Below are 112,754 nucleotides of genomic sequence, written 5' to 3' on the forward strand. Positions count from 1 at the left end.
CGACTTCCGGGGGCTGCTGTCCTCCCACGGGCTGCGGGGGACGCCGTACGGCCACTTCGGGGACGGCTGCATCCACGTCCGCATCGACTTCGACCTGCTGACCGGGCCGGGGATCGCCGCCTTCCGCCGCTTCTCCGAGGAGCTGGCCGACCTGGTGGTGGCGCACGGCGGCTCGCTGTCCGGCGAGCACGGTGACGGGCAGGCCCGCGCGGAGCTGCTGCCGCGCATGTACGGCGCGGAGACGGTCGCCCTCTTCGAGCGCGCGAAGGCCCTCTGGGACCCCGACGACCTGCTCAACCCCGGCATGCTGGTCCGCCCGGCCCCCCTGGACGCCAACCTCCGCTTCGCGCCCCTGCCGCGCCGCCCGGTCGACGTCGCCTTCGGCTACCCGTCCGACGCCGGCGACTTCTCGGCGGCGGTCCGCCGCTGCGTGGGCGTCGCCAAGTGCCGTACGACGTCGGTGTCGGGGCCGGCGGTGATGTGCCCCTCCTTCCGGGCCACCGGCGAGGAGGAGCACTCCACCCGCGGCCGGGCCCGGCTGCTGCACGAGATGCTCGCCGGGGAGCTGGTCACCGACGGCTGGCGCTCGACGGAGGTCCGCGACGCGCTCGACCTGTGCCTGTCCTGCAAGGGCTGCCGCTCGGACTGCCCGGTCGAGGTCGACATGGCCACGTACAAGGCGGAGTTCCTGCACCACCACTACGCGGGGCGCCGCCGCCCCGCCGCCCACTACTCGATGGGCCGGCTGCCGCGCTGGCTCCGGGCGGTGTCCCGCACCCGCACGGCGCCGCTGGTCAACGCGCTGACCCGGGTGCGGCCGCTGGCCTGGGCGGCGAAACGGCTGGGCGGCATCGCACCGCAGCGGGCGATCCCGCGCCTGGCGACCCCGACCTTCACCCGCTGGTGGGACGGGCAGCGCGGGACGGCGACCGAGGGAGCGGGCACCCTGGTCGTCCTCTGGCCGGACACCTTCACCGAGCACCTCTCCCCGTCCGTCGGGCAGGCGGCCGTACGGGTACTGAGGGCGGCCGGGCTGCGCGTGGCGCTCCCGCCGACCGTGCGCCTGGCGAAGGCACCGGTGGGCGACGGCCTGTCGGTCGCCCTCGACCCTCTCTCCCTCCTCCGGGGCCGGGGCCGCGTCTGCTGCGGCCTGACGTACGTCTCCACGGGCCAGCTCGACCGTGCCCGTACGGTCCTGCGCCGCACCCTCGACCTCATGGAACCGGTCCTCGACACCGACTCCCCGGTCGTCGTCCTGGAACCGAGCTGCGCCGCCGCCCTGCGCACCGACCTGCCCGAACTGCTCCACGACGACCCGCGCGCGGCCCGCCTGGCCGAGAAGGTCGTCACCTTCGCGGAGGCCCTGGAACGCCACGCCCCCGACTGGACCCCGCCCGCCCTGGACCGCCCCGTCACCGGCCAGACCCACTGCCACCAGCACGCGGTCCTCGGCGACACCGCCGACCGCCGCCTGCGCACCGCCGCGGGCCTCACCGGCGACCTCACCGGCGGCTGCTGCGGCCTGGCCGGCAACTTCGGCTTCGAGAAGGACCACTACGAGGTCTCGGTTGCCTGCGCCGAGGACCAGCTCCTCCCGGCGGTCCGGGAGGCCCCGGCCGACGCGGTGGTCCTGGCGGACGGCTTCTCGTGCCGGACGCAGCTGGAGCAACTGGCCGGGGTGCGGGGGAGGCATTTGGCGGAGGTGCTGGCGGAAGGGCTTGATGAAAGCCGGACGACTCCATGAAAGCGAGAGTCGGTTCCTTCACGCGGGTGTGAACGTCGACGAACCGTTCACACCCGCTCCTCGGCGTTGCCCCTCCGGCCTTGACGCCACCTCAGCAACAGGCAGGCCGCCATGCCCAAGCCGACACCTACGGTTGCACCCACGGAGTTGAAGAGCACATCGTCGAGATCCACGATACGTCCGTTGCCCCCAAGCCATTGCACGAGCTCGATGACGACGGCCGCTGCCGCACACAATGCGAGGCATTTCCCTGCGGAGAAGTCAGGCCGTGCGGTCGCCATTAGGGCCGGCAGTGGCACGAACACCAGCGCGTTCGCCACCCACTGCCGCACGACCATCTCCTTTTCGTAGGCAGTTACGTAGGCGCTGTCCGCTCTCAGCGTTTCGATCCCCGGACTCAGCCAGAGAGCGCCGCCACTTCCGCCGGTACTGCCGTCAGAGGCGGTGAGCGTCGCCATGGCGATCAGCAGCAGCCAGAGAGCGAGCGCGAGAGAGCCGATGCGGCAGACGGTCCGGGGCCAACGGGTAGCGGCACTTTGGAGCGCCAGCGCCCCCAGGAAGGTCAGCGACAGCGCCGTCGCCACCGTCACCGGCGTCAGATACAGAATGACGCGCCACATGGCTCTCTCGTCCTCTCGCTCCGATGGAGCATCTTGCAGAGGGAGCGCGGGGCGCATGTGCGTCCGTCAGGCCAGCCCTGGGGGGCGCTCCTCCCCAGGGGGCACTCCGCCAAACGTGCGTACGTCTAGGGCGGATACTCGGGTCCTGCCCGGTCGGACTCGGAGCGCCGCTCAGTTCAGCCGGTGCAGTCTCCGCCCCCTGCTCTCGGCCACCCGTAGGGCGTCGGTGAGGGCTTCGGTCAGGCGCTCGGCGAGGTAGCGGAGTTCGCCGGGAGGGGCATCGGGGAGCAAGCCGCGGGCGTGGGTGAGGAGTTCGGCGCCCATGTCGAGCTGGGTGGCCTCGGTGATGTCGGCGAGGCGGGAGACGGGGCCGCCGGTGTCGTCGGTGATCAGGTAACAGGGCTTGCCTTCTGGGCCGGACCAGGGGAGCAGGCGTGGTTCACGCGGTGCGCTCATGCCGCCTCCCTCAGCTCGTACGGCCGGCAGGCGGTGACGTACGGGCGTACGGCCACGGTCGCGGCGCCGTCGAGGACGGTCGGCAGGCCGTAGGGGCTGCGGTGGGCGGGGAGAGGGGGGATATCGATCGTGGGTGGTGGGGGAGGCAGGGGGAGATGCGCGGGGCGGGGGCCGGTGCGGCGGTGGGTGCCACGGGGGACGAGTAATACGCCCACCCACGTCATGAGGCGGCGGATAAGGTCGGTCACGTCACCCAACTCCTGTCTGTGTTGGTGGCCGCGCCCCGGACGGCTCCACCCGTCGCGGGGGTACTTACGTTCAGGTGGGCGGTCTACCGCGGTCGCGTAGCGTCCATCGCATGACTCCCGAGCTCGACCGCACCCGACCCGTATGGCGGCAGGTCGCCGCCGCCGTCGCCGCGCGTATCGCTGACGGGAGCTATCCGATCGGCGCTCGCGTTCCGTCGGTCGTCGAGCTGTCGGCCGAGTTCGGTATCGCCGCGTCGACCGCACAGAAGGCCCTTGCTCACTTGAAGTCGGAGGGGTTGGTCCGCGCCGAGGTCGGCCTGGGCTCCTTCGTCGCGCGGAAGCCGGGCGAGGCTCCGCCCTCTTGATACCGCTGAAGGTCGGTCACGTCACGAGCTCCGCTCTGTGTTCGGCTGGTGGCCACGCCCCCGGACGGCTCCACCCGTCGCGGGGGTCTGACACGCTCAGAGGACTCCAGGCATTCTAGGCATGCTAGGTATTCCAGGTATCGCGTACAGCGCTAGGCGTGCTCATGCTGATGCGGTGATCGAGTTTGCTCCCGACATCCCTCGCTGGCGCCAGGTCGCGGACGTGGTACGCGGCCGTATAGCTGACGGCACCTATCCGCCACGTACGCGAGTCCCGTCCGTCGTGCAGCTCACCGCGGAGTTCGGGATCGCCAACGCGACGGCGCACAAGGTTCTCCGGGCGCTGCGCGAGGAGGGGCTGACCTATACCGAGCCCGGCCTCGGCTCCTTCGTCGCCCGGAAGCCGGACGAGGCGCCGCCCTCTTGATGCCGGTGCCGTGCGCTGATTCGATGCGCGGCACCGCGAACACCGAGGGCCCCGGAGGTTCCCGTGCTGCGAACGACGCTCATGGCGGGTGCGGTTGCCGCCGCGCTGCTCGTCCCCACCGCCTTACCCGCCGCTGCCGTACCCGCCGTCCCCGCCCGCACCGAGCGAGCCGCCGGCGAGGGCATACCCGACCTCACCGACCGGCACGGGCGCGTGCTCACCCTGCGGGGCTGGAACGTGGAGGACAAGGCGAACCGGGGCGAGCAGGCGCTGTCCGCCGTCACCGAGCGGCACTTCAGGGACATGCGTGCCCAGGGTTTCAACTTCGCCCGCCTGCTGGTCTTCTGGGACGACCTGGAGCCCGAGCCCGGTCGGTACAGCGAACGCTATCTGCGGCGGATCGACCGCGTCCTGGACTGGGCCGAGAAGCATGATGTACGGGTCCTGATCGACGCGCACCAGGACGTCTTCGGGCCCGCCTTCGGCCACCGCGGCATCCCCGGGTGGGCGACCAGGACCGACGGGCTGCCGTTCACCCCGCACCCGGACGACTGGTTCGCCGAGTACTTCGAACCGGCCGTGCAGCGTGCCTTCACCCACCTCTACGAGGACCCGGACCTGCGCGCCGCCCAGGCCCGGATGTGGCGGGTGCTCGCCGGCCGCTTCGCCCACCACCCGGCGGTCCTCGGTTACGACCTGATCAACGAGCCGATGGGCGAGCTGCGGCCGGGGGAGGACCTCGCGACGGCCGCCCGCCGGATCGAGCGTGTGCACCTCACCCCGATGTACAACCGCCTGGCGGACGCGGTCCGCGCCGTCGACCGCGACGCCTGGGTCTTCGTCGAGCCGACCCCGATCGTGGGAGAGGGCGTGCCGACGGGGCTCGGCCGGATCGACGACCCGAAGGTCGTCTACGCGCCGCACTTCTACAACACCGCCATGGAGGCGGGCGCGGACTACGACCCCGGGGCCGGCTGGATCGAGGCGTACGAGCGGGCCGTCACCCGGTACCCGCGGGAGTACGGCGTCCCGGTCGTGGTCGGGGAGTGGGGCCCGCTCAACAACTCCCTGCCGAACATGAACCGCTTCTACCGCGACGCGATGGCCTCCCTGGGCCGCTACGGCTCCGGCTGGGCGGGCTACGTGTGGTGCTACGGCGGCGGCTACTGCGCGGTCGACGAGGCGGGTGCCTTCCGCACCAACAAGGAGCTGACCGCCGAGCCGTATGCGGAAGCGGTGGCGGGCACGGTCCGCTCCGCCGCCCACGACGCCGAGGACGGCGTCTTCCGGCTCGCCTACCGTGCGGCGCGGCACGGCTCCCGGCCGACCGAGCTGTCCGTGCCGGCGGGGTCCTGGCGGGTCGAGGCCGGCGGCGGGGCGCTGGTGGTGCGCAGGACGCCGGGCACGGCGTGGGTGCTGGCCGCGCCGGGCGCGGAGGTGACGGTGACCGTCCGCCGCGGCTGACCGGGCGGCCGGTGCGGTGGGTCCGGCGCGGCGCCGTCGGCCGCCGGCTACGGGACGGTCCCGCCCCGGACCAGCGGGTGGCACACCGGCTGGACGTCCGGGGGCAGGTCGTCCGGGTGGCACCAGCGGGCCTCCAGGATCTCGAAGGGGTCCAGGCGCAGGTCGCCGCCGAGCAGGCGGGCCTCGTAGGCCACCTCCAGGCGGGTGCGGAGGCCGCTGTTCAGCATGACCAGGCGGCCCGTCTCCACGTCGAGGCCCGTCTCCTCCTTGACCTCGCGCACCACCGTGCGCCGGAAGTCCTCGCCCTTGCGCGCGAAGCCGCTCGGCAGGCCCCACTGGCGGCCGGGCGGCCACATCCGGTGCCGCAGCAGCAGGACCCGCCCCTCGTCGTCGCGCACGACACCGGTCACGCCGACCACGAACTTGGCGTTCAGCAGCCACATGATGCGGCTCTGTACCGGGCGCAACAGGCGCCAGACGCGGGTGAGGGCTCGTCTCACGGGGCCTCCGGGAGGGCGCGGCGGGGGTCGACGCTGCGGACCGTATCTCGTCGGTGCCGGCCGCCTCCGTGCGGCCCGTCCACTCCGTGGAATCGCGTTGACAGCCCGCACCCCTCCCGTGACAGTCGCATAACAGGGTTACAGACCTGACTTAGTCCATTACTCTGGACTGCGACGTACATTATCGTGAACGAAACCGACCCCGTAGACCGCCCGGAGCCCCACGTGAGTACCCCCAGCGACGCCCCCGGCGCCCCGGCCCAGGCCGCCGCACCCGCCCCCACGGCAGCGCAGTCCCCCGGTCGCGCCCCCGCCCCGAGCCGCCGGGGCTCGCTGGGCCCGGTCGGGCTGGTCCTCGCCGGCGGGCTCTCCGTGCAGTTCGGTGCGGCGCTCGCGGTGAGTCTGATGCCGCGCGCGGGCGCCCTCGGCATCGTGACCCTGCGGCTGGTGGCGGCCGCCGTCATCCTGCTGCTGATCTGCCGCCCCAGGCTGCGCGGCCACTCCCGCGCCGACTGGGGCACGGTGGTCGTCTTCGGCGTCACCATGGCCGGCATGAACGGCCTCTTCTACCAGGCCGTCGACCGCATCCCGCTCGGCCCCGCCGTCACGCTGGAGGTGCTCGGCCCGCTCGCGCTGTCCGTCCTCGCCTCCCGGCGAGCCATCAACCTGCTCTGGGCCGCGCTCGCCCTCGCCGGTGTCTTCCTGCTCGGCGGCGGCGGATTCGACCGCCTCGACCCGGCCGGCGCCGCCTTCGCGCTGGGCGCGGGCGCGATGTGGGCGGCGTACATCGTCTTCAGCGCCCGCACCGGCCGCCGGTTCCCGCAGGCCGACGGGCTGGCGCTGGCCATGGCGGTCGGGGCGCTGCTGTTCCTGCCACTGGGCATCGCCGAGGCCGGAGCGAAGCTCGTCGACCCGGTGACGCTCGCGCTCGGCGCCGCGGTGGCCGTGCTCTCCTCCGTCCTGCCGTACACCCTCGAACTCCTCGCCCTGCGCCGCCTGCCCGCCTCCACCTTCGCGGTCCTGATGAGCCTGGAGCCGGCGATCGCGGCCACGGCCGGTTTCCTCGTCCTGAACCAGGCCCTCACCACGGCCCAGGCCGCCGCCATCGCCCTGGTCGTCGCGGCGAGCATGGGCGCGGTGCGGACCCAGACGCGGCGGCGCGGAGGTGAGGCGGCGCAGGCCCTGGCGGCCGAACGCGGCCAGTAGCGGTTGAGGGCGGCCCTGCGCCGGCGCCGGTGGTGGCTGTGGGGGGGGCGAGCGAGGCGCTACCGAGCGGCGCGCACGAGGTCCCGGAGAACGCGGTCAGCGGGTCCCGGGGTCGGGCCGGGGCAGCTCGTCCAGGTCGAGGGTGAAGGTGCGTCCGTCGGCGAGCTCGAGGGGAAGCTTGCCCGTGCCGTACTTATGGGTATGTGCCGCGATGTACCCGGTGCCGGTGGGCTGAGTGTGGACGACGACTTCTCCGGCGTAAGGGTCCACGACCAGGTAGACGGGGATGCTGTAGCGGCCGTACTTCGCGGTGCAGTCGTCGTAGTCCTTGCGTGCGGAGGAGGCCGACACCACCTCCGCGATCAGCAGGACGTCCTCGAAGCTGTAGCGCTGGCCCTGCCTCTGCGCATCTTCCCGCAGGATGGCGAGGCCCGGAGCCGAATTCTCGTCGGCCGGGAAGTCGAGATACACGTCCGAGATCGTCTTCGCGTGGCGCCCGAGCGACACGATCGTGTCGTACTGCAGCGACTTGATCGTGTCGGAATGCTCGACACTCTGCGGGGTCATGACCACCTTCCCGTCGGCACCGAAGAGGACCGCGTATCCCTCGGGAAACTCGGTGTGCATGATCGCTTCGACGCTCATCGACGCCTCCTTCCCGCCGGCCCCAGAATACTGTTGCCGCACCGTCCACAGGCACAGCCGAGGTCAGCGGTTGAAGGCGGGCAGCGCGAAGCGCGCGACGAGCGGGAAGCCGTCCTCGCGGGCGCTCTTGGCGTTCACCGAGTACACCACCGTCCGCGACAGGTCCCGGGTCGCGGCCAGCACCGTGTGGTAGCCGGGCCGGGACCCGGTCTTCCCCCAGATCACCTTCCCGCCGTGGACGTAGCGCTGCCAGGCCATGCCGTAGGACGCGCCCTCGACGTCGGGGACGGTGAGCATCTGGTCCACGAGCCGCTCCGGGATCACCCGGCCCTGGAACAGGGCCACGAGGAAGCGCTCCAGATCGGCGGTGGTGGAGATCATGTTCCCCGCCGCCCAGCGGTCGGACATGTTCCACTCCGTGACGTCGGTGGTCCGCCCGCCGATGTCCGCGTAGGCCCGGTGGTGCGGTCCGTGGACGCGCGGGTCCGGCCCGGCGGGGAAACCCGTGTGCCGCATGCCCAGGGGGCGGAAGATCCGTACGTCGGCCTGGTGCTCGTAGCTGTCTCCGGTCACCTTCTCGATCAGCAGGCCGAGCACCGTGTAGTCGATGTTCTGGTACACCTGCCGCGCTCCCGGCGTGAAGGCCGGCCCCCGGGCGACGGCCGTGGCCACCACCCGCTCCGGCGTGAGGGTGCGGAACCGGTTGGCGTACATCTCCTCGGTGGTCGAGCCGAGACCGGCTCCGGGCTGGAGCCCGCTGGTGTACGTGAGCAGGTGGCGCACGGTCGGCGGCTCGGTGAAGGAGGACGGCAGCAGGCCGGGGAGGTAGCGGGTGACGGGCGCGTCCAGGTCGACGCGGCCCTCCGCGACCAGTTGGAGCACGAGCGCCGCGGTGACCGTCTTGGTCGTCGACCCGGCCCGGAACCGGGCGTTCTCCAGCGCCGGGGCTCCCGTGCGCAGGTTCCGCACCCCGGCGGTGCCCTGCCAGCCGCCCTTGCCGCCGACCCGGACCAGGGCCGCCGAGACGTCCCCGTCGGGGATTCCGGCCAGCGCCCGTTCCAGGGCCTCGGTGTCGGGGCCGTCGACGGACGGCGCCGCGGTGGCGGCGGGGGTGGCGGCGGCCTCGGCGCCGGGGCGGGGGACCGCGGCCGCGGCGAGCGGGCCGAGGGCGAGTGAGCCGAGGACGAGAGAGCTGAGCAGAGCGGACGCGACGGCGGCGCGGGTACGGGCGCGGTTGTTCATGTGACGGTGCTCCTGCTTCCCGAGGGGCGGGTGGCTTCGGACAGGCTCCATCCTGGTGATCGCGCGCGCCGTGGAGATCGTCCGCGCAGAGGAGACGGTCCCCTCATGTCCGGGACCCGCGTCTCGGGGTCATCCCTGGGTCGCGACCCCGAGAACGCGAGCAGCGCGGCCGCTCTCCGAGCGTCCGACCGCCCCCGGACTGACCAGTGGTCAAGGGAGACGCATAGGCTGCGAAGCTGGTCAACTCATCGGATCGAGGGGGAGGGGCCCGATGACCCACGCGACCGACGTCTTCCAGCCGCTGCAGGCGGACGATCCGCCCGTCGTGGCCGGCTACCGCCTCGCCGCCCGGCTCGGCGCGGGCGGCATGGGCCGGGTCTACCTGTCGCACACCCGGGGCGGCCGGCCGGTGGCGATCAAGGTGGTGCGGCCGGAACTGGCCGACGACCCCGGGTTCCGGCGGCGCTTCGCCAGGGAGATCAAGGCCGCCCGGCGCGTGAAGGGCGCGTACACCGCCGAGCTGATCGACGCCGACGGGGACGGCGTACCGCCCTGGCTGGCCACGCTGTACGTGCCCGGCCCGTCCCTGGCGCAGGCCGTCGCCCGCAGCGGCCCGCTGCCGGTGCCGGCGGTGCTGTGGCTGATGGCGGGCGTGGCCGAGGCGCTCCAGGCCATCCACGGTGCGGGGATCGTGCACCGGGACCTCAAGCCGTCGAACGTGCTGCTGGCCGCCGACGGGCCGCGGGTGATCGACTTCGGCATCTCGGTGGCCGCGGACAGCACCTCGCACACCGCCACCGGCACCGCCATCGGCACCCCGCAGTACATGGCTCCCGAGCAGGCGTCCGCGGGGGCCGACATCACGGCGGCGACCGACGTCTTCGCGCTCGGCCAGACGGCGGCGTTCGCGGCGCTCGGCCGTCCGCTCTACGGCGACGGGCCCTCGGTCGGCGTCCTGTACCGGATCGTGCACTCCGAACCCGATCTGTCCGTGCTGCCCGACCGGCTCCGCGAACTGCTCGGCCGGTGTCTGGCCGCCGACCCGGCGGAGCGGGTCACCCCGGCGGAGGTCGTCGAGTGGTGCCGGAGGGAACTGGGGCGGGACGCCGACACGGGCGTCGGCCCGGCCGTCTGGCGGGAGATCGCCGGGCCGGAGGTGACGGTTCCGCCGCCCGCGCCGCACGTCCCGTATCCCACGGCCCCGCACACGCCGTATTCCACGGCCCCGCACACGCTGCCGTTCACCGCTCCGGGGCCCGTGGCCGGTCCGGCGCCGGTGCCTGCCCCGGCGCCTGCTCCGGCGCAGCGGGCTGCCCGCAGGCGACGCACCGCCATGGTCGTGGGCGCCGCCGTGGCGGCCGGTGCGCTGCTGCTGACCGGCCTCACGTGGATGGTCATGGACGCCATGGACCGGCTGGGCGAACGGAACCGCGAAAGGGCGGCGGCGGCGTCCGGAACTCCCGGCGCGGCGGCGTCCGGAACTCCCGGTGCGGGAGCGTCCGGGTCCTCCGCGTCCGGTGGCGGTTCCGCGTCGGGATCGGTGTCCGGGCCGGAGTCCGGAGCGCCGGCCGCGCGGATGTCCGGGGCGCCGGCCGGGTCCGGTGGGGACGCCGATGGCCGCTCGCCGGCGTCCGCGACGCCGAGGGCCCGCGCCCTCCCCCCGCTGTGGCTGGACCGGAAGAACTCGGCCGACCTCAGCGCCATCGAGTACCGCGAGGACCGCGAGGGCGACATCCGCCTCGACTGCGTACAGGGCAGGTGCGCCCTGGAGAGCGACGCCAGCGTGTTCAAGCTCCTGTTCGGTGATCCGGGCGCCACGTACGAGACGTGCCGTGCCTTCCTCTCCGGCGACAGGCACGACGGTCACCGCCTCCCGCTGGCCGGGGCGGCCAAGGGCAGCGAGATCTGCGTGAAGAACGCGGACGGGGAGATCGCGCTGCTCGTCCTCACCGTGAAGTCGACCGCGATGCCGGACATCGCCTTCGTGACCGCGGACAGGACGGTGTGGCGGGCGGACTGAGGGCCCGAGGGCGTTGAGACGCCGGTGCGCGGTGCGCGGTGCGCGGTGCGCGGTGCGCGGTGCGCGGTGCGGGTGTCCTGTGTGCGGTGTGCGGTGTGCGGTGCGGGTGTCCTGTGCGCGGTGTGCGGTGCGGTGATCGCGGCGGCAGGCGGCAGGCGGCAGGCGGCAGGCGGCTGGCGGCTGGCGGCAGGGCGCAGGCCGCAGGATGGACCCGCAGGCCGCGGGACGGGCCCGCAGGCCGGGGGACGGACCCCGCGCACCGCCCCCTCTCTTTTTCATGCAAGCACGCTTGATTGTTTCTGGTGCCGCTGCCATGCTCCTCACCACACCGCGCCGCACACCGCCGTGCCCGAGGGGAGCGCCCCGTGTCCGACCCGACGCCCGTCATCGACGACCTGCGCGAGGAGAGCGAGGAACTCGACGCGCTGGTCGCCAGGCTGAGTCCCGAGCAGTGGCGGCTCGCCACCCCGGCACCCGGCTGGACGGTCGCCCACCAGATCGCCCACCTGGCCTGGACCGACCGCTCGGCCCTGCTGGCCGTCACCGACGAGGAGGGCTTCCGCGTCCTGGTGGAGCGGGCCCTCGCCGCGCCCGACCGGTACGTGGACGAAGGCGCCGAGGAAGGCGCCCGGCAGACCCCGGGCGAGTTGCTGGCCGCATGGCGGGAGGGCCGTGCCGCCCTCGACAAGGCGCTGCGCGAGTCGCCTCACGGCGCCCGCTTCCCCTGGTACGGCCCGCCCATGGCCGCCGCCTCCATGGCCACCGCCCGCCTGATGGAGACCTGGGCCCACGGCCTGGACGTCGCCGATGCTCTCGGCGCGACCCGCCCGCCCTCCGACCGGCTCCGGCACGTGGCCCGCATCGGCGTACGCGCCCGGGACTACGCCTTCGCCGCCCACGGGCTCACCCCGCCCGCCGAGGAGTTCCGCGTCGAACTCACCGGCCCCGGCGGGGACCTGTGGACGTACGGCCCCGAGGGCGCGGCCCAGCGGGTCACCGGCCCCGCCCTCGACTTCTGCCTCCTGGCCGTCCAGCGCGCCCACCGTGCCGACCTCGGTCTGCGTGCCGAGGGCCCGGACGCCGACCGCTGGCTGGACGTCGCCCAGGCCTTCGCCGGGCCGCCGGGCGCGGGACGGGGGCCGAAGGGGGACCCGCGGTGACCGGGCCCAGCACGGCGGGCGCGCCCGGCGCGACCCCGCACCGCGCGGGCGTGGCGACCGGTCCGCCCCCGCCCCGCCCCCTCCGCGTCGGCAACGCCTCCGGCTTCTACGGCGACCGCTTCGACGCCATGCGCGAGATGCTCACCGGCGGCCCGCTGGACGTCCTCACCGGCGACTACCTCGCCGAGCTGACCATGCTCATCCTGGGCCGCGACCGGCTCAAGGACCCCGCCGCCGGATACGCCCGCACCTTCCTGCGCCAGCTGGAGGAGTGCCTCGGCCTCGCCCACGAGCGCGGGGTCCGGATCGTCACCAACGCCGGCGGGCTCAACCCGGCCGGGCTCGCCGACGCCGTGCGCGCGCTCGCCGACCGGCTCGGCATCCCCGTCCGCGTCGCGCACGTCGAGGGCGACGACCTCACCGCCGGCCACCCGGGCACCCTCGCCGCCCACGCCTACCTCGGCGGCTTCGGCATCGCGGAGTGCCTGCGCGCCGGTGCCGACGTCGTGGTCACCGGGCGGGTCACCGACGCCGCCCTCGTCACCGGGCCCGCCGCCGCGCACTTCGGCTGGGCGCCGACGGAGTACGACCGGCTCGCGGGCGCGGTCGTCGCCGGGCACGTGCTGGAGTGCGGGACACAGGCGACCGGCGGCAACTACGCCTTCTTCCGCGACTTCCTCCAGGACGGCGCCGCCCGGCACCCCGGCTTCCCGCTCGCCGAACTGCACGCCGACGGCTCCTCGGTCATCACCAAGCACGACGGCACCGGCGGCCGCGTCGACGTCGGCACGGTCACCGCCCAGCTGCTGTACGAGACCGGCGGCGCCCGGTACCCGGGGCCGGACGTCACCACCCGGCTGGACACCGTACGGCTCCGGCAGGACGGCCCCGACCGGGTGCGGATCGACGGCGTGCGCGGCGAGGCCCCGCCGCCCGCCCTCAAGGTCGGCCGCAACCGCCTCGGCGGCTTCCGCAACGAGGTCACCTTCGTCCTCACCGGCCTGGACATCGAGGCCAAGGCCGCCCTGGTGCGGGAGCAGATGACGGACGCGCTCGCCAAGTCGCCGCCCGCCGAGGTGCGCTGGGACCTGGTGCGCACCGACCGGCCCGACGCGGCGACCGAGGAGACGGCCAGTGCCCTGCTGCGGCTCGTCGTCCGGGACGCCGACCAGCAGGCCGTCGGGCGGGCGCTGAGCGGGGCGGCCGTGGAGCTGGCCCTCGCCAGCTACCCCGGCTTCCACGTGCTGGCGCCGCCCGGCAAGGGTGCCCCCTACGGCGTCTTCGAGGCCGGGTACGTCCCCCAGGACACCGTCGGCCACGTCGCCGTGCTCCACGACGGGCGCCGGATCGCCGTGCCCCCGCCGCAGGACACCGCCGCCCTCACGGACGTACCGGAGCCGCCCCTCCCGCGGCCGCTGCCGCCGGGGCCCGTGAGACGCGCCCCTCTCGGCCTCGTCGCCGGTGCCCGCAGCGGGGACAAGGGCGGTGACGCCAACGTCGGTGTCTGGGCCCGCGGCGAGGACGCCTGGCGGTGGCTGGCGCACGAGCTGACCGCCGACCGCTTCCGGGAGCTGATCCCCGAGACCCGCGACCTGCCCGTCACCCGGCACGCCCTTCCCGCCCTGCGCTCCCTCAACTTCGTGGTCGAGGGAATCCTCGGCGAGGGCGTCGCCGCGCAGGCCCGGTTCGACCCGCAGGCCAAGGCGCTCGGCGAATGGCTGCGCTCCCGCCACCTGGACATCCCGGAGGTTCTCCTGTGACCGTCCTCGCCTCCGCCCTCGACCCCACCGCCCCCGACCACCGGGCGAACCGCGAGGCCATGCTCGCCAAGCTCGCCGGCCTGGACGCCGAACACGCCAAGGCCCTCGCGGGCGGCGGCGAGAAGTACGTCGCCCGGCACCGGAAGCGCGGCAAGCTGCTCGCCCGCGAACGCATCGAGCTGCTCCTCGACCCCGACACCCCGTTCCTGGAGCTGTCGCCGCTGGCCGCCTGGGGGAGCGAGTACACCGTCGGCGCCTCGCTGGTCACCGGCATCGGCGTCGTCGCGGGCGTCGAGTGCCTGATCACCGCCAACGACCCGACCGTGCGCGGCGGTGCCAGCAACCCGTGGAGCCTGAAGAAGGCCCTGCGCGCCAACGACATCGCCCTCGCCAACCGGCTGCCCTGCATCAGCCTCGTCGAGTCCGGCGGCGCCGACCTGCCGTCCCAGAAGGAGATCTTCATCCCCGGCGGCGGCATCTTCCGGGACCTCACCCGGCTGTCCGCCGCCGGCATCCCCACCGTCGCCGTCGTCTTCGGCAACTCCACGGCCGGGGGCGCCTACATCCCCGGCATGTCCGACCACGTGATCATGGTCAAGGAGCGGGCCAAGGTGTTCCTCGGCGGCCCGCCGCTGGTGAAGATGGCCACCGGCGAGGAGAGCGACGACGAGTCCCTCGGCGGCGCCGGGATGCACGCGCGCACCTCGGGCCTCGCCGACTACTTCGCCGTGGACGAACCGGACGCGCTCCGCCAGGCCCGCCGCGTGGTCGCCCGCCTCAACCACCGCAAGGCGTACCCCGACCCGCCGCTCGCCGAGCCCCCGAAGTACGACCCGGAGGAACTCCTCGGCATCGTCCCGGAGGACCTCAGGACGCCGTTCGACCCGCGCGAGGTCATCGCCCGGATCGTGGACGCCTCCGACTTCGACGAGTTCAAGCCGCTGTACGGGACCAGCCTGACGACGGGCTGGGCCACCCTGCACGGCTATCCCGTCGGCATCCTGGCCAACGCCCGAGGGGTCCTGTTCAGCGAGGAGTCGCAGAAGGCGGCCCAGTTCATCCAGCTCGCCAACCAGCGCGACATCCCGCTGCTGTTCCTGCACAACACCACCGGCTACATGGTCGGCAGGGAGTACGAGCAGGGCGGCATCATCAAGCACGGCGCCATGATGATCAACGCGGTCTCCAACTCGCGCGTCCCCCACCTGTCCGTCCTCCTGGGAGCGTCGTACGGCGCCGGTCACTACGGCATGTGCGGCCGGGCCTACGACCCCCGCTTCCTGTTCGCCTGGCCCAGCGCCAAGTCCGCCGTCATGGGCCCGCAGCAGCTCGCCGGGGTGCTGTCGATCGTCGCCCGCCAGTCGGCCGCCGCGAAGGGACAGCCGTACGACGAGGAGGGCGACGCGGCGCTGCGCGCCATGGTGGAGCAGCAGATCGAGTCCGAGTCGCTGCCGATGTTCCTGTCCGGGCGGCTGTACGACGACGGCGTCATCGACCCGCGCGACACCCGCACCGTCCTCGGCCTGTGCCTGTCCGCCATCCACACCGCGCCCTACGAGGGAGCGCGGGGCGGCTTCGGCGTCTTCCGGATGTGAGGGAACCCATGATTGCTTCCGTTCTGGTCGCCAACCGGGGCGAGATCGCCTGCCGCGTCTTCCGCACCTGCCGCGAGAAGGGCATCCGGACCGTCGCCGTCTTCTCCGACGCCGACGAGAACGCCCTGCACGCGCGCGTGGCCGACACGGCGGTACGGCTGCCGGGTGCGACGCCCGCCGAGACGTACCTGCGCGGCGAGGCGATCGTGAAAGCCGCCCTGGCCGCCGGGGCCGACGCCGTCCACCCCGGCTACGGGTTCCTCTCCGAGAACGCCGGCTTCGCCCGCGCCGTGCTGGACGCCGGACTGGTCTGGATCGGCCCGCCGCCGGAGGCGATCGAGGCCATGGCGTCCAAGACCCGGGCCAAGGAACTCATGGGCATCGCCCCCCTCGCCGAGGTCACCGAGGCCGACCTGCCGGTGCTGGTGAAGGCCGCGGTGGGCGGCGGCGGACGCGGCATGCGCGTCGTCCGGCACCTCGCCGACCTCGACGCCGAGCTGACCGCCGCCCGCGCGGAGGCGGCGAGCGCCTTCGGCGACGGCGAGGTCTTCGTCGAGCCCTACGTCGAGAACGGGCGCCACGTCGAGGTGCAGATCCTTGCCGACACCCACGGCACCGTCTGGACCCTCGGCACCCGCGACTGCTCCCTCCAGCGCCGCCACCAGAAGGTGATCGAGGAGGCCCCGGCGCCGGGCCTTGCCGACAGGCTCACGGAGGAACTGCACGCACTGGCCGTACGCGCCGCGCGCGCCGTCTCCTACGTCGGCGCCGGAACCGCCGAGTTCCTGGTCGCCGACGGGCGGGCGCACTTCCTGGAGATGAACACCCGGCTCCAGGTCGAACACCCCGTCACCGAAGCCGTCTTCGGCCTCGACCTGGTCGCCGAGCAGATCCGGGTGGCCGAGGGCCACGCCCTCGCCGGTCAGCCGCCCCCCGCGCGCGGCCACGCCGTCGAGGCCCGCCTCTACGCCGAGGACCCCGCACGCGACTGGGCCCCGCAGACCGGCCGCCTGCACCGCCTCGCCGTCCCCGACGGCGTCCGCCTGGACACCGGCTACACCGACGGCGACGACATCGGCGTCCACTACGACCCGATGCTCGCCAAGGCCGTCGCCCACGCGCCCACCCGCGCCGAGGCCGTCCGCCGGCTCGCGGGCGCCCTGGAGCGGGCCGCGATCCACGGCCCGGTCACCAACCGCGACCTCCTCGTCCGCTCCCTGCGCCACGAGGAGTTCACCACCGGCCGCATGGACACCGGCTTCTACGACCGCCACCTCGCCGCGCTCACCGGGCCCGCCGCCGACCCGCTGGCCCCGCTGGCCGCCGCCCTGGCCGACGCCTGCGGCCGCTCCCGCTTCGGCGGCTGGCGCAACCTGCCGTCCGTACCGCAGACCAAGCGGTACGCCATGGCGGGCGAGGAGCACGAGGTCCACTACCGGCACACCCGCACGGGCCTCGCCGCCGGCGGCGTGCGCGTCGTGCACGCCGCTGCCGACCTGGTCCTCCTCGAAGTGGACGGTGTGCAGCGCCGGTTCGACGTGGCGCCCTACGGCGACCAGGTCTTCGTCAACACCACCCGCCTCACCGCCCTGCCCCGCTTCCCCGACCCCACCGCCCAGCACGCCCCCGGCTCCCTGCTCGCCCCCATGCCGGGCACGGTCGTCCGCGTCGCGGAGGGCCTCGGCGAGGGGTCGTCCGTGGAGGCCGGACAGCCCCTGCTGTGGCTGGAGGCGATGAAGATGGAGCACAGGATCACCGCCCCGGTCACCGGAACACTCGCCGCACTGAACGCCGTACCGGGACAGCAGGTGACGGTCGGTTCCCTGCTGGCGGTAGTGCAGGCGACCTAGGGGCGGGGTTGTAGGGAATCTGCGGCTCCGCCGCCTGAGCGCGACCGGCCACAACGAAACCGCACCCGAAGGAGCACAGTGACCACCCTCATCGAAACCGACGAACACAAGGCCCTCCGCGAGGCGGTATCGGCATTCGCCAGGAGCCACCCCCGCACCCTCGGCACCGACAACAGGCACTTCTGGCAGGAGGCCGCCAAGCTCGGCTACATCGGCGTCAACCTGCCGGAGGCGTACGGCGGCGGCGGTGGCGGCATCACCGAACTCTCCCTGGTCCTCGAGGAGATGGGCGCCTCCGGCAACCCCCTGCTGATGATGATCGTCTCCCCGGCGATCTGCGGCACCGTCATCGCCCGCTTCGGCACCGAGGAGCAGAAGCGCGAGTGGCTCCCGCCCCTCGCCGACGGCACCCGCCTGATGGCCTTCGGCATCACCGAACCCGACGCCGGCTCCAACAGCCACCGCATCACCACCACCGCCCGCCGCGACGGCGCCGACTGGGTGCTCACCGGCCGCAAGGTCTTCGTCAGCGGCGTCGACATCGCCGACGCCACCCTCATCGTCGGCCGCACCGAGGACGCCCGCACCGGCAAGCTCAAGCCCTGCCTGTTCATCGTCCCGCGCGACGCGCCCGGCTTCGAACGCCGGCGGATCGACATGGAACTGCACGCCCCCGAGAAGCAGTTCGAGCTGGTCCTGGACGACGTACGGCTGCCCGCCGAGGCGCTGGTGGGCGACGAGGACGCCGGCCTGCTCCAGCTCTTCGCCGGCCTCAACCCCGAACGGATCATGACCGCCGCCTTCGCGATCGGCATGGGCCGCTACGCCCTGGCCAGGGCCATCGAGTACGCGCGCGAGCGCACCGTCTGGAAGACGCCCATCGGCGCCCACCAGGCCATCGCCCACCCCCTCGCCCAGGCGCACATCGAGCTCGAACTGGCCCGCCTGATGACGCAGAAGGCCGCCCACCTCTACGACGCGGGCGACGACGTGGGCGCCGGCGAGGCCGCCAACATGGCCAAGTACGCGGCCGGCGAGGCCTGCGTGAAGGCCGTCGACCAGGCCGTGCACACCCTCGGCGGCAACGGTCTCACCCGGGAGTTCGGGCTCGCCTCGCTGATAACGGCGGCGCGCGTGGCCCGTATCGCCCCGGTGAGCCGGGAGATGATTCTCAACTACGTCTCCCACCAGACCCTGGGCCTGCCCAAGTCGTACTGAGCAGTACCGGGCAGTACCTAGCAGTACCGAGCCGTACTGAGCCGTACCGTCCCGGCACAGCGTGGAGAACGAGGTCATGATGTACGTCGCCGAACGCGTCGCCCCCTGCAAACGGGTCCGCGAGGCCACCTTCATCGACGGTGTGCCCCGTGCCGCCTCCGGCAAGGTCCTGCGCCGGCAGCTCAGGGAGCGCCCGTGACGACCCTGATCACCCGCACCCGCGCGCGGGGCGTCGAGACCCTCACCCTCGACTCCCCGCACAACCGCAACGCCCTGTCCGCCGCCCTCGTCGGCGAGCTGGCCGGCGCCCTCACCGAGGCCGGCGAGGACACCGGCGTCCGCGCCGTCCTCCTCGGCCACACCGGCAACACCTTCAGCGCCGGCGCCGACCTGCGCGACCCGCCCGACGCAAAGGCGCTGGTCGGGCTGCTGAGACAGATCGTCGAGCTGCCCAAGCCGGTGATCGCGCGGGTCACCGGACACGTCCGCGCCGGCGGCCTGGGCCTGCTCGCCGCCTGCGACATCGCGGCGGCGTCCCGGGAGGCCACGTTCGCCTTCACCGAGGTCCGCATCGGCGTCGCCCCCGCCGTGATCTCGCTCCCCGTCGTCCCCCGCGCCGACCCCCGCGCCCTCGCCCGCTACTACCTCACCGGCGAGCGCCTCGACGCCGCCGAGGCCGCCCGCATCGGCCTGCTCACCGCGGCGGGCGAGGACGTGGACGCCGTACTGGAACCGGTCCTGGACGGTGTGCGCCGCGCCTCACTGCAGGCCCTGGCCGAGACGAAACGGCTGCTCACGGCTAGGGTGCTGGAAGCCTTCGACCGGGACGCGGCCGACCTGACCGCGCTCTCGGCCCGGCTGTTCTCCTCCGCGCAGGCCCGCGAGGGGATGACGGCCTTCCTCGAACGACGGGATCCGGAATGGGTGGTGTGAACGGTGCCGTGAGCGCGGTCGAGCGTGCGGAGCGCGTCCCCAAGCAGGACCGCAGCCGGGTCACCCGGCAGCGGCTCCTGGAGGCCGCCGTGGCCTGTCTCGCCGAACACGGCTGGGCGGGCTCCACGGTCTCCGTCGTCGCCGAGCGCGCCGGCGTCTCCCGGGGCGCCGCCCAGCACCACTTCCCGACCCGCGAGGACCTGTTCACCGCCGCCGTCGAGTACGTCGCGGAGGAACGCTCCACCGCCCTGCGCGCCCTCTTCCCCGAGGGCGCCCGGGCCGCCGACCGCCGCGCCGTGGTGTCCGCCCTCGTCGACCTCTACACCGGCCCGCTCTTCCGCGCCGCGCTCCACCTGTGGGTGGCCGCCTCCAACGAGGACCAGCTGCGCGGCCGGGTGACCGAGCTGGAGGCCCGCGTGGGCCGCGAGACCCACCGCATCGCGGTCGACCTGCTCGGCGCCGACGAGACCCGCCCCGGCGTCCGCGAAACCGTCCAGGGCCTGCTCGACATGGCCCGCGGCCTCGGCCTCGCCAACCTCCTCACCGACGACACGGCCCGCCGGGAGCGGGTGGTCGAGCAGTGGGCGAAGCTGCTGGACGGGGTACTGGGCTGACACCGCTGCGGCCGCCCACGGGCCGGTCCCGTGGGGCCGCTCACGGACTGGCCCGGCGGGGGCCGCCCACGGACCGACCCCGTGGGCCGCTCACGGACTGAGCCGCTCCACCCGCCACCCCCCGCCCGGCTCCGCGACGTACCGCAGCCGGTCGTGCAACCGGTTCTCCCGCCCCTGCCAGAACTCCACCGAGTCCGGCACCACCCGGAACCCGCCCCAGTGCGGCGGCACCGGCACCTGCTCGCCCTCCGGATGGCGCGCCGCCAGCTCCGCGTACGCGGCGTCGAGATCGGCGCGCGAGCCCACCACCGAAGACTGCGCGCTCGCCCACGCCCCCAGCTGGGAGCCGTGCGGCCGGCTCCGGAAGTACGCGGCCGTCTCGTCCCGCCCGGTACGCCGCGCCACGCCCGTGACGATCACCTGCCGGGCCATCGGATGCCACGGGAAGAGCAGCGAGGCGTACGGATTCGCGTCGAGATCGCGCGCCTTGCGGGAGCCGTAGTTGGTGTAGAAGACGAAGCCCTCCGTGTCGAAGTGCTTCAGCAGCACCGTGCGGGAGCTGGGCCGGCCCTCGGCGTCCGCCGTGGACACGACCATGGCGTTGGGCTCGAACAGTCCCCCGTCCACCGCGGCCTGCTTGAACCAGCGCGCGAACTGCTCGACGGGCGTGGCGGCGAGCTCGCTCTCGGAGAGGCCCTCGGCCCGGTACTGCTTCCGCATCGACGCCAGATCGAAGGGCACGGCGGGCGCGGAGCGGACGGCGGAGTCGGCGGAAACGGCGTCTCGGTCGGTCACGCCGCCATCCTGCCGCATCCTGCCCGCGACCCGTCCGGCACGGTGTCCTTCGTCACGCGCTGGCACTGAGTGCCGTAACCACTCCCCAAGGCTGACACTCGGGGATATCGTGCTGTGACCGTTCCGTTCGGATGACCGCCGACGGGACGGGGCATCACAGGGGTGACCGCCAGGACCGCGAGTCGGGAACGACGACCGTGGATCCAGGACGGAGGCGACCACGACGCACCCGCACGTGCGCGTGCCGCCACACATCACGATCACGACCATGAGGAGCCGCCTGATGTCCGACTTCGTACCCGGGCTCGAAGGAGTCGTCGCGTTCGAGACGGAGATCGCCGAACCGGACAAGGAGGGCGGCGCCCTCCGCTACCGAGGCGTCGACATCGAGGACCTGGTCGGGCACGTCTCCTTCGGCAACGTCTGGGGTCTGCTCGTCGACGGCGCCTTCAACCCCGGCCTGCCGCCCGCGGAGCCCTTCCCCATCCCCGTCCACTCCGGCGACATCCGGGTCGACGTCCAGTCGGCACTGGCCATGCTCGCCCCCGTCTGGGGCCTGAAACCCCTCCTCGACATCGACGCCGAGCAGGCCCGTGAGGACCTGGCCCGCGCCGCCGTCATGGCCCTGTCCTACGTCGCCCAGTCCGCGCGCGGCCAGGGGCTGCCGATGGTCCCGCAGAGCGAGATCGACAAGGCCCAGTCGGTGGTCGAACGCTTCATGATCCGCTGGCGCGGCGAGCCGGACCCCAAGCACGTGGCCGCCGTGGACGCCTACTGGACCTCCGCCGCCGAGCACGGCATGAACGCCTCCACCTTCACCGCCCGCGTCATCGCCTCCACGGGCGCGGACGTGGCCGCGGCCCTGTCCGGCGCCGTGGGCGCGATGTCCGGCCCGCTGCACGGCGGCGCCCCCTCCCGGGTCCTCGGCATGATCGAGGAGATCGAGCGCACCGGCGACGCCGAGGCGTACGTCAAGAAGGCCCTGGACCAGGGCGAACGCCTGATGGGCTTCGGCCACCGCGTCTACCGCGCCGAGGACCCCCGCGCCCGCGTCCTGCGCCGCACCGCCCGGGAACTGGGCGCCCCCCGCTTCGAGGTCGCCGAGGCCCTGGAGAAGGCGGCCCTGGAGGAGCTCCACAACCGCCGCCCGGACCGCGTCCTGGCCACCAACGTCGAGTTCTGGGCGGCCATCGTCCTGGACTTCGCCGAGGTCCCGGCGCACATGTTCACGTCCATGTTCACCTGCGCCCGCACGGCCGGCTGGTCGGCGCACATCCTGGAGCAGAAGCGCACCGGCCGCCTGGTCCGCCCGTCCGCCCGCTACGTCGGCCCGGGCACCCGCGACCCGCGCGAGATCGAGGGCTACGAGGACATCAAGGGCTGACGCCCGGCCTTTTTCGGCACAGACGCAGACGACCCGCGAGTCTGGTTCCTCCGAGGAGGAGCCGGCCGGACGTACCGGCGACTCGCGGGTCGGGTGACTGCCTGGGATTGGGCCGGCTGCACGCGTCGCTCACGCGCTGGTCCGGCACCGCACTGAATGTGGTGGCGGACCGCTAGCCCGCAGCCACCTCACGCGTCCGGTTCTCATACATTCGCCGGATCACCTCCTTTCGGTGTGAGACACACGCTAGGAGCCGGTGGTCCCCGGATCAACCGGTTTTTTCGAAGGACATCCGTCCCGTTACTCGGCCCGCGTCCCATACCTGTATCCGTCGCCCCGTTTGCAGCAGGCGGAGATGACCGTGGGAGACGTTGATCCGGCCTGCCGACGTCGTGACGCTGTGTTGTCCCCGGGCACGGACCGAGACACGGCCGGTCCACCTGCCGGCCCATCCGCCGGACGGCACGACGGCCCGTACGAGGTCTCCGGTGACGTATCCGAAGTGTTGCTTGGCGCGGCCCCGGCGCAATCTCGGAAAGCCGTACCGGTCCGGAGTGGTGCGGGCGTACGAGCCGCGTCCGGTGGCCTTGGCAACGAGTACCTGCTCGGCGAACCGGACGATGCGGCCCCCGCTCTCATCATCAAGCGGGCCGACCGACAGGGCATCGAGCGTATGCGTTGTGCACAGGCCGGTTCTGCTGCGGTTCGCCTTGGTGAGGCGGCCCGACCACGTGCGCACCGGCCTGCCGAGGGCTTCCAGAGATGCGATGAGGGGCTCGATCGTCGCGTTCATGGCGGCGGCGTCGTCCCGTGGGCTCGTCACCTGTTGCAGGATTCTGGCGAGCTGTTCGGGGCGGTGCGCCAGGAAGGATCGCAGCGGTGTGCTGCCCTTGGCCCTGTTGCAGGACACACAGGCGAGAACCAGGTTGGACAGGCGGTCCGATCCGCCGCGACAGCGAGGCACGAGGTGCTCGATGTTCCAAGGCCCCTGAGTGGTTCCGCAGTACGCGCAGGCGTCGTCCCATGTGGCCTGGAGGTGAGCCCGGACGTTCGTTCCGGCGAGAGGGCGTTCCTCCGAGGAGGCGCGGAAGCCCACGCGCTCGACATGGATCTCGGCGACGGGGGCGTATCGGCAGAGCCGGTCTGCCATCGAGACGACGGTGTCGACGCGGTGGCGCAGGGCAGGGGGCAACCATCCGGCTGGTCGGGTGCGGTTCAGTGAGCGTGGTGCACGGTAGCGGCGATTCGCCGAGCGTCTCCGTCGCCGGTAACCGGCGCGCTGTCGCATCCGTGCACGGATCTGGTCGCCGCGATGCTGAAGTTCGACGGCTACCAGACCACGCCGGACGGTGACGAAGGCACCCTGTTCGTCGGCTTCCGTCTTCTCGTCGGTGACTACGAGACCGGTGCCCAAGGAGCCGGGGTCGATACGCAGCTGGACGTCCTTGACCCCGGACTCGGAACGCGTCCGGTCCCTCAGCCGGATGGTGAAAGGCACGCGGCGTGCTACCACCGCCCGCCCCAGCAGCTCACGCGCCCGGGCCGGATGACACGGCATGAGGGGACGGCCGTCCCGAGAGAGGACGAAAACCCTTGCCGCGCCGCTTCCTCCTTCGTACGCCCGCCGGTGGGCAGGAGCGTCACCGCTCCCGTTCTCTGCCGCCTTCACCGCCTGAGCGGAGCTCTTGGCGTGACGCCGGCGAGCGACGGTGCCTCGCTCGCCGGTCTCCCCTCGCCCATGTTCCCTACCGGTGTCCGGCGCGCCGCCGGAGCGTCCGTGAGCCGTTTCGTCCCTGCTCCCGGGGGTGTCTGCTCTCACGGATTCCAGAGCAGGCTGCTGAGGAAGCACAGCCTGGTGGGTCTGCTCGCCTGCAGGAAACGCAGTCATCGGGGGCACCCTCCCTGATCCGCCGGATCGCGATGACTGGGGCTGGTCACTCGAGACAGGGAGCGAGTGACCTCCCTTCTCTGTTGGCTCCGACGCTAGAAGGCCGGCGCTCGTGCAGGGAGGCGGGTTCCGCGCGAAACGCTCCTTAGTGCGAATCACCGCCCTTTCCCCGAACCACGGGCCGAACTGCCTGCTGGAGAAGCAGGATCGGAACTCGTTCGACGCAACCGGGGCGTTCACCTAGCGTGCGGCCATGACACAGCGACGGGCGATTCTCAGTGGTTCGGTGTTCGAGGAGCGGATCGGGTATGCGCGGGCCGTCGTCGACGGGGACTGGGTGCACGTGTCGGGGACGACCGGGTACGACTACGCCACCATGACGATCTCCGACGACGTGGTGGAGCAGGCCGGGCAGTGTCTGCGGAACATCGGGGCGGCGCTGGCGGAGGCGGGGTGCACCTTCGCGGATGTGGTGCGGGTGCGGTATCTGCTGCCCGCGCGGGAGGACTTCGAGCCGTGCTGGCCGGTGCTGCGGCGGGCGTTCGGGGACGTGCGGCCGGCGGCGACCATGATGGTGTGCGGGCTCGCCGACGAGCGGATGAAGATCGAGATCGAGGTGTACGCGCGCCGGGGCGACGTGTCCGGGCAGTTGCGCGTCGAGAGCGTCGGGGATGTCCAGGGCGTCGAGGGCGTCGAGGGCGTCGGATGAGAGGACGCGCTGCGGGGACTGGCGGCGCGTCCACAACGAGATCGTTCCGCCCGCCGCGATGTCCCTGGACGAGGTGCGTGAGCGCAGCGGGCGGTACCGGCTGGAGAACGCCTATCTCGGGGATGTCCTCGTGGGCTGTTCGACGGTCCGGCCGCCCGAGGGGGAGGAGCGGGTGGCGACCGTGATCGCCCGGGTGCTGCCCGCCTTCCGGGGGCCGGGGATCACCGCGGCCCTGTACGAGCGGGGGCTCGGGCACGCACGCGTGCAGGGGGCCGGGGTGATCGAGCGGGAGCGGTACGTGCTCGACGGAGAGCGCGGGGAGGGCGACGAGCGGGTCGATCTCCGGCTGGTGCCGGCGGACCGGTGAGCGGGGCGGTGAGCGTGGCCGGTGACAGGGGCGTATGCCGGATTTCCGCCGTACAACGATTCTCGCAATCTTGCGGGAATCAGATGTGTGCTGCGTCACGTTCGAGTTGAATGAAGGCCAGTGAGGATACCGACGTGCCGTACGGCGGACACAGCCTGCAGGGGGTCCAGGTGAGTGCTTCCCGGCGTAGGGGGACCACGGACGAGCTGGGACCGGACGAGCCGGAGCAGCCCGGTCCGGATCTGCCCGAGCCCGAGCCCGAACGCGAGGGCGCCGATCTGCTGGCCGCGCTCCTCGACGGGATGGACGCGGCCCTGTGCGCCTTCGACGCGGACGGCGTCGTCACGCACTGGAACCGTGAGGCGGAACGCATCCTGGGCTGGACGGCGGCCGAGGCCGTGGGCCGGCAGGGTTTCGCCGGGTGGGCGGTGCGCAGCGCGGACGCCGAGGAGGTCGAGGGGCGGCTGCTGTCCGCGATGCGGGCGCCGGGGCGGCAGGTGCACGAGTTCGCGCTGCTGACCAAGGACGGCGGCCGGGTGCTGGTGCGCACCCAGTCGGCGGCCGTGCGCGGTCCGGACGGCGAGCCGGCCGGACTGTACTGCGCGTTCAGCGAGGTGCACGCGCAGATCGACCTGGAGCGTTCCATCGCGCTGAGCGAGGCCCTGTTCGAGGACGCCGGCTGGGGTGTCGTGCTGGTCGACGCCGATCTGCGGCCCGCGGTCGTCAACGCGCAGGCGGCGCGGGCGCTGGGCCGGGGCCGTACGTCGGTCCTGGGCCGGCCGCTGGGTGAGCTGCTGTCCCAGGGCGTGGAGGAGCTGGAGAACGCGCTGACGCATGTGCTGGCCGAGGGCGCGCCGCCCGCGCCCGCCGAGATCTGGGTGGGTGTGCGCACCCCGGACGGTGATCGCCGGCGCTGCTGGCGCAGCGGCTTCCTGCGGCTGGCGTCGCCGCTGGCGGAGGAACCGGTGCCGCTCGGCGTCGGCTGGCTCTTCCAGGACGTCACGGAGTTCAAGCAGGGCGAGCAGGAGGCGTCGCTGCTGCGGTTCCGTACCAATCAGCTGCACCGGGCGGCGCGCGTGGCGGCCGAGTGCGAGGACCCGGCGGAGGCGGCCACGGTGCACCTGGACTTCGCGCTGGCCGGGTTCGCCGACCATGCGCTGATCGACCGGGTGGCGGGCGGCGCGGTCGCCGACGGCGAGGCCTCGGGCCCGGTGCGGCTGGTCCGGGTGGCCGGTACGCCGTCCGGGGCGCCGGGGCCGAGCCTGTCGCCCGGCGTGGCCGGGCTTCCGGTGCGGTACGGCGAGGGGCACCCGGCGGTGCAGTGCGCGGAGCGGGCCGGGTCGGTGCGGGCGAGCGCCGGGGCGATGGCGGCGGACCGGGTGCGCGAGTGGGCGGCGGCGCGGCAGTGGCCCGAGGACGCGGTGCACGCGCTGTGCGCGGTGCTGCGCAGCCGGGGGCGGACGCTCGGTGTCGTGACGTTTCTGCGGTTGGCCGGGCGGAGCCCGTTCGAGCGGTCCGACGCGGCGTACGCGGAGGACGTGGCGGCCCGGATCGCGGCGGCGCTGGATCTGGCCGGGGCGGTCGGGGAGGAGTAGCGCGCCCGGGAGTCCCGGCGGGCGTGGCTCGGTGCGGGCCCGTGCCGGCCTGGTGGCGGGCAGTGCCGGACCGGTGGCGGGCAGTGTGTCGGACCGGTGACGGCGCAGTGCCGGACCGTTGGCGGGGCAGTGCCGGACCGGTGGCCGGCCCGGCCCGGATCAGTGCCGGTAGAAGATCCGGTCGCGGTACTGCTCCAGCACGCGGCCGTTCCAGTCGTGGCCGCCGTCGACGTTGCCCGAGCGCAGCAGCGGGGGCTCGATGCCGCGGTCGGCGAGGGCGGCGGCGGTGGTGGCCATCACGGCCTGGAGGAGGGCCGTGGTGACGACCGTCGAGGCGGGCGCGAAGGGCGCCGGGACGGTGTCCAGGCTCAGCTCGGCGTCACCGACCGCGATCTTGGAGTCGAGGACGATGTCGCAGTGGTCCTTCAGGAACGTCCCCGAGGAGTGCCGGGACTTCGTCTCCGTGGCGTACGCCACCGAGGTCACGCCGATGACCTTGGCGCCCAGCGCGCGGGCGTTCACGGCCATCTCCACGGGGAGGGCGTTGCGGCCGGAGAGGGAGATGATCACCAGGGCGTCGCCCTCGCGGAGCGGGGAGGAGTCCAGTACGGCGCTCGCGAGCCCGTCGACGCGCTCCAGGGCGGAGCCGAGCGTGGCGGGCATGACGTCGACGCCGACGACGCCGGGGACGGCGAGCAGGTTCATCAGGGCCAGGCCGCCGGCGCGGTAGACGATGTCCTGGGCGGCGAGGGAGGAGTGACCGGCGCCGAAGGCGAAGAGGCGTCCGCCGTGCTCGACGGTGTCGGCGAGCAGCGTGCCGGCCGACTCGATGCTGCCGGCCTCCTCGTCGCGGACCCGGTGCAGCAGCTCGACCGCCGCGTCGAGGAACTGGCCGGCCGGCTTGCGGTCGCTCATGCGGGTCCCCTTCGGAAAGGCGGTGTCGCGGATCACGGTGCGGTCTGGACCAACGCCGTGTCAATACGGGGGCTGCGGGTGGTCCGTGGTCGCGCGCGCCCTCCTCCGGCGCCCCCTGACGCACCCGCCGACGCCGCAGAGCCCCGCGTTTTCAAGGCGCCGCACGGTTGTCGGTGGTATGCGTCAGAATTGAGTGCAGGGCCAGCGCACGCGCCGGAGGCCGTCGAGCCTCCGGCAGATCTCATCGAGGGGCACGTATGTCCGGACTGATCGACACCACGGAGATGTATCTCCGCACCATCCTCGAGCTGGAGGAGGAAGGTGTGGTCCCCATGCGCGCCCGGATCGCCGAGCGGCTCGACCAGAGCGGCCCGACGGTCAGCCAGACGGTGGCGCGGATGGAGCGTGACGGCCTGGTGTCCGTCGCCAGCGACCGGCATCTGGAGCTCACCGACGAGGGCCGTCGGCTGGCCACGCGCGTGATGCGCAAGCACCGCCTCGCCGAGTGCCTGCTCGTCGACGTGATCGGTCTGGAGTGGGAGCAGGTGCACGCCGAGGCGTGCCGCTGGGAGCACGTGATGAGCGAGGCCGTCGAGCGTCGCGTGCTGGAGCTGCTGCGCCACCCGACCGAGTCGCCGTACGGCAACCCGATCCCGGGCCTGGAGGAGCTGGGCGAGAAGGACGGCGCCGACCCGTTCCTGGACGAGGGCATGGTGTCGCTGGCCGACCTCGACCCCGGCCCGGAGGGCAAGACCGTCGTGGTGCGCCGCATCGGTGAGCCGATCCAGAAGGACGCCCAGCTGATGTATACGCTGCGGCGCGCCGGTGTGCAGCCCGGCTCGGTGGTGAGCGTGACGGAGTCGCCCGGCGGCGTGCTGGTCGGCAGCGGCGGCGAGGCGGCCGAGCTGCAGGCGGACGTCGCCTCCCACGTGTTCGTCGCCAAGCGCTGAGCCCGGCTCGGGCGGGTCGTCGACTGCCTCGTCCCGCGGGGACGTTGCGGTGCCGTTTCGATCCCGTCGAATCCACGATTCAGTGAGCCGAACAGCAGCGCCCGGACGCTTCGCGTGCGAGGCTGTCGCGTGGGGCATATGACCTGGCGGCACCCGGCCGTGGTCCGACAGCGATGTCGTCCGGCCCCGCCGGGCCGGGAACGAGCCGGACAGAGGGGGAGGATGTGCCGTGAAGACGTCAGAGGGCCCCGGCGCTGAGCGGCGCCGGGGCCTGTCCTCCCCTGTGCTGACCCGGAGCCCCGAGCTCTCAGGGTCATTCCCCTCGGACCGTTTTCCCCGAGCGGTCCGCCTCCCGTTGAAGATCTCCCCTCCGCGGCAGCGGTCAATCCCTGAGGGGTGTCACTCGAATGAGGGGTGTTGTCGGCCGGGACAACGTTCTCGAATGAGAGTTCGATAGCCTACGGGTCGGCGGCCGCGCGGGCGACAGTGTGTTCGGCGGCGAGGGAACGCCCGTACGACGGCAGGCATGGACGCCACGGCACATACGGCGCCACGGCACGCGGCCCTACGGCGGGCACGACAGCACAGCAGCACGGAAACCAGCGGCAGCACGGCAGGCAGGACACGGTTCAGGACCGGCCGGTCCCAGCGGTGGCGGGCGGTCCGATCGGAGCTTTGGGGGTGCCAGGATCAATGGCGCGACGCATCGACGTGACCGGGGCGGGCGGGGTACGCCTCGCCGCCTGGGAGTTCGGCGACCCTCCCAAGACCGACCCGGCGACCGACCCGACGACGGGCCCGGCGACGGACCCGGCCCCCGGAGCCGGGGGCGGCCCCGGCGCCCCGGGCGTGCTCTTACTGCACGGCCTGATGGGCCGCGCCTCGCACTGGGCGGTCACCGCCCGCCGGCTCTCCGCGCGCCACCGCGCGGTCGCCCTCGACCAGCGCGGCCACGGCCGCAGCGACAAACCCGTGGAGCGCGCCGCCTACACCCGGGACGCCTACATCGAGGACGCCGAGGCCGCCCTCGAACAGCTCGGTCTCGGCCCGGCCGTCCTCATCGGGCACGCCATGGGCGCCCTCACCGCCTGGCAGCTCGCCGCCAAGCGCCCCGACCTGGTGCACGGACTGATCATCTGCGACATGCGGGCCTCCGCCCTCGGCGCCGCCTCCCAGCGCGAGTGGGCCGAGTGGTTCCGTGCCTGGCCGCTCCCCTTCGCCACCCTCGCCGACGTCCGCAAGTGGTTCGGCGAGGACGATCCCTGGATGGAGCGGCCCAATCCGGCCCGCGGCGAGTTCTACGCCGAGGTGATGGCCGAGTCCCCGGACGGCTGGCGGCCGGTCTTCTCCCCGGACCGGATGCTCACCTCCCGCGAGACCTGGGTCTACGACGCGCACTGGGAGGAGCTGGCCCAGGTCCGCTGCCCCACCCTGGTGGTGCGCGGTCTGGACGGCGAGCTGGGCCGGGCGGAGGCGCAGGAAATGGTCCGCGTCCTGCCGCGCGGGCAGTACGCGGAGATCGCCGACGCCGGCCACCTCGTCCACTACGACCAGCCGGACGCCTGGCTCGCGGCGGTCGAGCCGTTCCTCGACACCCTCCGCCCGCCGCTGCCCGGCTGATCGGCCGCCGGCGCTCACCCCTTGCTGACCGCCGTCAGGATCTCCGGCAGCCGCCGGGCCGTCTGCGGCGCGGCGAGCCGCAGCCCGAGCAGCGTCAGCACCGCCCCGTAGGCCGTGCCCACCGGCAGCAGCAGCCACGCCCAGGCGTCGCCGCCCGCGCTCACGTTCAGCCAGATGGTGAGCGCGATGACGGGCGCGCACAGCAGGGCGGCGGCCGCCATTCCGCCGAAGATCGAGAGCCAGGCGAGCCCGACCTGACCGGGGGCGACGTTCTTGTGGCCCTCCTGCGGGATGGAGTAGGGGAAGCGGGCGGAGCTCCAGGCGCCGGTCGCCAGCATCGCGCCGAGCAGCGCGAAGGACAGCCCCAGCGCCTCCGGCAGCGCCCCCCAGTCGCCGAGCATGGCGGTCGTCAGGACGGTGACGAAGGTGGCGTACGGCAGGGTGACCAGGATGAGGGCGAGCGCGCGGGCGCGCAGCTCCACGTAGGCGTCCCGGGGCGAGGAGATGGTCATCGCGACCATCCAGAACGCGGAGGTGTCCTGGCCGAACTGGTTGTACATCTGGATGCCGAGCATCCCGGCGGCGAAGCAGGCCAAGTACACCGACCCCGTGCCCTGCCAGGCGTTGAACACCGGCACGATCAGTCCGATGGCGAGCGAGGTCACCCAGGCCGCCTTGGTCTTGGGGTCGCGCCACGCGTAGCGCAGGGTGCGCTCCATGGTGGTGCCGGTGCGGCTGGGGGTGCCTCCCCTGCTTTCGGCCCTGGCGGAGGGGAGCAGCCGGGCCGGGCCCGTCGAGGTGCGCTCGCGTTCGGGCCGGCCGCCGGTCTGCAGCGTGGAGCCGTCCGGCGCGGTCATCAGCCGGGTCAGATGCCGTGCCCACATCCACAGCAGCACCGCCAGCAGTGCCGCGCTCAGGGCGAGCTGCGCGACCGCGATCCCGTAGGACCCCTCGCTCACCGCGTCGACGGCGCCGATCGCCGACGCGGGCGGCACCCAGCGCAGCACGTCGGCGGCCGGGTCGAGCTGCGCCAGCCCGGACGTGCCCAGCTGCTGCACGCCGAAGTTGACGACCTGCGCCCCGATCGCGATGAGGAGCCCGCTCAGTACGGCCAGATCCCGCCCCTTGCGGCTGGTCAGCAGGCGTACGTTGGCGGCGGCGACGGCCCGCGCGAGCGCCACGCACACCAGCAGCGCCAGGGCGACGGCGAGGACAGCGACGGCGTACGCCGCCCCGCCGTGGGCGACGGCGATCACCGAACCGGTGAACATGCACAGCGTGAACAGCGGCCCTATGCCGACCAGCGAGGCCACCAGCAGGGCCCGCACCAGTGGGCGGGGCCGCAGCGGCAGCATCACCAGCCGGGTCGGGTCCAGCGTCTCGTCGCCGCCGGGGAAGAACAGCGGCATCACCGCCCAGCCCAGCCCCAGCACCGCCACGAGCAGCACGATCAGGGAGTCGGCGTGCGCGTGCCCGCGCAGCGCGATCAGGCCGACGAGCTGGAGCGCGGCGAAGAGCAGGACGACGACGGCGGACGCGATGTAGGCGGCCCGCCGGCCACCGGACTGCCGCAGCCCGTTGCGCAGCAGGGACAGCTTCAGCCGTATGAAGACCGAGGTGACCGAGTCGGCGGAAGCGGCCGGTGCGACACCGGGGACGGTGGTGGTGCCGGCGCTCATCGGGCGGCCCCGCCGCCCAGCCAGTCGAGCCCGGTGGCGGCCTCCCGGCCGCCCGCGCCGACGAGTTCCAGGAACGCCTGCTGCAACGAGGCCGCCTCGCCGCGCACCTCGGCGAGCGGGCCGGTGGCGCGGATGTGACCGGCGGCCATGACGGCCACCCAGTCGCACAGCGACTCGACCAGCTCCATCACGTGGGAGGAGAACACCACGGTGGCGCCGGAGGCGGTGTACCGCTCCAGGACGCCCCGGATGGTCTGTGCGGACACCGGGTCGACGCCCTCGAACGGCTCGTCCAGGAACAGCACTTCGGGATTGTGCAGCAGCGCGGCCGCCAGCCCGATCTTCTTGCGCATGCCGGTCGAGTAGTCGACGACCAGCTTGTGCTGGGACCCGGCCAGGTCGAGGAGGTCGAGGAGCTGGGTGGCCCGCTTGTCGACCTCCGCGCCGGGCAGCCCGCGCAGCCGGCCGGTGTAGGCGAGCAGTTCGCGCCCCGACAGCCGCTCGAACAGCCGGAGCCCTTCCGGCAGCACCCCGATCCGGGCCTTCACCTCGGCCGGATCGCGCCACACGTCGTGCCCGACCACCTCGACCGTGCCCTGGTCCGGCCGCAGCAGTCCCGTCACCATGGACAGCGTGGTGGTCTTCCCGGCCCCGTTCGGCCCGACGAGCCCGATGAACTTGCCCGCCGGCAACTCGAGATCGATCCCGGCCACGGCAACCTGCTGCCCGAACCGCTTCCAGAGCCCCCGCACCCGTACAGCGTCAGCACTCACCGCATCTCCCTCCGTCAAGGTGAACCCTACGGGGGAGTAGCGCCGGAAAAGGGGCGCGGGGTGCTGCGCGAGGCGCCACGAGGAAGCCGAACCCGCCGTACGGCAGAAACGCGGCAGGTCAGTGGGTGCGGGCTACCGGTCCCGCCCGCACGCATAGGCCAACGGAGAGATCAACTCCTCGACATCCGGCAGCCACCGGTTCGTGGCCGTGGGCGGACAGGCCCACTGCACGGCCCCGCGGGTCCCGTACCGCGTGGGCGGCGCGGCCACGTACTCGCCCTCCCCGAGCGCCGTCAGATCGAGGGACAGGGGAGACCAGCCCAGCTTGCGCACCAGCTCCGGCACCTTCACGGCCGCCCCCGGGAGGACGAAGAACCGCATCCTGCGGTCCGGCGCCAGCGTCACCGGCCCGAGCGTCAGCTCCATCCGCCGCATCCGCGCCAGCGCCAGGAACCCCGCCGTCTCGGGCACGTCGATCGCGTCGAACGTGCGCCCCGTGGGCAGCAGGATCGACGCCGTCGGCCGCTGCTGCCACATCCGGCGGGCGACCGTCGCGCTGCCGGTGGCCTGGGTCGCCCAGTCCGCCGTCGCCGGGTGGGCGCCCGGGACGGCGCACGCCGGGTCGCCGCAGGAGCACAGCTGCACCCCGTCGGCGGCTTCCAGCCAGGTGCCGGGAAACACGTCCCAGTGGCGCTCCTCGGCGTAGCGAACGGCGTGCTCCAGCAGCGATGTGCCGCGCTGCTGCGGGATCTGTGCGGTTTCGGTGCCCGGGATCGTCTCTTCCACGTGGAACTCAACTCCCCTGCCCACCCCGGGTTACGGCCGCCGCACGCGCGGGGGAGGAGCACCGCTCCCATCCCCGGGGCGCATGGGAGCACGGGCGGGGGCGCGCGGGAGGAACCGCGGTGGGAGCTGGGTAGCCACGTCAGGGGCCGGCACCCGCCGTTACCCCGGCAATCCTCGCAAACCCCGCATCACCGGCACTTCGACGGGGCATTGATCTTCACGGTCGGTTCCCTTCGCCCGGTTCGGCCTCCGGAGCGCAGGGAGCCGGCCCGGAAGACACGTCAACTCGGTGCGTGGGCAGGCACCCGAGCCATGAAGCAGGGGGTACGCCATGGCCGCAAGGCCTCTCGTCGCGCGGCAGCCGAACGAACGGCTGCAGGCGCTCATCCAGGAAGCGGGCTGCTCGAACGCGGGTCTCGCCCGCCGGGTCAACATGTGCGGCGCCGAGCACGGTCTCGATCTGCGCTACGACAAGACGTCCGTGGCGCGCTGGCTGCGCGGACAGCAACCCCGCGGACGGGCACCGGCGATCATCGCCGAGGCGCTGGGCCGCAAACTGGGGCGCACGGTCACCATCGACGAGATCGGCATGGCCAACGGCAAGAACCTCGCGTCCGGTGTCGGCCTGCAGTTCTCGCCGACCGTGCTGGGGGCCATCGAGCAGGTCTGCGAGCTGTGGCGCAGCGACGTCGGGCGCCGTGACTTCCTGTCCGGCTCCTCCGTCGCCGCCTCCGCCCTGGTGGAGCCCAGCCGCGACTGGCTGATCTCCACGCCCGACTCCCAGGTGGCGCGCTCCGCCGGGCCGCGGGTGGGCCAGTCCGACGTCACGGCCGTACGGGCCATGACGCAGGCGCTGGTCGACCTGGACCACCAGTACGGCAGCGGTCACGTCAGGCCGGTCGTCGTGCACTACCTGAACAGCGTCGTCTCCGGGCTGCTCGCCGGTTCCTACCGGGAGGCGGTGGGGCGCGACCTGTTCGCCGCCGTGGCCCGGCTGACCGAACTCGCCGGGTACATGGCCGTGGACACCGGCCAACCCGGCCTCGCCCAGCGGTACTACATCCAGGCGCTGCGCCTCGCGCAGGCCGCCGGCGACCGCGGCTACGGCGGATACGTGCTGGCCGCGTCCATGAGCCACCTGGCCGCGCAGCTCGGAAACCCGCGCGAGATCGCGCAGTTGGCGCGGGCGGCGCAGGAGGGGGCGCGCGGACGCGTCACGCCGCGTGCGGAGGCGATGTTCCACGCCGCCGAGGCGCGCGGGCACGCGCTGATGGGCGACGTGCGGGCCGCCCAGACGGCGGTCGGGCGCGCGATCGGCGCGATGGAGTCCGCCGATGCGGCCGCCGGGGACGACCCGGCCTGGATCGCGCACTTCGACGAGGCCTACCTGGCCGACGAGTTGGCGCACTGCCACCGGGACCTGGGACAGGCGGAGGCGGCTGCGCGGTGCGCCCAGCAGTCCCTGGCGGGGCACCCCGAGACCCGGGCGCGCAGGCGGGCCATCGGTTATGTGCTGCTGGCCACCGCGCAGGTGCAGCAACGGGAGATCGAGGAGGCGTGCAGCACCGGTCTGAAGGCCGTGGAACTGCTGCGCAGCCTGCGCTCGGACCGGGGCGCCGAATATCTGGAGGACTTCCAGCAGCGGCTGGAGCCGTACCGGGAGGAGGCGGTGGTACGGGAGTTCGGGGCGCGGCTCGATCTCCAGGCGGCCGCGTGAACGTTCGGCCCGCGGCGGCGTGAACCCACGGGAAACGAGCCGGGGGTGAGGCGGGGGTGACGTGAACAGCGCGCCGCGGCCTGGTTTTGTTACTGCGGTCACAGGGAAGGAGGTCACGTCCTGTGCGGCGTGGCAACGGGCTCAGGGGACCGGTAGCGTGAGCCGACGATTGACGAAGGTCCCCCATTCGTAGGAGTCCCGGTGACGCAGAGTGGACAGGGCGAGGAGCCCTCGCGGCGCCCCGCGCGCGAAGGCATCGTGCTGCCCTCCGACGGTGGTGAACCCCTGCTGCCGGGCCCGGCGAACGGTACCGCCGGCCACCGGGCGGGCGGACCCGCACCGTCCTCCGCACCCGCCGCGGCCCCGGCCGGCGGCCAGGCCTGGGACCAGCCGTGGGGGCCCGACCGGCAGCACAACCCGGCCCCGGGCCAGGGCTGGGGCGCCGCACCGGGCCAGTCCTGGGGCACGCCCGAAACCGCCCAGCAGGCCCCGGCCGCGCAGCCGCCCGCCGACGGACCGGGCGACTGGTCCGCGCCGGGCCCGGCGCAGCCCCCGGCCGGCGGTCCGTCCGTGTCCGGTCCGGGCCCGCTGCCTCCTGAGGGCGCGCAGCCGCCGGCGTACGGGACCCAGCCGTCGTACGGCGCGCAGCCCCCGGCGGCCTACGGTGGCCCGCAGGCGCCGTACGCCGGGCACGGGCAGCCGGCCGGGCCCCCGCCCGGCCGTGCCGACGAGGGCGCCACCCAGTACATACCGCCGGTGACGGCACCCGCCGACGACGGGGCCACCCGGTACATACCGCCGGTGGCGGCTTCCGCGGACGAGGGCGCCACGCAGTACATACCGCCCGTCGCACCGGGCGCGCTGCCGCCCGAGAACGCCGCCGGGCCCTCCTCGGAGGACACCCGCATGCTGCGCCGGCCCGCGCAGCCCGGCCCGCTGCCGCCCGCCTCCGGCCCGGCCTCCGGACCCGATGCCGAGGCCACGCAGTACATCGCGCCCGTTCCCGGGCAGACCGCGGGGGCGCCGTTCGGTACCGCGCCGGGCGGCGACGCGGGGCGGCAGCCGCCCGCCGAGTTCGACAACCTCTTCCGCAGCGGGCCGGGCGGCGACCACGTGGTCTCGGCCACCCAGCAGCTGCCCGTCTTCGATGAGCCGGCCCGCGCCGACCGGCCCGGGTACGTCCCGCAGGGCCCCGGCGGCGGTGGCGGCCGGCGGCGCGCCGGTCACGGCGGTGACGGCGGCCGGGGCGGTCGCGGCGGGCGGACCGGTTCGCGCGTGCCGCTGCTCGCGGCGATCGGCGTCGGTCTCGCCGTCGTCGGGGTCGGCGCGGGCGCGCTGCTCGCCGGTGGTGGCGGCGAGGAGCGGGCCGACGACGCCAAGGAGCCGCTGTCCGCCACGGCCCCCGTGACCGAGACGTCCGCGTCCCCGTCGCCGACCGTGGACCCGGCCGAGGAACAGGCGGTGGAGCTGGACAAGCTGCTCGCGGACAGTGGCAACAGCCGGACGGCGGTGATCAACGCCGTGACGGACGTCAAGTCCTGCGACAACCTCTCCCGGGCGGCCAAGGACCTGCGGGACGCGGCCAAGCAGCGCACCGGTCTGGTCACCCGCCTGAAGGGGCTGTCGGTCGACGAGCTGCCCGACCACGCGGCGCTGACCACCGCCCTGACCAAGGCGTGGCAGGCCTCCGCGTCGGCGGACAACCACTACGCGGCCTGGGCCGACCAGACGGCCGGCAAGAAGGGCTGCAAGAAGGGCAAGGCCCGCACCACCTCCCAGCTGCAGGCCGGCAACCGGGCGAGCGGCGTCGCCAGCACCGAGAAGGCCAAGGCCGCCAAGCTGTGGAACAAGATCGCGCGGACGTACGGTCTGACCGAGCGGGAGCCGACCCAGCTGTGACGGGGGCGGCGGGGCGGGTCAGTGCACCTCGGCCTCGCGCAGGGTCTCCGTCGTGTCGAGGGAGCCCTTGCGGGCCGCCACCAGCCGCCCGTCCCGGACGACCTGGACGGTGACGTCGGTGTTCACCAGGCGTGGGAAACCGACGGACGACAGCTTGTTGTCGAAGTGCCACTGGAGGGTGGGCGTGAGCCCGCCGGTGCCGACCTTCAGCCCGTCGTCGAGGGCCCGCGTGATCGTGCCGGCGGTCACCTCGCCGTCGCCCAGGGACTCGGCGATCGCCTTGAACGCGGTGTAGGCGATCCAGGTGGTCTGTACGCCGGCGTCCGCCGCGTCGATGCGGTTGTCACCGAAGGCCTCCTGCTGGATCACCTTCTTCATCGGATCCCAGCGCGGGTCCGTCGACACCGGGTACCAGCTGGTGATGTACGACCCCTCGTACGGGCTGGACGCGCCGCCGGTGGCGTTGATCGTGGACTGGTCGACACTGCCCAGCACGGTGCCGGTGCGCACGTCGGGGTAGCCCTGGCGGGCGCGGCGGAAGGAGTCCATGAAGGTGCTGGTGCGGTCCCCGAGGACCGGGACCACACAGCCCTCCGTCAGCGGGTCGGCCGTCGCCCGCCGGAGGGCCTGCTCCGACTGCCCGCTGTACTCGGTGGCGTCCTCCGGCGCGCGCTGGTCGGCGGCGCGCCCGTGTCCGCCGGCCCGCAGACCGGAGTCGAGCATCGCGGGCAGCTGGTCGCCCGCGATGGTGTCGGGGCGGACCAGGGTGACGGGGCCGCAGTTCTTGGCGAGCGCGCTGCCGAGGCCGGCCAGCAGCGTCGGCTGGCCGCCGTTGACCGGGTAGGACAGGGGGCTGGTGAACTCCGAGTTGTTGATGCCGTACCCGCCGATGTACGGGATGCCGGCGCCCTCCAGCACGGGGAAGAAGGAGTCGGCGTGCTGGCTGTAGGAGCCGACGACGGCGACCGCCCCCTCCTTGGCGGCCCGCCGGGCGCACTTGGCGGCGGAGATGCTGTCGTTGTGTTCGTTGCAGGTGAGCACGGTCAGCTCACGGCCGTTGATGCCGCCCTGCTTGTTGATCCAGCGGGCGTAGGCCTGGGCGAAGGCGGGCATACCGGGCTTGTTGGTGGCGCCGGTGTCCTGCGGGGCCCAGGTCATGACGGTGATCGGGCCGCCCCCGGTGCCCCCCGTGACACCGGGGACGACGCCGCAGCCGGCGACGAGCGACGCACACGCCGCCAGCGCACCCGCGGTCAGGGCGCGTTTGCCGGCGGGTCGGAGGAGGCGGGGGAGGAGGGCGCGGGGGGTGCGTGGCCTGCTGCCGGTCATGGTCCGCACGATTCCGCCACACGACTAACCTGGACGTCACCTGCGGTCAACGAGGAGTGACACGGAGGTGAATTACGGGGGCCGGTGAGGCACGCATGGAGGGGAACGTACGATCGATGACCGTGCAAGGTTCGGAGAACTCTTCCCGTCGCGGCCGTCGCTCCTCCACCATGGGCGGCATGCCCCTGAACGACATGCCGTGGTGGCGCTGGCGCAGCAACGTGCGCTCGGCGCTGCACATGCTCTCCGACCCCGCCTTCCAGCGGGACGTCTGGCTGGCCGGCGTGGACGGCTACGGCGACGTCACCGACGCGGTGTACCGGCTGGTCGAGGACACCTGGCTGGACCACTGGTCCGCCGAGAAGTACGTCGGCACCATCTTCCGCGACTCCCAGGAGGCGGCGCTCGTCGACACCGCCGTGCTGCGGGTGCTGCGGATCATGCACCAGGTGGGGCCGGACGCCCCGGTCTCCGCCTACCTCGACCACGCCGCCTGGCCGGAGGCGGTGCGGGCGGCCCGGGACGCGCACGTGCGGCTGGCGAGCAGCGACGGGGAGGACCCGGACGCGGCGCCGCGCACCCTGGAGGTGCTGAGCATTCTGACGCGGTCCACGTAGCGGGACGGACGCCGGGCGGGGCGCCGGATATGGGACCCTGTGCTGCATGAACGAGCAGTCCACCCCAGCCGCGGTCCCCGCCGAGCAGTACGTCCTCACGCTCTCCTGCCCGGACAAGCAGGGCATCGTGCACGCCGTGTCGAGCTATCTGTTCATGACCGGCTGCAACATCGAGGACAGCCAGCAGTTCGGCGACCACGACACGGGTCTGTTCTTCATGCGCGTCCACTTCTCGGCCGAGGCGCCGGTGACGGTGGCCAAGCTGCGCGCCAGCTTCGCGGCGATCGGCGACTCGTTCCACATGGACTGGCAGATCCACCGGGCCGACGACAAGATGCGCATCGTGCTGATGGTCAGCAAGTTCGGCCACTGCCTGAACGACCTGCTCTTCCGCGCCCGGATCGGGGCGCTGCCCGTGGAGATCGCCGCGGTGGTGTCCAATCACACCGATTTCGCCGAGCTGGTGGGGTCCTACGACATCCCCTTCCACCACATCCCCGTGACGAAGGACACCAAGCCGGAGGCCGAGGCGCGGCTGCTGGAGATCGTCCGCGAGGAGAACGTGGAACTCGTCGTCCTCGCCCGCTACATGCAGGTGCTCTCCGACGACCTGTGCAAGCAGCTGGCCGGGCGGATCATCAACATCCACCACTCCTTCCTGCCGAGCTTCAAGGGCGCCAAGCCGTATCACCAGGCGCACGCGCGGGGCGTGAAGCTCATCGGGGCGACCGCGCACTATGTGACGGCGGATCTGGACGAGGGGCCGATCATCGAGCAGGAGGTCGAGCGGGTGGGGCACGACGTCACGCCGGACCAGCTGGTCGCGATCGGGCGGGACGTGGAGTGCCAGGCGCTGGCGCGGGCGGTCAAGTGGCATGCGGAGCGGAGGATCCTGCTGAACGGGCGGCGGACGGTGGTGTTCGCCTAGGAGCCCGGGAGGTTCGTTCGTCGGCGGGTCGGCGGGTCGGCGGCTGCGGATGGTGCGCGACCGGCCACCGACGACCCGCCGCCGACGACCCGCCGCCGACGCATCCGGCAACCGCCGCTACATCCTGCTCAGACTGGCCGCCGCGAACAGCACGTCTTTGATGGCCTCCCGGTCCCCGACCTGCCCCGCCACGGCCTCCGCCGGCGGCACATGGCCGGCGGCCAGCCGGCAGAACTCCACCCCGTCCAGCGCCACGTGCGCCACCTCGTGCTCGGCGGAGCCCAGCGCGGCGGGGGAGTCCAGCGGGATGAGCCACTCGCCGCCGCCGGAGCCCTCGATCTCCAGCCGCAGGCTGCGGCCCGGCTCGCCCGCCGCGACCAGACGCCGCTGCGGGCCGGCCGAGGCCAGCCCGGCCCGGCGGCGCGCGGCCAGCACGCCGGGCAGCATCCGGGCCGCGAGGTCGATCATGCGGTTCAGATGGCGCGGCGACGGAGGGTCGTAGGGGTAGTCCACGGCGTCGGCGATGTCCTCGGCGTGCACCCAGCACTCGAACGCCCGGTCCACCAGGGCGTCGTGCAGCGGCAGGGCGTAGTCACCGTAGGAGACCGGCAGCCGGCCCGCGGAGCTGCCGGTGAAGCCCGCCGTGCGGACGATGTCGTGGCTCTGCTCCCGCCAGGGCGCCCGCACCGTGCGCGTGGGCGGGAAGCGCGAGGCGCGCCAGTACGCCTCGGTGCGGCTCGCGGGGGCCGGTTCCTGTGCCGCGATCTCGCCGAGCGGGTCGGCCAGGCCGAGGGCGACCGCGACCAGCCCGTCCACGGTCAGCAGATGGGCGATGACCCCGGCGACGGTGGTGCGGCGGCTCGCCACGTCGTCGGCCTCGAACCAGCGCAGCCGCACCGGCGCATGCCACTCGGCGTCGCCGAAGTCCTGGAGCAGGGCGTCCAGCCGTGCCGTCTCGGCGTCGTACGGGACGGCCCACTCGGGCACCGGGATGCGCGGCGGGCGCCGATCCAGGCAGCCCTCCAGGACACGCGCGCGCAGGGCGGGGTCCAGGTCCAGCGTCTCGGACCGCTGGAGCAGCCCGACGGCGTCGCGCAGCCGCAGCGCCTCCTCGGCGCAGGCGCCGCAGGCGCCGAGGTGCTCCTCGACGGCCGTGGCCTCCTCCGGCGAGCAGGCGGCCAGCGCCCACGCCCCGAGGAGCGACTTCAGTACGTCGTGCTCCAGCACGAGCGGCCCGCCCCGTCCCGTGGTGTCGATGACGTCGGAGGGCGGGGGCAACGGCACCCCGGAGTCCTCGACCGCGGCACGCGGCAACGGTATCCGCGGCGGCCCCGGCACGGGCCCCTCCCCGCCCCCGTCCGCCGCCGAACCGTCCCCGGCCCCGAAACCGCGCCCGCCCCGGCCTGCGGGGCCATGCCCGTCCCCGGCCCCGGGGCTGCGGCTGTCCCGGCCCGCCGGGCCGTACTCGCTCCCGGCCCCGGAACCGCGGCCCTCCCCGCCGGCCGGGCCGTACCCGTCACCGACCCCGGGACCGGGGTCGCCGGCACCGCCGGGCCATGTCGGGACGGCCCCGGTGCCGTGGGTGCCGTGGGTGCCGTCGGGGTTCTCCTGTCGGCCCGGCCCGCCGTACTCGCCTCCGTACTCGCTCACGCCGCACCCCCGTATCCGGGCGGCGCCCCGGGCGCTCCCGCGTCGTGGGCCGTGGACAGCAGCTGGAGCCCCAGGCGGAGCCGGCGGCGGGCCTCGTCCTCGGTGACGCCGAGGTCGGCGGCGGTCTGGCGGTAGTCGCGTCGCTGGAAGTAGGCCAGCTCCAGGGCGGCGCGCAGCGGGGCGGGCATGGACTGGACGATGTAGTCGGCGCGGGCGGCGACCGAGGCGTGGCGCACCTTGCTCTCCAGCTCCTCGGCGCTGCCGGCGCCGCCGCGCTCGAGGGCGGCGGTCTCCGTGGCGCGCAGCCGCTGGACCGCCAGCCGGTGGGTCAGCGTCGCGACCCACGTGCGCAGCGGGCCCTGCCTGGGGTCGTAGGCGTCCGGATGCTCCCAGACGTGCGCGAAGACGTCGCGCGTGATGCCGTCGGCGGCCCGCTCGTCACCGAGGACGCGGTGGGCGAGGCCGTGCACGAGGGACGCGTACCGGTCGTAGAGCTCGCCGAGGGCGGCCGCCTCGCCGCGCGCGAGCCGCTGCTGCATCTTGCCGTCCCAGCGCAACGGCGCGTTCCTTTTCGCCATGCGGCCCCTTCACCCCCTGCTCGTCCCCTCCAGCCTGCGGCCCTCGTCCCCCCGAATGTAGTCGGCACATCTGACAGCGCACGCCCCTTTGTGGCAAAGCGCGCCCCCGGCGGGCCGCGGGTGATAGGGCTGCCCGCCGGCCACCCGGCCCCTCCATCGTGCGACCGGATACGATCGAACAGGATCGAAAGCGGCTAAAACAAGCCTCTTTCGATCGGCGGCCGTTTCCGGCGGCGTGTTTGCGGGCACGGCCGGTGGGCAGGCGCGCGCCCAAGAAGCGTAGGCGCAGCTTCCGTTTCGGATGAATCCGGACGAATCGCCGAGTGAAGGGCATGGTGGTGGCGTTCAATGTGACCGGAGCCGAGCAGGGCGAGTGGGCCGTGCTGCAGGTGTCGGGCGAGCTGGACCTGGTGACCTCGCCGGTGCTGCGCCAGCGGGTGCACGACGTGGTGGCCGAAGGGCGCCACAGCCTCGTCCTCGACCTCTCCCAAGTGCTCTTCTGCGATTCCAGCGGCGTCGGCGTCCTCATCGCCTCCCGTCGCCTCATACGTTCCTGCCAGGGGAGTCTGCGCCTGATCCTGCCGGCCCGGGGCGCCGCCGACGGCTCCCACGTCAACCGGGTCCTCGGCGCCCTCGGCGTCCGCCGTCTGTTCGACGTCCACCCCGACCTGGCCTCCGCCACCGGCGACGAACCGCGCCCGCTGTCGGCCTAGGGTCGATCGCGCGTTCCAGTGTTGTCGCGGAATTCCCCCGGTCTCGGCACAGGCGTCGCCTTCCGGCTCCGCGACGGTCCCCGGCGTCGTACGCTCCGTGCGAGACGTACCCATCCGACGTGACGTAAAGGCGGCCCGAGAAGACATGGTCAGCAGCGAGTACGAGCGCAGGATCGCCGCCCGGTTCGCCACCTTCGACCAGGACGGCAACGGCTACATCGACCGGCAGGACTTCAACGGAGCGGCCAAGGCGCTGCTCGCCGAGTTCGCCACCCCCGCCCGCTCCGACAAGGGACAGGCCCTGTACGTCGGCGCCGAGGCGTTCTGGCAGGGCATGGCCGGCATCGCGGACCGGGACGGCGACCAGCGCATCACGCGCGAGGAGTTCGTCACCGGCGCGGTCAAGCGGCTGCGCGACAACCCCGACGGGTTCGCCGAGATCGCCCGCCCCTTCCTGCACGCGGCCCTGGACGTCGCCGACACCGACGGCGACGGAGCGGTCACCGTCGCGGACGCCGCGCGCGTGCTCACCGTGTTCGGCGTGCCCGAGAACACCGCCCGGTCGGCCGCCGCGGCGCTCGACACCGACGGCGACGGCAAGGTCGGCGAGGCCGACGTCATCCCCGCCTTCGCCCGCTACTTCACCGTGCCGGAGTAGCGCCCGGGGAGCGCTCGCGGAGCGGGCCGGCCCGCCGGGCGGCTGCGCAACACGCCCGGGCCCGGGAAGAGTTCGGGCGGCCGATCGGCGCCTTCCGGGCCATCGCGCACCTGTGCGCCGGAATGCCCGTGCGCACCGGCACCGCCCGCGCCGCCGTCCGGGCCGCCGCGGTCACCGCCCGGCCCGGCGGACATCGCCGCCGCCCGGCCGCTCGCCGGCGGGGCCGCCCCGCGGAGCGCCCGCGACTGCGTCCAGGCGCACGGCGGCACGGCGTTCACCTGCGAGTCCGAGGCGCACCTGCGGCCGGGACTCGCCCGGTCTCCACACCTCACGCACCGGAGTCGCTACGCAGAGTGAAGAGGCTCCCGCGCGGGATCTCCTGTCCGCCGACGGCTGACCACCCCCCGCACCGCGGCTGCCTGCGGTTGTGCGCCGTGTCGCCGGGCGGGCTCCGGCGGGTGTCACCGATCGTGGCACGTCGGTATCACGGAGCGTTGATGCGGGGTTGTGTCCTGCATGTGACCCGTCACGGCCCGGAGTCGGCGCCGGGCTCCGGTACCTTGTGGTGGATGCGAGTGGTCCCGAGCGCGAACCGTGCCGGTGTTGCCCCTGGGGCGGCTCCGGAACCGGCGGTGCGTACCGCCGCTCGCAGGGCGGAACGGCCTTCGGCCGCCGCCTGTTCGACTCCCCGCAACGAGCGTCGCACAGTATGCCGCACGGGTACTCCTTCGCGTTGGAATATGCCCGAAGCGCTTGTTGGGGTGACTGTACGTCAACCATGCTGTCCCACAAGGGACTCACGTTCTGTGATCCCTACCCCGGCCGTTGTTCTGGCCATGCAGAAAATGGCTACGATCGTGGCCCTCATGAGGTGCGAGCCTTTGTGTCCGCCGGTTCGGATGGTGTGAGCGGTGCAGGTGCTTCAAGTGCAGCTGGAAATCCGGCCCGACCCCGCGGAGGTCGGGCGGGCCCGCAAGTGGGCCCGCTCGAGGCTCGCCGGGTCGGGGATAGCGGCCGACGAGCCGCTTGCCGAGACCCTCGTCCTGCTCGTCTCCGAACTCGTCACCAACGCCGTCGTGCACACGGGCTGCCCCGCCGTCCTGCGGCTCTCCCTGCCGGGGGCCGTGACCGACGACGCCACCGTCCGCCTGGAGGTGGCCGACACCAGCGAGCGCGCTCCGGTGCCTCGGTGCGTGGGCGGCGAGGCGACCGGCGGCCGGGGGCTGGCCCTCGTCGACGGTCTCGCCGACCGCTGGGGCTGGAGCCGTGAGGGTGCCGGCAAGCGCATCTGGTGCGAACTGGACCGCTGCGCCGGGCCCGAGGAGCCTGCGGCGCCCTGCGCCGGGACGGTCGCGTTCGAGGGGTTCGCGTACGAGGCGGTGTAGTGGGCCGGACCCAGGCCATGGACGGGGACAGAGGCAGGGGTAGGGGCAGAGGCAGAGGCAGGGGCAGGGGCAGGGGCAGGGATGCTCGGCCCTACGGCCTCCCGGGGCGGCGGACGTTGCTGTGCGCCGGTGTGTGCTTCCGTGCGCGTCCGTTGTGAGCACGGTGCGGGTAAGGAATCCCCTGTTGGGTGTTGACGGCTCGTGACCGTTTGATCACGCTTGTGGTCAACGATTCGCCGTGAGGGGACGACGAGGGTTCGGTGACGGGGCCCTCGGCGAGTGTGGGTCGTGATTCGGCGTCGGTTCCCCCGCATCAGGGGCCACGGGGAGCCGGGGTGGGAACGCCGGGTCGGGTCGGCGGCGCGCGGTGCCGTCCTCGGGGCGGACAGCGCCGCGCCGCCGGCCGACCGTTCGAGGGCTCACGGCAGGGCGACCGGTTCCAGGGGGAAGCCCCTCCCACCGCTGAACGGATCGGGCGTCGCCGGCAGCGGGAACGCAGGGCGGCCCGTCTGTCCACAGCCTGTGGACAACTTTTCGAGATCCCAGTGCTGCCGCACTGCGGGCTGACCGGAGAGTGGGCCCGGGCGGAGAAGCGGGGAGGGAGGCGGGGAGGGCGGGGCGGGTGCTGACGTCCTAGCCGCGGCTCTGGGGGTCGTGCCCGGGCCCCGCAGTGGCCAATCGGCCGGCGACCAGTGGCAGCCAGTCCGGGATCTCCGCGTCGGGCAGACCGACGTCCGGCAGGGCGTAGAACCCCCCGGCCGCAGGTGGCCACCTCGACTGGGTCGCCACCGTGCCGCCCACCCTGGCCCTGTGCCGGGAGCAGTACGGCGACGACGGCGCGATCGTCTTCGGCTGGGTTCTCGCCTCGCACCAGATCGGCGCCGCGCTGGTGGCGTTCCTCGGTGGCGTCGCCCGCGACGTCTTCGGCTCGTACGACGTGGTCTGGTACGCCTCCGGGGCGCTGTGCGCGGCGGTGGCGCTGATGGCCCTGGTGATCCGCCGCCGCACGGAGCAGGTGGTGCCCGCGGCTCTCGCCTGAGCCGCGGGTTCCTCCCCCCCCCGGCGGCGGAGCGGGTGGCGCGTCCGACGGCACGTCAGGAGCGGGCGGAGGAGGCCGAGTCGTGGTGACGGCCGAGGTGGGACGGGAGTCAGCCCGGCATCCGGGAGACCTGTTCCGCTTTCTCCTTCGCGACGGCCTTGGCGATCCGCGCGGCGTCGATGCCCAGTTCGCGGAGCATGCCGCTGACGGGGTTGGTGAAGCCGGTGAAGTACAGGCCCGGGGCGTCCTTCGGGGTGCGGGCGCCGCGGACGGCAGGTCTGCCGCGCTCGTCGAGTACGCCCAGATGACCGACGAGCGGCTCCAGGCCGCGGGCGTAACCGGTGGCGGCGATGACGGCGTCCGGGGCGATGCGGGTGCCGTCGGCGAGAGTCACCTTGCCGTCCTCGAAGCCGTCCACGGCGGCCACGACCTCGACCCGGCCGCGGCGCACGGCGTCGACGATGCCGACGTCCTGGACCGGGATGGCGCCCTCGGCCGCCCGGCTGAAGAGGCCGGTGTCCGGGCGGGGCAGGCCGTGGGCCGACAGGTCGGGCACGCTGAGCCGGGCCAGGGGCCGGACGAGGCGGTCGGCGAGGCCGACGGGGAGGTGCCGGACGAGGACACCCGTGTGCTGGGCGGCCCACCCGATCGTCGAGCGCCGCACCAGGTGCGGGGCGGTACGGACCGCCAGCCGCACCCGGGAGGCGCCGCCCTCCGCCAGGTCGACGGCGATCTCGGCGCCGGTGTTGCCGACGCCGACGACGAGGACCTCGCGGCCGGCGTAGGGGCGGGCGTTGCGGTAGGCGGCGGCATGGAGCAGCTCGCCGGTGTAGGTGGCGCGGCCGGGCCAGTCCGGCAGCAGCGGAGTGTGGTTGTAGCCGGTGGCGACCACCACCGCGGCGCCGGTCAGCCGGCGGCCGCCCGTGGCGTGCAGCAGCCAGCCGGTCTCGTCCGGTGTGCGCTCGACGCGGAAGACCTCGACTCCGGTGACGATTTCCAGTGCGTGGTGTTCGGCGTACTTCTCCAGGTAGCGGACCATGTCGTCACGGGCCACCCAGCGGCCGAAGCGGCGCGGCATGGGCAGGCCGGGCAGGCTCGAAAGGCGGCGGGTGGTGTGCAGGCGCAGCCGGTCGTAGTGGCCTCGCCAGGACGCGCCGACCCGGTCGGCGCGCTCCAGGACGACGGCGCGTATGCCTTGGGCACGCAGTGCGTGGGCGACGGACAGGCCGCCGGGGCTGGCGCCGATGACGTAGACGGGTCGGTCCGCGGGGGTCGCGCGGTTCCGTGCCGCGGGGTCGGCGGCCGGGTCGGCGGGCGTGGTGGGGGACGCTGTGGAGTCGACCATGCGGCGAGCGTATGCGCGCGCTTGGTTGATGGGACTCGGTCAAGACCAAAAGTGGTTGCGGATTGGTCACGAAGGGGTGGCCCGGCGTCGGGCGGTGGCCGGGCGGCCGGGGTGTTGCCTCGGTGGGTTGCCGGGGTGCGGGTCGGTCTCGGTCTTGGTGGGTTGCCGGGGTGCGGGTCGGCCTCGGCGATGTTCGGGCGCTGCGGAGGAGCCTCGGATTGAATGGCTTCATGGCCTCTACACGTGACCCGAAGCCCCTCGCCCGTCACACCTGTCCCGAGGCGCACGGACACGGCATCCGGCTCCGCCCCTGGGACGCCGAGTCCGAGGCCGATGTGGAGGCCTGGCTGCGCGGATTCAGCGACCCCGAGTTCCGTCGGTGGAACACGCCGATCAGGGACATCACGGACGCCGAGGATGCGCGGGCCTCGCTGCGCTCCCGGATGCGGGACGCCGCGGAGGGGCGGTCGGCGTCGTTCCGGGTCACGGACGAGGACGGCGGTACGACGCTGGGGCACATCGGCGTCAACGAGATCAACCGTCCCCTGCGGCTGGCGCGTGTCGGGTACTGGGTGCTGCCCGAGGCGCGGAGGCGCGGGGTGGCGAGCCGTGCGCTGCTGGTCGCCGCGCGGTGGGCGTTCACGGAGCTGGGGCTGCACCGGCTGGAACTGGGGCATGCGGTCGGGCACGACGTGTCCTGCCGGGTCGCCGAGCGGGGTGGGTTCGGTTACGAGGGGACGATGCGGGGGGCGATGTTCGAGGCGGGGCGGCGTGACGCGTTCCGGGACGCGCACCTGCATGCGCGGCTCGCGACGGATTCCGAGCCGGGGCGGGGGCTTGAGCGGTGGTGACGGTTCCCGGCGTCGGCCCCCGGCCCCGGCCTCGGGGAGAGACTCGCCCCCGCCGCCCCTACCCGTCCCGTCCCTGGGGGCTGCCGCCCCCAGACCCCCGCTTCGGCCTGAACGGCCTCGTCCTCAAGCGCCGGGCGGGTTGAATCGGTGGTTTCGGCCGGAAGCTCCGGCGGGCTGAGTCGGTGGCCTGGTCCTCAGGCGCCGGGCGGGTTGAATCGGTGGCCTGGTCCTCAGGCGCCGGGCGGGTTGAATCGGTGGTTTCGGCCGGAAGCTCCGGCGGGCTGAGTCGGTGGCCTGGTCCTCAGGCGCCGGGCGGGTTGAATCGGTGGTTTCGGCCGGAAGCTCCGGCGGGCTGAGTCGGTGGCCTGGTCCTCAGGCGCCGGGCGGGTTGAATCGGTGGTTTCGGCCGGAAGCTCCGGCGGGTTGAATCGGTGGCCTCGTCCTCAGGCGCCGGGCGGGCTGAGTCGGTGGTCTTCTTCGGTGTGGGTGGCTGTCAGGGCCACAGCAGGCTTCTGTTCCAGCCCTGTTCCGCGCGTCGGTAGGTCAGGCGGACGTGTCTGCGGCGGGCGTCGCCCTGGAAGAACTCGACCTCGTCGGGGCGGAGGTGGTACAGCGTCCAGGTCGGGACCGGCGCGTCCGGTTCCCGGTCCGCCCGCTCCCACGCCGCCTCCGAGGCCCGTGCCAGCTCGTCGAGGGAGCCCAGCGTCCGGCTCTGGCTGCCGGTCAGGGCGGCGGCGAGGGCGCCCGTGGAGCGGGCGTGCAGGTCGGCCTGGCCGTCCTCGGCCGGGGCGGCGGTGACCGGGCCCCGCACGCGCACCTGGCGGCCCAGCACCGGCCAGTAGAAGGCGAGCGCGGCATACGGGCGGGCGGCGAGATGGCCGCCCTTGCGGCTGTCGGAGTGCGTGGCGAACGACCAGCCGTCCGCGTCGGCGCCGTGCAGCATCACGATCCGTACGTCCGGCAGGCCGTCCGCGTCCGCCGTCGCCAGCGACATGGTGTGCGGCTCGGTCTGGCCGGCCGCCACCGCCGCGGCGAACCACTCCGTGAACAGCGGCAGCGGATCGGCGGGCGCGGCGTCCGGGTCGAGGGACGGCAGTTCGGTGACGGCCGGGTCCCACACGCGCAGCGACCTCAGCAGCTCGTGAAGATCGGTTTCCATGCCCCGATTGTCACGCCGGAGGGCCGCCGGCACACGAGCCGGGCGTCCGCGGGCGCCCGGGTCTCACACCGTCCCGAGGTCGGACGACACCCAGCGCTCGGGCCGCATCCGGACGATCGCCTGCTCGCCGTGGTTCTCCGAGGCGAACTCGACGTAGCCGTCGACCTTCTCGGCGGGGAGGTAGCGGGCGGTCAGCTCCCTCAGCTGGTCGACGGTGGCGGGTGCCGTGTCGATGACCGGCCCCTCCACCGAGACGTACCGGATGGTGGGTTCGAGCCGGTCGACCATCAGCGAGAACCGTCCGGCCGCCTTGATCAGCTCGTACTTGCGGGAGTCGTAACCCGTCATGATCCACACATCCCCGCCGGGCTCGTACTGGTACCAGATCGGCAGGGTGAGCGGGGCGCGTCCTTCGCCGGCGTCGACCGCGAGGGCGGCGATGTGGGGCTCGGCGAGGAACTGTGCACGCTCTTCGCGGGTCAGGGCCATTCCGGTCTCCTCGGCAGTGCGGACGTTACGGCTGATCACCCAACGTCGCCGTGGCGGGAGTTGTTCCCGCCCGCCGCCCGCCGCCCGCCGCCCGCCGCCCGCCGCATCTCGCTCAGAACGTCGCCAGTCGCTGCACCAGCAGGAACGCGCCGATGCCCAGCATCGCCGCCCCGGACGTCCGGGTCACCGCCCGGGCCGCGGCCGGGCGGGCGCCCAGGAGGGCGCGGGCGGCGATCCCGACCGTGAGATAGACGGCGGCGCAGCACGCCATGTGCAGCAGGCCCAGGGCGGCGGTCTGCACCGGCACCGGCAGGTGTCCGTCCCCGGTGGACAGGAACTGCGGCAGGACGGAGAGGTAGAGCAGCAGCCCCTTGGGGTTCAGTCCGCTGATCGTGGCGCCGCGCAGGAAGACGCGGGAGCGGCTCGCCGAGGTCACCGTCTCGGCGGCGGCTCCCGGCGTGCCCGGCCGGCGCAGCACGCCGAAGCCCAGCCACACCAGGTACGCCGCCCCCGCCACGGTCAGCGCGGTGAGCAGCGTCGGCGACTTGGCGACGAGGACCGCCAGCCCGGCCGCCGCCAGCGCGGTGTGCAGCGCGTACCCGGCGACCAGCCCGCCCACCGCCCAGGTCACCGACCTCTCGCGCAGCCCGGCGGAGATCGCGTACGCCCAGTCCGCGCCCGGTACGCACACCAGCAGAAGATCCAGGGCGAGGAAAGAAATCAGCGTTCCCGAGTCCATGGGGGGAAGATTAGGCCGAAATGGCGCGAAAGTGTTTCTTAAGTTTGCCCAATGCGGGGCGTCTGGTGGGAGAATCTTCTCCGTGGACGACATGGACCGGAAGATTCTTGCCGAGCTGCAGCAGGACGGGCGGCTGACCGTGACCGAGCTGGCCGCGCGGGTGCGGCTGAGCGTCTCCCCGTGCCACCGGCGGCTGCGGGAGCTGGAGCGGTCGGGGGCGATCAGCGGCTACCGGGCGGTGGTGGACCCGGCGTCGGTCGGGCTGACCTTCGAGGCGCTGGTCTTCGTGTCGATGCGGCAGGAGGACCGGGAGACGGTCGTGGAGTTCGAGCGGGCCGTGGGCGAGGTGGAGGAGGTGCTGGAGGCGCAGCGGCTGTTCGGGGAGCCGGACTACCTGCTGCGGGTGGTCGCCGCCGACCTCGCCGCCTACCAGCGGCTCTACGACGAGTGCCTGGCCACTCTGCCGGGTGTGCAGCGCCTGACGTCGACGCTGGTGATGAAGCACGTGGTACGGGACCGGCCGCTGCCCGCACAGCGGGACCGCCCGCCGGCCCGGCCCGTTGGCACGGCCCGCCCCGGAACGCGACAGGCGGCGGCCCACTCGGGTGAACCGCCGCCTGGCTGACAGGACTTGGCAAGAGGGCGGCGCGGGCCGCCGGCCGGGCTACTTCGCCGGCTTTCTGCCGGTGATGCCCAGGTGGACCAACAGGGCCAGGTTGGGCTTCAGTTCGGCCTGCTTCACGCCCCACGAGGAGAACCCCTTCTGGTGCGAGGCGACGGCCGCGAGCATCGCGACCAGCGAACCGGCGATCGCGCCCGGGTTCACGTCCTTGTCGACCTTGCCCTTGGCCTGCAACTCGGCGACGGAGTCGGCCAGGGAGCTGTTCACGGAGTTGAGGATCTTCATCCGGATCTTGTAGAACCGCTTGTCGCCCTCGGCGGCACCGAGGTCGACGACACGGAGGATGGCGTCGTTCTTCTTCCAGAAGTCCAGGAACCCGTCGACGAGTTCCTGCGCCGTCTGCCAGCCGGCCTTGCCCGTCCAGGAGCGGCCCTGGACCAGCTCGGTCAATCCGGCACCCTCGGAGGCCATTTGCTCGGCGATCTCCAGGACGGCGCCTTCGACATCCGGGAAGTACTGGTAGAAGGTCGCGGGCGAAGTCCCCGCCTTCCGGGCGACATCGATGACCTTGACGTCCCGGTAGGGGGAGGAGCTGAGCATCTCGCTGAGGCAGTCGAGCAGCTTCTGCCGGGTCGCCTGCCCACGCCGACCGGCCACCCGGCCGTCGACGGTACGCACTTGTCCTGTCATGCCGTCAGCTTACCGACGGGTGATCGGAGCGCGATTCGGCCGACTGCAAATGGGGTGCACGGCCCCTCTGAGCCTGGTGTGCCTGGTCTGCGCGGTGCGGGAGCCGCGGTTACTTTGGCGGCATGGCCGAAAACAGGGCATCCGCGTACACCGAGGGCGTCCCCTGCTGGGTGGACGCGCAGCTTCCCGACATCGAGGCGGGCAAGCGCTTCTACGGCGAGCTCTTCGGGTGGACTTTCGAAGACATCGATGACCTCGACGACACGGAGAGTGAGACCGTGCGGGCCCGGCTGGACGACGAGCCCGTCGCCGCGCTCGTCCGCAAGACGGACGGCCGGATGCCCACCGTGTGGACGGTGTACTTCCACACCCCGGACGCCGGTGCGCTGGCCGACCGGATCAGGGCGGGCGGCGGGCAACTCGTCACCGGCCCCCGCCGGGCGGGTGGCCGGGGCGTCACCGCCCTCGCCGCCGACCCCCAGGGCGCCGTCTTCGGCCTGTGGCAGCCGGCCGGCCACCCCGGGTTCGGCAGGCGGCACGAACCGGGCGGCTTCGCCTGGGCCGAGCTGTACACCCGGGACACCGAGGCCGCCAACGCCTTCTACGGCGACCTCTTCCACGAGGCCCTCTTCGGGCCCGGCGCCGACCCCGACTTCGGACGCGCGCCGGTCTCCGACGTCTTCCCGGCCGAGATGCCGCCGCACTTCCTGGTCCACTTCCAGGTCGCCGACTGCGAGGCGGCGCTCGGGACGGTGGCCCGGCTCGGCGGCCGGGTGCGGGTGCCGCCCTTCGAGACGTCGTACGGCGGCGTGGCCGTGGTCAGCGACGACCAGGGGGCGTCGTTCGCGCTGCTCCAGGGCTGACCGGGGCCGTTCTGGCCCGTCCGCACGGGTGATGTGGGGCGAGACACCCTATTTGTCCCAGGGTTCGCCACCGGCGCTCCGGCCAGGAAGAATCAGGGTGCGTGCCGCCGCGGCGGTGCGGTGGTGAGACGCTGCACTCGGTCGCGTACATAAGTGGGTGACGCGGCTCGTACGGGGAGGTGGCAGGCAAGTGGTGGATCAGCTGACGCAGCACGATCCTCGGCGCATCGGGCCGTTCGAGGTGCTGGGACGGCTGGGGGCCGGCGGCATGGGGCTGGTCTATCTCGCGCGGTCGGCGTCCGGCCGGCGCGTGGCGATCAAGACGGTCCGCACGGAACTCGCCGAGGACCAGCTGTTCCGGGTCCGCTTCACCCGCGAGGTGGAGGCGGCCCGCGCGGTCTCCGGCTTCTACACGGCGGCCGTGGTCGACGCCGATCCCCGCGCCGCCGTGCCGTGGCTGGCCACCGCGTACGTGCCCGCGCCCTCCCTCGAGGAGATAGTGAACGAGTGCGGGCCGCTCCCGGCCCAGGCCGTGCGCTGGCTGGCGGCCGGCGTGGCCGAGGCGCTCCAGTCGATCCACGGTGCGGGCCTGGTCCACCGCGACCTCAAGCCCTCCAACGTCCTGGTCGTCGAGGACGGTCCCCGGGTGATCGACTTCGGCATCGCCTCCGGGGTTTCGAACACGCGTCTGACGATGACCAACGTCGCGGTGGGCACCCCGGCCTACATGTCCCCCGAGCAGGCCAAGGATTCCCGCAGCGTCACCGGCGCCAGCGACGTCTTCTCCCTCGGCTCGACCCTGGTCTTCGCCGCCACCGGACACGCCCCCTTCCACGGCGCCAACCCCGTCGAGACCGTCTTCATGCTGCTGCGCGAGGGCCCCGACCTGGACGGCCTCCCGGAGGAGCTGCGCCCGCTCATCGAGTCCTGCATGCAGATGGAGGCCGCCGCCCGGCCCAGCCCGGCCGACCTCCAGGCCCAGCTCGCCCCGCACCTCTTCGGCTCCGGTTCCGACGACAGCGGTACGGCGTCGGCGTGGCTGCCCGAGCGGGCGGTGAGCCTGATCGAGGCCCGCCGCAACGGCCGCCCGCCCGCCAAGCCGGGCCACGGTCACGGCCAGGGCGCCGGTCACGGTCACGGCGGCGGCCGGAGCGGCGGCAGCGGCGGCCTCCGCCCGCCCGCCGTCCCGCCCCCGCCCGCGCACGACCCCGTCGTCCCCACCCCGCCGGTGCCCGCCCGTGCAGGCGCCCCCGACACCGGCCCCGTACGGCTGGCCGGCGCCGCCGTGCCCATCGGCCCCGGGCCCCGCGTCGCCGACATGCGCGCCGCCGCCGTCAAGGCGCCGCCCCCGGAGGCCGCCCTGGCCGGCTCCTGGTCCAGGCCCCGCCCCGGCGTCAACGGCGCCGACCCCGCCGTGGGCCCTGCCGCACCGGCCGCGCCGCCCGCCCCGGCGGCGCCCCCGGAGGCGGCGGCCACCGGCTGGCGGCCGTGGCGCTTCCGCATGTCCAACGACGTCTGGGGCACCCCGTCCGTCGCCGACGACCTGGTCTACGTCACCTCCTTCGAGGTGCACGCCCTGGACGTGGCGACCGGCCGCCGCCGATTCAAGACCCGCGACGTCGCCTGGTCCATGGCGGTCGCGGACGGCCGCATCCACGCCTCGGACGGACCCACCCTCTTCGCCCTGGAGGCCCGCGAGGGCACCGACCTGTGGCGCCTGCAGACGGACGCCTGGGTGTACTGCCTCAGAGCCGACCGGGGCACGGTGGTCACCGGCACCCGGGGCGGCGGCGTCCAGGCCTGGGAGGCGGCCAACGGCCGCAAGCTGTGGGAGATCACCGGCGCCCAGACCGACTTCGAGTCCTCGGAGGCCGGCCCGGTGCTGCACGACGGCACGGTGTACGTCTGGCAGGACGCCCGGCTGCGCGCCCTGGACGCCCGCACGGGCGACGAGCGCTGGTCGTACCCCATCGGTGACGCGGCCTCCTGCGGCGGCGTGCCGGTCCGGGTGGCCCAGGCGCCCGACGGCTACGCCTACGTCTGCGCCGGCACCCGGGTCCTCGCCCTGGACGTGGCGAGCGGCCATGTGAAGTGGCACTTCGAGGCCCCGGCGGTCTTCCTCTCCCCGCCCGCCTTCGTCCCCGGCCCGGCCGTCACCGGCGGTGGCGTCTACCTGGCCGACTACCTCGGCACCGTCTACGCCCTCGACGCCGCCGACGGCCGCGACCGCTGGCGCATCGCGACCGAGTCCCGGGCGTCGACCGAACCGGTCCTGGTCGCCGCGGGCCACGTCCACGTCGGCAGCGGCAAGGGGCTGTACACGCTGGACGCCGTCACCGGCACGCCCAAGTGGCGCTTCCAGGCCGGCGGCGACATCGTGGGCGCCCCCGCGGTGGCCGAGGGCCGCATCCACTTCGGCTCCACGGACCACCTGCTGTACACCCTGAAGGCCGACGACGGCCGCCTGCGCTGGAAGCTGGCGACCGGCGGTGAGATCACCGGCTCCCCGGTGGTGCGGGACGGCATCGTGTACGCGTGCAGCAAGGACCGGTGCGTGTACGCGCTGGACGCGGAGAAGGGGACAGGGACGGCGCGGACGGCGTGAGGCCGGGCGCGGTCGCGCGCCGGTTTCACCGGCTACGCGGCTGTGGCGCGGTGATGACGTCCCTGTGACAGGTGAGGGCTACCGTGTAGGTATGCGCTCATCGAAGGAGGTGAGGACATGCAGGCGAAACTCCGAGCGGTGCTGATGGCTGGGAGGACCCGGAAGCCGGTCCTCTCCTCGCACTTCGCTCACTCGTGATCCCGGATGACATGAGGCGGGGCCCGGCTCCCAGGACCGGGCCCCGCCTCATGTCATGCAGGCCCCGGCTCACCGGGCCCCGGGCCCCCGTCCGCGGCCGCGGACATGCGTCGGCCGCGGCGGCTCCCCTCCGCGCCGCCGCGGCCGACCCCCGCTGGGGAGTGGGTCTACTTGCCGTCCCGGTCCAGGGCGGGCGGGGCGGGCATGGGGTTCTCCATGGTCGTGAGGCCGCCCTTGGCCGGCTCGCTGGGCATGGGGTTCTCCTGCGGGCCGGCGGCGCCGTCCTTCGGCGGCGCGGGCATGGGGTTCTCGAGCGTCGTGATCTTCTCGTCGCCGGTGGCCTCGCCCGACGCCGCGGCTGCCGTGTTCTTCTGGTTCTCGCTCATGGCTTGGCTTCCTCCGTTGTGGTCCGAGTCGCGAACGCCCGCCCGGAAGTTCCCCCGAGGACCGCCGGGCGGGCGTTCGGAGCCGCACCATAACTGGTCGGGCTCCTGGTCAGACCGTCTGCCCCCCGACGCGACGGTGTGACAGACATGAGAATGCCGGGCGCCGATAAACGAATGCTGAACGCCGGGGACCGTCCCTGCCCGCAAGCGCCGTCCGGGCCGCCTAGGCGGGGGTCAGCAGAGCCCGGACCTCCTCGGCCTCGGCCGCCTTGACCTGCTCGTAGAGGTGGAGGGCTTCGCGCCAGCACGCTCTCGCACGGTCCGTCTGGCCCAGTGCGGTCAGGGCCCGGCCCAGGAGCGTGAGGACGTTGCCCCGCATCCGGTCACCGCCGATGCAGCCCAGCGCGAGGGCCTGTTCGGCGTGCTGGGCCGCCCGCGCGGGCCGACGTGCCGCCACGTGCACCTCGGCGACCCGGAAGTTCGTCGTCCCCTCCCACAGGCGTTGTCTGTGGTCGCTGAAGATGCGCAGGGCTTCGGAGAAGTGCTCCAGGGCCTCGTCGTGCCGCCCGGCCCGGTTCAGCGCGATGCCCAGGGCGTAGTGGCTGTTGGCGAGGCGTACCGTCCGCCCGAACTCCGCGTGCGCCTCCAGCCCCCGCTGGGCGAACTCGACGGCCGCCATGACGTTCCCCCCGCCCAGATGGGCACGGGAGAGGTTGCACAACGCGGTCGCCTCGGGGGGCCGGTTGCCGACGGCCCTGAAGCCCGCGATGGCCTGCTCGAAGAACGGCATGCTGCTCGCGTGCCGGCCCTGGTGGAGGCAGATGAGGCCCAGGCTGTTCGCCACCCAGCTGGCGGCGGGGGCGTCCTCCTCCGCACTCGCGAGCCGCATCGCCAGCCGCGCCTCCTGCTCCGCCTGCTGGATGCGCCCGGACACCAGGAGGACGTCCGTGAGAACGGTGCGTGCCCTGCCCTCCGCGCGGGCGTCCTCCGCGTCCCGCGTGGCGTCGCACATCGCCCGGGCCGTCATCTCGTACTGCCGGGAGTTCGCCCCGGACTCCGTCAGGTCCTTCGCCGCCCACAGCAGGTCCACCGCCCGCCGCAGCCGGTCCGTGCCGGCGGCCTGCCGTACGCAGGCCAGCAGGGGGGCCGCCTCGGTGTACAGCCAGTCCAGCGCGGCCGAGCCCTCGGTGAAGTGCAGCCCGGGGTACGCGGTCGGCTCCAGGCCGGCCACCAGCCGGTCCCCCGGCCGCTCGCTCGCGTACACCCCCGCGGCCGTGGCCAGGTAGAAGTCCAGCACCCGGGAGAGGGCCGCCTCCCGCTGGCCCGGGGGCCACTCGTCGCGTTCCGCGCACGCACGCGCGTAGAGGCGCACCAGGTCGTGGAAGCGGTAGCGGCCCGGCGCCGCCGATTCCAGCAGGGACGTGTCCACCAGGGACTCCAGCAGGTCCTCGGTCTCCTCCGGCGGCAGGTCCAGGACCGCCGCCGCGGCGGCGAGGGAGATGTCCGGGCCGTCCGCCAGGCCGAGGAGGCGGAAGGCGCGGGCCTGGGCCGGCTCCAGCTGGCCGTAGCCCAGTTCGAACGTCGCCTCGACCGCCAGGTCGCCCGCCTGGAGTTCGTCCAGCCGGCGCCGCTCGTCCGCCAGCTTGGCGGCGAGGACCGAGACCGTCCAGGTGCGGCGCGCGGCCAGGCGGGAGGCCGCGATGCGGATCGCCAGCGGCAGGAAGCCGCAGGCCGCGACCACGTCCAGGGCCGCCTGCCGTTCCGACGCCACCCGTTCCTCGCCCACGATCTTCGTGAACAGGGCGAGTGCCTCTTCCGGCGACATCACGTCCAGGTCGACCAGGTGGGCGCCGGCCAGGTCGACCATCCGCACCCGGGAGGTCACCAGGGCCGCGCAGCCCGCCGTCCCGGGCAGCAGCGGACGCACCTGGGCCGCGTCACGGGCGTTGTCCAGCAGGACCAGGACCCGGCGGCCGTCCAGGACCGAGCGGTACAGCGCCGCCCGTTCCTCCAGGGTGTCCGGGACCGCCGAGTCCGCCGTGCCCAGGGCGCGCAGGAAGGAGCCCAGGACCGTCTCCGGTTCCGCCGCCCTCGGGCCCGCGCCCTGGAGGTCGACGTACAGCTGGCCGTCGGGGAAGGCGGCCCGGGCGCCGTGGGCCACGTGCACCGCCAGTGTGGTCTTGCCGACCCCGCCGATGCCCGCCAGCGCCGAGACCGCCATCACCTGGCCCTCGGCCCCGGACGCCGACGCCAGTACGTCGCTCAGCTCGCGGACGAAGGACGACCGGCCGGTGAAGTCCGGCACGGTGGCCGGGAGCTGGGCCGGGCGGACCGGGACCGAGGCGGGTTCGGCGGCCGGGGCCGACGGCTCCGCCAGGGCCGGGTCCGCGCGCAGCACCCGCTGCTGGAGTTCCCGCAGCGCCGGGCCCGGGTCCACGCCCAGTTCCTCCGCCAGCAGGCGGCGCGTGTCCGCGTACACCGCCAGCGCCTCGGCCTGGCGTCCGCTGCGGTAGAGCGCCAGCATCAGCAGCTCGCGCAGGCGCTCCCGGAGCGGGTGGGCCGCCGTCAGCGCCGTCAGTTCGGAGACCGCCTCGGCGTGGCAGCCCTGCTCCAGGTCCATGTCCAGGCGGGACTCCAGCAGCTGGAGGCGCCATTCCTCCAGGCGGACCCGCTGGGCCTCCGCGTACGGGCCCGGCACGCCCGCCAGCACCTCGCCGTCCCAGAGGGCCAGGGCCCGCCGCAGTACGTCCCGCGCCTGGCACAGGTCTCCCGCGGTCCGCGCCTTCTCCGCCCGCGCCGCCAGCTCCTGGGCGACCGCCAGGTCCAGTGCCCCGTCGGCCAGCCCCCGTACCGCGTATCCGCCGGACTCGCTCACCAGCACGCCCGCGTCCAGCGCCTTCCGCAGCCGGGACGCGTACGTCCGTACCGCCGCCAGCGCCTGGGACGGCGGTTCCTCGCCCCACAGGGCGTCGATCAGCTCCGCCGCCGTGGCCGTACGGCCCTCGCGCAGCAGCAGGGCGGCCAGCAGGGCGCGTTGCTGGGGGGAGCCGGTGGCCAGCGGCTCCGGTCCGCGCCAGGCGCGCACCGGGCCGAGCACGCTGAAACGCAAAGACGCCACCGGTCCCGCCGCCGACGCCGTCGGCCCCGCAGAGGAGCCGTCGGGGCGCCGCTGCTCCGGGACCCGCGGTTCACCGTCCATGCCGTCGTCCCCCTAGACATCCTGAGCAACCATGTCAGTTTGCCCTGCCCATGCCGACCACGTCAGCCGTGCGAGACGCCGAACACAGGTCGAAACATGACGGGACACACCGCCCACACACTGTCTCCCCAACCGGTACGGACGGTACAGCCGGTACTGCCGGTACGGCCCCGCCCACCCCTGCCTGACGCCCCGGCAGTCGAGCGTGCGAACACGGCCGGCCGCACCAGCGAACCCCCGGAGTCACGTCTCCAGGTCGACCCGCACCGTCAGCAGCCCCGCCCCCATCGCCCGTACCCCCGCGCTGTTGAGCCGGGGCAGCAGCCGCAGCCGGGCCACGGGGTCGTCGTCGGGCAGCAGCCGGGCCGTGCCGCGGTACCAGCGGCCCCGCAGCCGCACCCGGACACGCGGGTCGGCCTTGATGTTGCGCACGTACTGCGAGCGCTCGCCGAACTCCGAGACCAGCCAGAACGAGTCGCCCACCCGGCGCCCGCCCACCGGGGTGCGGCGGGGCAGGCCGGAGGTGCGGCCCGTGGTCTCCAGCAGGGTCTGCACCGGCAGCCGGCGCAGCACCGGGTTGCCGATCCGGCGCTGGAAGGCCGTGACGGCCCGGTACTTCCGCTCCGCGTAGGACGGTGTCGGCGGCATCCTGGTCATCGTTTGTTCACGCTCCCGTCTCGTGTGCCTCCATGTTCCCCGGAAAACCTCAGGGGTAGGGCGAGCAGACGCGACGAGAGACGGTGGTGCGGGCGTGCGGGTCGTGACCTGGAACCTGTGGTGGCGGTTCGGTCCCTGGGCGGAGCGGCAGAAGGCGGTCCTCGCCGTGCTGCGCGACCTGGACCCGGACGTCGTCGGCCTCCAGGAGGTGTGGGACGCCGACGGCGAGAACCTCGCCGAGTGGCTGGCCGGCGAACTGGGCCTGCACTGCGCCTGGGCCCCCTCGCCCGCCCCCGAGCGCTGGCAGCGGCGCATCGGCGACGACACCGTCGGCATCGGCAACGCGGTGCTCAGCCGCTGGCCGGTGCTGGAGCAGGCCACCCTGGTGCTGCCCGCCCCCGCCGAACTGGCCGACGGACGGCTCGCCCTCTACGCCCGGCTGGACGCCCCCGGCCACCGGGTGCCGTTCTTCACCACCCACCTGACCTCGCCCGTGCACGCCTCGGCGGTGCGCTGCGAGCAGGTCGCCGCCCTCGCCCGGTTCGTCGACGCCCACCGGCACGGCACCGGCTTCCCGCCCGTCGTCACCGGCGACTTCAACGCCTGGCCCGACTCCGACGAGATCCGCCTGCTCGGCGGCTACCGCACCGCCCCCGCCGTCCCCGGCCTGGTCCTGCTCGACGCCTGGGAGTACGCCGACCCGGCGGCCCCGTCCGCGACCTGGGACCCGGCCAACCCGTACATCGCGGCCGGCGGCGAGCCGGGCGTGCGGATCGACTACGTCCACGTGGGACCCCCCGGCCCGGCCGGCCTGGGCCGCGTCCGTACGGTACGGCGGGCGGGCGCGGGCCCGGTCGACGGGGTGTGGCCGTCGGACCACGCCGCGGTCGTCGCCGACCTGGCCGGGGAGTGACCGGCGCCCAGCAGGTCCGGTGCGGTCGTGCGGTGAGGGAGCCCCGAAGGGACGCGGGGAACTGCGCGACCGGCCACGACGGCGCGGCGGACGACCGGCTCCCGTCCCGGCACCTGCGGAACGCTCAGCGCCGGCCGAGGAAGACCGGGTTGGTGAAGGCCGCCAGCGCCCCCGGCAGCGGCCCGGCCGCCGCCTCGTGCCGCAGCTCCGCCCGGACGTACGCCGCGTAGGAGGCGGTCGTCCGCCACTCGACGACGTCCGCGCCGGACACCGGCAGCGGGGCGCTGGTGAACAGCACGCCCTGGTCGGTGACGAAGCGGACCGTGCAGCGCGGGGCGCCGGTCACCTCCAGGCGGACGGTGACCGGGTCGTCACCGGCCACCCGCAGCCGCTCGCCGATCCCGGCGTGCTCGCCGCGCCCGCCGGACGCGCTGAACGCCAGCGACACCTTCGCCGACTCGGCGACGTAGGACCGTCCGGCCCGGATGCCCTCCTGGATCGCCTCCCGGGTCAGGTCGTCGGCCAGCACCACGGTCTGCGGCCGTCCGACCACGTCCGGGTCGCGGTGGGCGTCGCTGCTGCCCATCGCCGGGATCCAGTCGTCGCGCCCGTCCCGCACGGAGGCGACCAGCATCCCGTCCCAGTCGGCCAGCGCCACCTCGTCCTCGGGCGAGTACGCCCCGTTCCACACCTCCACCGCGTCCGCCTCGCCGAAGCCGAACTTCCAGTTGCAGCCGATGCAGGTGGCGTGCGGGTGGGCCGGGACGACCAGGCCGCCGGCCCGGCGGATCTGCCGGGCGAAGCGCCCGAAGCGGTTGTCGCGGGCCCGGTAGCGCCAGTCGACGAACGTGCCCGGGTCGGTGCCGAGGGCGACGAGGTGACCGTTCCGGGTCGTCACCTCCTCGCCCACCATCACCAGCAGGTCGTCCCCGGCCACGTCGGCCCAGTGGGCGTGCGCGGAGTGGGTGTTGTGCTCGGAGGAGTTGATGAAGTCCAGCCCGGCCGCGCGGGCCAGCGCCCCGATCTCCGCGGGGGTGCGGCGGCCGTCGGAGTACCAGGAGTGCAGATGGCAGTCCCCCCGGTACCAGGCCCGCCCCCGCCCCCTGGCCCGCTCGGGCGGGTACACCGGCCGCACCGGCTCGTCCTGTTCGCCGTAGGCCAGCGTGACGGTGATCTCGTACGACAGCCCCTGCGGAGCCACGGTGTACGGCCCGAGGGCGATGTGCCACGTCCCCGGCCGCACCGGCCCCGGGACGTACCCGGGCGTCGCGTCGTCGGCCCGGACGAAGAACTCCGACCGCGCCCCGCCCGACCACCCCCGGAAACCCCGGCCGCCCAGCTCGGTGCCGCGCTCGTCGAAGAGGCCGATGTCGAGGGCGTTGCCCTGCGTGCCGGGTGGCACGGCGGGCCGGTCGTAGGTGTAGGAGACCCGGATCTCCCGTACCCCGCGCGGCACTTCGACCGGCACGTACACGAAGTCCGGCGCCCCCGGCGGCAGGCTGCCGCGCAGCGTCCTAGTCTCCTGGTCCCGGCCCTCGGCCGCCGCGAAGCTCACGCCTCCCAACGTAAGCGCGGCGGCGGCCCCCGTCACGAACAGGGCACGTCTGCCCACTCCGGACGCGTCTTCGGTGTGGTGTTCCTCGCACATGCTGCTGCTCCCAAGGCGTCGTGATGACATGGCACGGCTGGTGCGGGGGTGGTGCGTGCCACCCTGGCATTGAGCCGTGAACTGCCGTGCAAGGAAAGGGGTTCGGCGGTTTTCCGGCACCCGACCGGCCGGGGCGGGGACCGGCGTGACGTACCGGACGTACGGGTACTGATCACCGCTCGTATGCTCGAAGGATGACGACTTCCGCGACCTCCGGAACCGGCTCCACCGGCCCGACCGGCCGTCCCACCGAGAACTCCATGCGTCGCGCCCTCAAGCGCGCCCGGGACGGCGTCGCCCTCGACGTCTCCGAGGCCGCGGTGCTGCTCCAGGCCCGCGGCGAGCACCTCGACGACCTCGCCGCCTCCGCCGCCCGGGTGCGCGACGCGGGCCTGGCGGCGGCGGGCCGACCCGGCGTGATCACGTACTCGAAGAGCGTCTTCATCCCCCTGACCCGGCTGTGCCGGGACAAGTGCCACTACTGCACCTTCGTCACCGTCCCCGGCAAGCTGCGCCGGGCCGGGCACGGGATGTTCATGTCCCCCGACGAGGTCCTCGACGTCGCCCGGCGCGGTGCCGCGCTCGGCTGCAAGGAAGCGCTCATCACCCTCGGCGACAAGCCCGAGGACCGCTGGCCGGAGGCGCGCGAGTGGCTCGACGCGCACGGCTACGACGACACCATCGCCTACGTCCGGGCCATCTCCATCCGCATCCTGGAGGAGACCGGCCTGCTGCCCCACCTCAACCCGGGCGTCATGACCTGGACGGACTTCCAGCGGCTGAAGCCGGTCGCCCCGTCGATGGGCATGATGCTGGAGACGACGGCGACCCGCCTGTGGTCGGAGCCGGGCGGGCCGCACCACGGATCACCGGACAAGGAGCCCGCCGTCCGGCTGCGCGTCCTGGAGGACGCCGGCCGCTCCTCCGTCCCCTTCACCTCCGGCCTGCTCATCGGCATCGGCGAGACGTACGAGGAGCGGGCCGAGTCCCTGTTCGCGCTCCGCCGCGTCGCCCGCGCGTACCACGGCATCCAGGAACTGATCATCCAGAACTTCCGCGCCAAGCCGGACACCGCGATGCGCGGCATGCCGGACGCGGAACTGGACGACCTGGTCGCCACGGTCGCGGTGGCCCGGCACATCATGGGCCCCTCGGGATGCCTCCAGGCCCCGCCGAACCTGGTCGACGCCGAGTACGCCCGCCTGATCGGCGCCGGCATCGACGACTGGGGCGGGGTCTCCCCGCTCACCATCGACCACGTCAACCCCGAACGCCCCTGGCCCCGGCTCGACGAACTCGCCGGGAAGTCCCGCGCCGCGGGCTTCGAACTGCGCGAACGGCTCTGCGTCTACCCGGAGTTCGTCCGGCGCGGCGAACCGTGGCTGGACCCCCGTCTGCGCCCGCACGTCACGGCGCTGGCCGACCCCGACACGGGCCTCGCCCGCGAGGACGCCGTCGTCGAGGGCCGCCCCTGGCAGGAGCCGGACGAGGTGTTCACCGCCGCCGGCCGCACCGACCTGCACCGCACCATCGACACCGACGGCCGCACCGCCGACCGCCGCGACGACTTCGACGAGGTGTACGGCGACTGGGGCGCCCTGCGCGAGGCCGCCGCCCCCGGCATGGCCCCGCAGCGCATCGACACCGACGTGCGCGCGGCGCTGGCCACGGCCGCCGACGACCCGACGAAGCTCACGGACGACGAGGCCCTCGCCCTGCTGCACGCCGACGGCCCGGCGCTGGACGCCCTGTGCCAGGTGGCGGACGACGTCCGCAGGTCGGCGGTCGGCGACGACGTCACCTACATCGTCACCCGCAACATCAACTTCACCAACGTCTGCTACACCGGCTGCCGCTTCTGCGCCTTCGCCCAGCGCCGCACGGACGCCGACGCCTACACCCTCTCCCTCGACCAGGTCGCCGACCGCGCCCAGCAGGCCTGGGACGTCGGAGCGGTGGAGGTCTGCATGCAGGGCGGCATCCACCCGGACCTGCCCGGCACGGCGTACTTCGACATCGCCCGCGCGGTGAAGCAGCGCGTCCCCGGCATGCACGTGCACGCCTTCTCCCCGATGGAGGTCGTCAACGGCGCGACCCGCACGGGCATGTCGATCCGCGAGTGGCTGACGGCGGCCAAGGAGGCCGGACTGGACTCGATCCCGGGCACGGCCGCCGAGATCCTGGACGACGAGGTCCGCTGGATCCTCACCAAGGGCAAGCTGCCGACGGCGACCTGGACCGAGGTGATCACGACCGCGCACGAGCTGGGCATCCGCTCGTCGTCGACGATGATGTACGGCCACGTCGACCAGCCCCGGCACTGGCTCGGCCACCTGCGCACCCTCGCAGGCATCCAGCAGCGCACGGGCGGCTTCACGGAGTTCGTGACGCTCCCCTTCATCCACACCAACGCCCCCGTCTACCTGGCCGGCATCGCCCGCCCCGGCCCGTCGACGCGCGACAACCGCGCGGTCACGGCGATGGCCCGCCTGCTCCTCCACCCGCACATCCCCAACATCCAGACGAGCTGGGTGAAACTGGGCACGGAGGGGGCGGCGGAGATGCTCCGCTCGGGCGCCAACGACCTCGGCGGCACCCTCATGGAGGAGACGATCTCCCGCATGGCGGGCTCGTCCTACGGCTCCTACAAGTCGGTCAAGGACCTGATCGCGGTGGCGGAGGCGGCCGGCCGCCCGGCCAGGCCGCGCACCACCCTGTACGGCGAGGTGCCCGAGGAGCGGCAGCGGGCGGCGGAGGCCTCGGACGGGCACCTGCCGGAGCTGCTGCCGGTACTGGACTGAGGCGGCAGCGGGCTGAGGCGGAACGGGGCTGAGGCGGCAGCGGGCTGAGGCGGAACGGGGCTGAGGCGGCAGCGGGCTGAGGCGGAACGGGGCTGAGGCGGCAGCGGGCTGAGGCGGAACGGGGCTGAGGCGGCAGCGGCGCGCACAGTACGATGATCGGACCCCCGGTGTGTCGGGGTTCTTCGTAGCTGAGGAGATGCGTGCCGTGCCTGCCCGACTTCCCTCCTGGGCCTGGGTCTCCGGTCTGACCGTGGGGGCGATCGCGGTGGTGGCGGTCCTGGCCGTACAGGCCGACCAGGGCCCGCGGCCGGCCCCGACGGCTGCGGCCCGGCCGAGCACGTCGGCGTCGGCACAGCCCAGCCCGCGGGAGTCCCAGCCGGCCGCCGTGCCGGACGGCTCGGGCACCGGACGCCGGATCGTCTACTCCCTCGGCCAGGACCGGGTCTGGCTGGTGGACGCCAGCGACGTGCCCCGGCGGAGTTTCCAGGTCTGGCCGGGCACCGTCGACCCCGATCCCGGCAGCTACACGATCGGCAGCCGCCGGGAGGCCACCACGGGCTCCGACGGTGTGCAGGTCGAGCACATCGTCTACTTCGCCCTGGCGGACGGCATCTCGGTGGCCTTCTCCAACGCGGTCGACGGCTCCTCGCCGCCGGCCCCCGACCCGGGTGCGAAGACCGGCGGTATCCGGGTGCAGAAGGCGGACGGCGAGGCGCTGTGGACGTTCGGTACGAAGGGGACGACGGTCACGGTCGTCGAGTGATCTCACCGCCGGCGGACGGCAGATGGTTGACGATCAGCACGACCCCGCTGAGCACGAACACCCGCGTCGCCGCCTCCAGCCCGTTCCAGTTCTCCGACTGCCACATCGCGAACCACTCACCGCCGATGCCGATGAACCCGGCGCCGAACAGCAGCATCACCATCAGCAGCCCGTAGGTGGAGAACCGCCGGGCGCCCGGCAGGTCCTTACGCGCCCACAGCCACGTCCCGTACAGCAGCACCAGCGCGGCCAGCGTCTCCCACACGATGATCGCGACGTACGCCGCGTCCTGTATCCACTCCGTGGTGATCGCCCGCCACATCAGGTCCTCGTCCTTGAACGTGGTGTCCATGGCGAGCACATGGCGGACGAACTGCTGGTTGGTGCCGAAGTCGGTGATGTTCCCGAAGGCGACGAGCGCCATGTAGAGGGCGACGGTGCCAGTGAGGAGGGTGGCGGCCAGGGTCAGTGCCCGCGAGGTCGTGGCAGTCATGCCCTGACTCATCCCCGCCGGGTGAGGGCGAGGAACTCCGTCCAGGCGGCGTCCGGGAAGGAGAGGTGGGGCCGGTCGGTGTCCTTGGAGTCCCGGACGTGGACGGCGGCGGGCGCTATCGCCACCTCCACGCAATCGGGGCCGTCATTGCTGCTGTAGCTGCTCTTGAACCACTCCAGCGCGGAGGTCATGTCTCTTCTCCCAGCACTTTTTCGATGAAGGCCAGCGACTCCCGTGGCGGGAGAGCCTGCGCCCGGATCATTCCATAGCGCATTTCGAGGATCTGGACTTCCCGTGGATCACTGATCATGCGGCTGTGCAGCTGGGCTTCGGAATGCCCCAGCGTCTTGCCGTTCCGTAGCTTCAGCAGGCGGATGGGGCCGCCCATTCCCGCGTGGTCCTCCCGGTCCATGGGCATCACCTGGATCGCGACGTGCCTCAACCCGCCGACGTCCAGCAGGCGTTCGAGCTGCTGCCGCAATACCATTCTGCCGCCGATGGGCCGTCGCAGCGTCACCTCTTCCAGGACGAAGCTGAGCAGCGGCGCGGGGGTCCGCTCGAAGACGGACTGCCGGGCCATGCGGGCGGCGACCTGCCGCTCGATCTCGTCCTCCGCGAACGAGGGCCACCGCATCGCGAACAGCGCCCGCGCGTAGGCCTCGGTCTGCAACAGGCCGTGCATGTTGTGGTTGGCGTACGCCCCCAGCTCGACCGACTCGTCCTCCAGCTTCGCCAGGCTGCGCACCTGCTCCGGATAGCGGGCCCGCTCCACGTCCGCCTTCATGGCGGAGATCTTCCCGCCCGCGCCGGTCACCTCGTCCGTCTTGTCGAGGAACTCCGGCTTGGGAATCCTCCGCCCGCGCTCCACCGACGAGACCATGTCCTCGCCGTACCCGATGGCGGCACCCAGTTCCGCCTGGCGCAGACCCGCGGCCTCGCGCCACAGCTTGATCTGCCGGCCGACCGCCTTGAGCACGGCCGCGGCCTCTTCGTCCTCCACCTCTCACCCCTCCTGACGTACGACCCGTACGACCACGGCGGGCGCACGGACAGTGACGCTCCGTACCGAGGTCTTCGCTGTTCAGAGTAGGGACGGATGGCCACGCTGGGTGACATGAGTCACGAATTGCTGCCCTGGACCACCACGTTGACCGTCCAGTTGTCCGCCACACGGCGCGGCGCCCGGCTGGCGAGGCTGCTCACGGAACGCCAACTGTGCGTCTGGGGGCTGCCGTTCGAGGGGGCGGTGCAGGTCGTGGCCGAACTGGCCGCCAACGCCGTGCTGCACGGCCGCGTGCCGGGCCGAGACTTCCGGCTGGGCCTGCACCTGATGGACGCCGGGGCCCTCCGTATCGAGGTCACCGACGCCCGGGGCGACCGGGTCCCGCGTCTCCAGGATCCGGCGGACGGGCAGGAGGGAGGCCGGGGCCTGCACATCGTCGCGGCGTACGCGGACCGCTGGGGCGTGGACCGGACGCCCGCCCCCGCCAAGACGGTCTGGGCGGAACTGGCACCGGGTCGCGGCGGGGCGTGACCCGGTGGCGCGCGACACCAAAGACCAAAGAACGGGGAAAGAACCGGCCTGCCCCCACCGCCCCCGGCACTCACTCGCCGGAGTGAATATGCCCAACTCAGCTGGCGTGGCGGGCCGTTCATGGTGCAGCGTCGGCGGCGACAACCGCAGACATGCATCGGCCCTCGCCGGGACTGCCATCCCAGTGCGAGGGCCTGATCACCGAGGAAGTAGGGCTTCCCGATGACTGACAAGCACCCTAGCGCGCCCGCGCGCCCCGCGTCCGGCCGTTCCACCGGAGGTGTGGAGCACGTCAACGTGCCGCACACGGAGAACTTCACGGTGGTCGGAAACCACCTGGCCCAGCACCCGGACCTCTCCCTGACGGCGATCGGGCTGGCGGTCCACATCCAGTCGCTGCCCGCGGGCTCGCAGGTCGGCATCAAGACCCTGGCCGGCAAGTTCCCGGAGGGCGAGATCAGGATCGCGGCGGCCCTGCGCGAGCTGGAGGAACACGGGTACCTCGCACGCACCAAGGAGCGTCTTCAATCGGGCCGAGTGACGACCCGGACGGTCTCCTTCAACAGGCCGCGGGGCAGCGCCGTGGCGACGGCTGCGGTTCCGGCGACTGTCGTCCCGGAGGTTCCCGTTCCGTCGGCGGACGCTCCGACGGTGGTCGCCTCGACGGCGTACGCCCCGGTGTCGGACGCTCGGGAGGCGCTCGCTCCGGCGGCGCGAGAGGAACCGGATCCCGCCGCACCGGCGCCGCAGGGCCACCGGAAGGCGGCCGCCCTGCTCACCCGGCTCGGCCTCGACGAACCCCGCCTGGTCCTGACGGAACGGGACGTCCGCCGCCTCGCCCCGGCCGTCTCCGCCTGGCTGGAGCGCGGCGTGCCCGCCACCGCCGTGGAACGCGCCCTGACGGCGGGACTGCCCCCGGAGCCGATCCGGCGACCGGCGGCCTTCCTGCACCACCGCCTCACCGCCGACCTCCCGCCCCCTCCGCCCACCGCCCCGCCCACGGCACCGGCGGGGATCCGCCCCGACCCCCTCCAGACCTGCGACGGCTGCGAACGCGCCTTCCGCGCCCCCGCCCCCGGCCGCTGCCGCGACTGCCGGGCGACCGAACGAGGAGCGGCTTGATCCTGCCGGTGACGCATCACACGGCCTCGGACGCACCAGCCGCGCACCGGAGCCTCCGCCGCTACCGCACGAGGAGCGAACCACCAGGACCGGAGGTCACCCCGCCCGCCCTCCCAGGCCTTCCCGCCCCCTGAACCGACCGCTCCCGTTCGATTACAGTGCTGGCGATGCGCGACGGACGCGGCACCGGGAGGTCGGGGTGGGCGGTGGGGCAGCCGGTGCCGTCTGGGGCCGGGCCGAGCAACAGGACTTCCGGAGCCGGGTGCGCGGGACGCTGCTCGGCGTGGCCGTAGGTGACGCGCTCGGAGCGCCCGTGGACGGGCTGGACCTGGCCGGGATCCGCGAAACATACGGAGCCGAGGGCCTGGCCGACCTCGCCCCCGCCCACGGGCGGCGCGGTGCCGTCACGCATCTCACGCAGCTCACCCTCTTCTCCGTCGACGGGCTGATCCGCGCCCAGGTGCGCCGCGACACCGGCGCCTGGCACCCGCCGACCGACCTGCACCGGGCGTACCGCCGCTGGCACGCCACTCAGCACGACTGGGGGCCGGACGAACGCCGGAAGGAAGACGGCTGGCTGGCCCGCGAGGAATGGCTCTACAGCCGACGCGCGCCGATGCGGGCGCTGCTGCTCGGATTCGCGGACGATGTCATGGGCACGCCGGACGTGCCCAAGAACCCGGGGGAGCAGGGGCCGGAGGCGGCTGCCCGGTCGGCGCCGTTCGGGCTGCTGGTCGGCTGGGAGCCGCAGCTCGTCGCCCAGCTCGCCGTGGAGTGCGCGGCGCAGTCCCACGGCCACCCCACGGCGACCCTGGCGGCGGGGGCCTACGCGGTGATCGTGCACGCGCTCGCCCGCGGCGAGAGCCTCGACGGGGCCGTGCAGCGGGCGCTCGCGCTGCTCGCCCCCCGCCCCGGGCACCAGCCGGTGTCGGATGCGCTGCAGCATGCGCTGGGGGCCGTGCGGCAGGGTCTGCCGACGCCCGACCGGGTGACCGAACTGGCCGGGGCGGGGGCCGCCGAGGGGGCCGTGGCCGCGGCCGTCTACTGCGCCCTCGTCGGCGAGGACGTCCGGCACGGGCTGCGCCTCGCCGTCAACCACGGCGGCCCCTCGGCCGTGACCGGCGCCCTCGCGGGCGGACTGCTCGGCGCCCTGCACGGCGAGACCGCCCTCCCACCGGCCTGGCTGGCCGAACTGGAGGGCCGTCCGACCGTCCTGGAGCTGGCCGACGACTTCGCCATGGAGATGACACAGGGGCCCGCCCTGCACGGGCCCGCCGGGGCCTCGCCGGGGTGGCTGGCACGGTATCCGAGGGCCTGACACAGACGTCACACCGGCGTTCTGATGCCGTTGCGACCGTGTGATGTGGTGTGGACGCGTCACACCCACGGATGTGAGAGTGGATCACCGGGAGCGGGCACGACGGGGGCAACAGGGGGGCGGCATGCTGGCTGGACTCGACGCGGGAGCCCCGCGTCAGGTGGGTCCGTACCGGATTCTCGCCCGGCTCGGCGCCGGGGGCATGGGCGAGGTGTATCTGGGCGCGGACGTGCGCCCCGATCCGTCCGCGACCGCCCCGCGGCTCGCCGCCGTCAAGGTCATGCGGGCCGACGTGGGCGGTGACGCGGCCTTCCGGGACAGGTTCCGCCGGGAGATCGCGACCGCGCGCACGGTGGAGGGCCGCTTCACCGCGCGCCTGCTGTCCGGAGACGCGGAGGCCGCCCGGCCCTGGATGGCCACCGAGTACGTGGCCGGACCGACGCTGGAGCGTGCCGTCCGGGAAACGGGCCCGCTGCCCGTCGCCACGGTCCTGGACCTCGGCCTCGGCCTCGCCCGCGCGCTGCGCGGCATCCACCACGCCCGCATCCGGCACCGGGACCTGAAACCGGCGAACGTCCTGCTGGCCGCCGACGGCCCCCGGGTCATCGACTTCGGCATCGCCCGCGACTTCGGCGCGAGCACCATGACGGCCACGGGCGCGATGGTCGGCTCGCCCGGCTTCATGTCACCGGAACACGTGCTGGGCGGCAGCCACGTCGTCGCCGCCTCCGACATCTTCTGCCTGGCCACCGTGGTGTGTTACGCGGCCACGGGCGCCACGCCCTTCGGTGACGGACCGGTGGCCGCCGTCCTCTACCGCATCTCGCAGGCCGACGCGGATCTCGGCGCGGTGCCCGAGCAGGTGCGGGAACTGGTCGCGGACTGCCTGAGCCCGGACCCGTTCGCCCGGCCCGACGCCGTCGCGCTCGAAGGGCGCTTCAGGGCGGCGGTGGAGGCGGCAGGGGCCCCGGCGGAGGGGGGCCCGGAGGCGGCCGGCGCCCGCTGGCCGGCGGCCGTGCAGGCCCTGGTGACCGGGTACGAGGAGGAGCTGGCGCGGGTCGTGGCCCGGGCGGAAGCGGTGCCGGGCCGGGTCCCCACGATGCCGGGCGCCTCACCGGTGCACAGTGCGGAGACGGTCACGGGCGGCCCGGCTCCGGACCCGGCGCGCCCGCCGGTGCCGACGCCTTCGGCCCGGCCCTCCCGGCGTACGGTCCTGACGGTGCTCGCCGCGGCCGTGGCGGCGGGTGTGCTCGGGGCGTTCGGGCTGCGCGCGATCCAGGGCGCCGGGGAGCCGGAGGCCGGCGGCAGGAGTCCCTCGCCGTCCGCGTCCGGTTCGGCGTCGGCCGCGGCGGAGCCGGAGCGGGCCGTCGGCCTCGACGAGACGGGCGTGGACGGCAGCCGGTCCTTCCCGGCCGACCCGTCGGTCCGCCCCGACGGCTGGCGAGAGTGGACCACGGCTCTGCCTGGCCGGCCCACCCGCTGCGCGCTCGGTGCCGAGGTCCTGGTGTGCCGCATGCTGGACGGCGGCATGGTCGCGGTGGGCGCCGCCGACGGAAAGCAGCGCTGGAGGGTACCGTCCCCGGATCCGGGAACGAAGGCGCACGAGCGTCCCCTCCTGGGCCTCCTGCTTCCCGGTGGCGCCAAGGAGCCGGTCATCTACGGGGACCTCGTGGTCTCCTACGAGAGCGGCAAAGTGAAGGGTTGGTCCCTCACCGACGGCAAGGTCCGCTGGGAGGAGGACATGCCGGAGGCCGAGCGGTCGCCCAAGGCGCCTGTGCTGGTGGGCGAGGGCGCCGTGTTCCTCACCGGGCAGGACGATGAGGGGGTCACGGTCGGCGCCTTCGACGCGGACACCGGTGAAGTGCTGTGGAAACGGGCGGTCTCCACACGGACCGGCATCTCGTCGGTGGGCTCCCATTACATGGCGTGGGAGGTCGCGGGCGGCAGGGTCCTGGCGACCACCGACGGCGGACTGATCGGCTTCGAGGCACGGACCGGCAAGGCCACCCATTACACCGACGAGGAGGGCGGTGGCTGCGAGATCGTCCGGGCGACCGAGGGCCGGGTGCTGTGCACCACCGGCGACAGGACCGTGACGCTGGACGAGAAGACGCTCCGTCGGGTGGACGACGCCCCGCCGCCGTCCCCCACGCCGTCGGCGGACAGCGGTCCCCTGCCGGAAGAGGCGGCGTTCACGGTGTCCTCCACCGTCGGCGACACGTCGGTGACCGTGGACAACGAGTTCCTGTACACCGAGCCGCAGGGCGGCGGCGACAGGAAGCGCTACCGGATCAAGCACGCCCCCGGGAACGCGCACCGGTACGAGGACGCGGGATTCGCCCTCGACACGTGGGAGCCCCAGCTCATCTCGCTCGGCGGGGTCCTGTACCTCGCCTTCCACGACGGCACCGTGCGGTCCTTCGAACTGCCGAAGACCTGACCGCCGCGCCGAAGCCCCGGACTGGAGACCCGACGTGCTGCGCCCGCTGGACGGCAACGCCCCCTACGACACCGGCCCCTACCGCCTGCTCGGCGGCCTGGGCTCCGGCGGCATGGGCACGGTGCACCTCGCCCTGCCGCCCGACGGCGGCCCCGACGACCTGGTCGCGCTGAAGACGGTCCGCCGTGACCTGGAGCTGCACCCCGACTTCCGGGTGCGCTTCCGGCGGGAGGCCGAGGCGGCGGGGGCCGTGCGCAGCCCGTACGTCTCCGCCCTGGTCGCGGCCGACCCGGACGCCGAACGGCCCTGGCTGGCCACCGAGTACGTCGCCGGTCCGCCACTGGACGAGGCGGTGTCGCGCGCGGGCGCACTGCCGGTGCCGGTGGTCCGGGAACTCGGCGCCGACCTGGCCCGCGGACTGGCCGCCGTGCACGGGGCGCGCCTCGTCCACCGGGACCTGAAGCCGGGCAACGTCGTCCTCGGCACCCGCGGGCCCCGGCTCATCGACTTCGGTATCGCGCAGGCCTACGACGCCACGGCGCTGACCGCGACGGGCATCATGGTCGGCTCGCCCGGCTTCATGTCGCCCGAACACGTCGCGGGCGACCGGTCGGTGACCGCCGCGTCGGACGTGTTCTGCCTCGGCGCGGTGCTGTGCTTCACCGCGACCGGCCGGGGGCCCTTCCACGACACCGAACTCGCCGCGATCGTCCACCGCATCGCGCAGGGCCGTCCCGACCTGTCCGAGGTGCCCGGCGAACTGCGCGAACTCATCGCCGCGTGCCTCGCCCCGGACCCGGCCGACCGGCCGACGACCACCCGGCTGATCCGGGAGCTGGACCCGGCCGCCGCGAACGCCCGGCCCGGCGTGGCCCCCGCGCCGCGCACCGGCGCCTTCCCGTGGCCGGCCGGGGTGGCGCGGCTGATCGGCGAGTACGAGACCGCGGTGGGCCGGGCGCTGCTGGCACCGCCCGCGCCGCAGCGGGCGCCCGGCCCGGCCGCGGCGGCTCCGCGCCCGGGGCCCGTGCCGGGCGGGGAGTCCACACCGCGCCCGGAGTCCGTACCGGACGCGGCGCCCTGGCCTGCGGGCACCGTCCCGGCCCGCTCGCGCCGGTCCGCCCGCCTTCGCTGGGCGGCGGGTGTCACGGCCGGGCTGGTGGTCGGCGTGGCCACGGCCGTGGTGATGTCCGTGCTCGACGGCGGCGGTGCCGACGGCGGAGGGAGCGGCGACGGCGCCGCGGGAGCGGGCGGTTCCGCCGGGGCGGCACCGAGCGTGCTCGTCAGCAGTGACGTCAGCGACTTCGGGCCCGACGCGATGGACCGCTCGAAGCTGTCGGGCGACTGGTCTCCCTGGCAGGCCACGTTCGAGAGCGACGGTGAGCCGCGCGGGTGCGTGCTCGGCGACACCACCCTGGTGTGCCGGCTGCACCAGGAGTCGGGCGGGGTGTCGCTGGAGGCGCGGAACGCCGACGACGGCACCTTCCTGTGGCGCTACCCGGATGGCGGCACGGCCGACGGGAGCGACGCGGCCGAACCGGACCTGGACGGCACGTACGCCTACGCGTCGTCGGCACGACGGGACGGCATCAGCGTGCTGCGTCTTGCCGACGGCGAGCCGGTGGCCACCGTGGACGCCCCGAAGGGGAACCCGCCGCGGAAGGTGCGCGTGCACGGGAACCGGCTGTTCATCGCCCACCGGGGCGGCGACGGCACGCTGGTCCGCGCCCACTCCACCACCGGCGACCGCGAGCAGCAGTGGGAACGCCGCGTCGACGGGATGGAGCCCGGCTCGCTGGAGACCGTCGGCGACTCCGTCCACCTCCATGGCCGTGCCGCCTCCGTCAGCCTCGATCCCGTGACCGGCAGGACGCTCGCAAAGGTCTCCGAGCGCTGTGAGCCGATGGCCGCCGAGACCGCGTACGTGTCCTGCCCGTCCGGTGTCCGCGACGGCCGGACGCTGAAGCCGGTGACCGCCGCCGACCTGGCCGGGCGCCCCCTGGCGGTGAGCCGCGACGGCACGCTGCTGTCCAGCAGGAGGAGCACGTCGGACGGCTACGAGGCGGAACTGGTCGCCCGTGACCTCAGGACGGGCCGGGTCCGGTGGGCGGAGCCGTGGTCGGGGAACGGCGTCGCACGGGTGGCCGGGGACAAGGTGATCGCGGCCGACGAGAGCGGCGTACGGCTGCCGGAGCTGGCCGGCGGCGGCGACGCCTTCCCGCGCACCTTCGGCGGCTGGCCGCAGCCCGACGGAGAAAGGAGCGCCCCGCCGCCCACCAGCGGACTGGTGCACGGCGGGGCGCTCTTCGTCACCTTCGAGAACGGCAGGGTGCTGTCCGTGCTGCTGCCCTAGGTGCGCTGACCCGCGGGGGCGGGGACCGCGGCGGCGGCTCCCGCCGAGCCGGGCCCGTCGTCGTCCGTGTTCACCCGCTCGATGACCGCCAGCCGCTCCGGGGTGTCCTCCGGCTTCACGTAGCCGATCAGGACGTACAGCAGCAGCGACACCGCCAGCGGGATCGACACCTGGTACTCCAGCGGTACGCCGCCCTCGACGCTCCAGTTGACCGGGTAGTTGACCAGCCAGAAGGCGAGCAGCCCCGCGGCCCAGCTGGTGAGCGCCGCCGTCGGGCCCGAGCGGCGGAACGGGCGGAGCAGGCCGAGCATCATCGGGATCGCGATCGGCCCCATCAGACCGGCCACCCACTTGATGACGACCGTGATGATGTCCTTGAACGTGGGGGAGTCGACCTGGGTGGCCACCCCCATTGACAGGGCCAGGAAGACGACCGTCGTCACCCGCGCCGCCACCAGGCCCGAGCGGTCGCTCCACCTGCGCGCCCGCGCCCACAGCACCGGCGCCACGTCCCGCGTGAACACCGCGGCGATCGCGTTGGCGTCGGAGGAGCACATGGCCATGGTGTGCGAGAAGAAACCGACGATGACCAGGCCCAGCAGGCCGTGCGGGAGGAGCTGCTCGGTCATCAGGGCGTAGGAGTCGGAGCCGTCCGCCTTCTGCGACTCCACCAGGAGCGGCGACATCCACATCGGGAAGAACAGCACCAGCGGCCAGACCAGCCACAGCACCGCCGACAGCCGCGCCGACCGCTCGGCCTCGCGCGCGGTGGGGGTGGCCATGTAGCGCTGGGCCTGGTTGAGCATGCCGCCGTTGTACTCGAACAGCTTGATGAAGAGGAAGGCGAGCAGGAACACCGTGCCGTAGGGGCCGACCAGCGGCTCGGCGTGGCCCTGGAGCTCCGGCTCGTCCCAGACGCCGAAGAAGCCGCCGTGGTCGCCGAGTTTCACCAGCACCGCGAAGAACATCGCCAGGCCCGCCAGCAACTGGATGACGAACTGGCCCAGTTCGGTCAGCGCGTCCGCCCACAGGCCGCCGATCGTGCAGTAGATGCCGGTCACCACGCCGGTGATGAGGATGCCCTGGTTGAGCGAGAGGCCGGTGAACACCGACAGGAGAGTGGCGATGGCCGCCCACTTCGCGCCGACGTCCACGATCTTCAGCAGCATCCCGGACCAGGCGAGCGCCTGCTGGGTCGGCAGGTTGTACCGGTTCTTCAGGTACTCCAGCGGCGACGCCACGTGCAGCCGGGACCGCAGCCGGTTGATGCGCGGCGCGAACAGCTTCGACCCGATGGCGATGCCGAGCGCGATGGGGAACGACCAGGTGACGAAGGACGTGACGCCGTAGGTGTAGGCGATGCCCGCGTACCCGGTGAACATCACCGCGCTGTAGCCCGACATGTGGTGCGAGATGCCGGAGAGCCACCAGGGCATCTTGCCGCCGGCCGTGAAGAAGTCGCTGACGTCGTCGACGCGTTTGTGCGACCAGACGCCGATCGCGACCATCACCGCGAAGTAGCCGATGAGCACGGCCCAGTCGAGACTGTTCATGTGCCCCCTCCCAGGGTCCGTCATGTGAACGGCCCGCTCATCCTGGGCGCGTCGACGCGGGCACGACAAGGAAGGGGAGGGTCAAGGGCGAGCAAAATTGTTCTGCTCGGTGACTGTCGTTCAGCTGGCTGAACGATTCGTGGTTCGCCGTCCGCCGCCGGTTCCGACAGCACCCACGGGGGCCGTCACTCCTGAGCGCCCGGTCTGCCAACCGCCGGCGGTCGATTAACGTCTAACCCGAAGAGAGATCCGCCCGCACGAGTCGAACGGGAAGCCGCAGTGGCCTTTGCCGAGCTGACCCCCCACCGCCATGCCCTGCCGGGGGGCGAGCCCGCGTTGCCGCCGCAGCCGTGGTACCTGCGTCACCGCCTCGCCTTCACGGTCCTCGCCTGCGCCGTGCCGCTGTACGGGGTGTGGTGGGCGGTGTTCGCGACCGGCGGCGGCGACCTGGCCGCGCAGGTCGCCTGGGCCGAGTTCGCCCGGCTCTATCCGGGCTACGCCTACAACCTGTTCTGGTACGGCGGACTGCACGTAGTGAACTACAGCGTGATGTCGCCGTACCTGATGGCCGCCCTGGGCGTGGTGCCCGTCACCCTGCTGTCGGGACTGGCGTCGTCGTGGCTGGCCGGCGAACTGGTCCAGCGGACCGGTGTGCGCCGCCCCCTCTGGCCCGCGCTGATGGTGATGTTCTCGCTGTGGTGCCAGGTCGTGTCGGGCCGCTCGACCTTCATGCTCGGGATGGCCTTCGCGATGGGCGCCGTGCTCGCGGCGGTCGGCGGACGCTCCAGGAGGCACATCACGGCGGCGGCCGTGGCCACGGCACTGGCCACGATGGGAAGCCCGGTCGCCGGCCTGTTCGTCCTCGTGGTGGGAGCCGCCTGTCTGCTGACGCGCGAGTGGGGCCGCGCTGCCGCCCTTCTCGCGCCACCGGTCGCCGTGGTCGCCACGACCACGCTCCTCTTCCCGTTCGAGGGCGAACAGCCCATGCCGTTCGGGCGGATCTGGCCGCCCGTCCTGCTGTGCGCGGTGGTCGTTCTGGCGGCGCCGAGCGCCTGGCGGGTGCTGCGGTACAGCGCCGCCGTGTACGCGCTCGGAGTGGTGCTCTGTTACCTGATCCCGTCGCCGATCGGCACGAACGTCGAACGGCTCACGGAGCTGGCCGCGCCTGCCGCCCTGCTCGCCATCGCGGTGCACCGGGGGAGCGGACGCGAGGACGACGGAGGTGACGCCCGGCCCGCCGCGCTGCCGCTTCGCTGGTTCACGCCCCGGCGGCGGAAGCTGTGGTGCGGCGTCGCCCTGGCGCTGTCGCTGACCTGGCTGTCCGGCAAGACGATCGCCGACATCGTCACCAACACCAAGGTGCCGGAGTGGGCCGTCAAGATCGACGGCGTCGTGGAGGAGCTGGAACGTCTGGACGCCTGGAAGACGAGAGTCGAGGTGGTGCCGGCCCGCGACCACCGCGAGGCCGCCATCCTCGCGCCGCACATCAACATGGCGCGCGGCTGGAACCGCCAGGCCGACGTGGAGCGCGGGCGCCTCTTCTACGACGGACACGGCGGGACCGAGGTCCCCGAGGGCACGTTCTCCCCCGGGGCCTACCGCGCCTGGCTCTCCGAATGGGCCGTGGGCTTCGTCGTCCTCGCCAACGGAGAGCCGGACGGCCCCGCGAGGCTCGAGCACGCGCTGGTGACCAGCGAGCCGGACTATCTGGACAAGGTGTGGGAGGACGCCAACTGGAAGGTCTACCGGGTGAAGAACGCGACCCCCCTGGTCGACAAGCCCGCCTCGGTGGTGAGCGCCGACGGCGCCAACCTGGTCGTCCGCATGCCGAGGCCCGGCACGGTCACCGTGCGGGTCGCCTACTCGCCCTGGCTGTGGGCCGACAACAGCTGCCTGACCCAGCACGGAGAATTCACCCGGCTCACGGTCCGCGAGGCGGGCGACGTCCGCATCAGCTCCCTGTACGGCGGGCCGTCGCGCGAACAGCCGCTGGAGTGCGAGCAGACCCGGTAGCGCCACCCGGCCCGGTGCGCGGCGACGGTGCGCGGCGACGGGCCCGCCCGGGCGCGGAGCCCTCGGGGACTTTGCACGTTGCTCCAGCGCCGCTGCGAACCGCACCCGCAGTGAGGTTCGGGCCACGGCCTCCCCGATGACCGATGACCGATGACCGAGGCCCGATGACCGATGACCGAGGCCCGATGACCGATGACCGAGGCCCGACGACCGATGACTCCGTGACGAAGCAGCGCCCCGCCCGGCTCCGCGAAGCCGGACGGGGCGCTGTCGGGGCCGCATCAGCCGATGCGGGTCAGCTTGTCGGCGAGGGCGGGCTCGACCAGGTCCTTCTGGAGGGCCACCGGGACCTTGACGGCCCCGCTGGTGCCGCCGTCGCCCACGGTGAGGGTGCCCACCTTGGTGCCCGCCTCCGCGGTGTGCGGCACGTCGTCCGCCGCGAACGTCAGCTTGACCGTCAGCCCCGGCCAGCCGACCGCCTTGACGTCCTGCGTGGCGACGACCGGCGTACGGCCGCCCAGACCGTCGTCCACATACCCGACGACATCGCCCTTCTTCAGGATCGTCGCCGACTCCAGCGCGTCCTGCGCGGCACGGATCAGCTTGTCGGACGAGTCCAGCGCCGCGCCGAGGATGGTGTTGTCCTTGCCGCCGGCTGGCTGCCGCACCACGGCGCCGATGATGGTCCGCGTCTCGCCGCCGACCTCCTTCTTCGCCGCGAAGACGAGGTTGCCGAGGGCCGAGGTGGTGGTGCCCGTCTTGATGCCGACCACGCCGTTGTGGCCGACCAGGTGGTTCCAGTTGGAGTGGTTGACGCCCTTGTAGTCGTCGTACGACATCATCGCCGCGACCTCACGGAACGCCGGCTCCTTCATCGCGGCCTTGGCCAGCTTCACCTGGTCGACGGCCGTGCTCACCGTCGTGTTGTCCAGCCCCGACGGGTCGGTGTACGTCGTGTTGGTCATGCCGAGTTCCTCGGCGGTGGCGTTCATCTTCTCCACGAACGCCTTCTCCGACCCGGCGTCCCAGCGGGCCAGCAGCCGCGCCACGTTGTTCGCGGACGCGATCAGAATGCTCTCCAGGGCCTCCCGCTGGGAGATCGAGTCGCCCGCGTAGACGTTCACGGTCGACTCCTGGCCGGCCTGCGACTGGTCCTCGGCGGCCTGGTCGATGGCGATCTTCGGGCCTTCCTCACCGCTGCCCAGCTTGTGCTCACGCAGGATGACGTATGCGGTCATCACCTTGGCGACGCTCGCGATCGGCACCGGCTTCTGCTCGCCCGACGAGCCGAACGTGCCGATGCCCTGCACGTCCAGCGCCGCCTGCCCCGAGGCCGGCCACGGGATCTCGGGCATGCCGCCCTCGAACGTGAAGCTCTCCTGCGCCGTGAGGTCGAGCGTGGGCTCCGGCAGCGGGCGCATCGCCTGCACGACCGCGAAGACGACGACCAGCAGCAGGACCAGCGGCGTCCAGATCTTGACCCGGCGCACGGCCGTGCGCAGCGGGGTCTCCGGGGGCGGCGGGGTGTTCGTCAGCTCCGCCAGCAGGTCCAGCGGCGGCTTCGGCGGCAGCGGCTGCTGCGTCGTCCGCTCGGGCCCGACCTGCGGCACGGCCGCGGTGGCTTCGGCGGGGGGCGCCTTCGGGGGCCGAGGGGCCGCCTTCGGGGGCTCGGGGGCCGTTGCCGGGGACTGAGGGGCCTTCGGCGACCGCGTCACCCTGGGCAGCGCGGTGGTGGCCTCGGCGGCCGGCGGCGGCTTGCGGGTCGACGGGTCGTCGAGCGGCTTGAGCGCGACGAATTTGCTGGTGCGCTCGGCGGGGGCCTCGGCGGCGCCCGTGCCGGTTCTTTCGGGCCCGTCCGCCTTGTCGGTCTTGTCGGTCTTCTTCGGGTCCCGGGCGGCGCCGTCGCCCAGCTTCAGCATGGTCGTCGGCTGGTCGACGGCGGGCGCGGAGGGGCGTACGGCCTTGAAGACGGCGGTGGCCTGGTCGACGGGGCGGTCGCCGTCGCCGCCGCTGTCGCCGCCGCTGTCGCCGTCGGCTCCGGTTTCGGCGCCCTCGGTGCCCTCGTCGCCCCGGGCGGTCCCGGTGCCGCCCCCTGCGGCGGGAGCCACCCCGGACTCCTCGGCGGACTCCTCAGCAGACTCCTCGACGGTCTCCTCAGCGGGCTCCTGGGCGCCCTGGGCGGCCTCGGAGGGCACCTCGGCACCCTCGGCGGCTTCTTCCGCTTCGGGGCTCTCCTGGGCGGTCTCCCGGGCGTCCTCGCCGCGGTCTGCCTCTGCCTCCGCGTCCGACGCCGCCTCTGCTTCCGATTCCGCTTCCGCATTCGCGCCGGCGCCCCCGGCATCCTCGGCGTCTCCGGCCGCGTCGTCCGCGGAACGCACCCACGCGGCCACGGCGTCCCGCAGCCGGCCGTCGCTCTCCTCGGCGGCCTCCGGCGATTCGCCGGCCTCGGAGGACACCGGCGACTCCGACGGCGCCGACGGCTCCGACGGCTCCGGGGAATCCGACGGCTCCGGCGACTCGGACGATCCGGCCGTCTCGGCGCCGTCGCCGGCGGCCTCCCCCTCGGTGCCGTCCTCCGCGGTGCCGTCCTCCGCCTCACGGACCGACAGCACGCGCGTCGCCGTGTCGACGCCGCCGCCGGACTCGGCGCGGACCGCGGAGACGTCGGTCTCCCGCGTCATCGCCAGCCGGGGATCAGGCTTCCCGGCCGCGCCGGCCGTCTCGCTCTGTTCGGTCCTCGCCTCGGGAACCGGACCCGGGCTCCCCGACGTCGGTTCTGCCGACGACTCGCGCTGCTTCGACCTGTCGGGGGACTCGCCCGCCACCGATGCCTCCTCCATGCGCCGCACGCACCGCGTGCGCATAACGAACCATGTACCAGTGTCCTGTGTACGGGGAGAACCCCTGCGGTAGACGAGAACGACATACCTACCGGTTCCACTACGAACAGGTCACGCACCCTCGACAGACCAATGTGAGAGGGGTCACCCTGTCATTCATCCACGCGGGGAGGCATGGATGGGCAGGAGCCGCAGAACAATTCCGGAGGAGCTTCTGCTGCTGGCACTGGACCCGGCCACGGGTACCACTGCACAGCCGCAGTCGCTCGACCTCGGTCTGGCCGGGGCACAGCTCGTGGAGCTGGCGATGGCCGGACGGATAGCCCCAGACGGGGATCGTATCGCCGTGGTGGTGCCACGGCCGACTGGAGATCCGACACTGGACTGCGCGTTGGAGCTGCTGCGAAGGCGCGGCGCTCCGGTGCGGGCCGTCCACTGGATCGGCGGGCCGCGTCTCGGGCTCCGCCAGACCTATCTCTCGCACCTGGAGCGATGCGGCATGGTGCATGCCGTGGAGGGCCAGATGTGCGGGGTGCTGCCGACGACGCGCTACCAGGCGACGGACACGGCGATCAGCCGGGAGATCAGGGCCCGGCTGGATTCCGCGATCCGCACCGGCGTACCGCCGGACCCGCGGACCGCGGCGCTGGCCGCGCTCGCGCACGCGGTCGGGCTCGGCAAGCACCTGTATCCGGGGAACGAGGGACGGTCGTCGCGATCCCGGCTGCGGGATCTCATCAGGCACGACCCCATGGGCGGCCTCGTGGCGCACGCCGTGATGGACGTCCAGAACGGCGTGGCGGCCCAGCCGCGCCGCAGCCCGGGGCCGGCAGGCCGTCAGCCGGCCGCCGGAGCCAGGCCCGCGCCGGAAGCCGCCCGAGGCGTTCCCGCGCAGCCGCGCCGTGGTCCCATGGCGCGAGCCGTGGCCCACTGAGCCGCGGCGGCACCGCAGCACAGAACACCGCACCACAGAACACCGCACCGACCGCACGCCGAAGCCGCACCGACCGTCCCCAGACCGGTCCGGGAGCCGCAGGCCGCGCGGGGCGCCAGGACCGGACGTCCGGACGACGACACGGTCCCGCCGCCCCGCGCGGTCGCATGTCCGGGGGAGCCCCCGAACTGGCGTGTACACAGCGCATATCGACCGTTTCCCAGCGGTAGTAAGCACCTTGGTGGCAGTCTGCTCAACAGCAGATACGCAAAGTGGCAAGTACAAGGCAGCAGCCGGAGGTGCACGTCCCGTGGCGTCCAATGTCAATCCCACCGTCAGGCGGCGCCGGCTGGGCCAGGAGTTGCGCCGGCTCCGTGAGCTCAAGGGCATGACCGCCGAGGAGGTGGCGGAGCGGCTGCTGGTGTCGCAGTCGAAGATCAGCCGTCTGGAGAACGGGCGGCGCAGCATCAGCCAGCGCGACGTCCGCGATCTGTGCGGGGTGTACGAGGTCGAGGACCAGCGGATCGTCGATTCGCTGATGCAGATGGCGAAGGACTCCAGACAGCAGGGCTGGTGGCACGCCTTCGGGGACATCCCGTACAGCGTCTACATCGGCCTGGAGACGGACGCGGAGTCGCTGCGGACGTACGAACCCCAGATCATCACCGGGCTGCTGCAGACCCGGCCGTACGCCGAGGCCCTCATCCAGGGCGCGCTGCCCGAGACCTCGGTCGCGGACATCGAGAAACGGGTGCAGGTGCGCATACGGCGGCAGGAGCGCATCACGGCCGACACCAATCCGCTGCGGCTGTGGGTGGTCCTCGACGAGGCCTCGCTGCGCCGGGTGGTGGGCAGCCCCCAGGTGATGCGCGAGCAACTGGAGCATGTCGCCGAGATGTCGCAGCAGCCGCACATCACCGTGCAGGTGCTGCCGTTCGACGTCGGCGCGCACCCGGGCATCAACGGGCAGTACTCCATCCTGGAGTTCGCCGACGCGGCCGACTCCAGCGTGGTCTACATCGAGGGTGTGACCAGCGACCTGTACCTGGAGAAGGCGCACGACGTGCAGAAGTACACGGTGATGTACGAGCACCTGCGGGCGCAGTCGCTGAACGTGGAGCAGTCGCGGCAGCTCATCGAGGACGTGGCGAAGGAGTACGCCGAGTACGCCCGGCGATGAGGCGGGGCGGGATGCTACACCCCCCGCGGTCCGAACTGGAAGACACCCTTGGAATATGCCATCCGGTCGGGTGAATGGCTCCTCCGAACGGTGAGGTCAGCGAGTAGCGTCGATCACGCCAACGATCACGCGTCATTGGCGCGAACCGTGCTGCGGGTCCGCCGGACCCGCCGTACGGCGACAGCAACCCGCCAACCCGCCACCGGAGCAAACGGAGCAACCATGGCAATTCTTCAGGGCGCGACGGACATCTGGACCAAGTCCTCCTACTCCGGAGGAAACGGTGCGTGCGTCGAAGTGAAGTCCCCGGCCGAGACGGCGCTCGTCGTCCGTGACTCCAAGGTCCCCGAGGGCCCCACGCTGGCCTTCCCGACCGACGCCTGGACGGCGTTCGTCACCTCGGTCAAGGTCTGACCACCCCGACCCACTCCCGACCCACTCCATCCGTCGACTTCGTTCCGTCGACTCGATCCTCCGTCAGTACCGACGGCAGGGCCCTCTCGACCAGTTCGCCGTCCTAGCCGAGAGGGCTCGGCCCCTGCTCAGTCCGCGGCGGTCCGGGCCACGGGGAACGCCACGTCGCACACCGGGTCGTCGGCACCCGCCGCCTCCCAGTCGGCGAAGTACACCTCCCTGCACGGCCCGGCCTGTGTCAGCCCTTCGGCGGCGATCCACTCCTCCACCGCCTCGAAGGCGGCCAGGATCTGCGGATGGGCCACCTGCGCCTTGCCGATCCGGGTGCAGGCGAGCCGCCGGGCCGGCTCCACCCGCACCCGGGTCTGCCAGGCCCGCCCGCGCTCCCGGGCCCACGCCCGTGCCGCCGCCTCGTCGGCGACCGGCACGCACGCCTCCGCGGGGCCGTCGCTCTCCATGGACACCTCCGCGTGGTAGACGACGAACGGCGCCGCCGTCACGCCCCCGCACGCCCCGGCAGCCTCCTCCAGCCGCCCCAGCGAGGCGCCGATCCACGCCGGCAGCTCGTCCGCCAGCGTGTGCCGTGTCTCGGTGATCAGCACCTGTTCGGGCACGTCCACCGTCTCCACCACGAATCTGCCGTACATCTCGGAACTCCTCCCGGACAGTCGTCCACGGAGGTAGTCGGCGAGCGTGCGCTGCCCGGCCACCCGGGCCTCGACACCGGCCCAGTAGGCGGCGAGCCGGTCCGCGGCCCGGGCGCCGTCGCCCGCCTCACCCGCGTCGACCACCTCGGCGACCGTCGCCAGCGGCATGTCCAGCCGGCGCAGCAACGCCACCAGCCGGGCCCGTTCGACCTGGCCGGCACGGTAGTAGCGGTAGCCGGTCACCTCGTCCACGTGCGCGGGCACCAGCAGGCCCAGGCGGTCGTACAGCCGCAGCGCCTTCGCCGACAGCCGGGCCCGCCCGGCGAACGCCCCGATGCTGAGCAGGTCGTCGTCCACGCCGTCATCCTCCGTCACCGGGCGGCCCCGTGCCGCCCGGCCGGAAGGACGCTCGGCCCTGACCCGGGGGGAAGGTCAAGCGGCGGGACGGACGGCGGGAACAGGCGGCAAGGTGCGACGGCGGGGTCAGGCGGCGAGCCGCTCCTCCACGGCGGCGACGACCTCGGCCGCCTCCGGCTCGGTCTGCGGCGCGAAACGGGCGACGACCTCGCCGTCCCGCCCGATCAGGAACTTCTCGAAGTTCCACCGGATGTCCCCGCTGTGCCCCCCGGCGTCGGCGAAACCGGCCAGCCGCTCGTACAGCGGATGCCGGCCCTCGCCGTTGACCTCCACCTTCTCGGTCATCGGGAAGGTCACGCCGTACGTCGCCGAGCAGAACTCGGCGATCTCCTCGGCGCTGCCCGGCTCCTGCCCCATGAACTGGTTGCACGGCACGCCGAGCACGGTGAAGCCCTGGTCCCGGTACCGCTCGTGCAGCCGCTCCAGACCGGAGTACTGCGGCGTCAGCCCGCACTTGGAGGCGACGTTCACGACGAGCACGACCTGCCCGGCGTACTGCTTGAGATCGGCCGAACCGCCCTGGAGGGCGCCGATCTCGACGTCGAGGGGGGAGTTCTCATTGGTGTGGGATGCGTCAGTTGCCATGGGCGGATGCTAGTTCCGGGGGCTGACATGACCGTGACCGGGGCGTGACGCCTCGACGAGAACCTCGCCCGCCGCCGTGCGCGAGTACAGCACCGACCGACCGGACCGGCGCCGCTCCACCGGCCCCGCGTCCAGCAGCAGCCGCAGATGCCGCCCCACCGAACCGAGCCCCTGCCCCGTGACCGCGACCAGCTGGCTGGTGCTCAACGGCGAGCGAGCAGCACCAGCACCACCGCGCGGGCTCCCCCACCGCCGACGAACGCCGCCGCCCGCCTGACCACCCCGGCCGAGCCCGTTCCCCCTCCGCCCGGCCTACTTCCCCCCAACCCTCCCCACCCAGACCAGCCCACCCCAACGGGCCGCTGCCCCCACCCCGATCGACACGAGGATCGCGCCCCAGTCGATCACGTGGGGCATCCCCGGGAAGAAGGCGAAGAAGGCGAGTGCCCCGAGGAAGCCCGTTGCGAAGCAGGCGGCACCGACGATGCGTTGACGACGGCCCCGATTTCGTTCGGCATGCTGCTCTTGCTGCTCGACCATGATCCGCTCACTTGGTGATGTGGTGACACTGGCTCACGCGGCGCACCCCGTTGACAAGGAGGTGCGCGCACGCCTTGCCATAACGAGGCAGGCGCTGCGGAGAGTTGTTGCGCATGGGGTCGATCTTGCATTCGCTGTGTGTCCGGCCGCGTGAGGTCCGGTAGGTGCGGTTGTTCGTGTCGGCGTAGGTGAAGTCGATGCGCCAATTGCAGAAGCCGCTGGTGAGGGCGCCGGTGAAGGCGCAGTCGACGCCGGCGTTCTGGTACGTGATCTTCCGGCCGCTACCGCGAATGACGTGCGTGAACATGCAGCCCGTCGGCACCTTCATGGTCACGCCCCCCACGCTGTACTCGAAGGTGCGTACCGGAGTCGATCCGATCGCGGTGGCGTGAGCCGCCGCCGGCGCCGCGAGAACGGCGGCCGCAGCGACGGTGAGACTGGCGGCGAGGTGCGCGACATGTCGCAAGGCCATGACACTCTCCCTGGTGATCGTCGGATTAGCACAGGGAGAACGCGCGGACCGGCGGCCGGTGTTGAGGAGCCGGCACGGTTCATCGTGATCGGTGATCAAGGGATTGGCGCGCTGACCGCACGACCGTCTTCAGGCCCCAACTCGCGGCGAACGATTGGGTCAAGACGGTCGGCGAGGGGGCCGGTGGGGTGGATCCTTGCATAATCTAATGGACTGGGGAGGGGCGCCTGAGGATCTTGTACGGCTGACGAGGGTGGCCCTTGAGCGCTGCGACACCGGAGTAGTCATGACCGCGAAGAACTCGACGCCCAGTGCCACGGCGCTGAACTGGATGCCCGTCGCGACCATGACAGTCGTGGCCGGGGTGGACGTCGTCGCCGGGCCGGACGTCGGGTTCCTGCCGCTGGTGTCGCTGGGGCTGGCGTTCGCCGGACTGGTCGGCGGCTGGCGGCGTACGGCGCTGATCGGCCTGGTGGCCCTGCTCCTCTGTCTCGGCCTGGGCCTCTACAACGGGCTGTTCGACAACAGCCGCGGCTACAGCGCCATGGCGTCGGTGGCGGGCGTGACCGGCGTGGGCGTCGCCGCGGCCGTGATGCGGTCCCGCCGGGAGGCGGAGCTGGCCAGCGTCCGGTCGATCGCCGAGGTCGCCCAGCGCGTGCTGCTCCGCCCGGTTCCGCTGACCGCCGGCCCGCTGCAGGCGGCGGTGTCGTACACGTCGGCGGTCGCGGAGGCCCGGATCGGCGGCGACCTGTACGAGGTGGTGGCCTCCCCGCACGGCGTCCGGGTGATCGTGGGCGACGTGCAGGGCAAGGGACTGGCCGCGGTGGAGACGGCGGCCGTGGTCCTCGGCGCCTTCCGGGAGGCGGCGTACGACGAACCCGACCTGGTGAAGCTGGGCGAGCGGCTGGAACGCAGCGTCGCCCGGGAACTGGGGGACGAGAAGTTCGTGACCGCGATACTCGCGGAGATCGGCACGGAACGATCGGCCGTCTTCCTCAACTACGGCCACCCGGACCCGCTGCTCGTCCACCGGGACGGCACGGCCGACTTCCCGGAGCCACCGGCGTACGCGCTGCCGCTGGGCCTGGCCGCACCCGGCGGACCGGGTCCCGAGCCGTACCGCGTCGACTTCACCCCCGGCGACCAACTGCTGCTCTACACCGACGGCGTCACCGAGGCCCGCGACCACCAGGGCGGCTTCTATCCCCTCGCCGAGCGCACCCACCTGCTGAAAGACCCCGACGCCCACCGCGCACTGGACGCCCTGCGCGAGGACCTGGTCCGCCACGCGGCCGGCCCGCACCACGACGACGCGGCGATGCTGCTGCTGCGCTACCAGGGCCACCACTGAGCCCCGACCGGACTGCCCTGGCGGTGAGGCGTGCGAAAACCAGTGGCGCGGCGCCGCTGTGCGCCCCTACCGTGCTGCCGGACCAAGTCGTCTGGTGAAGGGCGTCCCGTTGTACACCGTGTGAGACCTCCCGAGAGCTGATGTGTCGCGCGTCGCGCATGTGCGCCGCGCTCCTTTTTGCTGCGGACTTCTCACTGAAACCGGTGTACTTCTGTGCTCAACAGCTGGGTGGTCATGCCCACCTGCCTGCCGACCGTTCGCCGCCGCTGCCACGCCTGCGCGTCCCAGCGCTTCCGGGCCGACGGCAAAGCCCGTATCAACGCCAACCACAAGCTCCTCGACGTCTGGCTCCTCGTCCTCTGTACCGCTTGCGGGGACACGGCGAAGCTCACGGTCCTGGAGCGGATGCACGTACGTTCCGTACGACCTGAGCTGCTGGACCGGCTGCATGACAACGACCCCGCCCTGGCAGCCGAACTGCTCCAGGACCCGGTCGTGCGGCGCCGCAATCGCATCGGCCTCGACTGGGACAAGGCCTGGCGCCTCGACACCGGCGGGTCGGATCACCTGGACCGCGAGGTGATCGACGTCTCGGTCCGTTTCGCGGCGCGGATCCCTGTCCGGCCGGTGCGGCTGATCGCCGACGGTTGCGGTCTCGCGCGCGCCGAGGCCGAGCGACTGATCACGGAGGGCAAGCTCGTCTCGGCGGTCCGGTTGAGCGGCAAGCTCTCCGGCGACTTCACCTTCACGCTCAAGCGCTGAGCGCTCCTCGAGGTCAGGGCCCGTCCGGCGGTCGCGCCGGGCAGGCCCTGGCCGTACCGGCCCGCGAAATCGCTCACGCGTCGTCGGGCGCCTCGGACTCGGCGAGCCGCTCGGCGATGTCGTCGGCCCACTCCTGGGCCCACCGCCGCAGTCCGGCGACGGCTCCCGCGTCGAGCCCACAGGCGGCGAACTCGGCGTCGTCGACCCAGTCGGCGCCGGTCAGGCGAGCCTGGAGGTCGGCGAGATCGAAGGCGTCGAGCGCGTGCCGGCGGCCCAGCTCCTCCAGTTCGGGCCGGCTGCGCAGCCGCGAGGCGGCGTGCACGTCGACGAGGTCCCGGGCCAGCCCGCGGTCCACGAGGGCGCGGACCCGGGTGCCGATCAGATCCTCCAGTGACAGCACGGGACCGACGTCCGCGCGCACCGGCGGCCCCCACAGCACCTCTTTCACCACGTCGACCACGAACTCCGCACCGGTGACCGGTTCGCCGACGACCAGCCGCGCCGACAAGGGGTCCGTCTCCACGGACGGCACCAGCCACCCCCGCTCCACGAGCCCCTGGCACACACCGTCCGCGATCTCCGCCATCTCCGCGGAACTGTCCGAGGCGACGGTGACGCCCCGCCCGGCACGCTCCACCAGCCCGTGCACGCGCGCCGCATGCCCCCCGGCCAGCAGCAGCCCGTAGGGCGCCCCCGCGGCGAGGAGATCGGCCGGCAGGCTCTGGGGCGGCTCAGCCATGGAGGCGGCGGGGGCGGGGATTCATGCGGTGATTATCGCCCGCGGGCGAGCGGGTGGCGCGGGACAGAGCGGTGCGCGGGCCACGGCCGGGACGGTGCTCTCACTCGTACGGGCTGAAATCTGTCGTGGCCGCTGTAGACATGCCGTCGGACGGGAACGGTCCGCCTGGGTACCGTAGGACCCGAACGGAAGGTGGCCGCACGGCCACGCGTCCGCGATCCCCGCAGTCTCGGCCTCCCGGGGGCCGGTGCGGAAACAGAAGGCCGGTGTCGCAGTGGGCCGGCCGATGGTGTTACAAATCCCTCGGGGCCTTGGTGCCGTACGGTACCGGGGCCCCTTGTCGCATTCCCCCGATCAGAGGTGCAGATGACCGCAGACACACCGCTCGACCGAATCGATGACGACGACTACCCCGCTTACACCATGGGTCGGGCGGCGGAGATGCTCGGCACCACGCCCGCCTTTCTGAGGGCCCTGGGTGAAGCCCGGCTGATCACGCCCCTGCGCTCCGAGGGCGGCCACCGTCGCTACTCCCGCTATCAGCTGCGTATCGCCGCCCGGGCCCGTGAGCTGGTCGACCAGGGCACCCCCATCGAGGCGGCCTGCCGCATCATCATCCTGGAGGACCAGCTGGAGGAGGCCCGGCGCATCAACGACGAACTGCGCCGCGGTGATGTCGGCACCAGCCCCGGCGCGGGTGCCTGACCCGCACGCCCACGGCCACGGTCGTCCTCGCGCCGGGCTGGTGCGACCGCGGGGACAGGGTCCGGCCCGATCAGCCGGACTCCCCGATCAGCCGGACTCGGGCGCGCCCAGCATCGCGGAAGCCTCCTGGAGCGGGTCGAGGATCCGGGCGGTGGCGGCCTTGGGGGCGGTACGGCAGGTGAAGCCGAGCTGGGTCATGGCCCTGATGACTTCGCCGCTGCTGAAATCACGGCGGTCCTGACGGGTGACGACCTGGCCGACCTGCTTGGCGGGGAAGTGGCGGCGGCCGATGATCACGGAGTCGCCGGTGACCGTCTCGGGCTTGACGCCCTTCATCGCTTCCAGCACGCCGGCCTTGGTGAGCTCGAACGGGAATCGGGCGATGACGCAGCGCATGGTGCCTCACAGGGGGGAGAAGGAGAAGGCGGAGGGGACGGAGCGGAAGCGGGCGGGGGCCGCGGTGCGGTGGATCAGCGGGAGAGGGCGATGACGCCCAGGGCGTTGCCCTGTTCGTCGACCACCGGCAGGGCCCGCAGCCGCCGGTGCCGCATCGCGTGCTCGGCGTCGGCCACCGAGGACAACGGCGAGGCGAAGGGCCCGCCGTCGTCGGCGATGTCGCGCAGGCGGACCCGGTCCGAGTAGCCGGCCCCGTCCCGTACGGCCATGAGCCGGGCCCGGGAGACCAGGTCGGTGCACTGGCCGTCCTCGTCGCAGACGACCAGGTGACCCGTGCGGGCGGCGGTCATGACGGACAGCGCCACCTCGACGGTCATGTCGTCCCAGACCTGCGGCCCGGCCGCGTCCATGGCATCGGCGACCGTCCTGTGCACGGCGCTGGTGATCGTCGGGCGGGGATGCATCTGGACCGGCGTCAAAAGGTGCCTCCTGGAGAAATGGGTCAGTTTTCCGATCAGGACGGTCTAGGCCGCCGCGTCCGAGACGGACCGCCGGGCGGGCGTGCGCTGGGCGGGCGTGCGCCGGGCCGCCGAAGCCGGGCGGCGTCGGCCGCGGGACGTGGCGCTGCGCTTGGGGCGGTCGACGACCGGTGCGGTGATGACGACCGGGATGCCGGAGGGCGCCTGGGCGCCGGTGATGCGGTGCAGGGCCTCCGCGCCCGCACGCACCTGGGTGGTCTGCGGGACGATGCCGGCCGTTGCCATGAGGCGGGTCATGGCGCGCCGCTGGTTGGGGGTGACCAGGGTGACGACGCTGCCGGACGCACCGGCGCGGGCCGTGCGGCCGCCCCGGTGGAGGTAGTCCTTGTGGTCGGTCGGAGGGTCGACGTTGACGACGAGGTCGAGGCTGTCGACGTGGATGCCGCGAGCGGCGACGTTGGTCGCCACCAGCACGCTGACGTGCCCGTTCTTGAACTGCGTCAGGGTGCGGGTGCGCTGCGGCTGTGACTTGCCCCCGTGCAGGGCGGCGGCCCGCACCCCGCTGTTGAGGAGGTGCTCGGTGAGGCGGTCGACGGCGTGCTTGGTGTCCAGGAACATGAGGACCCGGCCGTCGCGTGCGGCGATCTCGGTGGTGGCCGCGTGCTTGTCGGCGCCGTGGACGTGCAGCACGTGGTGCTCCATCGTGGTGACCGCGCCGGCCGACGGATCGACGGAGTGCACGACGGGGTCGCTCAGGTAGCGGCGTACGAGCAGGTCGACGTTGCGGTCCAGCGTGGCGGAGAACAGCATGCGCTGGCCCTGCGGGCGGACCTGGTCCAGCAGGGCGGTGACCTGCGGCATGAAGCCCATGTCGGCCATCTGGTCGGCTTCGTCGAGCACGGTGACGGCGACCTGGTCCAGCCGGCAGTCGCCGCGCTCGACGAGGTCCCGGAGGCGCCCGGGGGTCGCGACGACGACCTCGACGCCGCCGCGCAACGCGCCGGCCTGCCTGCCGATCGACATCCCGCCCACCACGGTCGCCAGGCGCAGCTTCACCGATCGGGCGTACGGCGTGAGCGCGTCGGTGACCTGCTGCGCCAGCTCACGCGTCGGTACCAGGACCAGCCCCAGCGGCTGCCGGGCCTCGGCACGCTGCCCGGCCGTACGGGCCAGCAGCGCCAGCCCGAAGGCGAGGGTCTTGCCGGAACCGGTGCGCCCCCGGCCCAGGACGTCCCGGCCGGCGAGGGAGTTCGGCAGCGTCGCGGCCTGGATCGGGAACGGTACGGTCACGCCCTGCGAGCCGAGCGCGGCCAGCAGCTCCGCGGGCATGTCGAGGTCGGCGAAGCTCGCCGCGGCGGGCAGCGCCGGGGTGATCGTCTCCGGGAGGTCGAACTTCCTCGGGGCGGTGCTGCCGTTCCGGTGGGCGGTGCTGCCGTTGCGGGCGGCGGTGCTGCCGTTCCGGGTGCGGGTGAAGCGGCCGTTCGTGCGTGTGCGGTTCAAAGCGGAACCTTCCTCGATGGGCGCATATCAAGGAATTCCCGCAGCAGTGAGCCGCACGGAGAATTGCAAGAATGGGCCGAATGGAACGCGGAGCCGAGCCGCGTGGGTAAACCTACGGAAAGTAGGTGCAGCTGGGGCCCGCACCCCGAAGGATGCGGGCCCCAGCTACGAAATGCGCGCAGGCGTCAGGCGGGAACGATGTTCTCGGCCGTCGGGCCCTTCTGGCCCTGCGCGATGTCGAAGCTCACCTTCTGGCCTTCGAGCAGCTCGCGGAAGCCCTGGGCGACGATGTTCGAGTAGTGGGCGAACACGTCAGCGCCGCCACCGTCCTGCTCGATGAAGCCGAAGCCCTTTTCCGCGTTGAACCACTTCACGGTGCCAGTAGCCATGTCTTGCTCTCCTTAGGGGCAGTGAGTCGGCGTCCACACTGTGCGGACGCCGTGTCGCCGCGATGATCACCCCGTCCGGAAAAAGACCGGTGTCACAAAGCGCTTCCAGCGGCACGGAAGCCGACTGAGAAGGGCCTGGAATTCGGGAACCACAACTGCAACTGAGAACGACAGTAGCACGTCGCGGCCGTCTGTGTGTGCTGTGTAATTCCGCTCGGTTCGTTACTGCAAGGAAACTGCCCGCACGTTCCGCAAAACCCTCATCTCGCGGATGCAGATATTTTCCAGCCCCGCCGGTCCGTAAATGCCCGTCTGCCGTCAGGCCAGGTCCGGCCGGATGCGCCACGGGTGCGCGGCCGCGGTCTCGGTGCCGTCGGCGAGGACGCCGACCACTCGGTAGTAGGAGATCGAGCCGAGCGGCTGGGCCGGGTCACTGCAGGACTGCCAGTAGTCGCTGGTGGGTGCGACGGTGTCCAGCAGGCCGTAGGTCCGCGTCGCGGGATTCCAGCGGCTCACCCGGTACTCGGTGACCGAGGCGCAGATGTCGCCGGAGCAGTGCCACTGGACCGGCCCGGCGGCCTCGGAGACGGTCCAGCCACCACCGCCGTACAGCGGGCCCTTGTCCTGGCCGATCGGCTCGGCCGGGGTGGTGTCCAACTCGGTGGCGGTCACGGTGGCCCAGTCGGCGGCGGCCGTGGCGTTGCCCCACTTGTCGACCGCGTAGACCGCGTGGACATACGACTCGCCGTCCGGGACTCCGATGCACAGCGCGGCCGGCCGGTCGTCCTGGCCCACGTTGCAGGTGCCCAGCCACCTGACCGAGCCGTCGGCCTGCCGGACTCCGCGCAGGGCGCGGTAGGAGGCGACGTCGTCCTCCGCCGAGGCGTTCCAGCGCAGCAGCGTGCCGTCGGCGCGCGGCGTCGCGGTCAGCCCGGTGACCGGCTGCGGTGCGACACGGTCGGCGGTGGTCACCGTGACGGTGTTGGAGGGAACGGACTCGTTGCCCTGCCAGTCGGTGAAGACGACACCGTAGGTGTAGGCGGTGCCCAGCTCCCAGCTCTCGTCGTAGCAGACGAACGTGTATTCGCCTCGGCTGGTGTCGAGCGTCCGGCTCTCCTCGGCGCACTGGACCCGCACCGCGTCCGCGCCGAGCCCGGTGCCCTCGGAGCGCAGCAACGTGAAGTAGGCGTCGTTGGCCAGTTCGTCGGACGCCGGGTGCTCCGGGGTGTTCCAGGTGAGCAGCACCCTGCTCCGGTCCGGCGTCACGCGCAGGTTCACGGGCGCGGCCGGGCCGTGCGGTCGATCCCGTCGGAGGTGACGGGCGCCGAGTACGGGCCCGGGTTCCCCACCGTGTCGAGGGCGCGCACGACGTAGGTGTGCGGCGTGTCGTCGTGGCCCACGGGGTGGGTGTACGAGGTGCCCGTGAGTTGCTTCACGAGCGTGTACGAGCCGGTGGCCGGGTCCCTCTCGTACAGCTGGTAAGCGGCCGCGTCCGGCGCCGCGTTCCAGCCGAGCACCATTCCATGGAGGTCGCCGTGCGCGGTGAGCCGCGTGGGGGCGGCCGGACCCGTGCGGTCGGGCGTGGTCACGCCCTGGTCGGCGGTGCCGGTGGACTCGTTGCCGGCCTTGTCGACCGCGCGGACCTCGTAGTAGTACGTCCGGCCGGTCGCGGGCGGGATGTCGGTGTACGCCGTGGAGGCCGTGGTCGCCAGCGGCTCGGCGGGGTAGGCGCTGCCCTTGACGCGGCGGTGGACGCGGTAGCCGGCGAGGTCCATCTCCTTGTTCCTGGACCAGGTGATCCTGGCCTTGCCGGTCGCCGTGTCGTACGTGACGGTGGTGCCCGTCGGCGTGAGTGGCCTGACCTTGTCGACGGTGGCCGAAGTCCTCGGCAGGTAGCCGAACTTGACGTTGGCGGCGCCGGTCCAGTTGACGAAGTCGATGCGCAGGGTGTGCTTGCCGGACGGGATGGGGACGTTGACCGTCTTCTTCACCGTCGTCGAGACGTTCTTCCACAGGTCGACCTTGCGGACGCCGTCGAGGTAGACGCGAATGCCGTCACGCGCTTCGACGGGGAAGGAGAAGGGGCCGCCGGAGCCGAAGTCGCGGGTGACCGTCCAGCGGACACCGAAGTGGTTCGACGGCAGTCCGGAAGCCGGGGCTCCCGTGCCCCAGTTCTGGTCGATCCTCGAGTCGCAGTCGGTCTTCTTCGGCGCACCGGAGAACGTGGTGTTCGCGAAGAACTGCCGCTTGTACACCGGCGAGACGCAGGTGGCGGTGGCGGCGGAGGCAGCGGAGGCGGGCGCGGCGACGGCGCTGAGCAGGCCGCCCGCGGTGGCGAGCACGATCGCGGTGGCGGCCACAGCGGTCGTGGGTCTGTCGGGGTTCATGCGGTCCTCTGGTCATGATCAGAACGGCGGACGAGGCCGTCCTGATCACGACCCGCGAGCAGAGGTGTTGGTTGCACGGCCGAGGGGACGCGGGGGCGTACGGCTGCGCCGGGCATCCAGGGAAGACCCTTCGTTCCGGTACGGCCGGGAACGAAACTGTTCGCGAGTGGGCTGTCGCGCCCGCACGGATGGTGCGCGGTGCGCAGGGGATGCGCCGTAACCGCAGAGCCGGAACGGCGCGTGACTACTCGTCAGGCACGGCGGCATAGAGCCGCCGGCCTGGCTGTGGCATCGTGCGCGGCCGTCGTCGCCGGGGTTCTGGTGCCCGCGCCCATGGCGGCGGCCGCAGACTCGCGGGGCAGGTCGTCGGTCGACGACGGGGAGATCCGCTGGGAGGACGAGACCGGAAGGACGTTGGTCAACCAGCAGGGGGAAGGGACGAGAACGGAGACGTCGTCAACCTTCCCGAGGGCGGCGCCTTGCGGAAGGCCGGCGGGAGGTATCTGTTCGCCGTGAAGTACGACCCCGACCACAGGTTCAACACCGTGATCCCCGTCTACGGGGACGTGCCGATACCCGGCACCGAGGCCACCGCTCCCGGTGCCCCGGACATGAAGCGTGACGGACGGCCCACCATGTCCGGCCGGTGGATGGCCGCGGCGCAGAACCAGAACGACCTCTCGACGGCGCCGCCCGACGAGGAGCCCACCGAGGAACCGGCCGAGGACCCGGCCCCGGGGCCCTCGCCCACCGGCGGCTCCGCACCGTCGCCCCCGCCGACTCGGGTCACGCCGCACTCATGCCTGGGCGTGTCCTTGCGCGTCCTCGAGTGCGGCGGTCTCATCCTCCCCGAAGTCCGGGGCCCGGAAGGGATCCGTGGTCGGAGGCGGCGATGCTGTGGCAGCGCAGCGGGGCGCCCCCTCCGGAGCGGAGAACAGCGAGGTCAGATCGATGAGAGGTCTCCCTTTTCGCTACAGATCCCTGGTGGGACCCGGCGGGACCCGTGTGCCCGAACCGGGCACAGAGGTCCTACAGCTTGGTCATCTTGGTGTACGGACTCAAGATCCGCTGTTGCGCCGACCCGAAATCCACGAGGGCAGCGATCCCGTCCTCGACGCCGATCACCCGGCCGAGGCCGTACATGTCGTGCGTCACCTGGTCGCCCACCGCGAAGTGCTCGGGAGTCGGTGTGACCCGGGCCTTGAAGGGGCTGGTGGGCAAATGACGCTTCAGTGCAGCAGGCTTTGTCATTGCCCCCAGTATGCGCCCGCGGGCGTCCCGTTCGCTGCGGTCGTCCACGTCGGGTTCGACACATCCCCGGACAGCGACGGCCGCTTCAAGGGAGGAGACGGGGCCTCGCGCCGGTGACCTGAGGCTTCCGGGTCAGAGACCGGCACTCGATCGCAGGACACCCGCGCTGACCCTGGGCGCCGCTTTGCGCGGGAAACCGACGAGCGGCGGAGTGAGGTGCGGGTGTCCGGTCAAAGCAGCGCAGGGGTGGGCGAGGCGCCCACGATCCCGGATACGACGGAGGGCCGGCCCGGGAGGGAACCCCTCCTGAGCCGGCCCTTCTGGCTGTGCCCCCGGCAGGATTCGAACCTGCGACACCCGCTTTAGGAGTGGGATCGAATCCGTGCCGGGCGGTTCCAGACTGTGCCGCGCGGTGCTGTTCTGCCTGATCAGCGCCGCGCGGTACGGGGCTTGATCCCGCGTGTGATGCTTGGTGCTGGCCCGTCCGCTCACGCATCGCGCACGCAGGCGGACTATCCACCGGCTGGTTTCTTCTCGCTGCTGAGGAGGGGTGGAGATTACTTTGATGAGCTGGTCACGGCTCATGGTGGATCGCCCACCGACCAGAGCGCTCGAAGAGCCTCGTGATCGATCTCGGCTACAGCCGATCCAGTCGGCAGTCCTGCCGGGTCGATCGCAAGCGCTGGGTGCTGGAGGACATTCCGGGAGCCGTTCTCTGGGAGATCGAGACCCTCGCCGTAGAAGACGCCCAGCGGAACGCGGACGAGGAGCGGGCGAAGGCCAAGCGCGAGGTTCGCTGGCAGGCGACCATGAAGAAGGCGAAGGAGTTGACCTCAACGCCCTGGAGCGCCGACTGGAAGAGACGGCCGTGGAAGATGAGGTGGCGGTGGCCTCGGCACGCGCCGATGCGCGCAGAGCCTCGGACCCGTTGACCCGCCTACCCGCCACGCCCCCGCGCGAACCGAAGCACGAGGAACTGGCGTCCTACCTGAAGCGCTGGAGCCCACGCAGCCCCGAGGCACACCGCGGCTGGGGCGCTCGCTGAAGAGAGCGTCACCCAGAGCAAAGAACTTGAGAGCCGAGCGCGTGCCGATCTCACTTCTCCTGTGAGCTGGCACGGGACGGAGATCTTCAGGCTCACACCTCTGCGATGGCTTCCTCGACGGCGAGGTCCGGCTTGACCTCTCCACCCAGCAACTCGGCAATCGCCTCGAACTCGAAAAGAGCGGCCCGCCCCGGTGGCCAGCTTCCGAGGGTTCAGGAAGACGGACCAACGCCAGAAATCAATCACCGCTTGATTCATCGCCAAGATGAAAGATTTGCGCTACATCGAATTGCATGGCAATCACGTTCAGAAAGTGCAGATCAAATTGAGTTTCAGGATGATCAGGGCCGAACCTGCGTAAATCCTCTTCGTAGGCTTCTTTTGCGACGGAAAGAGCTTCCTTCCAGCGGCCCTCCAGAGAGAAGGCCGAAGAGAGATTGATTAGAGCAGAGGCAAGCTGAGCCCTTTCAGGCCCGACCGTCGCCCGAAGAACTTTGACTGCAGCCAGTAGGTCGATCTCGGCATCTTGAATGCCTATTTCCCCAACAGCCGCCTGATGTAATCGGCATCTACCCCTGGTTGCCAGGAACGATGCATACATTGAGCTCTGCACGCCAAACTGTGATGACAGCAAAGGGTCGAGGCTCTCCAAGATTTGGATGGCGCGCCCCAAATCACCTCGCTCAATTGCCGCGTCTGCCGCGCCGATCTGTACGTCAAAATAGAATCGATCACGTCGCGACGGGTCGCCCGCGGCTTGAGCCTCAGATACTCTGTCGAGATATTCAGCCTGCCACTCAACGGATCCTTGCAAGCGAGCCAGCATTGCCGCATCGGAATGGATGGCTGTAATGAGATCCGCGGGAAGGGAATCCGCCAGAGGACTCAAGCGAGAAATGCACCACGCGTTGACCTCTTCAGCTTCCTCCAGCCGGTTAGTTAGCTCTAGCAAGCGAAATCGGACATGAGCGGCGAGGAGAGATCCAACGGGGTGCTCTTCACTCGAATCAACCAGCGAAGGAAGATTTGGAAGCTTGCGGATTGCGCTATCCGCAATATCTCGACGCCCCAATCTCACGGCGGCATTTCCCAAAGCCATGTAGGCCCTGTCGATGGAGTCCTGATCGGCATGCAGCTCGGTCAACTCGACATTGCCTTCAATGAGGGACAGCCCTATATTGGCGTCACCCGATTGAATGTGGGCTTGCCCCAGGGATTCTCTCGCCGCGAAAAGGAGACTGAGAGGAGCCAAGCCCTGATGAAACAGGTCCTCCGCGACCCTGAGGACTTGATCACCAATGCGCACGGCATTCTCTTGATCCCCCAAGGCGCATAGGCGGTCAACGAGACTCTTGGCGACTGCCATGACGGCGGGACCATGCATTTGGGCCTGAAATGCTTCGTCGACGATTCCGATGACGTGCGCAATGTGCGGATCGAGAAGCTCTGGAGACTCTCCCCCTCTCTCTACAAGCTGTGAGGCGAAGAGTCCGAAGGCTGTTTCAATCCATGTTTCGGATCCCTGAGAGGTCTCGGCTGCGAACAGCCTAATCAGGGGATGAACTCGTAAGGTGCCGCGCTCAACACTCACTAGGGAGAATGCAGACAGACAAGATATTGCGTCATCTCGCTGCATCTCGTCAAAGAGGGATACGCGCGTGTTCCAGCCCTCATCGTCCTGAGTCCAACCGGCCCAGGAGATCTCAGTACGGGTACGCTTCCTCAGGAATCGCCGTTCCTCCTTACTCACCACCACTGGCCCCACGACAAATGGACGCACAGGCTCGATGTCAAAAACATCAAGGCGTAGTGGCTCAGCTCCGATATGAGCGAGCAGAGTGAGCAATCGGCGCGAGAGCGGGTTCCGAACCTCTGCTTCAGCTAGGGCCAACTTGATCGCACTTGCCACAGTAACCGGATGGCCACCGGCTTCGCCGCGATCAAGCATCTGCGCAGATGCCTTGCGGAATCGATCCAAGTACTGCGGGATTGTCAACCCGACCGTCGAACAGTAATTCACGGCCTGATTTACTGCCAAAGGGTGGTTTCCGAGATGGTCAGCCAAATCGGCCACATGAACATCCAGCGCGTCCGGTAGCACCTTCACAATGAAGCTGTGCGCTTCCTCGGAAGACCATGGTGGCAAATTTATGTAGTGGTGAGATTCGTCGATATGGCTAGCTGTTGTGGTGATCAGAACGCGACACAATGACTGACGCGGCAAAAGGTTACGAACTGTCGATGGGTCCGTAACCCCATCGATAATGACCAATGTTGCCGAATTCTCCGGCAGGGTGACGGCTCTCCCAGGAGAGCTGCTCGTGATCGCTTTCTGTCCAGTAAGCTCCTCAAGGCCAAGCAGGAGACCGGCTCGAGTGGTCCCATCGATCACCTCGACCCTGAGGTTTCCCGAGTGCAGGGCGGCAAACTGGCCGGCCAAGCTAGTCTTACCTGCACCTGCCATTCCAGATACCACGACGGGAGAAACAGGGTCAGGGCTGCCTGGCGCCAACCAGCGCTCCAGTTCCGCTAGATACGCGGCACGGCCAACAAATAGTGGATCAGGCTCCCATCCGGGATGTCGGGCTTCCGGAATCGTGCGCGCCTCATTCTTGTCCGCATTCTGCAACAGTAGACGCCGCACCTCCTCCGTTGACAGATACTTCTTCCTCTGACTGGTTAGCGATTCAAGCTGCACGCTCGCGCGAATGGTCGCAGCAATGCTCGAAGATCGCTCCTGCCTCGATAGGGGTCTATCTGTACTGGCGGCAGCAATCCTCCCGACCAGAACCTCGTAGCAGGATTCTGCGTGAATCGGAGACCTACCTGCAGCCTTCAGGAAGTCTGCAGTCCTCCTCACCCCTACGTCGGTTATCTCATTTCGTCGAGGGAGCGGGTGTGCAGGGAAATTGAGGCACTCAAAGAACTCCTCCGCCTCTGCAAGAGGTATCTTCAGGCGCTTGTGCAACTGCGCCACCGCCGAGTCTTTAGCTGAGGCATCTTTATGGATCTTTGCTTGCCGGAGGGCATTGGCTGGTCCGCCGAACCCTGCATTGCTGTGAAAGGCAACAGTGCATTCCTTGCCCGCGGCCTTCCATGCCGAGTAGAGATCACTCAACACGCGATCCTTGTCCAGCGCAGACCATGTCCAGGCTGGATCGCCCTTATGGTGTGGCTCGCGATGTTTGATCGAGACGAGTTCGGCCGGGCCCTCTCGAGGCAGCAGGATCACATCGGTGGAGTACTCGACCAAGACACCCCGCAGGTCACCGCCGAAGTGTTCCAGCAGGGTCAGCGCTACGCACTCATCTTGATATTCAAACCGAGCGCGTGTCTCAGGGCCCGTATTTCTTTGATCGCGCGGCAGCGCCTGAGTAGCCTCGAGATACGGATCGTTCTCGCCACTGGCAGAGGTGGCCATAGAGTGATGCCTTCCGAGTTGTCAGACAGCAGTGGGGAGAGCCTGCAGGCGGTCGCGGAATTCCCGAACAGCTAGCACCTTCGAGTGCGGTTCGAGGTAGTTGCTGAACTTCGTCAGCCGGACGTGTGCGCGGTCGGACTGGACGCGGTTCTCCAGCAGCTCCAGGCCGAGGTTGGCGGCGTCCAGGGCGCCGTCCAAGTCCCGGGCGGCGAGCCGTGCCGTGGCGAGGCGGCCGGACCGGACAGCTCGGTCTCGCGGTACTGCTTGGTCCACTGCCACCGCGAGGGCGCTGATCGCTCGCTCGGGGAAGCCGGAGCGGAGCATGATCTTGCCCTCGGTGGACTTGAGCTGGGCTTCGCCGTACCAGCCCAGCCAGTCGGGGCGGTCGCCTTCGCGGTGCGTGCCCCACAGGTCGTAGGCCCGGTTGAGGGACTTGCCGGCCGCCTCGTGCTGGGTGTCTCGGGACAGCGCTTCGGCCTGGTGGAGGTAGAGGTACGAGGTCGCTGCAGGCGGGAGGGCCGGCGGGGCGTTGCTGATGGCGGTGTCGATCAGCTTCACGCGTGCGGCCGTGTCGCCGGAGTCGGAGATGTGGACGCCCATCTCGGCGAGGATGAAGGCGCCGAAGCCGTCGTCCTTGGCGCTGTGGGCGCTGCGGAGGGCGCCGACGTAGTAGCGCTGGCCGAGGGAGCGGAGGCCCTTGTCGTAGGCCATCCATCCGGCGAGGTACGACACGCGGGCGGCGGTGGCGTACAGGCGGTGCTCGATGGCGTCGGTGTAGCGGCCATGGCCGAGAAGGCTGGTGATCAGTGCGAGGTCGCTGGTGGCCTGGTCCAGGAGGCGTGCGCCGCCCATCTGGTCGTCGAGCGTGCGGAGGGTGTCCACGCGCGCTTCGATGGTGGTCACCATCGCGTCGGTGACGCGGTCGCCGTCGATTGCCGAGGCGAACGCCTCTGGGGCGGCTGCCCAGTTGGCGGCGACGCCTGTCAGCGCGACGCCGGTGATGGACAGGAATCCCCGACGGTCCATGTGGCCGCTCCTGACCAGATCAGCGAAGACCTTCACGGTGCCGGCCGGAGTCCATGGGGACGCCAGGGCTGTCGACTCCCAGGCCGGTAGCCATCGGGGCCAGGCCACCGAACGTACGTGGTCCTCGGGGACGCCCAGCAGGTTGGCGAGCACCCGTTGAGCGTCCGCGTCAGGGGCCTGCCCCTGTTCCCACTTCCAGACCGTCGTCCGGTTGGTCGCCAGCGGCACGCCCAGTTCCGCCCCGCGTTCTCGCATGCGCCGGGCTAACTCGGCCTTGCCCCAACCCTTGCCTTCTCGCACGTAGGTCAGCGGGTGCAGAGCCATCGGGTCAGACATCCCACCCTCCCCTCAGGTTGGTAGTCAGGAGGCTACTCCCTGTGCGAGAAACGGGGGTTTCTCTCGCTGGAGGAACCCCCGGGAAACGTTCCGAGCCCGCGGTCCACGGCCGTTCACTGGGCCTCACGCCGTTCGGAGCTGAGCACCCGGGTTAACCGGCTCCCCCGCCTGCTCCGAACGGCTCCCAGACCGCAGCCCGTCATCGGCGTCCCTCACGTGGGTGACGGGCTGCACCGCCCCCGAGGAGGTCGTGATGAGCCAGCCTCTGCCCGTCCGTACGCCCGGCGACAGCGGACGACAGCACACGGTTCCCGAGCCGCCGGCCGGTCCGAGTCCGGCCCTCCGCGCCCGCGCCGAATCCGGGTGGGAGAGATTCCTCCGGCGCGGAGCGAGCGATCGCGAGGAGTCCGAGCGGTGAATCCGGTCGATGCCGAAGGCCGGGAGGACCCCCCCCTCCTTCACCGCCTGGTCCGCGACATCGCGAGCCGCGGTGAGGGGGAGCTGACGGCCGTCGTCCACGAGAGGCACGGCGGCCGGCTCATCCGCATCGCCCACATCCAGCCCGCGAACGGCATCGCCTGGTCGACCGCCGCCGACAACATCGGGCCCGCCCGATGAGGCAGCGCCTCGCTGTCGTGGCCTACGTGATCGTCGTCAGTGCGCTCGTCGTCACGTTGGCCATCGCCGGAACCCCGAACCACTGAGAAACGGGAGGAGCACCATGAGACGTACCGCGGACCGCGGCTTCAACCACCGTCAGGCCGTGACCGAGGAATGGTTCCGCACCCAGGTCCTTCCTCGCGTGTCCGGCGCGCGGTTTCTCCCCTACCAGGTGCGTCAGCTGCGGCGCGAGCACCTGCCGGCGATGCTGCGCGACGAGGACAGGAAGAGCCTGGCCCGCATCGCCGGGGACTTGGTGAAGGTCTCCGCGCGGTGGCGCTGCCTGCCGTTCCACTACTTCCGCTACGGCGGATACCGGCGAGAGGTGTCCGCCGAGCGGGCCTGCTCGTACCTGCCGGAGAGCGCCCTGTTCCACCGGCTCCTTCCCCGCGTGAACCGGGACGCGATCGACCTGGACGACAAGACGTCCTGCAAGAGGATCCTCGCCTCCGCCGGCATCCCGCAGCCCGCGCTCATCGCGAGCGGTGACCGCCGCACGGGTGTGACGTCCGACGGTGATGTGGTGCCGCTGACGGAGGTCCTCAGCCACGCTTCCGGACTCGGCCGTGTGGTGGTCAAGCCCTCCCGCTACTCCAGCGGTGGGTCCGGCGTCGTGATCGTGCGGCCTGGCGAGGACGCCTTCGATCTTCCGGCCTACGCGCAGCGATGGGGCACGTGGCTGGTGGAGCAGCACGTGCCGCAGCATTCCGACCTGGACGTGCTGAACCCGTACGCCCTCAACACATTCCGCGTGATCACCCTGCTGCGTGAAGGCGCCGCCAAGATCCTGTACGTGATGTTGAAGCTCGGCGGCGCCGAGAGCACCACGGACAACTCGGCCGCCGGCGGCATGCAGATCCGTGTTCACCAAGACGGACGACTCGACCGCCACGGCTACGACCGGTACCTGAACGCCCACACCCGCCACGGGGTCAGTTCGGTGCCGTTCGCCGACCACCGGATCTCCCGCATGACGGAGGTCCGAGAGCTGGCCGAGCGCTGTGCCCGCCTGTTCCCGCAGGTGCCCTTCATCGGCTGGGACATCGCCCTCACGCCCGGCGGGCCCGTGGTCATCGAGGGCAACAGCAGCCCTTCCCTCGCACACATCCAGCGCACCCACGGCGGCGTCGCCCTGGAGCTCGTTCCCGCGCTCCGCTCCGTGATGGATCGCCCGATCAGCTGACCAGGAGTTCTCGTGGAAAACCTGAAAATGCAGGCCCGTGCCGCGGCCGGGGGTCTGCTCGACACGCTCAAGACGATGCCCGAGGTTCAGGCGCTCTACGTCCTGTCCTCCTCGGCCGTCGCGCCCCGCAACGTCACGCGGTTCAGTACCGATTCGGACTTCGACCTGGCCGTCGTCCTCGACGTCCCGATCAAGGAGGACGAGTGGAGGTCGCGGCCGGCGGACACGTACACCCTGGTCCGTGACCGGCTCCCCGCATGGATCCCGGAGTTCAGCTTCCACCTGCCGGTCCCCTGGGGGCGCATGGAGGTCAACGTCCACCAGCTCCTCTTCCAGTACGAGGCCGACCCGCGCACGGCGTGGAACAGCGACAAGTGCGACGCATACGGGAACAAGGGCGAGCCGCTGTTCGACCGCGAGGAAGCCTTCGGGGCACTGATCTCCCACAAGACGCGCGAGCAGCTCCAGCGCCTGGAGGGCGAGACCTACCGGCTGCACAACCGGATCACGTGGGACGTGCGCGAGATCCCGCTGCGGATGGCACGGCGGGTCGGAGTGCCCACGGGCCACTTCGTCCTCTCCGGGGCGCTGGACGAGGTCGTGGACTGGATGTACGCCCGCTCGGGCCAGCTGCTGCCGAACATGAAGTGGAAGCTGTACTCCCTCGGCGCACTCGGTCTGATCAGTGGCGAGCAGGAGAACCTGCTGATCGAGGCCCAGCAGTGCGACCCGCTGTCGATGGTCGACCTGGAGCGGCGGTGCGAGGCCCTGAGCGAGTTCTGCCGCGCGGTCGGGATGGACCTCAGCCCCGGGGCGATCGAGGCCGTGCGGAAGGCGTACCAGCGGGCCAACCACCAGCTCCTCGGTAGAGAGGCGTCGGTCTTCGCCGACCAGCCGTCCCCGCGATTCGTTTCCTTCGGCGAGCGCGGCGGTTCCAGTTAGACGCTTATGTCCGGGCGTCAGTACGCTGCGTGATCCGCTTACACAGGAGGCATGATGTCGATCAAGGTCCACAACACGCTGACCAGCCAGACCGAGGAGTTCCGCCCCGAGCGGGAGGCCGAGGTGCGGATGTTCGTGTGCGGACCCACCGTGTACGGCCCCAGCCACGTCGGGCACGCGAAGACGTACACGCAGTTCGACTTCATCGCCCGGTACCTGGAAGTGAGCGGGTACAAGGTCACCTACCTTCAGAACATCACCGACGTCGACGACAAGATCATCCGGCGGTCGGCGGAGGAAGGCGTCCCGCCGGAGGAGATCGCGGCCCTCTTCGAAAAGCAGTACCTGGAGGACATGGCCGCGCTGGGCAACACCCGCGTCGACGTCCACGCGCGGGCCCACGACCACATCGACGGCATCGTGGACCAGATCAAGCGGCTCATCGAGCGCGGCCACGCCTACCAGCTCGACGACGGCTGGTACTTCGATCTGGCCTCGTTCCCCGCGTACGGCAAGTTGTCCGGTCGGACAGATCTCCGCCCCGAGGACTCGGTGTCGCGGATCGACGACAACTCGAAGAAGCACAACCCGGGCGACTTCGCCCTGTGGAAGGGCCGCAAGGACGGCGAGCCGTTCTGGGAGACCGAGCTGGGCCCCGGCCGACCGGGCTGGCACATCGAGGACACCGCGATCACGGAGACCTTCTTCGGGCCCTCGTACGACCTGCACGGCGGCGCCGTCGACCTCATCTTCCCGCACCACGAGGCCGAGGTCGCCCAGATGGAAGCCGCCTCCGGCATCGAGCCCCTGGCCCGCTACTGGATGCACACCGGTCTCCTGCGGGTCGACGGCGAGAAGATGTCGAAGAGCACCGGCAACTTCCTCACCATCCGCGACGCCCTCGCCCGGACGGACTTCCGCACCCTGCGGCACGCCTTCCTCTCCCAGCACTACCGCTCCTCCATGGAGCTGAACGACTCCACGCTGGAGCAGGCCCGAGGGGCACGCCGCCGGATCGAGAACTTCGCCCGGACCATCGACCCCGCGCACACCGACAGCCAGGCGAACGCCGCACGCGCCACCGACGCCTGGAAGGAGATGCGCGAGCGCCTGGACGACGACTTCGACACCCCCGGCGCCCTCGCCGTCCTGTTCCAGTACATCCGCGAGCAGAACCGCATGGAGGAACCGGCCGGCCCGGCCGCCCTGCGGCTGATCGAGGACGTGAACAACCTCTTCGGAACCTTCGACATCCCCGGCTCCGCCCAGAGCGACGCCGCCGTCGACGAACTCGTGAAGGAACGCGACCGGCTCCGCGCGGCGAAGAAGTTCGCCGAGGCCGACGCGATCCGAGACCAGCTCACCCAGCAGGGCGTCGTCCTTGAGGACTCGCCCGAAGGCACCCGTTGGTGGAAGGAGAGCACCTCATGACCTGGAAGAGTCGCTTACCGCTCGCCGTAGAGAGCGCCATCCCCCTCGGCCTCTGCGGAGCGCTGATGGACCACGTGAAGAACCACACCGCCCGCCCCCGCACCTACCAGGGCGTCATCGACGAATCGTTGCGCAAGAGCGAGTACGTCGAGATCCCGACGCACCTGGAGGAGGCGGTCATCTCCCACTGCGCCGCCCACCTGCGCAGCCACTTCGAGATCGCCCCGAAGCGCATACCCACTCAGCCGGCGGTCGTCTACCGCTACGGCCCCGGCGTCGGCTTCGTCGCCCACCACGACGAGGTCACCGACATCGAACGCGAGCGGGCCCGGACCAACGGACAGCCCGTGGTCGGCGGCGACCTCACCCTCGTGGTCTGGCTCAACACGCCGGACTCCTATGGCGGAGGCGAGCTGTTCTTCGAGAACCCCACCCAGGAGATCAAGCCGCACTGCGGCAGCCTGGTCGCCTTCCCGGCCACCCGCGACCACATCCACGGCGTACGGCCGATCACGAGGGGCGAACGCGTCACCCTCGTCGTACGCGTCGATGCCGACTGCCTCTGAACAGAGGCCACTTCCCCTGACAGCTGGGGCAGCGCGGCTGCCAGGATGAACTGTATGACGACGATTAACGGTGAGGTAGCGCCCGGGTTCGAACCGGTCCGCGAGGCGTTCGTTGCGAACTTCACCCAGCACGGGGACATCGGCGCGGCCGTGTGCGTCTACTGGCACGGCCGGCCGGTGGTCGACCTGTGGGGCGGTGTCGCCGACCCCGAGACCGGCCGTCCGTGGGCACGGGACACCCTGCAACTGGTCTACTCGGCGACCAAGGGAGCCACCGCCACCGCGGCGCACATGCTGGTCGAGCGCGGCATGCTCGACCTCGATGCCCCCGTGGCGAAGTACTGGCCGGAGTTCGCGGCCAACGGCAAGGCGGACATCCCCGTGCGCTGGCTCCTATCCCACCAGGCCGGCCTGGTCGCACTCGATCAACCGCTGCCACTGGTCGAGGCGCTGGCCTGGGACCCCATGGCAGCAGCGCTGGCGGCCCAGCGCCCGCTGTGGACTCCAGGCACCGCACACGGGTATCACGGCCGGACCTGGGGCTGGCTGGTCGGCGAAGTGATCCGCCGAGTCTCCGGCCGCTCGCCGGGCCGCTTCATCGCCGACGAGATCGCGCGCCCCCTTGGGCTGGACTTCTTCATCGGCCTGCCGGCGGGCGAACGCGAGCGGGTCAGCCGCATGGTGTACCGGCGACCGGCCGTCGACCTCACCACCGTTCCCCCCGAGGACGTTCCCGAGGAACTCCGCGAACAGGTCGCCGCCTGGCGCGACCCGCACTCATTGAGCAACCGGGCGTACGCGGTCACCAACCCGGCCGCGATCGACTTCGACTCCCCCGAGGTGCAGGCCGCCGAACTCCCGTCCTCCAACGGAATCGGCACCGCACAGGCACTCGCCCGCATGTACGCCGCCCTGATCGGCGAAGTCGACGGCGTGCGCCTGCTAGCCCGGGAGACGTTGGCGTCGGCAACGGAAGAGCAGGCCAGTGGGAAGGACCAGGTGCTGCTGTTCCCGAGCCGGTTCAGCACCGGCTACATGCTGCCGACCGAGGGCAACCTCATGACCGGCCCGAACGCCTTCGGCCACACCGGCCGCGGCGGCTCACTTGCCTTCGCCGACCCCGAGCACGGCATTGCCTTCGGCTACGCGATGAACCACATCATCAGCGGATCCGGCGACGTGCGGGCGGCTTTGCTCACCGAGGCGGTGCGGAAGTCCCTGGAGTGACGGATCGCTAGGCGGAAGCGGTTCTGCCGAGAACAAGGGGGGCCGCTCCAGATGGCCGTTGAGGGCCGGTGTGAGTAGGCCCTGGGGAGGTCACTGGTCGTGCCTGCCTCTACTACAACTAGGGCTCCGTGGGGCCTTCGGCCTGCCGACGCGTTTCCTCGATCATCCGCCCGTTGTGGGCTCGGATGGCTTCAGAGTTGGCCTTGTCGTACGCGTCGGCCAGTGCATCCAGGCGACTATCGATCTTGCCCAGGTGCTCCTCGATGCGCTTCAGCGGACGCTCTCCGATCAAATACCCGGCCAGTGCCTCCAGGTCCACGGTGTAGGTGAGCGTCTCAACTGCGCCCTGCGGGCCGTGAGCATCCACCGTGAAGTCGTAGCGCATGGGCAGGTCAGTACTCCAGCGCTGCGGACCGTCGAACGCGTACACGAGGCGGCGGTTCGGCGGCAGCATCGGAATGGTTCGATTCAGAGCGCTTGCCAGTCGAGGGGTGAACTTGGCGTGGCTGGATTCCAAAGTGGGCGTGACCTGGATGCGTACGTCACGGGCCACGGTGGTTCCGATGTTGTGGATGCTCAGCACGAGCAAGCTGGACCCAGGCTGGTCGGGGCCGATGTCCACGACCACGTACGGCTCGTTCTGCTCCCGGTGCACCCGCTCAGCGAGCGCCAATTGTTCGCGGTGGACGCGCTCGGCTTGCTGGATCTGTTCCCTGGCAATATTCAGCTGGGCCTCGGCCGCCTGGGCTTGGCGGCCAGCGTGCTTCGCTGAGTCGGCTGCGGTCCTGGCCTGCCAGAACGCGAAGCCTGCCGCCAGCAGAGCCACACCGCCTGACCCGATAGAAATCCAGTCGCTGGGGTCCATGCCTACTCCCTACACGCTCATGTGCCACCTGGATCATCCCAGATGGGAACGGCTGGCAGGGGGACCTTCCGTGGCTGTCAGCGCTGTCGGTGGCGTTGCCCGGCGGGCGTGGGTGTCGTGGTGGGCTGGGGGTTTCGGGCCTGGTGTCCGCTGGGCGCGGGCGCCATGGTGGAGCGGCGGCGGGCGGCTTCGGCGCGGGGGTTGGGGGCGGGGTTGCGGCTGGTGTGCTGGATGCGGGTGATCAGGACACGGGCGGGTTGGCGGGCGGTGGTGAGTTCACGCTGGGCGGCGGCCTCCTTAAGGAGCTGGTGGGGTTTGTGACCGCCGGCTTCGGCGTCGGCGAGGACGGTGGCGAGGGCCGGCCAGGCGGGGTCGGTGAGGATGCGGTCGGCATGGTCGGGGACAGCGGCCCGAACGTCGTGGGCGAGGGTCCGGCGGGCCTGGTCGCTCGGCCGGCGGGTGGCGAGGCTGTCGACGACGGGCGTGAGGGCTCGGTCAGCGGCCGCCTTCAGGTGGTGGAGGCTCTGGCGGGCGGCTTCCGCCTGGTGGGCGTGGCTGTTCGCCTCGTGCCAGCGGGCGGTGACGATCGTGGCCCAGACGAGGGCGGCCAGCAGGGTCGCCAGGGCGCTGCCGTCGGGGCCGGTGGCGGTGTGGGCGAGGTCCCGGGCCGCTCGGCGCAGGGTCGTAGCGGCCTGGTTCTCGGCGCGGACCTGGGAGCGCTGAGCGCGGACGAACGCCCGTGAGGCCGCTCGCAGTTCGGCGTAAAGGTGAGCGGGGGCTTTCTGGGCGGTCGCTTCAATGAGGTCGCCGAGCGCGGTGATGTGGGCTTGGGCGTGGGTGTCGTCGGCCATCCCCTGGTGGAGGGTGTCGAGGGCGTCGATGGCCTGGTGCCAGGGGGTGACAGGACGGTCGCGGCGTGCGGTGGGGTGTTCCTCCGGCGGGGCGGTTTCGAGGCGGGCCCTGAGCTTGGGGAGGGTGAGGTCGGGGGCGATCTTTCCTCCGGGGTGGAAGATCTGTTCGCCGTCCTTGTTGAGGTCGCCGGGGCGGCCGACGGCGTAGCCGAGGAGGTCTCCGGACGGTCCGCGGCGGGGTTTGACCGCGATGCCCATGGCTTCGAGGTAGGCGAGGAGTTCCTCCGTGTTGCTGGCGTGGGGGATGGCGGTGCGGATGCGGTCCTGGAGCCAGTCGCGGCTGGTCTGCTCCCAGCCGAGGCGTTCGGCCTTGTGCATTTCGGCCTGGGTGGGCCTGCGTCCGGCGGTGCGGTCGCCTTTCTTCAGTTGGCGCAGGCCGTAGTCGGTCTCGATCTGGCGGCAGGCGTCGCCGACGCGGATGCCGCTGTCGTGGAGCTTGGGGCGGCGGCCGTCTTCGCGGACGGTGGTGGCGAGGATGTGGATGTGGTCGTCGGCGTGGCGTACCGCGATCCAACGGCAGGCCAGGTCGTCGCCGGGCGGGGCAATGCCGGCGGCTTCGACGATCCTCTGGGCGATCTCGGCCCACTCGGCGTCGGAGAGGTGGCGGTCTTCGGGTGCGGTGCGGACGGGGCAGTGCCAGACGTGGTCGGAGACCTTCTTGCCGAACTCGCTGTTCCGAAGGTGGACGGGCTCGTCGAGGTGGCGGGCGAGCTGGGTGAGAGTGGCGTCCGGGTCCCGGCCGGGGTCGGGCATGCCGAGCATCGCGAAGCCGGCGACGATGTGCGGGTCGGTGTGCTCGTCGTGGCGGCCGGGGCCGTAGAGGTAGGCGAGCAGGCCACGGGTGTTGGACCCGGCCGGTTTGATGGCGGCGATCACGCGGCCAGGTCCTTCCTGGTGATGTCCGGTTCACGCAGGGCCTCGGCGATCAGCTCCAGCAGATCGTGCAGCTCGCCAAGGCGTCGGCGGATGTCGGGCGGGGTGAGGTCGCTGTTGAGGGCGCGGGCGATCTGGTTGACGTTGACGCCGATGCGGTTGAGCTCGCGCAGCACCTGGGCGCGGAACATGTGGGTGCGGCGGCGGTCCTCGGACAGCGGGAGGTTCGCGGTGAACCGGCCGGTGATGAAGGCAAGAACGATGTCGGCGGCGAAGCCGGATTCCCCCTTGTAGCCGTGCTCGGCAGCGGCCTCCTGCAGCACGTTGTGCTCGTCGCCGGTGAACCGCAGCGGGCCGACGCGGACGGTCCGCTTGGTGCCAGTGAAACGGCGGATTGCCGGCTGCACGCTCTGCACCGCTCGCTCACCGGCCGTCGGTTCGGTGGCGGGTGTGGGGCGGAGGATTTGCTGCTGGACGGAGTGGAGCTCGTCCAGGTCGGGGCCGCCCTCGGTCCCGACCTCCCGGTCCGGCGCCCCCTGGCGTCGGGCCGTCTCCGCCACCCCCGGGGCGGAGATCCCCGAAGACCGGCCTTGAGTCGGACTCGGGGTACTACTGGCTCCGCCAGGGGCAGGCCGTCCGAACGCGTTCCGCAAACGCTCCTTCAGCGTAGGCGACTTCGTCGGCACGGACAGCTCGTCCGGGACGACTTCGGCATCGTGCGCGTCGTGCGGGTGGCGCGTCATGGGCAGTTCTCCGGATGAGGCAGAAAGGGCAGGCAGGTCGGCGGGGAAGGCCGGGCGACGTGCAGCCGGTAGTTGGCTGTCCACAGCTGTGGAGGAGTGGGCGCTACGGGTGGTGGCCGGATGGCGGGGGTGGGATTCCGGCGGGTTCGGTGTGGGGGCCGACCGGGTTTCGGTGGCACCGGAAGTACCTCCGGTGCCACCGAAGGGCGTCGTTGCGGACGGGTCAGCCGGTGCTGCTGCCGACTGCGGCCGCGGGGCCCGGCTCGACCATTTGGGCGTTCAGCTCGTCGCAGACGTTCTTCACGCGGGCGTTGCCGACCTTGCGGCCGCGGTTGACGCGGATCTCTTCGCCGACCTCGGTGGGGGAAGCGGTTCCCGTACGGGCCATGATCTCGCGCGCGACGGCCCGGATCTCGTCATCGGAGATGTCCTGCGGGCGCCCGGTGCGCCGAGGCCGTGCTCCGGTCGGCTTGGGGGGCTTGCTGGTGGCCTCGCCGCCCGGCGGGGTTGCGGTGTCGGCCAGATGATCGGGGTCGGGATGCTCCGTCGGCCCGTCGCTGTGATCCTTGCCTTCGCCAGGAGTGGCCAGCGGGACGACCACCTTGGCCGGGGGCATCGACTCCGGGACGGACACGGGTTTTCGGTGGCCGTCGGGCCGCTCGACGAGCTGGTGGATCTGCCTCATCAGGACGCCGAAAGCAAGGAGCGCGGCGGTCGGCGGGACTGCGGCGACCACGTAGTCGAG

At 72.2% G+C, this 112,754-nt stretch carries 101 protein-coding genes and 3 pseudogenes (2 of these 104 cut by a window edge); 55 read left to right on the forward strand and 49 right to left on the reverse strand.

Translation table 11 applies throughout. The annotated features are described in order from the left end of the window. Positions 1–1,744: the 3' portion of an FAD-binding and (Fe-S)-binding domain-containing protein gene (locus tag ACLGIH_RS18690; RefSeq protein WP_416526382.1), read on the forward strand. The gene continues 1,136 nt to the left of window position 1, outside the view; 1,744 of the gene's 2,880 nt are visible here — the last part of the coding sequence; its start codon lies beyond the left edge, outside the window; the stop codon is at positions 1,742–1,744. 47 nt (positions 1,745–1,791) lie between these two features. On the opposite strand, the gene ACLGIH_RS18695 is transcribed toward ACLGIH_RS18690, so the two are convergent. From ACLGIH_RS18695 to ACLGIH_RS18705, 3 genes are all read right to left on the reverse strand, one after another. Further along, complete coding sequence (locus tag ACLGIH_RS18695; protein ID WP_416526383.1) at positions 1,792–2,364, reverse strand: VanZ family protein; 573 nt, start codon at positions 2,362–2,364, stop codon at positions 1,792–1,794. Positions 2,365–2,535: 171 nt separating this feature from the next. After that, positions 2,536–2,820 (reverse strand): hypothetical protein, encoded by a 285-nt coding sequence (locus tag ACLGIH_RS18700; RefSeq protein ID WP_416526384.1) that lies wholly within the window; start codon positions 2,818–2,820, stop codon positions 2,536–2,538. Then, positions 2,817–3,035 (reverse strand): hypothetical protein, encoded by a 219-nt coding sequence (locus ACLGIH_RS18705; protein WP_416526385.1) that lies wholly within the window; start codon positions 3,033–3,035, stop codon positions 2,817–2,819. The genes ACLGIH_RS18700 and ACLGIH_RS18705 overlap by 4 nt, the downstream gene beginning before the upstream one ends. A 143-nt stretch (positions 3,036–3,178) precedes the next feature. Here ACLGIH_RS18705 and ACLGIH_RS18710 point away from each other — a divergent pair, with 143 nt between their 5' ends. The 3 genes from ACLGIH_RS18710 (at position 3,179) to ACLGIH_RS18720 (ending at position 5,324) form a co-directional block, all read left to right on the forward strand. After that, entirely contained in the window at positions 3,179–3,433 is a 255-nt protein-coding gene (locus tag ACLGIH_RS18710; RefSeq protein WP_416526386.1) for a GntR family transcriptional regulator, read from the forward strand. A gap of 175 nt (positions 3,434–3,608) precedes the next feature. Continuing rightward, complete coding sequence (locus tag ACLGIH_RS18715; RefSeq protein WP_416526387.1) at positions 3,609–3,860, forward strand: GntR family transcriptional regulator; 252 nt, start codon at positions 3,609–3,611, stop codon at positions 3,858–3,860. Positions 3,861–3,941: 81 nt separating this feature from the next. Continuing rightward, positions 3,942–5,324: a cellulase family glycosylhydrolase gene (locus ACLGIH_RS18720; RefSeq protein WP_416529418.1), complete on the forward strand. Its 1,383-nt coding sequence runs from the start codon at positions 3,942–3,944 to the stop codon at positions 5,322–5,324. A gap of 47 nt (positions 5,325–5,371) precedes the next feature. Here ACLGIH_RS18720 and ACLGIH_RS18725 read toward each other — a convergent pair whose 3' ends face one another. Continuing rightward, on the reverse strand, positions 5,372–5,824 hold the full coding sequence (locus ACLGIH_RS18725; protein WP_416526388.1) for an NUDIX hydrolase: 453 nt from the start codon (positions 5,822–5,824) through the stop codon (positions 5,372–5,374). 225 nt (positions 5,825–6,049) lie between these two features. Between ACLGIH_RS18725 and ACLGIH_RS18730 the strand changes: the two genes are divergently transcribed. Continuing rightward, positions 6,050–7,030, forward strand: a complete 981-nt coding sequence (locus tag ACLGIH_RS18730) for an EamA family transporter (protein WP_416526389.1) — start codon at positions 6,050–6,052, stop codon at positions 7,028–7,030. 96 nt (positions 7,031–7,126) lie between these two features. Here the strand turns inward: ACLGIH_RS18730 and ACLGIH_RS18735 are convergent, their stop codons facing one another. Both ACLGIH_RS18735 and ACLGIH_RS18740 read right to left on the reverse strand, forming a co-directional pair. Further along, positions 7,127–7,675 carry a Uma2 family endonuclease gene (locus ACLGIH_RS18735; protein WP_416526390.1) on the reverse strand — a complete coding sequence of 183 codons (549 nt, stop codon included), beginning with the start codon at positions 7,673–7,675 and terminating at the stop codon, positions 7,127–7,129. Positions 7,676–7,738: 63 nt separating this feature from the next. After that, on the reverse strand, positions 7,739–8,917 hold the full coding sequence (locus ACLGIH_RS18740) for a serine hydrolase domain-containing protein (RefSeq protein ID WP_416526391.1): 1,179 nt from the start codon (positions 8,915–8,917) through the stop codon (positions 7,739–7,741). 271 nt (positions 8,918–9,188) lie between these two features. Between ACLGIH_RS18740 and ACLGIH_RS18745 the strand changes: the two genes are divergently transcribed. The 9 genes from ACLGIH_RS18745 (at position 9,189) to ACLGIH_RS18785 (ending at position 20,067) form a co-directional block, all read left to right on the forward strand. After that, positions 9,189–10,937, forward strand: coding sequence for a serine/threonine-protein kinase (locus ACLGIH_RS18745; RefSeq protein WP_416526392.1), 1,749 nt, complete (start codon positions 9,189–9,191; stop codon positions 10,935–10,937). Between the two features lie 365 nt (positions 10,938–11,302). Continuing rightward, a complete protein-coding gene (locus tag ACLGIH_RS18750; protein WP_416526393.1) occupies positions 11,303–12,097 on the forward strand; it encodes a TIGR03084 family metal-binding protein in 795 nt (264 codons plus the stop codon). A 50-nt stretch (positions 12,098–12,147) separates the two neighbouring features. Beyond that, a complete protein-coding gene (locus tag ACLGIH_RS18755) occupies positions 12,148–13,857 on the forward strand; it encodes an acyclic terpene utilization AtuA family protein (RefSeq protein WP_416529419.1) in 1,710 nt (569 codons plus the stop codon). Then, positions 13,854–15,452: an acyl-CoA carboxylase subunit beta gene (locus ACLGIH_RS18760; protein ID WP_416526394.1), complete on the forward strand. Its 1,599-nt coding sequence runs from the start codon at positions 13,854–13,856 to the stop codon at positions 15,450–15,452. The genes ACLGIH_RS18755 and ACLGIH_RS18760 overlap by 4 nt, the downstream gene beginning before the upstream one ends. 8 nt (positions 15,453–15,460) lie before the next feature. Next, the gene (locus ACLGIH_RS18765) at positions 15,461–17,302 is read left to right on the forward strand and encodes an acetyl/propionyl/methylcrotonyl-CoA carboxylase subunit alpha (RefSeq protein ID WP_416526395.1); all 1,842 of its coding nucleotides are present in this window, start codon (positions 15,461–15,463) and stop codon (positions 17,300–17,302) included. A 78-nt stretch (positions 17,303–17,380) separates the two neighbouring features. Then, positions 17,381–18,520 (forward strand): acyl-CoA dehydrogenase family protein, encoded by a 1,140-nt coding sequence (locus ACLGIH_RS18770; protein WP_416526396.1) that lies wholly within the window; start codon positions 17,381–17,383, stop codon positions 18,518–18,520. 61 nt (positions 18,521–18,581) lie between these two features. Further along, on the forward strand, positions 18,582–18,719 hold the full coding sequence (locus ACLGIH_RS18775) for a hypothetical protein (RefSeq protein ID WP_416529574.1): 138 nt from the start codon (positions 18,582–18,584) through the stop codon (positions 18,717–18,719). After that, positions 18,716–19,453 carry an enoyl-CoA hydratase family protein gene (locus ACLGIH_RS18780; protein ID WP_416526397.1) on the forward strand — a complete coding sequence of 246 codons (738 nt, stop codon included), beginning with the start codon at positions 18,716–18,718 and terminating at the stop codon, positions 19,451–19,453. Before ACLGIH_RS18775 ends, ACLGIH_RS18780 begins: the two co-directional genes overlap by 4 nt. Beyond that, positions 19,441–20,067, forward strand: coding sequence for a TetR/AcrR family transcriptional regulator (locus tag ACLGIH_RS18785; RefSeq protein ID WP_416526398.1), 627 nt, complete (start codon positions 19,441–19,443; stop codon positions 20,065–20,067). The genes ACLGIH_RS18780 and ACLGIH_RS18785 overlap by 13 nt, the downstream gene beginning before the upstream one ends. 90 nt (positions 20,068–20,157) lie before the next feature. Here the strand turns inward: ACLGIH_RS18785 and pdxH are convergent, their stop codons facing one another. Then, the gene (gene pdxH, locus ACLGIH_RS18790; protein WP_416526399.1) at positions 20,158–20,880 is read right to left on the reverse strand and encodes a pyridoxamine 5'-phosphate oxidase; all 723 of its coding nucleotides are present in this window, start codon (positions 20,878–20,880) and stop codon (positions 20,158–20,160) included. Positions 20,881–21,145: 265 nt separating this feature from the next. On the opposite strand from pdxH, the gene ACLGIH_RS18795 reads away from it, so the two are divergent. Beyond that, positions 21,146–22,246, forward strand: coding sequence for a citrate synthase 2 (locus ACLGIH_RS18795; protein WP_416526400.1), 1,101 nt, complete (start codon positions 21,146–21,148; stop codon positions 22,244–22,246). Between the two features lie 268 nt (positions 22,247–22,514). Here the strand turns inward: ACLGIH_RS18795 and iscB are convergent, their stop codons facing one another. After that, positions 22,515–24,134: an RNA-guided endonuclease IscB gene (gene iscB / locus ACLGIH_RS18800; protein WP_416526401.1), complete on the reverse strand. Its 1,620-nt coding sequence runs from the start codon at positions 24,132–24,134 to the stop codon at positions 22,515–22,517. 253 nt (positions 24,135–24,387) lie between these two features. Here iscB and ACLGIH_RS18805 point away from each other — a divergent pair, with 253 nt between their 5' ends. The 3 genes from ACLGIH_RS18805 (at position 24,388) to ACLGIH_RS18815 (ending at position 26,805) form a co-directional block, all read left to right on the forward strand. Further along, complete coding sequence (locus ACLGIH_RS18805) at positions 24,388–24,843, forward strand: RidA family protein (RefSeq protein WP_416526402.1); 456 nt, start codon at positions 24,388–24,390, stop codon at positions 24,841–24,843. A 58-nt stretch (positions 24,844–24,901) separates the two neighbouring features. Further along, on the forward strand, positions 24,902–25,210 hold the full coding sequence (locus tag ACLGIH_RS18810; RefSeq protein ID WP_416526403.1) for a GNAT family N-acetyltransferase: 309 nt from the start codon (positions 24,902–24,904) through the stop codon (positions 25,208–25,210). Between the two features lie 170 nt (positions 25,211–25,380). Further along, entirely contained in the window at positions 25,381–26,805 is a 1,425-nt protein-coding gene (locus ACLGIH_RS18815; protein ID WP_416526404.1) for a PAS domain-containing protein, read from the forward strand. A gap of 159 nt (positions 26,806–26,964) precedes the next feature. Here ACLGIH_RS18815 and ACLGIH_RS18820 read toward each other — a convergent pair whose 3' ends face one another. Further along, a complete protein-coding gene (locus ACLGIH_RS18820; RefSeq protein ID WP_416526405.1) occupies positions 26,965–27,720 on the reverse strand; it encodes an SIS domain-containing protein in 756 nt (251 codons plus the stop codon). Positions 27,721–27,977: 257 nt separating this feature from the next. On the opposite strand from ACLGIH_RS18820, the gene ACLGIH_RS18825 reads away from it, so the two are divergent. Continuing rightward, positions 27,978–28,670 (forward strand): iron-dependent transcriptional repressor DtxR, encoded by a 693-nt coding sequence (locus ACLGIH_RS18825; RefSeq protein WP_416526406.1) that lies wholly within the window; start codon positions 27,978–27,980, stop codon positions 28,668–28,670. Positions 28,671–29,363: 693 nt separating this feature from the next. Next, a complete protein-coding gene (locus ACLGIH_RS18830; protein WP_416526407.1) occupies positions 29,364–30,290 on the forward strand; it encodes an alpha/beta fold hydrolase in 927 nt (308 codons plus the stop codon). 14 nt (positions 30,291–30,304) lie between these two features. Here the strand turns inward: ACLGIH_RS18830 and ACLGIH_RS18835 are convergent, their stop codons facing one another. From ACLGIH_RS18835 to ACLGIH_RS18845, 3 genes are all read right to left on the reverse strand, one after another. Further along, positions 30,305–31,969, reverse strand: a complete 1,665-nt coding sequence (locus ACLGIH_RS18835) for a transporter (protein ID WP_416526408.1) — start codon at positions 31,967–31,969, stop codon at positions 30,305–30,307. Further along, positions 31,966–32,760, reverse strand: coding sequence for an ABC transporter ATP-binding protein (locus ACLGIH_RS18840; protein ID WP_416526409.1), 795 nt, complete (start codon positions 32,758–32,760; stop codon positions 31,966–31,968). Before ACLGIH_RS18840 ends, ACLGIH_RS18835 begins: the two co-directional genes overlap by 4 nt. A gap of 114 nt (positions 32,761–32,874) precedes the next feature. Further along, positions 32,875–33,528, reverse strand: a complete 654-nt coding sequence (locus ACLGIH_RS18845; protein ID WP_416526410.1) for a bifunctional DNA primase/polymerase — start codon at positions 33,526–33,528, stop codon at positions 32,875–32,877. Between the two features lie 331 nt (positions 33,529–33,859). Here ACLGIH_RS18845 and ACLGIH_RS18850 point away from each other — a divergent pair, with 331 nt between their 5' ends. Further along, entirely contained in the window at positions 33,860–35,245 is a 1,386-nt protein-coding gene (locus ACLGIH_RS18850; RefSeq protein ID WP_416526411.1) for an NsdA family TPR-like regulatory protein, read from the forward strand. Between the two features lie 201 nt (positions 35,246–35,446). Beyond that, on the forward strand, positions 35,447–37,144 hold the full coding sequence (locus ACLGIH_RS18855) for a hypothetical protein (protein WP_416526412.1): 1,698 nt from the start codon (positions 35,447–35,449) through the stop codon (positions 37,142–37,144). A gap of 18 nt (positions 37,145–37,162) precedes the next feature. Here the strand turns inward: ACLGIH_RS18855 and ACLGIH_RS18860 are convergent, their stop codons facing one another. Next, positions 37,163–38,473, reverse strand: a complete 1,311-nt coding sequence (locus ACLGIH_RS18860) for an ABC transporter substrate-binding protein (protein ID WP_416526413.1) — start codon at positions 38,471–38,473, stop codon at positions 37,163–37,165. 116 nt (positions 38,474–38,589) lie between these two features. Here ACLGIH_RS18860 and ACLGIH_RS18865 point away from each other — a divergent pair, with 116 nt between their 5' ends. Continuing rightward, positions 38,590–39,090: an SCO4402 family protein gene (locus tag ACLGIH_RS18865; RefSeq protein WP_416526414.1), complete on the forward strand. Its 501-nt coding sequence runs from the start codon at positions 38,590–38,592 to the stop codon at positions 39,088–39,090. Between the two features lie 46 nt (positions 39,091–39,136). Next, the gene (purU, locus tag ACLGIH_RS18870) at positions 39,137–40,018 is read left to right on the forward strand and encodes a formyltetrahydrofolate deformylase (protein ID WP_416526415.1); all 882 of its coding nucleotides are present in this window, start codon (positions 39,137–39,139) and stop codon (positions 40,016–40,018) included. A gap of 117 nt (positions 40,019–40,135) precedes the next feature. Here the strand turns inward: purU and ACLGIH_RS18875 are convergent, their stop codons facing one another. Next, positions 40,136–41,668, reverse strand: coding sequence for a zf-HC2 domain-containing protein (locus tag ACLGIH_RS18875; protein ID WP_416526416.1), 1,533 nt, complete (start codon positions 41,666–41,668; stop codon positions 40,136–40,138). Beyond that, positions 41,665–42,246 (reverse strand): sigma-70 family RNA polymerase sigma factor, encoded by a 582-nt coding sequence (locus ACLGIH_RS18880; RefSeq protein WP_416526417.1) that lies wholly within the window; start codon positions 42,244–42,246, stop codon positions 41,665–41,667. Before ACLGIH_RS18880 ends, ACLGIH_RS18875 begins: the two co-directional genes overlap by 4 nt. A 332-nt stretch (positions 42,247–42,578) precedes the next feature. Here ACLGIH_RS18880 and ACLGIH_RS18885 point away from each other — a divergent pair, with 332 nt between their 5' ends. The 5 genes and pseudogenes from ACLGIH_RS18885 to ACLGIH_RS18905 form a co-directional block, all read left to right on the forward strand. Next, complete coding sequence (locus ACLGIH_RS18885) at positions 42,579–42,959, forward strand: STAS domain-containing protein (RefSeq protein ID WP_416526418.1); 381 nt, start codon at positions 42,579–42,581, stop codon at positions 42,957–42,959. A 145-nt stretch (positions 42,960–43,104) separates the two neighbouring features. Next, positions 43,105–43,617: an EF-hand domain-containing protein gene (locus tag ACLGIH_RS18890; protein ID WP_416526419.1), complete on the forward strand. Its 513-nt coding sequence runs from the start codon at positions 43,105–43,107 to the stop codon at positions 43,615–43,617. An 83-nt stretch (positions 43,618–43,700) separates the two neighbouring features. After that, entirely contained in the window at positions 43,701–44,525 is an 825-nt protein-coding gene (locus ACLGIH_RS18895) for a hypothetical protein (RefSeq protein WP_416529420.1), read from the forward strand. Between the two features lie 18 nt (positions 44,526–44,543). Beyond that, positions 44,544–45,002: an ATP-binding protein gene (locus tag ACLGIH_RS18900; protein WP_416526420.1), complete on the forward strand. Its 459-nt coding sequence runs from the start codon at positions 44,544–44,546 to the stop codon at positions 45,000–45,002. A 772-nt stretch (positions 45,003–45,774) separates the two neighbouring features. Then, positions 45,775–46,041, forward strand: a pseudogene (locus ACLGIH_RS18905) (MFS transporter); the annotation flags it as partial. Positions 46,042–46,150: 109 nt separating this feature from the next. Here ACLGIH_RS18905 and ACLGIH_RS18910 read toward each other — a convergent pair. Further along, positions 46,151–47,386: a flavin-containing monooxygenase gene (locus ACLGIH_RS18910; protein ID WP_416526421.1), complete on the reverse strand. Its 1,236-nt coding sequence runs from the start codon at positions 47,384–47,386 to the stop codon at positions 46,151–46,153. Between the two features lie 230 nt (positions 47,387–47,616). On the opposite strand from ACLGIH_RS18910, the gene ACLGIH_RS18915 reads away from it, so the two are divergent. Next, positions 47,617–48,237 carry a GNAT family N-acetyltransferase gene (locus ACLGIH_RS18915; RefSeq protein WP_416526422.1) on the forward strand — a complete coding sequence of 207 codons (621 nt, stop codon included), beginning with the start codon at positions 47,617–47,619 and terminating at the stop codon, positions 48,235–48,237. A gap of 493 nt (positions 48,238–48,730) precedes the next feature. Here the strand turns inward: ACLGIH_RS18915 and ACLGIH_RS18920 are convergent, their stop codons facing one another. The 3 genes from ACLGIH_RS18920 to ACLGIH_RS18930 all read right to left on the reverse strand — a co-directional run bounded on the left by ACLGIH_RS18920 (position 48,731) and on the right by ACLGIH_RS18930 (position 50,624). Then, the gene (locus ACLGIH_RS18920) at positions 48,731–49,396 is read right to left on the reverse strand and encodes a pyridoxine/pyridoxamine 5'-phosphate oxidase (RefSeq protein WP_416526423.1); all 666 of its coding nucleotides are present in this window, start codon (positions 49,394–49,396) and stop codon (positions 48,731–48,733) included. A 63-nt stretch (positions 49,397–49,459) separates the two neighbouring features. Next, positions 49,460–49,885, reverse strand: coding sequence for a pyridoxamine 5'-phosphate oxidase family protein (locus tag ACLGIH_RS18925; protein ID WP_416526424.1), 426 nt, complete (start codon positions 49,883–49,885; stop codon positions 49,460–49,462). 112 nt (positions 49,886–49,997) lie between these two features. Then, the gene (locus ACLGIH_RS18930) at positions 49,998–50,624 is read right to left on the reverse strand and encodes a LysE family translocator (protein WP_416526425.1); all 627 of its coding nucleotides are present in this window, start codon (positions 50,622–50,624) and stop codon (positions 49,998–50,000) included. An 82-nt stretch (positions 50,625–50,706) separates the two neighbouring features. Between ACLGIH_RS18930 and ACLGIH_RS18935 the strand changes: the two are divergent. After that, positions 50,707–51,156 (forward strand): annotated as a pseudogene (locus tag ACLGIH_RS18935) (Lrp/AsnC family transcriptional regulator); the annotation flags it as partial. A 132-nt stretch (positions 51,157–51,288) separates the two neighbouring features. On the opposite strand, the gene ACLGIH_RS18940 reads toward ACLGIH_RS18935, so the two are convergent. Continuing rightward, positions 51,289–51,924 carry a TetR family transcriptional regulator gene (locus ACLGIH_RS18940; protein ID WP_416529421.1) on the reverse strand — a complete coding sequence of 212 codons (636 nt, stop codon included), beginning with the start codon at positions 51,922–51,924 and terminating at the stop codon, positions 51,289–51,291. Between the two features lie 134 nt (positions 51,925–52,058). Here ACLGIH_RS18940 and kbpA point away from each other — a divergent pair, with 134 nt between their 5' ends. Together kbpA and afsK are read left to right on the forward strand one after the other, a co-directional pair. Then, complete coding sequence (gene kbpA / locus ACLGIH_RS18945) at positions 52,059–52,799, forward strand: AfsK-binding protein KbpA (RefSeq protein ID WP_416526426.1); 741 nt, start codon at positions 52,059–52,061, stop codon at positions 52,797–52,799. Positions 52,800–52,989: 190 nt separating this feature from the next. Continuing rightward, complete coding sequence (afsK, locus tag ACLGIH_RS18950) at positions 52,990–55,404, forward strand: protein serine/threonine kinase AfsK (protein WP_416526427.1); 2,415 nt, start codon at positions 52,990–52,992, stop codon at positions 55,402–55,404. A gap of 365 nt (positions 55,405–55,769) precedes the next feature. On the opposite strand, the gene ACLGIH_RS18955 is transcribed toward afsK, so the two are convergent. The 3 genes from ACLGIH_RS18955 to ACLGIH_RS18965 all read right to left on the reverse strand — a co-directional run bounded on the left by ACLGIH_RS18955 (position 55,770) and on the right by ACLGIH_RS18965 (position 59,844). Beyond that, positions 55,770–55,988: a sigma-like protein gene (locus tag ACLGIH_RS18955; RefSeq protein ID WP_416526428.1), complete on the reverse strand. Its 219-nt coding sequence runs from the start codon at positions 55,986–55,988 to the stop codon at positions 55,770–55,772. Positions 55,989–56,211: 223 nt separating this feature from the next. Beyond that, positions 56,212–59,187: an SARP-family global regulator AfsR gene (gene afsR / locus ACLGIH_RS18960; RefSeq protein WP_416526429.1), complete on the reverse strand. Its 2,976-nt coding sequence runs from the start codon at positions 59,185–59,187 to the stop codon at positions 56,212–56,214. Between the two features lie 243 nt (positions 59,188–59,430). Further along, positions 59,431–59,844 carry a nitroreductase/quinone reductase family protein gene (locus ACLGIH_RS18965; protein WP_416526430.1) on the reverse strand — a complete coding sequence of 138 codons (414 nt, stop codon included), beginning with the start codon at positions 59,842–59,844 and terminating at the stop codon, positions 59,431–59,433. Positions 59,845–59,938: 94 nt separating this feature from the next. Between ACLGIH_RS18965 and ACLGIH_RS18970 the strand changes: the two genes are divergently transcribed. Next, on the forward strand, positions 59,939–60,757 hold the full coding sequence (locus ACLGIH_RS18970) for an endonuclease/exonuclease/phosphatase family protein (RefSeq protein ID WP_416526431.1): 819 nt from the start codon (positions 59,939–59,941) through the stop codon (positions 60,755–60,757). Between the two features lie 124 nt (positions 60,758–60,881). On the opposite strand, the gene ACLGIH_RS18975 is transcribed toward ACLGIH_RS18970, so the two are convergent. Further along, positions 60,882–62,405, reverse strand: a complete 1,524-nt coding sequence (locus ACLGIH_RS18975) for a CehA/McbA family metallohydrolase (protein ID WP_416526432.1) — start codon at positions 62,403–62,405, stop codon at positions 60,882–60,884. A 194-nt stretch (positions 62,406–62,599) separates the two neighbouring features. Between ACLGIH_RS18975 and ACLGIH_RS18980 the strand changes: the two genes are divergently transcribed. Together ACLGIH_RS18980 and ACLGIH_RS18985 are read left to right on the forward strand one after the other, a co-directional pair. Continuing rightward, the gene (locus tag ACLGIH_RS18980) at positions 62,600–65,206 is read left to right on the forward strand and encodes a bifunctional FO biosynthesis protein CofGH (protein ID WP_416526433.1); all 2,607 of its coding nucleotides are present in this window, start codon (positions 62,600–62,602) and stop codon (positions 65,204–65,206) included. Between the two features lie 196 nt (positions 65,207–65,402). Then, the gene (locus ACLGIH_RS18985; RefSeq protein WP_416526434.1) at positions 65,403–65,969 is read left to right on the forward strand and encodes a hypothetical protein; all 567 of its coding nucleotides are present in this window, start codon (positions 65,403–65,405) and stop codon (positions 65,967–65,969) included. On the opposite strand, the gene ACLGIH_RS18990 is transcribed toward ACLGIH_RS18985, so the two are convergent. The 3 genes from ACLGIH_RS18990 to ACLGIH_RS19000 are packed head-to-tail and all read right to left on the reverse strand — an operon-like array spanning position 65,953 to position 67,462. Beyond that, positions 65,953–66,462: a DUF2165 domain-containing protein gene (locus ACLGIH_RS18990; protein WP_416526435.1), complete on the reverse strand. Its 510-nt coding sequence runs from the start codon at positions 66,460–66,462 to the stop codon at positions 65,953–65,955. The genes ACLGIH_RS18985 and ACLGIH_RS18990 overlap by 17 nt on opposite strands. A gap of 8 nt (positions 66,463–66,470) precedes the next feature. Further along, entirely contained in the window at positions 66,471–66,653 is a 183-nt protein-coding gene (locus ACLGIH_RS18995) for a DUF397 domain-containing protein (RefSeq protein ID WP_416526436.1), read from the reverse strand. After that, positions 66,650–67,462, reverse strand: coding sequence for a helix-turn-helix domain-containing protein (locus tag ACLGIH_RS19000; protein ID WP_416526437.1), 813 nt, complete (start codon positions 67,460–67,462; stop codon positions 66,650–66,652). The genes ACLGIH_RS18995 and ACLGIH_RS19000 overlap by 4 nt, the downstream gene beginning before the upstream one ends. Positions 67,463–67,576: 114 nt before the next feature. Here ACLGIH_RS19000 and ACLGIH_RS19005 point away from each other — a divergent pair, with 114 nt between their 5' ends. From ACLGIH_RS19005 to ACLGIH_RS19025, 5 genes are all read left to right on the forward strand, one after another. Then, complete coding sequence (locus tag ACLGIH_RS19005) at positions 67,577–67,996, forward strand: ATP-binding protein (RefSeq protein WP_416526438.1); 420 nt, start codon at positions 67,577–67,579, stop codon at positions 67,994–67,996. A 222-nt stretch (positions 67,997–68,218) separates the two neighbouring features. Then, positions 68,219–69,118 (forward strand): helix-turn-helix domain-containing protein, encoded by a 900-nt coding sequence (locus tag ACLGIH_RS19010; protein ID WP_416526439.1) that lies wholly within the window; start codon positions 68,219–68,221, stop codon positions 69,116–69,118. A gap of 199 nt (positions 69,119–69,317) precedes the next feature. Next, positions 69,318–70,436 (forward strand): ADP-ribosylglycohydrolase family protein, encoded by a 1,119-nt coding sequence (locus ACLGIH_RS19015; RefSeq protein ID WP_416526440.1) that lies wholly within the window; start codon positions 69,318–69,320, stop codon positions 70,434–70,436. 124 nt (positions 70,437–70,560) lie between these two features. Beyond that, on the forward strand, positions 70,561–72,876 hold the full coding sequence (locus ACLGIH_RS19020; protein ID WP_416526441.1) for a protein kinase domain-containing protein: 2,316 nt from the start codon (positions 70,561–70,563) through the stop codon (positions 72,874–72,876). Between the two features lie 34 nt (positions 72,877–72,910). Further along, positions 72,911–75,226 carry a protein kinase domain-containing protein gene (locus tag ACLGIH_RS19025; protein WP_416526442.1) on the forward strand — a complete coding sequence of 772 codons (2,316 nt, stop codon included), beginning with the start codon at positions 72,911–72,913 and terminating at the stop codon, positions 75,224–75,226. Here the strand turns inward: ACLGIH_RS19025 and ACLGIH_RS19030 are convergent. Further along, the gene (locus tag ACLGIH_RS19030; RefSeq protein ID WP_416526443.1) at positions 75,223–76,779 is read right to left on the reverse strand and encodes a sodium:solute symporter family protein; all 1,557 of its coding nucleotides are present in this window, start codon (positions 76,777–76,779) and stop codon (positions 75,223–75,225) included. The genes ACLGIH_RS19025 and ACLGIH_RS19030 overlap by 4 nt on opposite strands. 336 nt (positions 76,780–77,115) lie before the next feature. Here ACLGIH_RS19030 and ACLGIH_RS19035 point away from each other — a divergent pair, with 336 nt between their 5' ends. Continuing rightward, positions 77,116–78,792: a hypothetical protein gene (locus ACLGIH_RS19035; RefSeq protein ID WP_416529422.1), complete on the forward strand. Its 1,677-nt coding sequence runs from the start codon at positions 77,116–77,118 to the stop codon at positions 78,790–78,792. Between the two features lie 281 nt (positions 78,793–79,073). On the opposite strand, the gene ACLGIH_RS19040 is transcribed toward ACLGIH_RS19035, so the two are convergent. Continuing rightward, positions 79,074–81,617: a serine hydrolase gene (locus ACLGIH_RS19040; RefSeq protein ID WP_416526444.1), complete on the reverse strand. Its 2,544-nt coding sequence runs from the start codon at positions 81,615–81,617 to the stop codon at positions 79,074–79,076. Positions 81,618–81,810: 193 nt separating this feature from the next. Between ACLGIH_RS19040 and ACLGIH_RS19045 the strand changes: the two genes are divergently transcribed. The 3 genes from ACLGIH_RS19045 to ACLGIH_RS19055 all read left to right on the forward strand — a co-directional run bounded on the left by ACLGIH_RS19045 (position 81,811) and on the right by ACLGIH_RS19055 (position 84,160). Further along, on the forward strand, positions 81,811–82,566 hold the full coding sequence (locus ACLGIH_RS19045) for a GOLPH3/VPS74 family protein (RefSeq protein WP_416526445.1): 756 nt from the start codon (positions 81,811–81,813) through the stop codon (positions 82,564–82,566). Positions 82,567–82,876: 310 nt separating this feature from the next. After that, positions 82,877–83,746 (forward strand): helix-turn-helix domain-containing protein, encoded by an 870-nt coding sequence (locus ACLGIH_RS19050; RefSeq protein ID WP_416526446.1) that lies wholly within the window; start codon positions 82,877–82,879, stop codon positions 83,744–83,746. A 222-nt stretch (positions 83,747–83,968) separates the two neighbouring features. Next, positions 83,969–84,160 (forward strand): DUF397 domain-containing protein, encoded by a 192-nt coding sequence (locus ACLGIH_RS19055; protein WP_416526447.1) that lies wholly within the window; start codon positions 83,969–83,971, stop codon positions 84,158–84,160. 128 nt (positions 84,161–84,288) lie between these two features. Here the strand turns inward: ACLGIH_RS19055 and ACLGIH_RS19060 are convergent, their stop codons facing one another. The 5 genes and pseudogenes from ACLGIH_RS19060 to ACLGIH_RS19080 all read right to left on the reverse strand — a co-directional run bounded on the left by ACLGIH_RS19060 (position 84,289) and on the right by ACLGIH_RS19080 (position 86,821). Next, positions 84,289–85,182 carry a MerR family transcriptional regulator gene (locus tag ACLGIH_RS19060; protein ID WP_416526448.1) on the reverse strand — a complete coding sequence of 298 codons (894 nt, stop codon included), beginning with the start codon at positions 85,180–85,182 and terminating at the stop codon, positions 84,289–84,291. A gap of 108 nt (positions 85,183–85,290) precedes the next feature. Next, positions 85,291–85,809: a glutathione peroxidase gene (locus tag ACLGIH_RS19065; RefSeq protein ID WP_416526449.1), complete on the reverse strand. Its 519-nt coding sequence runs from the start codon at positions 85,807–85,809 to the stop codon at positions 85,291–85,293. A gap of 9 nt (positions 85,810–85,818) precedes the next feature. Beyond that, positions 85,819–86,057 (reverse strand): annotated as a pseudogene (locus ACLGIH_RS19070) (ArsR/SmtB family transcription factor); the annotation flags it as partial. 64 nt (positions 86,058–86,121) lie between these two features. Next, positions 86,122–86,349, reverse strand: a complete 228-nt coding sequence (locus ACLGIH_RS19075) for a hypothetical protein (protein ID WP_416526450.1) — start codon at positions 86,347–86,349, stop codon at positions 86,122–86,124. A 7-nt stretch (positions 86,350–86,356) separates the two neighbouring features. After that, positions 86,357–86,821 (reverse strand): hypothetical protein, encoded by a 465-nt coding sequence (locus tag ACLGIH_RS19080; protein ID WP_416526451.1) that lies wholly within the window; start codon positions 86,819–86,821, stop codon positions 86,357–86,359. A gap of 286 nt (positions 86,822–87,107) precedes the next feature. Between ACLGIH_RS19080 and ACLGIH_RS19085 the strand changes: the two genes are divergently transcribed. Together ACLGIH_RS19085 and ACLGIH_RS19090 are read left to right on the forward strand one after the other, a co-directional pair. Continuing rightward, entirely contained in the window at positions 87,108–88,172 is a 1,065-nt protein-coding gene (locus tag ACLGIH_RS19085; protein WP_416526452.1) for a PP2C family protein-serine/threonine phosphatase, read from the forward strand. Between the two features lie 213 nt (positions 88,173–88,385). Next, positions 88,386–88,934, forward strand: a complete 549-nt coding sequence (locus ACLGIH_RS19090) for a DUF1062 domain-containing protein (protein ID WP_416526453.1) — start codon at positions 88,386–88,388, stop codon at positions 88,932–88,934. 73 nt (positions 88,935–89,007) lie between these two features. Here ACLGIH_RS19090 and ACLGIH_RS19095 read toward each other — a convergent pair whose 3' ends face one another. Next, positions 89,008–89,673 carry a nucleotidyl transferase AbiEii/AbiGii toxin family protein gene (locus ACLGIH_RS19095; RefSeq protein ID WP_416526454.1) on the reverse strand — a complete coding sequence of 222 codons (666 nt, stop codon included), beginning with the start codon at positions 89,671–89,673 and terminating at the stop codon, positions 89,008–89,010. A 366-nt stretch (positions 89,674–90,039) separates the two neighbouring features. Here ACLGIH_RS19095 and ACLGIH_RS19100 point away from each other — a divergent pair, with 366 nt between their 5' ends. Beyond that, positions 90,040–90,378: a MerR family transcriptional regulator gene (locus ACLGIH_RS19100; protein ID WP_416526455.1), complete on the forward strand. Its 339-nt coding sequence runs from the start codon at positions 90,040–90,042 to the stop codon at positions 90,376–90,378. 87 nt (positions 90,379–90,465) lie between these two features. On the opposite strand, the gene ACLGIH_RS19105 is transcribed toward ACLGIH_RS19100, so the two are convergent. From ACLGIH_RS19105 to ACLGIH_RS19140, 8 genes are all read right to left on the reverse strand, one after another. Next, positions 90,466–90,774, reverse strand: a complete 309-nt coding sequence (locus ACLGIH_RS19105; protein WP_416526456.1) for an SCO5918 family protein — start codon at positions 90,772–90,774, stop codon at positions 90,466–90,468. Positions 90,775–90,848: 74 nt separating this feature from the next. Beyond that, on the reverse strand, positions 90,849–91,253 hold the full coding sequence (locus ACLGIH_RS19110; protein ID WP_416526457.1) for a CBS domain-containing protein: 405 nt from the start codon (positions 91,251–91,253) through the stop codon (positions 90,849–90,851). A 45-nt stretch (positions 91,254–91,298) separates the two neighbouring features. Beyond that, complete coding sequence (locus ACLGIH_RS19115) at positions 91,299–92,753, reverse strand: DEAD/DEAH box helicase (RefSeq protein ID WP_416526458.1); 1,455 nt, start codon at positions 92,751–92,753, stop codon at positions 91,299–91,301. Between the two features lie 185 nt (positions 92,754–92,938). Next, complete coding sequence (locus ACLGIH_RS19120) at positions 92,939–93,142, reverse strand: cold-shock protein (protein ID WP_069815976.1); 204 nt, start codon at positions 93,140–93,142, stop codon at positions 92,939–92,941. 318 nt (positions 93,143–93,460) lie between these two features. Next, positions 93,461–94,408, reverse strand: a complete 948-nt coding sequence (locus ACLGIH_RS19125) for a fibronectin type III domain-containing protein (RefSeq protein ID WP_416526459.1) — start codon at positions 94,406–94,408, stop codon at positions 93,461–93,463. 8 nt (positions 94,409–94,416) lie between these two features. Continuing rightward, a complete protein-coding gene (locus ACLGIH_RS19130) occupies positions 94,417–95,529 on the reverse strand; it encodes a fibronectin type III domain-containing protein (protein ID WP_416526460.1) in 1,113 nt (370 codons plus the stop codon). Positions 95,530–96,085: 556 nt separating this feature from the next. Then, complete coding sequence (locus tag ACLGIH_RS19135; protein ID WP_416526461.1) at positions 96,086–96,319, reverse strand: hypothetical protein; 234 nt, start codon at positions 96,317–96,319, stop codon at positions 96,086–96,088. Positions 96,320–96,558: 239 nt separating this feature from the next. Beyond that, complete coding sequence (locus tag ACLGIH_RS19140) at positions 96,559–96,780, reverse strand: hypothetical protein (protein WP_416526462.1); 222 nt, start codon at positions 96,778–96,780, stop codon at positions 96,559–96,561. 623 nt (positions 96,781–97,403) lie between these two features. Between ACLGIH_RS19140 and ACLGIH_RS19145 the strand changes: the two genes are divergently transcribed. Next, on the forward strand, positions 97,404–97,712 hold the full coding sequence (locus ACLGIH_RS19145; protein WP_416526463.1) for a hypothetical protein: 309 nt from the start codon (positions 97,404–97,406) through the stop codon (positions 97,710–97,712). A 351-nt stretch (positions 97,713–98,063) separates the two neighbouring features. On the opposite strand, the gene ACLGIH_RS19150 is transcribed toward ACLGIH_RS19145, so the two are convergent. Together ACLGIH_RS19150 and ACLGIH_RS19155 are read right to left on the reverse strand one after the other, a co-directional pair. Then, positions 98,064–101,246 carry a tetratricopeptide repeat protein gene (locus tag ACLGIH_RS19150; protein ID WP_416526464.1) on the reverse strand — a complete coding sequence of 1,061 codons (3,183 nt, stop codon included), beginning with the start codon at positions 101,244–101,246 and terminating at the stop codon, positions 98,064–98,066. A 21-nt stretch (positions 101,247–101,267) separates the two neighbouring features. Further along, entirely contained in the window at positions 101,268–102,608 is a 1,341-nt protein-coding gene (locus tag ACLGIH_RS19155; protein WP_416526465.1) for an NsdA family TPR-like regulatory protein, read from the reverse strand. Positions 102,609–103,022: 414 nt separating this feature from the next. Here ACLGIH_RS19155 and ACLGIH_RS19160 point away from each other — a divergent pair, with 414 nt between their 5' ends. From ACLGIH_RS19160 to ACLGIH_RS19185, 6 genes are all read left to right on the forward strand, one after another. Continuing rightward, a complete protein-coding gene (locus tag ACLGIH_RS19160) occupies positions 103,023–103,226 on the forward strand; it encodes a hypothetical protein (protein ID WP_416526466.1) in 204 nt (67 codons plus the stop codon). A 103-nt stretch (positions 103,227–103,329) separates the two neighbouring features. Next, positions 103,330–104,451: a sugar-transfer associated ATP-grasp domain-containing protein gene (locus ACLGIH_RS19165; RefSeq protein WP_416526467.1), complete on the forward strand. Its 1,122-nt coding sequence runs from the start codon at positions 103,330–103,332 to the stop codon at positions 104,449–104,451. 12 nt (positions 104,452–104,463) lie between these two features. Next, a complete protein-coding gene (locus ACLGIH_RS19170) occupies positions 104,464–105,393 on the forward strand; it encodes a hypothetical protein (RefSeq protein ID WP_416526468.1) in 930 nt (309 codons plus the stop codon). Positions 105,394–105,444: 51 nt separating this feature from the next. Continuing rightward, positions 105,445–106,824, forward strand: coding sequence for a cysteine--tRNA ligase (cysS, locus tag ACLGIH_RS19175; protein WP_416526469.1), 1,380 nt, complete (start codon positions 105,445–105,447; stop codon positions 106,822–106,824). After that, positions 106,821–107,390, forward strand: a complete 570-nt coding sequence (locus tag ACLGIH_RS19180; protein WP_416526470.1) for a 2OG-Fe(II) oxygenase — start codon at positions 106,821–106,823, stop codon at positions 107,388–107,390. Before cysS ends, ACLGIH_RS19180 begins: the two co-directional genes overlap by 4 nt. 54 nt (positions 107,391–107,444) lie before the next feature. Next, a complete protein-coding gene (locus tag ACLGIH_RS19185) occupies positions 107,445–108,617 on the forward strand; it encodes a serine hydrolase domain-containing protein (protein ID WP_416526471.1) in 1,173 nt (390 codons plus the stop codon). Between the two features lie 118 nt (positions 108,618–108,735). Here ACLGIH_RS19185 and ACLGIH_RS19190 read toward each other — a convergent pair whose 3' ends face one another. The 4 genes from ACLGIH_RS19190 to ACLGIH_RS19205 form a co-directional block, all read right to left on the reverse strand. Next, on the reverse strand, positions 108,736–109,482 hold the full coding sequence (locus tag ACLGIH_RS19190; protein ID WP_416526472.1) for a hypothetical protein: 747 nt from the start codon (positions 109,480–109,482) through the stop codon (positions 108,736–108,738). A gap of 77 nt (positions 109,483–109,559) precedes the next feature. Continuing rightward, positions 109,560–111,269, reverse strand: coding sequence for a relaxase/mobilization nuclease domain-containing protein (locus ACLGIH_RS19195; protein WP_416526473.1), 1,710 nt, complete (start codon positions 111,267–111,269; stop codon positions 109,560–109,562). After that, complete coding sequence (locus ACLGIH_RS19200; protein ID WP_416526474.1) at positions 111,266–111,826, reverse strand: MobC family plasmid mobilization relaxosome protein; 561 nt, start codon at positions 111,824–111,826, stop codon at positions 111,266–111,268. The genes ACLGIH_RS19195 and ACLGIH_RS19200 overlap by 4 nt, the downstream gene beginning before the upstream one ends. A gap of 406 nt (positions 111,827–112,232) precedes the next feature. Then, a protein-coding gene (locus ACLGIH_RS19205) for a DUF2637 domain-containing protein (protein ID WP_416526475.1) crosses the window boundary here: on the reverse strand, positions 112,233–112,754 show its 3' portion. The gene runs 405 nt beyond the window's last position; 522 of the gene's 927 nt are visible here — the last part of the coding sequence; its start codon lies beyond the right edge, outside the window; the stop codon is at positions 112,233–112,235.

Origin of the sequence: Streptomyces hamibioticus (assembly GCF_047946815.1) — a bacterium.
GTDB lineage: Bacteria > Actinomycetota > Actinomycetes > Streptomycetales > Streptomycetaceae > Streptomyces.

Bases quoted from the DNA above. Each gene is read 5' to 3' on its own strand.
- ACLGIH_RS18695 (WP_416526383.1), bottom strand. From the start codon at position 2,364: ATGTGGCGCGTCATTCTGTATCTGACGCCGGTGACGGTGGCGACGGCG.
- ACLGIH_RS18700 (WP_416526384.1), bottom strand. From the start codon at position 2,820: ATGAGCGCACCGCGTGAACCACGCCTGCTCCCCTGGTCCGGCCCAGAA.
- ACLGIH_RS18710 (WP_416526386.1), top strand. From the start codon at position 3,179: ATGACTCCCGAGCTCGACCGCACCCGACCCGTATGGCGGCAGGTCGCC.
- ACLGIH_RS18720 (WP_416529418.1), top strand. From the start codon at position 3,942: ATGGCGGGTGCGGTTGCCGCCGCGCTGCTCGTCCCCACCGCCTTACCC.
- ACLGIH_RS18735 (WP_416526390.1), bottom strand. From the start codon at position 7,675: ATGAGCGTCGAAGCGATCATGCACACCGAGTTTCCCGAGGGATACGCG.
- ACLGIH_RS18740 (WP_416526391.1), bottom strand. From the start codon at position 8,917: ATGAACAACCGCGCCCGTACCCGCGCCGCCGTCGCGTCCGCTCTGCTC.
- ACLGIH_RS18745 (WP_416526392.1), top strand. From the start codon at position 9,189: ATGACCCACGCGACCGACGTCTTCCAGCCGCTGCAGGCGGACGATCCG.
- ACLGIH_RS18765 (WP_416526395.1), top strand. From the start codon at position 15,461: ATGATTGCTTCCGTTCTGGTCGCCAACCGGGGCGAGATCGCCTGCCGC.
- ACLGIH_RS18785 (WP_416526398.1), top strand. From the start codon at position 19,441: ATGGGTGGTGTGAACGGTGCCGTGAGCGCGGTCGAGCGTGCGGAGCGC.
- pdxH (WP_416526399.1), bottom strand. From the start codon at position 20,880: ATGCGGCAGGATGGCGGCGTGACCGACCGAGACGCCGTTTCCGCCGAC.
- ACLGIH_RS18795 (WP_416526400.1), top strand. From the start codon at position 21,146: ATGTCCGACTTCGTACCCGGGCTCGAAGGAGTCGTCGCGTTCGAGACG.
- iscB (WP_416526401.1), bottom strand. From the start codon at position 24,134: ATGACTGCGTTTCCTGCAGGCGAGCAGACCCACCAGGCTGTGCTTCCT.
- ACLGIH_RS18805 (WP_416526402.1), top strand. From the start codon at position 24,388: ATGACACAGCGACGGGCGATTCTCAGTGGTTCGGTGTTCGAGGAGCGG.
- ACLGIH_RS18810 (WP_416526403.1), top strand. From the start codon at position 24,902: ATGTCCCTGGACGAGGTGCGTGAGCGCAGCGGGCGGTACCGGCTGGAG.
- ACLGIH_RS18820 (WP_416526405.1), bottom strand. From the start codon at position 27,720: ATGAGCGACCGCAAGCCGGCCGGCCAGTTCCTCGACGCGGCGGTCGAG.
- ACLGIH_RS18825 (WP_416526406.1), top strand. From the start codon at position 27,978: ATGTCCGGACTGATCGACACCACGGAGATGTATCTCCGCACCATCCTC.
- ACLGIH_RS18830 (WP_416526407.1), top strand. From the start codon at position 29,364: ATGGCGCGACGCATCGACGTGACCGGGGCGGGCGGGGTACGCCTCGCC.
- ACLGIH_RS18835 (WP_416526408.1), bottom strand. From the start codon at position 31,969: ATGAGCGCCGGCACCACCACCGTCCCCGGTGTCGCACCGGCCGCTTCC.
- ACLGIH_RS18850 (WP_416526411.1), top strand. From the start codon at position 33,860: ATGGCCGCAAGGCCTCTCGTCGCGCGGCAGCCGAACGAACGGCTGCAG.
- ACLGIH_RS18860 (WP_416526413.1), bottom strand. From the start codon at position 38,473: ATGACCGGCAGCAGGCCACGCACCCCCCGCGCCCTCCTCCCCCGCCTC.
- ACLGIH_RS18865 (WP_416526414.1), top strand. From the start codon at position 38,590: ATGACCGTGCAAGGTTCGGAGAACTCTTCCCGTCGCGGCCGTCGCTCC.
- purU (WP_416526415.1), top strand. From the start codon at position 39,137: ATGAACGAGCAGTCCACCCCAGCCGCGGTCCCCGCCGAGCAGTACGTC.
- ACLGIH_RS18880 (WP_416526417.1), bottom strand. From the start codon at position 42,246: ATGGCGAAAAGGAACGCGCCGTTGCGCTGGGACGGCAAGATGCAGCAG.
- ACLGIH_RS18885 (WP_416526418.1), top strand. From the start codon at position 42,579: ATGGTGGTGGCGTTCAATGTGACCGGAGCCGAGCAGGGCGAGTGGGCC.
- ACLGIH_RS18890 (WP_416526419.1), top strand. From the start codon at position 43,105: ATGGTCAGCAGCGAGTACGAGCGCAGGATCGCCGCCCGGTTCGCCACC.
- ACLGIH_RS18910 (WP_416526421.1), bottom strand. From the start codon at position 47,386: ATGGTCGACTCCACAGCGTCCCCCACCACGCCCGCCGACCCGGCCGCC.
- ACLGIH_RS18915 (WP_416526422.1), top strand. From the start codon at position 47,617: ATGGCCTCTACACGTGACCCGAAGCCCCTCGCCCGTCACACCTGTCCC.
- ACLGIH_RS18920 (WP_416526423.1), bottom strand. From the start codon at position 49,396: ATGGAAACCGATCTTCACGAGCTGCTGAGGTCGCTGCGCGTGTGGGAC.
- ACLGIH_RS18925 (WP_416526424.1), bottom strand. From the start codon at position 49,885: ATGGCCCTGACCCGCGAAGAGCGTGCACAGTTCCTCGCCGAGCCCCAC.
- ACLGIH_RS18930 (WP_416526425.1), bottom strand. From the start codon at position 50,624: ATGGACTCGGGAACGCTGATTTCTTTCCTCGCCCTGGATCTTCTGCTG.
- kbpA (WP_416526426.1), top strand. From the start codon at position 52,059: ATGGCCGAAAACAGGGCATCCGCGTACACCGAGGGCGTCCCCTGCTGG.
- ACLGIH_RS18955 (WP_416526428.1), bottom strand. From the start codon at position 55,988: ATGAGCGAGAACCAGAAGAACACGGCAGCCGCGGCGTCGGGCGAGGCC.
- afsR (WP_416526429.1), bottom strand. From the start codon at position 59,187: ATGGACGGTGAACCGCGGGTCCCGGAGCAGCGGCGCCCCGACGGCTCC.
- ACLGIH_RS18965 (WP_416526430.1), bottom strand. From the start codon at position 59,844: ATGACCAGGATGCCGCCGACACCGTCCTACGCGGAGCGGAAGTACCGG.
- ACLGIH_RS18975 (WP_416526432.1), bottom strand. From the start codon at position 62,405: ATGTGCGAGGAACACCACACCGAAGACGCGTCCGGAGTGGGCAGACGT.
- ACLGIH_RS18980 (WP_416526433.1), top strand. From the start codon at position 62,600: ATGACGACTTCCGCGACCTCCGGAACCGGCTCCACCGGCCCGACCGGC.
- ACLGIH_RS18985 (WP_416526434.1), top strand. From the start codon at position 65,403: ATGCGTGCCGTGCCTGCCCGACTTCCCTCCTGGGCCTGGGTCTCCGGT.
- ACLGIH_RS18990 (WP_416526435.1), bottom strand. From the start codon at position 66,462: ATGACTGCCACGACCTCGCGGGCACTGACCCTGGCCGCCACCCTCCTC.
- ACLGIH_RS18995 (WP_416526436.1), bottom strand. From the start codon at position 66,653: ATGACCTCCGCGCTGGAGTGGTTCAAGAGCAGCTACAGCAGCAATGAC.
- ACLGIH_RS19005 (WP_416526438.1), top strand. From the start codon at position 67,577: ATGAGTCACGAATTGCTGCCCTGGACCACCACGTTGACCGTCCAGTTG.
- ACLGIH_RS19010 (WP_416526439.1), top strand. From the start codon at position 68,219: ATGACTGACAAGCACCCTAGCGCGCCCGCGCGCCCCGCGTCCGGCCGT.
- ACLGIH_RS19020 (WP_416526441.1), top strand. From the start codon at position 70,561: ATGCTGGCTGGACTCGACGCGGGAGCCCCGCGTCAGGTGGGTCCGTAC.
- ACLGIH_RS19030 (WP_416526443.1), bottom strand. From the start codon at position 76,779: ATGAACAGTCTCGACTGGGCCGTGCTCATCGGCTACTTCGCGGTGATG.
- ACLGIH_RS19045 (WP_416526445.1), top strand. From the start codon at position 81,811: ATGGGCAGGAGCCGCAGAACAATTCCGGAGGAGCTTCTGCTGCTGGCA.
- ACLGIH_RS19055 (WP_416526447.1), top strand. From the start codon at position 83,969: ATGGCAATTCTTCAGGGCGCGACGGACATCTGGACCAAGTCCTCCTAC.
- ACLGIH_RS19065 (WP_416526449.1), bottom strand. From the start codon at position 85,809: ATGGCAACTGACGCATCCCACACCAATGAGAACTCCCCCCTCGACGTC.
- ACLGIH_RS19075 (WP_416526450.1), bottom strand. From the start codon at position 86,349: ATGGTCGAGCAGCAAGAGCAGCATGCCGAACGAAATCGGGGCCGTCGT.
- ACLGIH_RS19080 (WP_416526451.1), bottom strand. From the start codon at position 86,821: ATGGCCTTGCGACATGTCGCGCACCTCGCCGCCAGTCTCACCGTCGCT.
- ACLGIH_RS19085 (WP_416526452.1), top strand. From the start codon at position 87,108: ATGACCGCGAAGAACTCGACGCCCAGTGCCACGGCGCTGAACTGGATG.
- ACLGIH_RS19095 (WP_416526454.1), bottom strand. From the start codon at position 89,673: ATGGCTGAGCCGCCCCAGAGCCTGCCGGCCGATCTCCTCGCCGCGGGG.
- ACLGIH_RS19100 (WP_416526455.1), top strand. From the start codon at position 90,040: ATGACCGCAGACACACCGCTCGACCGAATCGATGACGACGACTACCCC.
- ACLGIH_RS19105 (WP_416526456.1), bottom strand. From the start codon at position 90,774: ATGCGCTGCGTCATCGCCCGATTCCCGTTCGAGCTCACCAAGGCCGGC.
- ACLGIH_RS19120 (WP_069815976.1), bottom strand. From the start codon at position 93,142: ATGGCTACTGGCACCGTGAAGTGGTTCAACGCGGAAAAGGGCTTCGGC.
- ACLGIH_RS19130 (WP_416526460.1), bottom strand. From the start codon at position 95,529: ATGAACCCCGACAGACCCACGACCGCTGTGGCCGCCACCGCGATCGTG.
- ACLGIH_RS19140 (WP_416526462.1), bottom strand. From the start codon at position 96,780: ATGACAAAGCCTGCTGCACTGAAGCGTCATTTGCCCACCAGCCCCTTC.
- ACLGIH_RS19150 (WP_416526464.1), bottom strand. From the start codon at position 101,246: ATGGCCACCTCTGCCAGTGGCGAGAACGATCCGTATCTCGAGGCTACT.
- ACLGIH_RS19155 (WP_416526465.1), bottom strand. From the start codon at position 102,608: ATGTCTGACCCGATGGCTCTGCACCCGCTGACCTACGTGCGAGAAGGC.
- ACLGIH_RS19165 (WP_416526467.1), top strand. From the start codon at position 103,330: ATGAGACGTACCGCGGACCGCGGCTTCAACCACCGTCAGGCCGTGACC.
- cysS (WP_416526469.1), top strand. From the start codon at position 105,445: ATGATGTCGATCAAGGTCCACAACACGCTGACCAGCCAGACCGAGGAG.
- ACLGIH_RS19180 (WP_416526470.1), top strand. From the start codon at position 106,821: ATGACCTGGAAGAGTCGCTTACCGCTCGCCGTAGAGAGCGCCATCCCC.
- ACLGIH_RS19185 (WP_416526471.1), top strand. From the start codon at position 107,445: ATGACGACGATTAACGGTGAGGTAGCGCCCGGGTTCGAACCGGTCCGC.
- ACLGIH_RS19190 (WP_416526472.1), bottom strand. From the start codon at position 109,482: ATGGACCCCAGCGACTGGATTTCTATCGGGTCAGGCGGTGTGGCTCTG.